A 115,343-nucleotide genomic window follows, 5' to 3' on the forward strand; every position below is an offset into this window, starting at 1 on the left:
ATGAAGCCTGCCGAGCCAAATTACGCGACACGCTGCGGACCTATTTCAAGGACAACACGAACACTTGGGTCATGACATCAACCGGCGGCTACGAGCGAAAGACGACCACAGGCGAGCCGTTTCGAGCCCAGAAGGCGATCTTCGATCGGATCGTCAAGACGAATCAATCGATTCGCCAAAACCAACAGACAAGATTTGAAACTCACCAGCCCAAACGCGATTGAAGCGAGCCGGACTTATAGGATAGCGCCAGGTCGATAAGCCGCGGCGGCGGGGTTCGATTTGGTGATTGCTTCGATGCGAGCGACGACGCTTTGAATTTGACCTGCGGAGTTGCCAACGAATTCAATCGGGTTCCCAATCACGCTATTCATCTGATTCATGTCCATGGGAATGCGATCGTCTTTCGCCAATCGCTCCAGCAGATCATTGTCGTCACGCCCTTGTTCACGCATCGCAAGCGCCGCGGCAACGGCGTGTTCTTTGATCGCTTCGTGTGCAGTTTCGCGACCAACACCTTGCTTCACCGCCGCGACGAGGATCTTGGTCGTGGCCAAGAACGGCAAATAGCGAGACAATTCGCGGTCGATCACCGCCGGGTACGCCCCGAAATCCAACAGCACCGTCAAGAACGTTTCGGTCTGGCCATCGATCGCCAAGAAAGCATCCGGCAGCGCGACACGGCGGACAACGCTGCAACTGACATCTCCCTCGTTCCATTGATCGCCCAACAAACCGCCGATCATCGAAAGATAACCGCGCAAGATGACGGTAAAGCCATCGATTCGCTCGGCCGATCGCGCGTTCATTTTGTGAGGCATCGCCGATGATCCGACTTGGCCCGGCTTGAACCCTTCGGTAGCCAGTTCGGCACCGGCCATCAAACGCAATGTTCGAGCAAAGTTAGCAGGAGCCGACGACAATTGAGTCAAGCACGAGACGACGTCGAAATCAAGCGAGCGTGGATAGACCTGACCGACCGAATCGAAGGTCGATCCGAATTCAAGTTTCTCAGCCACCCGTCGGTCAAGCTGGTCAAGTTTTGACGTGTCCGCTTCGAACAAATCCAACATATCTTGCTGGGTGCCAACGGGACCTTTGATTCCCCGAAGCGGGTAACGCTTCAGCAGCTCTTCAAGGCGAACGTAGGCCGACAAGAGTTCTTCAGCGATATTGGCAAAGCGTTTTCCCACCGTTGTGATTTGCGCCGGAACATTGTGAGAACGGCCGGCAATGGGAAGCTGCGAGAATTCGGTTGCGCGTTGGGCCAACATCGCGAGAGAGGCCACCGTGCGATCACGAACCAGACACAACCCACTGCGGATCTGGAGCTGCTCGACATTCTCGGTCAGGTCACGCGACGTCATTCCTTTGTGAATATGCTCATGCCCCGCCAGAGCATTAAATTCTTCGATACGCGCTTTCACGTCGTGCCGCGTGACTCGTTCGCGAGCGTCGATCGCTTCTAGGTCAACCTGTTCAATAACCGAGCGATACGCCTCGATTACACCAGTTGGGATTGAAACACCAAGGTCTTGCTGAGCTTCCAAAACGGTCAACCAGAACTCCCTTTCGAGCACAATTTTTTTCTCGGGCGACCAGATTTCAGTCATCGCGGCACTGGCGTAGCGACTGGCGAGAACATTAGGGAGGGAAGCCGGCACTCGAAATACTCCAATAAAAGAGGCCGATTTATCAATCGGCGATATGCTTCGTCGGGAATGAAAGGAATCAATCCAATGCTCGAGCACTGGATTTACTAACGGACTGGTTCTTTGGTCCGGGCAATGGACTGTGCTGGGAATTCAGCAATGGACCGTGCAGGGAACTCTGCAATGGACTCAGCACCATGCCAAACCGTGCTCGAACAACGAAAAACCGTACGCTAAGCCAGAATGTAGCCGCTACCGTCAGGGGTTCTAGGTGTCGCCAGACGCCAAAACTGGCAACACCATCCAGAATCGCTCGCAAGCAATGATTTTCAGGCTGCGAACGTGCTTTATGAGCACTTTTAGTGGCGATACGCAAAAAACGAGGCTGACATCCAACGGGATGGCGTTTCGGCCACAAAACGAGTTCGATACTATGGTGGCTTGCCTCGGGAATGATTTTCGCACCATGCCGACGCTGAACGATTCCAAACCAATTCGGAAGTTGAATGTTTAATTTTTCTGGCCCGTCCAGTTGCCCACTCCACCGTTGCCGCGCTCTTCTAAACGCACCAATTTGCTGCGTGATTGTCGCTGTGATGCTTCTGCTACCTGCCGACTCGACACTTATTGCACAGGAAGCACCTACGCCTAATGCCTCCGCAGAACCCGCTGAGGTCGAGTCGTCCAATTCTGGTGAAGATGCGACTGCAAGTTCCACAACCAATGCGGCGTCTCCGGCGGACGCAGCCGATAACGAGGCGCCCGCGCGCAACTATGTTCCTGCCATCAAACTATTGCCCAACAATGTGGCGGGACTCATTCGTGTCCCGGATGTCCCCGCGTTTTGCGAAGCATTCAAGACCACGAACGCAGGTCGCATGCTGGACGATCCTGCCATGCAACCTTTTATCGAATCACAACGAGAGCGAGCCAAGAATTATCTCGAATCGCTGGACAACCGAATTGGAGTACGCCTGGAAGACATCTATGCAATCGGTTCAGGCGAAACGGTGCTTGCTTGGCTACCTTTCCCCAACGATGGTCGTCGTCCTTTCGCGCTCGTCGCGATCGCCGACGTACGTGATCGAAAGAAGGAGGCGGCGGATGCCTACGACAAGATCGACAAAGACCTGACGGCGGGTGGATGGACTAGAAACGAAATCCAGCATCAAGGACAAACGGTCCGCTTGTACAAAACGAAACCCAAGCCAGGGCAATTGAAAGTCGAACAAATTGCGATTGCCTTAAGTGACGTTCGAATCATTGCATCGGATCGCGATACAGTCGTCACTGATTTGCTTGACGCGGTTGCTGGTAAACCAAAGGGCCCGTCGATATCCGAGTATGCAGACTTCCGAACCGTGCTGTCTCGATCGGCCAAAGAAATTCGTGGGCCTGCAAAGAGTGACGGCGGTGTGATTGCAATGGAATGGTTTGCCAAACCTTTTGAAATGGGCCGTATCGTTCGTGAATCACTAGACGTCGACCGAGGAAACCAAGTTGACGTTCTGAAACTTCTCGAAGGCCAAGGATTTGATGCCATCAAGGCCGCTGGTGGTATCGTCGTGATGGCGGGCAAGAAGTACGACGTCTTGCATAAAGGCTATGTGCTCGCACCACCAACGACCCAAGAGCCAAGCAAGTACGAGAAAGCTGCTCGAATGCTGCAGTTTGTCAACGAGCCCCTCCGAGAGATTCCGACCTGGGTAGGCGAAAACATCGCATCGCTTAACCGTTTGAATGTGCGAATCGAGGAAGCGTTCTGGGCGTCGGAATCGCTAATCAACGAAGCGTTGAATGAAGACATGTTCCGCGACATCATCAATGGGATCCGTGACGACGAAGACGGCCCTCAGATTGATATTGAAAACGAACTGCTACCGAATTTGGACGACCGTGTCCTGCTGCTGACGGACAACACGACGCCTGCGGATATCACGTCCGAGCGGATGTTGGTAGCCATTCGGGTAAAGGATGGACCGGCCATTGCTAAGATCATTCGCCGGGTGATGGAAGCGGAACCCGATGCGAGCAGAATGAAGGGTCCCGATGGTGTCGACATATGGAGAGTCCAGCGCGGCGAATCCGAAGACGATTTCGGAGCCGACCTGTTCGACGATTTTGCAGACGAAGAAGCTGACGAAAATAATCCGCCACCGCTGCTTGATCACTGGGCCATCGCCTTGGTCAACCAGGGCAAAGGTTCGGACTCGGCCTATCTTATCTTTTCGAGTCATCCTGAATTGCTGGTCGAAACAACGGAACGCATTATCAACGGCACACCGGGCGGGCTAGGCAGTGTTGCCGAAGTTCAGCAAGTGTTAGCAGCGATGAAAGAAGTTGGTGGCGACGAATTCAACTACGACCATGTCGCACGAATGAAGCTAACGTTGAGAGCGAAGTATGAACTGTTGCGACAGAACAAGCTCAAGGACAGCGATTCGATCATTGCTTCGTTGACTCGCCGCTTATTCGAAGACGAAGAGGGTGGTCCTCCGGATCCACTCGATGCGAAAAAGCTTCCACCGCTTAGTCAGGTTGAAAAGTACTTCCCTGTGGGCGGAAGCTCATTCACCACCGAGAGCGACGGTTGGTCCATGACCGCATTCTTCTTGAAGTAGTGGACCGTTCGCTGCGGGACAATCGTCTAAGAAGACCTCATTAGGATTGTGTTTCCGGAATGTTGATCCCGGATCGGCAACTCTAAAGTGCCGCGCAAAAAGCCAAAGTGCGACTACACAAAGGCATCACCCAAATGGCAATCGGTAAGCTGGTTGCCCTAGGATGCTTCAGCCACAGCCTTCTGCATCGCTTCGCGGACGACGGGAAGCACGCGTTCTTTGACTTCTGTTAGAGTGCCTTCGAGGAAGGCACCGGCGGCTGCCTTATGCCCACCACCGCCAAATTGGCGAGCGATCTCGTTGCTATCCATGCTGCATCGACTTCGGAAACTCAGCTTGAATCCCCCGCGAATCTGGCCGACGAAGATCACCGCCGCGAGGGCTCCTTCGACGCCAAGGGTCAAGTTGATTGCGTCCTCGGTATCGTTGGGAAGTGCGCCCATCTTTTCGAAGTCTTCTTTTTCGACATAGGTGTGCATTAGCGTGCCACCTAGTTCGGCTTCGGTGCGAGAGAGAATCAAGCCTCGCAATTTCAGGCGGCCGATGGTGTCGCGTTCATACAGATCGCCATAAATTTCAGCCGGCATCACCCCCGCCTCGATCAGGCGGGCGATCACTCGATAGGTTTCCGGAGTGACGCTGGGAAAGCGAAACCAACCTGTATCAGTCGCGATCGCCGCGAAAAGAGGCATCGCCATGGTTCGGGTAAGCGGCACACCCAAAGCATCTGCGGCTTGCACAACCAGATGCCCTGTCGCTTCTGATTGATAATCTTTGTACATGATCGCACCGAGATCGTCTTCGCCGATGTGATGATCAAGCACCATCTTGTCGCAAGTGGCGGCTCTGATGACGTCTCCCATATCACCAAGTTGTGCCCAAGCGCTGGTATCTAAGACCATGATGCAATCCGCCTTGATGTCCTCTGGTTCAACATCGTCGCCGAGGACCTCGATATTGGCAGCGGGATCAAGAAACTGCAGCGCCGGTGGCGTTCGGTGCGCGTTGATAATGCGGACCTTCTTGCCAATCGTGCGAAGAACTTCAGCCATTCCCAGTTCGCTACCCAAGGCATCGCAGTCGGGTCGAATATGGCTGACCAGAACAAAGGACTCGTAGTGGCTCACTTGGTTGGTAAAAGCTTTCCAGTTGACGCCCATGTAGTCGAGTCCTTAGTGGTGCCCCGTACAGCCGCTTAGCGGTCTGGGAAGGGCAGGGGAGTGGTGGTCGGAAAAGCGTCACGACGCGAGGATCGCGCGGACGGATTCCATATCTTGTTGCAGTTGGTCGATCAATTGCTCGGCGGAATCAAATTTTTTGACATCTCGAACCCGGTCGATAAAGTCCACCATGAGTGTTTTTTTGTAGAGGTCGCCATGATAGTCCAGCAAATGGACCTCTACTTTAACCTTTTGGTTGTCTCCGAAGGTTGGATTAGGCCCTAAGTGGACCGCCGCTGGGAACTTTGTCCCGTCCACCCATGCGTATCCCGCGTAAACGCCAGTGGCGGGAATCGCGACATCAATTTGGGTCAGGTTAGCCGTCGGAAATCCAATCTCCCGCCCCCGTCCGGCTCCTGTTGCGACCAAACCACGGATCCGATGGGGCACCTCGCAAAGCTGGATCACAGCCTTTACTTCGCCACGAGAAAGATGGTTGCGAATGGAACTACTGCTGACCATTTTGCCGCTTTGCGACTCGGCGCTGACAATCGACAACTCGATTGAATGCTGATCGGTCAGTTGTTTGAGGGCTTCAATGTCGCCGCCCCGGTCTCGCCCAAAGAAGAAATTGGGTCCCTCGACCATCGCCCGTGCAGCCAAGCGATCTACCACCAGACGTTGAAAAAAATCTTCGGCCGAAAGCTGTAACAGTTCAGGGGTCGTTCGGCAAACCAGCAAAAAATCAATGCCAAGGGGCGTCATTCGCTCGGCTCGCAATTCCATCCACGTCAATCGCAGCGGAGCAAGCTCTGGTCGCAAAATACGGGCCGGATGCGGATCGAACGTCACGGCAACCGACGGCCCACCCAGATTACATGCCATCTGGTGCAGTCGCTTCAATAGGACCGCGTGCCCTCGATGGACACCGTCGAAGTTCCCAATGGCAATCGCGCCGCCCTGAAGCTTCGCTAAAGCATCGCCTGGATCACAGGCAGTCGCTAGCTCGGCGGATCCGATGTCATCGAGAAAAACCAGTTGGGTCACGCGAAACGAAGCTCGTAAGATCGGAGTAGGGCAGGGCGGGCTAGGAATTAATCGCCCATTATGCCTGACATACCCCGTTCTTCGTAGCGGGCCGCTTCGCGTCAGCCGGAAAAGATCAGATCATGCACCGAGTACCAGGGTTTCCGCTTAAAACCCGCCTCGCGTAATCCGTTGGGATCCTCTTCGTTCTAGACCATCCACTGAGGTTCTTCATGAGACTCTGGCCACCAACGCCACTGGCGTAACTTTCGAACCAAGACTGGTGGCGGCTTAACGGCTAGCCACGTTGTCATCAGCACCACCAAGATGCCTAGACCGGCGAGCCAACGACGCTGACTTGACATTGAATAGACCGTACTCTGACCCACCATCTGACGCTCCAGTGGTGCTACCGCCATTCCGTAACGCTTGGCCAAAACGACTGCGTTGATGAAATTGATGAACGGAACATCGTTCTTAAGGAAACGAGCCGCCACGCAGTCATCAGGAATATCCATCGCCTCGTATTGTTTGCGAGTGATCAAACCACTCCCAAACAGATCATTGCCATCAGTTCCGCCCACGGACGCGGCCCCACCACCGACATTGATGTACGCCTTGATGGGCTCGCTTTCTGCCGACGCATGAAAGGCCTCCATTCGCATGTCGATAGATTCTTCAAGCGATTCGCATCGCAGCAATCGGCAATCGTTCCGAGTGATCGCATCGGACAACAACTTGCGTGTGTCATCGGACATCCCAGCGGCCGAGTCACGAAAGCCCCCGTAAGACATCAACAGGCTACGTTGAGACAACAACCCTTCGTCATACAGGATCTTCTCCATGTCGGGCCACATCATGCCCGGATCATTGGCACCGTACTGGCTCGATGCCGCACTGCTCACCACCAAAGGCCGAACATCCAAGCTCTCGCACGCTTGCAATACTGCGACGTCGAGTGCGGGAAAACTACCCGTCATGCCGATGGCAACACAATCGCCTGGTTTCACCCCCGCATCAAGCAGAAGTCGAACGGTGACCGCCGCGAAGTTTGGGTTTACCGAAGTTTGCTTGGCATCTAAATGCCCTGGCAATGTTGTCACTAGCGACATCGTTGGGCCAAGCATGCCGGTGCTCGCGGGGTCGTTCATCTTGAGCATTTTCTGTCCGAGCTCAACACGCCGACATTGAATCGCGTCAAATGCAGCTTGAGTTCGGTAGGCCGCTTCAAGCATCCGCTCTCGTTCCCAATCACTCGTTAAATGTGGGAAAAACCGAAGCATTGCTAACGACACAAACGTCATCGCGGCGATCCAAATCAACGAACGATTGGATATTTTCTGTGTTCGGAAATACAAAGACTTCATACGAGTGTCTCCATCCCCATTACTACCAATACCAAGTGAACCAAACCCGAGGCAGCAAACAATGGCGAAAGAGTTTGCAACATGCTGGTACGGTCAATCCACAACGCGATCAAACCGGGAATCACAAATCCAATCACACCAATACTGATCGTTGCCGGGTCCGCCACGACATCAGGGCCAGCCGACCATCCGGCTTGCATCAAAAACAATTGCCGAAGAGATTCACCGATTGCGAATCCAATCAGCATCGTTAACACGACACGTCGACGTCCGAAGACAATCGCGTGCTTGCTAATCAACCGGACCACTGCGAATGTTAGAACCGCCGCGACAAGTGTCATCACCACTGTCATGGGTCGATCGAAATGCAGTGCCAAGTAACCTGGAACGATCATGCCACCAACACTTAAGCCGAACGCTTCAGTGAACAACAGGCTGACAATCAAACCCAAGCCAATAGAAACCGTGACCCACTCCATTTTCAAGAAGCTCCTACAAGTTGACGAGCGTTGAGATTGGAATTCGAAGCCGTCGGAACCACTGCTGGATCCCAGCAATCGTGCGCCTCGAAGAAATCAGCGAGTTCAAAACCGGGACCGTACACGTTGCCGATCCCCATAATCATCACCGCCGGGGACTGCAGTGCGGAAGCTGTGCAAATGGCTTCGAGCACATCTTCGCTGGTCGAGTCATCTAACGATATGATTTTCGATTTCTCGATACCGCTTCGAATGGCTGCGCGAGTGAACATCTCCTTGCCGGTTCCCATGACGATCACTTGGTCGGCGCGAGTCCAGGCACCGATGGCGGATCCCATTGTTTCCGAACGGTCGGGTCGGTCAGCGCGGCAATTCATCACCATCACGCGGTGTTCAACACCGGGAAATCTATCGAACGCAGTTTCCCAAAGTTGCTCAGTCGACTCTGGATCATTCGCGGCAAATCCGTTGACGAACTTCCAATGGGAACGCCCAGCAACCATCGTTTGGTGCACTCGCATCGCACCAGGGTCCGGTGTCGCAGCCCACATGCCCCGAAGAGCGTCTTGACGATCCACACCAATCGAAGCGCACACGCGAAGAGCCAACGCAACGTTATCGCGGTGTTCTAGATAGCTGAATCTTGCTAGCTCTTCATCAGAGATCGCGGCGGCATCGGACTGGTTCACGACCACAAGCTCTGAGCCACGATCCATGGTCGCTCGCTTCATGACGGCCAACGAGTCTTCGCGTGTTTCCGCGGTGAACAACTCGCCACAAACCGGCGTGGTTCCGGCGAGAGCCGTAGCAACATCCAAACGAGTTGGTCCCATTACATCTAAGTGGTCGGCGCGAGCATTGGTGATCACACCATGAGTGGATCGCACAAGCTGCAGTTCACACGTTGACTGCAACAAAGGCTGCAGCGCCATGCACTCGATCACCAACGCTTCGGCGTTCGATTCGACTGCGGCGCGAACCACTCGTTTCTGCTCGATCACGTTGGCGCGACCGGGACGGAAGATAGGGATTTCTTTTCCGCTCGGGAAAATCATCCTAGCCAAGGTGCCCGTTGTCTTAGCGCAGGTCCGAATGCCGCCGCCACGAAGGCCTGCAGCAATCAAACGAGCCACCGACGACTTACCGCGGGTTCCGTTTACGTGGATGCGAATAGGGATGCGATTCAGACGGCGACGATACAGCCACGCTTCCCCCAGAAATCCAACACAGGTCATGCTCGCCAACAATACGAGCGTGCTCAAACTACTCACCGGGCCTGTCCTTAAAGAAGGCTTTGAACAAGGTACAAGTGCAGACAGACACGCACAGGATTGGCGATCGGCGAACATTGCGCACTAACGCGCGCAACGCAACACTTCGCGTTCCCTGGGTATCTCGCACCAAAAAAGAGCTGCTACTTCGGCCTACCGATGACTGGTGGGAGAGAGCAGAGGGAATTGGATCATTGACATAGAATAGGTCTCCTATTTCGGCGATGGGGACATCGAACCACGGAGAAGAGAAGAAGAAAAGGTCAACGGCACAAACCGTTGATAGAGTGACCGTACGCAAAGGCGGGTCGAGTCGTAAAGTGGAGATTTCAAAAAAACGGATCCCGGCTTACCACCCAACACAGGTGGACTGATTGCTATCCGGGAATGCTTATTTTGAAGTCCTGAAATTTGCAGGTGGAACGAATGATTTGCTCACTTGCAGATTCCGTCAATAGGCGAAATTTCTAGAATTGGATAACAACTCTTTTTGCACGCCAAATCACGTCAATAACGGCGTCTAGATTCATTAGATCTTTAACAACTCACCCGCTCACTGCCTCGGATTTTCGCTGTTTCGCACTTTGAGACGTAGCGGGATCTTTGCCGTTTCGCAATTAGCGACGCGCAGGGCGGTTTCAGGCAGATCTAGGTTCGGCAAACGTTCTCGCAGTTGTGCATGAAGATTGCCAATTGCCACTTAAGTTAGCCCGGACCATGCCGCTGGTAACGACTGGAGAATCTCCAACGCCGTCATGGACACAATTCCGTGTTCCTGGCGAGCCAAGTCGCCCGCATGCCCGTGTACCCAAACACCCAAACGCGCCGCGTCCCAGCACGAGTATCCCTGACCAAGCAGGCTCGTGATCACTCCCGTAAGGACATCGCCGCTGCCACCGGTCGCCATCCCCGGATTGCCCGTCGTATTGACGTACTTGTCGTCTGCGCTGACCACCACCGTCGGCCCGCCTTTGACAACCACCACGACGCCAGTTTGGCGACATAGTTCTTGCGAGGCTTCAATCTGCTGTTGTCGCTCACCGGCGGGAACGCCAACCAGCCTTTGCAGCTCTCCGGGATGGGGAGTCAAAACCAGAGGGCCGAAACACCCGGCCGCTTCCGGTCCACCTGACTCCTGTTGGTCGGACTCCGATTCATCGCGTCGCTTTCCCGTTCGGCAAGACACCGGCTGTTCTCGCCAACCAATGATGCTGAGGGCGTTCAACGCGTCGGCGTCGAATACCCGCGGCACGTGCACTTGGTGCAGAAGCCGCTCTGTCATTCGCAAGCTTCCCGGAGCCGTCGTCATCCCGGGGCCGATGCCCACGGCATCAACTCCCGCAAGCTCGTCGACAATACAAGCGGCTGCCTCGAACGCAAAACGGCCGCGTGAGTCATCTGCCATCGGTCTCGTCATGATCGCCGGATGAAACGAGGCGACCGTTTCCAAACAACCATCTGGCACCGCTGCCGACACCAAACCGCTGCCCGACTTTAGCGCCGCGATCGACGACAGGGAAATCGAACCAGCCATGCCACGCGAACCTCCGATCAACATCACTCGACCGAAACTTCCCTTGTGCGAATCGCTCGCGCGAGAGCGAAGCTTGACGGGTGCAGACGAGGGCAGGGCAGGGGACATAGAAATTGTCTTAGGTTCGAACCAAGTCAAGGAGAAGTTTGGGCTGCGGAGGCGTTGATCAATTGACGCACCACCATGCCCGCCATGTAGCCGCCTTTAAACCCAGCATCGATGTTTACCACAGCCACGCCAGCGGCGCAGGATGTCAACATGCCCAATAGCGCGGTGACGCCACCTAGATTGGCGCCATAACCAACGCTAGTGGGAACTGCGAAGATCGGTGCCGACACATAGCCGCCAACCACCGACGGCAATGCGCCTTCCATTCCAGCGACCACCACCAGTGCCGACGCTTTGCAAAGTTGAGGAGCGGCGGCGGCCAATCGCTGCGGCCCGGCGACACCGATGTCTTCAAACAATCGCACTGGCACATTCATCCACCGCAGGGTCTCAACAGCCTCTAACGCTACGTTCATGTCCGTGCTGCCGGCCGTCACGACGGCGACATGAAGGTCGCTCTCAGAAAAATCCGTGGTATCGTCGATCGGTGATGCTGCCACCCGAAGCGTTCGTGCGAGTGAGTGATACTTGGTATTTGCAAAGGCAGCGTCAATCTCTTCAGCCACGCTCGGGTCCACTCGAGTGACCAGCACGGATTGCCCGTTCTTGAGCTGAGCCTGGGCAATCCGAGAAATGAGCTGCGCCGATTTGCCTTCCCCATAAACCACCTCGCCAAATCCGCAGCGAGCTTGGCGACCCAAATCTACCGTCGCCCCTTCGACCCGTGCGACTTGATAGGGGCTTACACCGTCTGAATGCTGCTCGGGGCCAATCGAATCAGGGGCGGGGTTGGACAATGGACACCTTGCAAGGCAGAGGAAACGGATTCAAATGGGGTCAGCAGAATGACATAGGGTGATCAGAAGATTCCCCCGATTTTACGCGTCGATCTTTATCGTCGACATTTTCTTGAATTTTAACAGCGGACTCTATCGTAATGAAAAGTTGCGTATTGGCTTACTCAGGCGGACTCGATACCTCGGTCATTTTGGGCTGGCTTCAGGACCAGGGCTACGAGTGTCACTGTGTTTATGTCGACCTGGGTCAACCTTGCGAAGACCGTCAAGCGATCATGAAGAAGGCGAAGGACTGCGGTGCAGCTTCTTCTCACCTGATCGATGTCCGCGAGGAACTCTGTCGCGACTTTGCCTTTCCAGTCTTGGCTTGGCAGGCAAAGTACGAGCAAATCTATTTGCTGGGAACTTCGATTGCACGACCGCTAATCAGCAAGAAGTGCCTTCAAATTGCACGCGAAGTGGGAGCAACCGCCTACGCGCACGGAGCAACGGGGAAGGGCAATGACCAATGCCGCTTCCAACTTGCCGCCGAGGCGCTGGATCCCAAGGTTGAAATGATTGCGCCTTGGCGTATCAAAGCCTTCCGCGATGCCTTCCCCGGCCGCACTGAACTGATTGCCTACTGCAACGAGCGCAACATTCCCGTTAAAGCATCCACGTCCAAGCCGTATAGCAGTGACGAGAATGTTTTGCACATTAGTTACGAAGCAGGGCAGCTCGAAGAGCTGGACGTCAATGGCGTTGAATTGGTCGACTTTGGTATGGGAGTCAGCCCGCAGGAGGCTCCTGACAAAGCAGAAAAAGTAACGATTGGATTTGAATCGGGCGTTCCCGTGAGTCTTAACGGCAAAACCGTCAGCGCGCTCGAAATGGTCGAGTCACTCAACCAGATTGGCGGCCGCAACGGCGTCGGCCGTATCGACATGGTCGAAAACCGCTTCGTGGGAATGAAGAGCCGGGGCGTTTACGAAGCTCCAGGCATGACCATTCTGTACGATGCGTTGATGTACATCGAACAATTAACGATGGACCGCGATTTGATGCACCTTCGCGACCGCATGGCACCCGAAGTAGCTGAAATGGTGTACTACGGATTCTGGTATACGCCGAAGATGGACGCGTTGATGGCCTTCATCAAAGAAGCTCAGAAGCCATGCACTGGTGAAGTAACCTTGCAACTTTACAAGGGCAATATCATAGTCGATTCACGAACAAGTCCTAACAGCTTGTATGACGCTGAAATCGCAACCATGGAGGGCGGTGGCTCTTACAACCAAGACGATGCCGAAGGCTTCCTGCGAATTCAAGGATTGCCATCGAGAGTGCAGGGGAGCGTTGCACCGCGACCCTACTGAGATATTCAGCTCAGTGAGTGTAAGCCCAGTGATGTGAGATAAGCTCAGTGATGTGAGATAAACTCGGTGATGTAAGATAAACTCGGTGATGTGAGATATCATCAGCGAGTTACTGAGCAGCACGGGAGCATGACGACTTGCGGCTTGCCGGGCCGAGTCACAGCTTGCCGAGTCACAGCTTGCCGAGTCACAGCTTGCCGAGTCACAGCTTGCCGAGTCACAGCTTGCCGAGTCACAGCTTGCCGAGTCACAGCTTCAAGCCTCCTGAATCCTACGACGGCGAAAGCCAGCCCGCACAGCGTTGGTTGCGCCAGCCTGCGCAGTAATGAATGCGAAGTATTGAATGCGAAGTGCTACGCACAACCGTCACCTTATTGCTAGCCATGCAACGCAGAGCATCATCGAGTGAGCAATGGGTGAGGTCGGGCGTTTAGGAAGGAGCGCTAATACCATCCACGCCCCCACCAAAGCAGATCCGCACCGCACCCCCTGGGGTGCGGTGCACCGGCTGGTTGGTCGAAAAAAGGGATTTAGACCCGCTAAGGAATAATTCGTTCCAGTAAAGCGACCATTACTTCGCAATAATTGCCACTCTTCGTTGACTCGTTTTGCCGATACGCCTACGATAGGGCCCCTATGGAGGTTAAGAACGGTGCGATCCGCAACTTAGCTTTCATGGTTATTGCCTGGGTACGTGACATTTTCGTTTACGTTCTTAGGACACCTACTCGGCTTTTCTTTCCGGTTGAATCTTGGCACCTCCTTCGTGCAAACAACAAGGTAATGGCGATGCGCAGCACCCGATCTCGGCTCACCAGAGCATTCTCAGTTCTACTGCTTGGAACAGTTGTCGTTTCCTCTGCGACGGCAGGAACGTTTGAAACGGATTCATCAGCAGAAGCTAGTTTGCTCAAACGGAAGGTTCGTGCCGCCATCTTCTTGCACCGGGCTACATTCGGTCCGACGATTGAGGAGATTGATGCGCTCGCAGCCGAGATGGTGGCAAAGGGAACTCGAAAAGCCTGTTCGGATTGGATCGACGATCAACTTGCATTGCCTGCCTCGCTGCATGAACCACTCGCGATTGACATGTACCAGGGAGACGGACTTGTAGGTGACGAAAGCGACGGAGATAGCGTCTGGATTCAGCGGTATAAGTTCCACGCTTGGTGGCACAACGCTCTTAACGCCGAAGACCAGTTGCGACAACGAATGGCTTGGGCACTGATCCAAATTTTGGTTACGAGCGAAGATGGTGCGGGTTTCAATGACCGAAACTTGGGCAACGGCCGACCAACCGGACAAAATCTTCCACGGTGGCTCGGCGTGGTCGATTACTACGACACGCTTGTCTCAGGTGCATTTGGCAATTATCGCGACTTGCTAGAAAACGTAACCTATCACCCCATCATGGGTGTTTATCTATCGTCGATGCGAAACCGGAAAACGGATGGCGTTCGCGTACCCGACGAAAACTACGCTCGCGAAATCATGCAGCTCTTTACGATTGGGCTGTACGAGCTCAACCTTGACGGATCCCCTAAGCGAACCACGCAGGGTGAATTGATTCCAACTTACGACAACGACACCATCCAAGAACTGGCAAAGGTGTTCACGGGCCTGACCTTCCAACCCAACGCATCGAACAATTGGAACACTTTCTGGTCAGGCAACGACTTTGATTTGCCGATGGCGATGTACCAACCCGAACACGACACGACCCCTAAGGTACTGTTCGGCGGCGCGTACACGATCGACGATCCGCAAAGCGACGGTGAGAATGAAATTGACGAAGCGCTTGACATCTTGTTTGAGCACGACAATACAGCTCCCTTCATCGCGTATCGTTTGATTCAACGGTTTGTAAAAAGCAATCCGTCACGTGGATATGTTCGGCGAGTTGCTCGAAAATTCGAGAACAATGGTCAGGGCGTTCGAGGTGACTTGGGTGCCGTGGTAAAGGCAGTGCTATTAGATCCTGAAGCTTGGCGTAGTGTTCGTATCGTTCAACGGCGATCGCCTGACCGAGTGATAGTGACATCTCGCGGTACAGAGTATTCCCGGTTGCGTGAACCACTACTCCGCTACGCTCACTTTATGCGTTCGGCTCATCCTACTACCAACTATGGCGGTGACGGCCTATTCCGGATTCGCCCGATTGACTGGGTCATCGTTCAGGAATCATACCGATCCCCGAGCGTCTTCAATTTCTGGCTCACGGACTATCAACCTGCTGGAGACATCGTCAGCTTTCAACCCTCGCGGCGCATAACGAACGGAGCACTTGTCGCCCCCGAGTTTCAGATGAAAACGTCGGTGACGTCAAACTACTTTATCCAGTTGTTTATTTGGCAACTCGATAGCGCAGAATTTAACGTTGGAAACAACCAACCGGACAAGAAGTTCTTCTTCAACTGGGATGCCGAAAAAGCCATGGTGGAAGCCTCAGAAGGGGACGAAGGCTTGGTAAACCTTGTTGACTATCTTGATCTGCTGCATTGCTGCGGAACGATGCCTCAAGAGTACAAGGACAAGATCGTTGAAATAGTGAACTACGAGACACGCAACCAAACGGCCGACGCTGATTACTCGAAACGTCGGTTTGTTGGTGCTGCACTAGCTGTACTTGCTTCACCTTTCTGCGCCATCGCTGAATAGTGGTTATTAATCGCTGAGCTGAAACATTTGGCCTCCAGCTCAGCGACTCTTTTTCAAAACAAGTCTTATCGCTTCCTCCAAGAGTTCAACGCTATGAATAGCCAACCCATCATCAAACGCGGTCTCGAGTCACGCCGCAGCATGCTTAAGATGGCAGGTGGATGTGCTGCCCTCACTAACACATCGCTACTGTCAACAATCTTAAATCTTTCGGCAACGAATGCTGCGGTAGCCCAGTCCGGCAATTTGACCGACTACAAAGCGATCGTTTGCTTGTTTCTTTTTGGCGGAAACGATTCGTTCAATATGATCACCCCGACCTCGGGATCTGATACATCGGGTGAACGCAAGAACTACCTTGATTCTCGAGGTGGTGTGTATGCCGCGGGCAATGGCGCTTTGGGACTAGCCGCCTCTCAGCTTCATACGATTAACGATCCATCGGGAAGAACGTTCGGACTTCACCCAGAATTAGGCGATCTAAAAACGCTCTATGACGCAGGTAAACTTACGTTCGTCTGCAACGTGGGATCGCTTGTCGAGCCAACGACTCGCGCTCAGTACAACACTGCCGCCAGTCTTCCACTGGGATTGTTTTCTCACTCGGACCTTCAACGTCACTGGATGACATCCGTACCTCAGACACGCTCTCAGGTTACCGGATGGGCAGGCCGCATGGCAGATCTGCTGACAAACCAGACGAACAATAACGATTCGGTTTCGATGAACATTGCTCTCGACAGCGTGAACATGATGCAAACGGGGTCGGGCGTTGTCCCCTACGTCATCAGGTCTAACGGAGCACAAGAAGTTAGTTGGTATAGCAAGAATCCCACATGGTATTATCCAAGGATGTTCTCGCAACTAACCGATGACGTTCTTTCTCGTTCCTATGGCAACTTGCTTGAACGAACCTTTGCTGAGCAGAACCGCACAGCACTCGATGCCGCGATTGGATTTAATCAAGCTACCAGCTCAATCACCACTTTCGACAACCTGTTTGCAAACGTTAGTGGCGATAACGATGGAAATCGGCTGAGAGGCAACTTCAAGATGATCGCGAAGTCGATCGCAGCCCGCGACACGATTGATCAAAAGCGTCAAGTGTTCTTCGTTGGCCTTGGTGGCTTCGACAACCACGACGAGCTGATTCTTAACCAGACAAGCACCATGGCGAGAGTGAACTCAGCACTTTCTGACTTCCAAGCTGCGATGGACTTGATCGGCATGACTGATAACGTTTTGACGTTCACTGCCAGTGACTTTGCCCGCACGCTCAACAGCAACGGACGCGGTAGCGACCACGCCTGGGGTGGGAATCAAATCGTGATGGGCGGACCAGTCAATGGCAACCGAATTCATGGCCAGTATCCAATGAACCTCGCTAACGTCGAGGACGGCTTGGACCTTGGGCGAGGTCGCTTGATTCCAACTACATCGGTCGATGAGATGGCTGCCGAGATTGCAATGTGGTACGGCATCGACAATGACACGAACCTAGAACAAGTGTTGCCCAACATCCGAAACTTCCACGCGGCAAATGCGGGGGCGCACCCGATCGGGATGCTCTCCTAAAGCCAATTGCTCATCTTCAATATTCAGCAAAACACTCGAGCCATGCTCGAGTGTTTTTTTGTTGTTGTTCAATCGAGAGTGTCGTCTGGCAACCGCTCCTCGCCGTTCGGTGTGACCAGAGCAAGAAACACAGATGGTTCTATCGTGTCTTGAATAAAATGGCCACGACCATCCACGGTCGCTACCGCCACGCCGCCTTCGATTAATCCACCGGGCTCGATGCCGGGATTCAATAAAAGCGAGCCTCGCATGAGTGTGAAATCGAGATCCATTGGTTCGGTCCAAGACATGGGAGGAACCGACGGAGCGCCCTCCACGACCAACAGCGTTTGTGTCGGATCATCTGTGATCTCTGCAGGGCTAAACGCAGCGGCCTTCGGAAACAAAGTCCCGGGACCAGTGATCAGAAAGTAGTCGGGTCCCGAGCCCATCGCGTAGGGGCCAGCGTTGGGATGAACGTAGACCTGTGGAATGCGGTAGTCGGTAACCTGCCGATTCTTTGGATCATCCCAAGGCAAGTCGAAGTCAATCTGGTCATACAAAGACTGCTCGCCCAAATAAGGCAAGATTAAAGTTCGCCAAGAATGCATGGGAACGTTGTTAGAATCCAACGTCATGCTCGGCGGATACGTTCCATGATCAGCGGCATAGGCGTTGAGTGCCTTCGCGATCCGTTCGAGATTGCGCATGGAAGCTTTCTGGTCGCGATTGTTCGACAGAGTCTCCATCGTCCTTCCACCAAACCGGACGACGGTAAAGAAGAAAGCAGTTAGCAGCAACAGGCTCACAATCGTTGTCGCGATTAAACGTGGCACACGCAAGTCGCTTCGATGCTTGAGTGGCCTGGATGTTGGCGGTTCCTTGGGGTGTTCTCCGGCGAACAGAGGCACTTCAATGGGCTGACCACACAGAACGCAACTACCCGAATGCCCACTGTATTGGTCATCCACTTGGGTCTTGGTTTGACAATGAGGACAGGTAAACAGGAAAGGCATGTGAGTTCCATGCGAGCTGGAATAGATTGAACTTACGTTTCAAGCCATATTGTCACGATGGACGAACGGCAAATGCGGGCAGGGCAGGGGAGTGACCCCAAATTGGTGCACGCTCAAGTCTAACAAACCAGCAACTCTTCTCACCACCAACCATCTCTTCTCACCACCAACCGTTAAGGATCGTTATGCGAGTCGTCTTACAGCGAGTCAGCCATGCCGCCGTGGAAGTCGATCATCAAATCGTGGGCCAAATTGAACATGGCATTCTGGCATTGATCGGCGTTAGTCACGATGACACCCTCCAAGACGCCAAGTGGCTCGCCGAGAAAACAACACAGTTGCGAATATTCGCAGACGATCAAGGAAAAATGAATCGTAGTGTTCTCGATGTGGGTGGAGGAGTCTTAGTGGTAAGCCAATTCACGCTGCTGGGTGATTGTCGAAAAGGTCGCCGACCAGCATTCACGGCAGCAGCCGATCCAGCAATCGCCAATGAATTGTATCTTCACTATGCCGACCAGATCGCGGCCACGGGGATTAAAGTAGCCAAAGGAATCTTCGCGGCTGACATGAAGGTCTCGCTAGTTAACGACGGACCGGTCACCATGGTCATAGATCGCTGCGAAAAGACATCGTGATGACCTTCGAATCGAGCGGCTATCGCCATGGAAGATCAAAGGTATTCGACGGCGTATCTGGTCGAGCAATGTAGTCCCGCTCGAGCAGTGTGCGAGAACGGATTCGATCCACGACCGCGTGATCGCCCATCGCAAAGTAAATCAGTATGCCGAGCAACGTATACAGTGCCGTGTTTGCGATTGCACTTGGCCCAAAAAACTTAAGCGCTGTGCCGAAGGACTGCTTGAGCCGAAATCCTCTCGCAATATCGACGGCCCAGATTTCATCCATAATCAAGTGGACCATGAAACCTAAGATAACCGCGCTGCTCTTGTAGACTCGGATCGACTCGGTCGGACAAGGCATGATGAGGTAGGCAATCAAGCCGGCCGACGCGGCCGCAGGAATGCTGTGCCACATTCCTCGGTGGACAGTGAACCGCTTGAAGAACTCAACCGCGACGAAGCGAATCGAAATGTAAACCAGCATCGCCGCCAGCGCCATTGCCTCATGCGAGAACCCTAGATCTCGAAATCGGTCGATCATTAGCATCGGTGCTATCGCCGCGACAAACATGCTGGTCTCACGCAATGGGATACCCGAATCGCTGTCGAGGTCGGGCAACATGCCACTGACCGCGCACAAGCCACCCGCTAACATGCTGCTCTCAAGCGACATGGATTGTTCGACCACACCCCAGTAGCCGTAGGCAACGCCGACCAGGGTGCTTCCCGTAATGTGTGATTTGAAATCCGCCACGAATGTTCTAAGTAGGCGAGGTCTAGGTTGGGGACAAGAACGACGCAGGTGAGGGCAGGGGAGTCGCCTGCAAAACTCATACGCCTTGTTGCGACGAACACACGTTTGCTAGCAAACCCAGGAAGCGTCATTTCTACGAGCACCCTTCTCTTCATTATGCATACGAAGAAATCGACTTTGCTCGCTACGCCGAATCGACCTTCGAATCCGACGGCCGAGTTGCTAAAAGACAGTTTGAATAATCCAGATTCAAACTCTCACAGGGGTGCGTCATCGCAACTCCGAGAAGTTCACTGCGACATGCAACACAACTTCAGCGAGTTTGCTATTCACCCCCATCGAAGTAGCCATGGAAATTTACGACATCCTGATGATTGTGGTCTTAGTCGCCGCGATGGTCTTCGGAGCCATCAAAGGATTCGCGTGGCAGCTCGCATCGATCGCTTCGATCGTCGTTAGCTATTTCGTTGCCATGAGATTCAGTGAGCCATTCAGTCATTCGATTGCCCTAGAGTCACCGTGGAATCGCTTTCTCGCGATGTTGATCCTTTATGTCGTCACATCGCTGTTGGTTTGGGTTGCGTTTCGAATGATCAGCCATTCAATCGACCGTATGAAGCTAAGCGAGTTCGACCACCACATCGGTGCTGTTTTCGGCCTTATCAAAGGCGGCCTGTACTGCATTCTGATCACGCTCTTTGCAGTGACACTGGGCGGTACCTGGGCCCGTGAAACTGTGGTTCGAAGCAAGGGAGGTCACTACATCGCCGACTTACTTGATCGCAGCGAATCTGTGATTCCGCCCGAGATCCACCAAATCGTCGATCCGTACCTACAACGATTCGACCAGCAATTTAACCAACCAACCGGATCGGGAACACTCAGCCCGAACGCCGCGCAAGTCGCTTCCGAGCTGATCGCTCCGGGCGGCAGTTGGTCTCCGGAATCAGCCTGGCAAAATCCTCCTACGGCCAACCCCACGACTCAACCCAACAACCAATGGGACAGCGTTCCTCGCCAAGCTCGACAGTTCGACGGGAACATCCAACGATAGGCAAAACGACTCGCCATCCAACCGATCTAGCTTCGCCAAAACGAGACACCAATCGCAGAACCAATCAGCACTTCAATCAGCACTCTGGCTACCGCACTAGCTCATCACTAGCTCATCTCAGATCGACATCGCAATGGACCGGGGCAGAAGTAGACCTTCAGGCCTCAATGGCGAACACAGCTACACAGCCCATATCCGGGAAACGCGTCAAATACAGGGAAAAACGCACCTCTAATACAACATAAGAGGCATTATCGGACGTTGCGGGGCGGTTGTTTCTTACCCTGCTGGGCTGATCCGTCTTCACGTCTATGGTCCGATCTTGACCGACCGTCGCCCGCCTAACAGAGCGTCCTGCTCACCGACGATGGGCTTCAAACTGCTCGAGCAAACGTCCGCGAGCGTCGCCCAACAACGCTGCAACTTTAGCTCTCCGCGACTCAATCATCCTGCTCGGGTTGGCTGCTCGCTTTGGATTGAAAACAAGCTTCCGGCCAGGACTCGTAGAACGAGCCCGACGAGGCTTGGTTGCTAAACCGCTTCTTCCAAGAACACACCGATACGGCGAAACTTCTCGTACCGTTCTTCCACGAGTTCTTGGCTCGACTTAGCTTCGAGTTCTGTCAAAGTCTTAGACAGATACCCCTTCAGGCGCGAAGCCATTTGGTGATGATCCCGATGGGCTCCACCAAGCGGCTCCTCAAGCACGTCGTCCACCACACCTAGCCGTTTAAGGTCGCTGCTCGTGAAACGAAGAGCCGCGGCGGCCTTGGGAGCGTGCTCGTGGCTCTTCCACAAAATACCGGCACAACCCTCAGGACTGATGACGCTGTAGTACGAGTGCTGCAGCATCGCAACGCGGTCGCCGACGCCGATTCCGAGAGCTCCGCCACTGCCACCTTCGCCGATCACTACGCATATCACGGGTGTCTTCAATCGGCTCATCATGAACATGCTTTCGGCGATCACTTGAGCTTGCCCTCGTTCTTCAGCACCAATACCCGGATAGGCTCCTGGAGTGTCGATGAAGCAAATCAACGGCAGCCCATACTTTTCAGCCAGCCGCATTTTTGTCATCGCCTTGCGATAGCCTTCGGGATGCGCACAACCAAAATGACAGGCCGCACGCTCTTTGTAGGTCCGACCTTTCTGGTGACCAAGAACCATCACCTTGAAACGATCTAGCTTGGCAAAGCCAGACAGCATCGCGCGATCATCGCCGAAGTGCTTGTCGCCATACAGTTCCACAAACTCATCAAAAGCTAAGTTCAGGTAGTCTCGCGTGTAAGGACGATTCTTATGCCGAGCCACTTGAACCGTTTGCCATGCATCAAGCGACGCGTACGTCTCTTTCAGCTGCTTCACCAAATCTAAACGCAACGTTCGGATCTGAGTTTCTACCTCATCGGTTCGGTCAGTATGACGAGCGAGTTGCGCGATCTGACTTTCGAGTTCAGCAATGTCGTTTTCGAATTCGAGGCCTGGTCCAGCGCTCATGTTGTTTACCCTTGTATCTTCTAGTCTGTAAGTGATGAAATGAACGCGAGATCATTCTTGATCGTCGATGGGGCCGCCTTTGCGAATCATGTCATCCGGGGCACGAATAGAGCTATTGTTGTCAAACACGCTAACCTCCGGTGCACGAGGTCGCTTCTTGAAAATTTCCACGCCCCGAAACACCTTCAGGAATTCCCACATCGATGGTGGGCGATCGTCCGGTCGTTTTGCCATCATGCTCTTCACAAGATCAGCAAATTCGCGAGTCACGTTGTCGTTGTGGACGATTGGACTTGGCACGGACGCAGACAAGTGTTTGTTAAGCAGATCGTTGGGAGTGTCGCCAGTGTATGGGACCTTACCGGTCGCCAATTCGTAGAGCACGCAACCAAACGAATAAATGTCGGTTCGCTCATCGCACACTTTGCGGCGGATCTGTTCCGGTGCCATATAGCTTCGCGTGCCTTTGGCCAACTTGACGCGATGGAACATTCTGCCGAGACCGGTCTTCTTCTTTTCTGAGATCGTAAAGTCAATCAACTTAACGACACCTTCGCGACTGACCAGAAAGTTGTCTGGCTTCACGTCGAGGTGAATCCAATTCTTCGTGTGCATGTAGTACAGACCTTCAGCAGACTGCTCGACAATCTTATCCAGCATGAAGGCCAGGGACTCGGGCCCGGTACGAAGAGCTTGCTTCATGTTCAGTTCACTGAACAATTCAAGCACCAGCATGGGTCGAGAGTCTTCACGGTACTCCACTACCTTGATGATGCGGGGACTCGCTAGATCCTTGGCAACGGTGTACTCGTGCTTGAGCAGATTGATTTCTTCGCGATTGGCCTTCAACGACTCTTTAAGGACCTTCAGCGCAAACCGCTCTTGGCTGTTCTCTTCGATCGCTTCCCAAACCTCTGCAGTGCTACCGACGCGGATGAGGCGGGCAAGACGATAGGGACCGAGAAAATCGCGGGACTTGGACATATTGAATCTGGATGATTGCGGAAACTTACCGAAGTGTCGCAACTATGATAAATGGCACACTCCCCCATGCGTAAGGTCACTGCCTAGCCGAAGTGCCCCGCCAGCGACGATTGGAAGGAAATTTGCCTCCTAATTTCCTCCTAGCGGCATCGCATTATCGCTGAATTTCTTCGTAAAGCGCCCGAATTCGCTTGGTCATGGTTTGGTGCCGAAACTGGCCCGTGAATCTCCTCTGCCCTTCACCGCCCATTCGCTGCCTGAGATCTGAATCGCTGGCTATTTTCACGAGAGCCTTGGCAAGCTCGTCGATGTCCTGCGGTGGAACGAGATAGCCTGTCTCGTCGTTGATCGTCACCTCACGAGCTCCGTCGACGTCGTAGCTAACGATGGGGCGACCAGCGATCAAACTTTGCGGTAAGGCTCGAGCAAGACCTTCGCGATAGGAAGTATGAACCAGAGCATCCATTGCCCCGACCAAAGCAGGAACATCCGCGGGTGGTACCAAACCAGTGAAGATGAAATGATCTGAGAGGCCTGCGGATGCAATCTTGGCATCGAGCGATTCTCTTAGAATGCCGTCGCCGACCAACAAGAATCGCACTTTCGGATTCTCAGCAATAACCTGCTTGGCCGCCTCTACCAAATCGTCATGTCCCTTCAGATGAAACAATCGGGCAATCTTGCCGATGATGATCTCGTCTTCGGCAATCCCCAATCGCCGTCGTGTTTCATCACGATGATCAATGGCATGCACAAATGGGTCCACATCCATGCCACTATAGATCGTCACAAACTTATCTCGCGGTGCAACGCCCGCTTCTACCATTAGATCCGTCATCGCATCCGCGACACAGATCATTCGATGACAGCGACTAGCAGCCCATCGTTCGCAGAGCTTGAAAAATTCACGAGCAACAAACGATTGATAGGGATGAAATGGAGCTCCGTGGACCGAATGAACGATTGCAGGAACCCGCTCGCCCCAAGCAACGTATCGCCCCAGCAACCCTCCCTTGGCACTGTGTGTATGAACGACGTGCGGATTGAAGCGACGTAGCTCTTGTCTTATTTCTCGTGAAGCAATTCCATCGCGTGGGTGGATGTTGCGTCGCAACGAATCCACCATTCGAACTTCAAGCCCCCCTGCCCTACCCTGGCTTAACAGATCGCCTTCGGGTCCCAGCGACGGGCCAGTGATCAGCACCACGTCGTCGCCATAGTCGCGAACCAAATCGAGACAATTCAGCAACGTGTTTTCTTGCGCACCGCCAATGATCATTCGAGTGATGATGTGGGCGACTCGCAACGGACCTACTCGCAATTAATAGAAGAGGATGGTGAAGTGGGGGAATGACTTTCGCGCATGGCCTGCCCTGCCCCAAGAATTCTCGAACGAACCCTGAAAGCACCTCCGAGCATACACGAAAAAACGGCACCTCGAATGGCTCGAGGTGCCGTCTGTGAATATTCCTTAATAAGAGTTCGGATTAAGTTCCGAACTCGACTCGGCGGTAGCCAAGTTGTTGCTGAAGTCGATTGACAATCGACGTATGCATTTGACTGACTCGCGATTCCGAAAGATCGAGCGTCGCCCCGATTTCCTTCATCGTCAATTCTTCGTAGTAATAGAGAATGATGATCAGACGCTCATTGCGATTGAGTCCTTTGGTGACCAAACGCATCAAGTCGTTTTTCTGCACACGACGAGTCGGGTCTTCACCCTTCTTGTCTTCAAGCACGTCGATTTCTCGGACGTCCTTGTAGCTATCGGTTTCGTACCACTTCTTGTTCAGTGATACGACGCCAACGGCGTTGGCATCCGACTGCATCTTTTCAACTTCCTTGACGGGAAGTTCCATGTGCTCAGAAAGCTCGGCGACCGTTGGTGCACGGCCGAATCGAGTTTCAAGGGTCTTTTTAGCTGCTGCTAGCTTGCTGGCTTTGCTGCGTACCAAACGGGGAACCCAGTCCATCGTTCGCAACTCATCGAGCATTGCTCCACGAATTCGCGGGACGCAGTAAGTTTCGAACTTGACGCCTCGGTCCAGATCAAACGCATCAATCGCGTCCATCAGTCCGAAGATTCCAGCGCTGATCAGGTCGTCGAGTTCGACGCCGTCTGGTAGACGCTGCCAAATCCGTTCGCCGTTGTAGCGAACCAATGGCATGTAGCGTTCCACCAAGCGATTGCGGAGGGGTTCGTAGTCAGGCGAATCCTTCTCAAGCTTCGTAAACTCAGTCCAAACTTGCAGGATTTCGTCGTCGGTTGTGGCTGTCGCTGCCATCCAATCCTCCGTGATAGGTTTCTGTACCGAAGCATCGTGCTTCGGTTGCTGACGACGTCCACCCATAGTGAAACGCCCAGCAACAATGATCAGTTTCTAGTAGGTTCTAGTTGGTCTTCGTCGCGTCATTTTGGTCGCCACGATCGCCAACAATTGCTGTCGGATCCAAGCCCGCTTTCACAAGTCCTTCTCGGTACCAGTGAACGCGTGCTCGAAAACTTTGCTCTAGCGAATCACGAACTAGATAGTCCGCGATCTGCCCAGCGACGTAGCCAACCATAGCAAAGACAAACATGGCAACCATGGCTTCCATGGCAACCTCCGAAGCAAGTTCGCGATGCAAAGCTCCTCGGATGGCAACCATGGCCATGGCGAGAGATCCTAGCGTTGCGGCAAAGCTACGTGACAATGTCTTTTTCTGGTTAGAGTGGTCGAGCGAGTGTGTCTTCTAAGTGGACTTGGTATGCTTGCAAAATTATATTTAAGTCGACTTTGCGAAACACAAACCAAGTCAGTTTCATCTATCGGACTTCTAAAGCGTTAGCATGAGCCCAATGTTTGTTTTTTCGTTATGCCGCTTCCATCGGGGACATATCCATTCGTGGTTGCAGCAATCTTGTTAGCAAGTAATCGTGTTTAGCAACGTCAATGTCGTCTGGCACCTGTTGCCCGGTCGTCACGTAGCTCAAAGGTAGCCCGGTGTGATCGGTTGAAGACGTCAACGCCGATAGTATCCCTGCTGTCTGCGGAGCCTCATCGAGCTTACTTAGAATCGCCGCGGTCGGTCGGACGGGAGCGAACCCTTTAAGGGTCGCCCGTATCGACGATACGGAAGACGTACTGCTAAGCACCAAGTGAGTTTCATCAGGTTGAGCATTGCGTAGAAAATCGACAAGTTGTTCGATTCGAGCGTCGCTTCTCGGACTACGACCTGCTGTATCAATCAACACCAAGTCAACGTCTCCGAGTCGCCCCAGCGCTGGTCGCATTTGTTCTGGCGATTCCACCACTTCCATCGGCAGATCCATGATGTCGGCATAGGCACGTAACTGCTGTACCGCCGCAATCCGAAACGTGTCGATCGTCAACAAGCCAACGCGACGTTTCGCTTGTAAACGAAAACCGGCGGCCAATTTTGCAACGGTTGTTGTCTTGCCAACTCCCGTTGGTCCAACCAACGCAACAATCCGGCGATCTCCTGGCGGTGTGCTGATGGGGCTACCTAAACGCACCTCTCGGGCAATCGTCCGCTGCAGATGCTCAAGCCAAGGGATGGCGTGATTGGTTACCGAAGAAGTCGTTTCACCGAGCCCACCAGCGAAGCTAATGGTTGCACCGATCCAACGATCGGCAGTTTCGGGATCAACTCCTAGCGACAACATTTCGTCGCGATATCCCTGCATGACAAGTGGGATAGTGGGCGATGCGGATCGGGAAACTAATCCGTTGTTTTGGGTAGGCAATCCGCGGTCTGAAACAACCTTTAGCTGCGTGCCAACATGTTCCGTGGCACCGTCAAAGTCTCGTCGTGACCCCACTGAAGCTTGCCGTGCCGAATCACCGGAGCTTGAACTCTCTTTAAGATTGACGGTGTCCTTAAGTCCCGCGGTGACTTCGACATAGGTACGGCCGAGCCAACCCATCCAACCATCACGGACTTGCCGCGTGTGCAACACCGATGCATCGGGACCCATCTGATGACGAATCTCTTCTAACGCGTCTTGCAGACTTGCGGCTCGAAAGGTGCGAATGTGCATTGAACGAAGGGGATTGTGTGAGGCGAAGAAAGAGAAAGTGAGGAAGACGCTTGGACGTCAAAACAGTGGAAACGAACGCGGTGGAAACAGTTCATGACCGCCCTGCCCTGCCCCGCCAATCCATCGACATGATTGGCTTTGACAGTGCAACTGATCATGCATCACTCACGACTCCGTGGGATTCGATTTTTGTGTCTTGAGTGATTTCGTTGTAAGACAGGATTCTCAAACGAGGCATCGTGGATGCAGTAATTTGACGTAAGCCTGGACGAATCCGAGGACTAACTAAAATCACAGGCGGACGACCGGACGTGACTAGTTTCTTAACGGCTTCTTGAATTCTTTCGCAAGTCGTGTCGATCGCCGAAGGACTCATTCGCACAAAAAGTCCACGATCGTTGTGTTCCAAACCTGCAGCAATCCGGTCTTCCATCGCTGGATCTAGGGCAACAACATGCAATCGTCCCTGTTCGTCACGATAGCGCGAACTAATAGTTCTGGCCAACCGATGACGCACGTACTCGCAAAGCCAAATCGGGTCCTTAGTTTTTGACGCAAAGTCACCGAGTGTTTCCATGATGATGCCGAGTTGCCGCACGGGCACATCTTCACGCAGCAACAAGTGCAATACTTGTTGAACATCACTGATTTTCATCAGGCCCGGGATCAGCTCGTCAACCACGGTCGGTGCAGACTCTTTGAGTTCATCGATCAGGTGCTTGGTCGCATCACGAGACAATAATTCGTCAGCGTGTCGGCGGGATATTTCTTGCAGGTGAGTCACCAACACAGCCCCTGGCTCAACCGTCGTGTACCCATAGATAGCCGCTTGCTCGCGACGCATTGGGTCAATCCAAACCGCCGGTTCACCAAAAGTGGGATCGCGGGTGGGTTCACCTTCGATAACTCCCGTCGTGTTGCCACCGTCAATGGCTAAAAGCTTGCCTGGGAAAACCATCGCACGACCAATCGGATTTCCACCGATGCGAATCTCGTACTCAAACTCTCCCAAACTCATCTCATCGCGAACGCGGACCTTTGGAAGAATGATTCCAATATCCGTGGCAATCGCATTGCGAACTCCGGTAATACGTTGCATCAGATCGCCGCCGCGCGCTGGATCAGCGAGGCTAAGCAATCCCAAGCCAATGGACATCTCCATCGGATCAACACTTAAGTAGTCTTCCACTCGTTTTTCAGGTGGCGCCGAAGCCGCCTTGGCATCAGCTTCCGCCTTGTTAGCATCCGTTACCACTTGTTGCGAAGACGCTCGGTTCATGACCACAGCTAGTCCAATGCAACCGCAACCTAGCGTTGCCATTGGAATGGCCGGAAGGCTTGTGGTGATTAGCAATAACAAGAATCCACCAGCAACAAACAATGCCTTGGGGTTACCCAGCAATTGCTGGAGAAACTGAACCGGTAGGTTGGCTTTCTGAGCACTCCGTGTGACCAGCAAACCCGCAGCGAGCGAGATCAGCAAGGCGGGAACTTGACTGACTAAACCATCACCAATGGTGAGCTTGGTGAACAACGCTCCCGCTTCGCCAAGACTCATTCCTGCTTGCATGACGCCAATGTAAAGTCCGCCGATTACGTTGACGATCGTAATGATGATCCCCGCTATGGCATCACCTCGGACGAACTTGCTGGCACCATCCATTGCCCCGTAAAAGTCAGCCTGGGCCGCAATCTCTTCTCGGCGAGACTGGGCTTGTTTTTCGTCGATCAGCCCAGCATTCAAGTCAGCATCGATTGCCATCTGACGCCCTGGCATACCGTCTAACGCGAACCGTGCGGCCACTTCGCTAATCCGCGTTGCACCCTTCGTGATCACAATGAATTGGATCAACACGATGATCACGAAGATAATCAGCCCTACTTCCAAACGATCCCCGGCAACGAACTCACCGAATCCTTGGATGACGCCTCCAGCGGCCTGCATGCCGCGATCGTCAGCACCCGTCAGAATCAACCGTGTGGTTGCCACGTTTAGTACCAACCTGGCTAGCGTCGTTGCCAGCAGCAGCGACGGAAAAACGCTGAACTCAAGAGGCGTTGAAATATAGATGGTTGTAACAAGGACAATGACACCCACGGTGACATTGGCTGCTAGCAACATGTCCATCAAGATCGGTGGCAATGGCATCAAGATGACGACCAAACATCCGATGATGCCCAATGGCAGCACAAGATCTCGGTAACGCATCAGCCATTGCATCATCTGTTCTCTAATTTCCTAGTGAGACGGACTTCAGGAAATCGCGAACAAGGTTTCGACCCAGCCAGCGAATCCACCCGCGGACTCTACTGAAATTCCGCTGCTGCGGTCTAGAGAAGAACCCACTGATGGCTCTAGCGTGTTTCACGCTGTCCAATCAGGCTCGGCAGCAATTAAGAGTACTTGTTTTTTGAGACAGAACTCTTGTCAAAATGCGGTTGGCCAAATGCCTCAGCGACCTCGGCGTATGTAGCTCCACTATTCTTGCCGTGAAACTCGCCGTTGCTGCCTTCGTTAAGAACACGGCTAAGCAACTGCGAGAACTTTTGTTCATTCCAAGCCTGGTCGGTGAGCAATTGGATTACAGGAATTTTTGCTCGCTTGAGCAAGTCGACTGCATAATCTCGAGGCAACCGAGAAGACAAACCTTTGGAATCAATAAGGATCACAACTAAACAAGGTTGAAGGCTTCCGTCACAGATCAGGAAGTCAACGCTTTTTCGATCCATACGAACCAAATCATCGAGATGATTAGCCGGGTTTGCGATCTTTACGATGCTTGTTAAACGCACATTTGGGATAACGCAGCCACCATGATTCGCCACAGACTTTGTCAGCAGCGAGAAGTACTTACGGTCGGTCTCACTAAGCCATCCAGTCCGTGGACTTAGCACCAATGATTCAGCAAGACACTCCTCGGTTTGTGACGTAGCCCCTTGCGACATCAACGCCAGTGCATACCTTGCTTTCGCTAGTAGCTGCATCAAGACGTTCTGGTGGGGAACCTGCATGTACAAATCGTGAGAGAGAGACGAGAGCAAGGGAAACCAAACTCTAACCGTTCTCTCTACCTCAGCGTAAGTATTCCCCGCCGCGGGGTGCGGAACAGAGGTCGACCACACTGCCGGTGCATTAGCGAATACTCCAAAGCACTCGCATACTACCGGCGAGAGCTATCCGCTGCGCCCTCTACAGAAGCCTTCGGCTAATTCGCAACGGCCCAATCAATTGCCGCGTGCAGCCATTTGGGTAAAGATTCACCGCGAAAGTCGTCGACGTGTCCAAGCGACGTGTAGAACGACCGACCTCCGTCCTTCCTTTGAAACGTCCAAGCAACCGGCTCGCTTGGGTGCCCTTCAATCTTTCCGCTAAGCAACACTGTTGATCCTGAAAGAAGAGGTACAACTTGATACAAACTTCCTCCTGAAACGAAAGGCTCTTGATGGCGGTTCAGCGACGAAAGTTGTTCGCCGATCATCGACGAATCAGATTGGTTATCACCTGCCTTCAATGTCGAAGCAGAGATGACCGCCTTGATGTCATTGCTGTAATGATTGGAGTAATTTCCACCGAACACATCTTGGTCAAATGAAGGCCACGCGTCGTAGCCGTCTGGCGGATCTTGGTTTCGCAAACTAAAGGCATGGCTGGCTGTTCGGATACCGACGACGGGCTTACCGTCGGCAACGTAGGAACGTATCAGGTCCAACTGCTCCGTTGGTAGCGTTCGACGCCTTACGCTCACCAATAGCACGTCAGCGTCTACGACTGCCTCAATACCGATTAGCCGGTTGGGGTCATCGTCATCGGCGTAGACGAACTTGACCCGGTAGTCATCATCCAAATGTTCAGCGGCGAATTGCGGCAGAGTTTTCTCGGTTTGATATTCCCGTTCAGCAATCAACATCACCACCAAGGGCAATTGCTTTTGATTAGCCGAAGGCTTGATCGGTTCCTGGGCGAAAGAGCACTGCCAACCGGCAATCCAAACCGTCATCAGCAACAAAATAGCGTGCCGTCGAAAACGATTCATTGGTGTTCTTCCGCCGTAAGGATGATGAATTTAGCAAGTCATGAAAGTGCGATCGCTACGATGTCTGCGGCAAATGCCGGAGCGACAAGACGCCTTCGATCTTCCGAATCGAATCGAGTGTTGCCACATCGACGTCGCCATCGAGGTCGATAATCGTGTAAGCGATCTCGCCTCGCGATTTGTTAAGCAAATCAGCGATGTTAGCCCCCGAAGACGCAAGGATAGTCGAAATCTGGCCAACCATATTGGGAACATTGGCATTGGCGATTGTTATTCGCGTGCCCTGACCGCGAGGCATTACCGCTTCGGGAAAATTAACCGAATTACGAATCGTTCCATCTTCAAGGTAGTCACGCAAACTATCGGCGACCATCACCGCACAATTCTCTTCGGCTTCGTCCGTCGATGCACCCAAGTGAGGAAACGAAAGAACCTTGGGATGCTTCAACAGGGCTGCGGTTGGGAAGTCAATCACATAGGCATGCAACTTCTTCGCGTCGAGCGATGCGAGAACGGCAGCGTCGTCACAGATTCCTCCTCGAGCCAAGTTCACTACAATCCCGCCGGACGGCATCATCGCAAGACGCTCCGCGCTGACCAAGCCCTTGGTCGCATCAAGCAATGGCACGTGGACCGTGATTGCATCACACTGCGAGAACAAATGGTCAAGGCTTACGGCTTCCTTCACCTTCCGTGACAATTGCCAAGCACTTTGCACCGAGATCAAAGGATCGTAACCAACAACCTTCATCCCGAGTGACGAAGCCGCATTGGCTACCTTAACACCGATGGCACCAAGACCGATAACACCCAGCGTTTTCGATGGCAACTCTGAACCCACGAAGTTCTTCTTGCCGGCTTCGGTAGCCGCAGAGATCTCGGCGTCAGTGCCTTCAAGTTCGCCGGCAAATTTCATCGCGGCATGGATGTTCCGTGAAGCCATCAACAGCCCGGCCAGAACCAACTCTTTAACCGCATTGGCGTTTGCACCCGGTGCATTGAACACGGGAACTCCGCGGGCGGTCATCTTGCTAACGGGGATGTTGTTAACGCCTGCACCAGCACGACCGATGGCAGCAACCGTTGCAGGAATCTCCATATCGTGCATCTTGAATGAACGGACCATGACAGCGTCAGGATTCGTGATTTCCGATGCGACTTCGTAATTGTCCCGAGGTAGCTGCTGCAGACCTTTAACGGAGATATTGTTGAGAGTAAGGATCTTGAACATATTGATCAGTTGAGAGATGAGCTGGAGTGTGAAACGAGGCGAAACGCTCCACCGGACAGATTAAGAATCGGTAAGCGAAACGATCAACCAAACGACTTAGCCGTTCTTTGCGGCGAAATCGGACATGAATTGGGCAAGAGCCTGGGCCCCTTCGCGAGGCATTGCGTTGTACAGGCTGGCACGAATCCCACCAACGCTGCGATGGCCTGCCAGGCTTGCCAACTTATGTTCACCCGCTTCTTTGATGAACTTGCTAAGCAGTTCATCGCTTGGAAGATTGAATGTCACGTTCATCTTGGAACGACAATCAACCTGCGCATGCCCTTTGTAGAAGTTAGGGTTTGCATCGATGACGTCGTAAACCATCGACGACTTTTCTTCGTTGAGAGCTTTCATCGCTTCCAAGCCACCAATGTCATCGAGCAACCAACGCGTGATCTTGCCAAGCACATAGATTGCAAATGTCGGAGGCGTGTTCCACATCGAATCCGCTTCGTAGTGATTTTGGTAGTTCAAGTAACCAGGCAATCCGGCGTCACCTTTGTCAATCAGATCCTTGCGCATGATGACTGCGGTCACACCCGCTGGCCCGGCATTCTTCTGAGCACAGGCATAGATCAATCCGTATTTGCTAATGTCGAGCGGACGAGAAAGGAAATCGCTTGACGCGTCACAAATCAACGGCACACCGGCGGGAGCTTCAGGCTCGGACTGAAACTGAACGCCTTGGATCGTTTCGTTGCTGCAGTAGTATAGGTACGCCGCGTCGCTACTGGTTTGATAGTCACCCGCCTTCGGCACGCGGTCGTAGTTGGTAGTCGAACCATCAAAGGTGGCTGTTACGTCGCCTTCTTTGCGACCTTCCGCGATCGCCTTCTTGCCCCATGAACCCGTCACCAAGTACTCGGCGGTTTTGTTTGAACCACGAAGCAGGTTGCATGGAATCATCGAAAACTGCAGCGCTGAACCACCTTGCAGGAACAACACTTCGTGAGTGTCGGGAACATTCAGCAAAGAGCGAAGCGAGCTTTGAGCTTGCTCCATGATCTCGACGAACACTTTTCCGCGGTGACTTAGTTCCATGATGGATGCCCCAGCACCGGGGTAGCACATCATTTCGTCGCGGAGCTGTTCGAGAACCGAGACCGGCAAAACGGCTGGACCAGCCGAAAAGTTAAAGACTCGTTCGCTCGTTACGTTGGATTGCGCAGTCGCCGTAGCACTCATCGTTAGGTGGATTCCAGAAGATCGCTGTTGGATGTGAAAAAAGTGGCTCTCGGTCCGGCCCAAATCCGCGAGAATACGGAGGTGGCAGTGCCGTGCCCAAGTCCCTCGATTCTATGCTTCCCGGACATCCTACGGAAGGAGCGCGATCATGAGACTACGGGCTCTCTCACAAAGACTGTTTTCCCGCTGTTCTCGAAGCCAATCGCCAAGGATGTTCCCTTGTCCGCCATCTCAAATCCCATGATTCTCGCAGACGACATTGAAAACGCGATCCAGTTGGCCGGGCAATTGCTACGCCGCGCCGTGGAGTTGCAAACGCCCCAGGAGTGCCGTCAGCAGGCCGAACTCGATCGAATGATCCAACATCCTGCCGACAAGGCCACGATGATCGAGATCACCGACCAAGCCTTTCGCACCCATTGCGAAGCCAGAGTCGCTGACCAGCTCACGCACTTGCTCGACATCCAAGGCATCCCTCGTTTCTTCAGTCCCCTCGAAAAGGCGATGCTGCAAGGCTTTCGCTCATTCGGTGAATACCTTCCAGGCGTCGCGGTGCCTTTGGTGAAGGAAAAGATGCGGCGAGAAACGTCCAACGTGATCCTGCCGGCCGAACCTGAACATTTGCGACCATACCTAAAGGCTCGAATGGACCAAGGCGTCGGCATGAATATCAACCTGCTCGGCGAAGCGATTCTAGGTGAACGCGAAGCTCGGCGACGGATGAAACGCTACGTCGAAGCATTAAGGCTTCCCGAAGTTCGATGTGTGTCGATCAAGATATCCACGATAAATTCCCAGATCTCAAGCATTGCTCGCGAGCACACCGTTCGAACGGTGGCCGATAAGCTCGAGCAACTCTACCGCATTGCCAACCATGAAAAGATTCCAGATAGCGATCAAAGCAAGTTCGTCTACCTCGACATGGAAGAGTACCGCGACCTGTACCTGACCGCCCAGGTCATGATGGAAACGCTTGATCGCGAAGGACTTGAAACCACACGAGCGGGAATCGCTCTGCAAGCGTACATTCCAGATTCGCTACTGGTTCTTGAAACGCTCATTGCTTGGTCGAGCGACCGTGTGAAACGAGGCGCCCTGCCCATCACGATTCGATTGGTGAAAGGTGCCAACTTGGAAATGGAACGTGCTGAGGCTTCCATTGCAGGCCACTGCCATGCCCCGTTTGCAACGAAGCTCGAAACCGATGCAAACTACAAGAAGATGCTGCAACGGCTTTTCGAAGCTGCTCAGCAAGGCACGGTGCGAGTCGGTTTAGCGTCCCACAACTTGTTCGATGTGGCCCTTGGCTTGGTCTGGACTGCCCAACGCGGCATCAAAGACGCCATTCAAATCGAAATGCTTGAGGGCATGGCTAATCATCAACGCCGAGCGATCTCGGAACGTTTTGAGCACTTGCTGTTGTACGCGCCGGCATGTCGTCGCGAGGAGTTCCTAAACGCCATCGGTTACCTGATCCGAAGGTTGGACGAGAACACGGGAGAGCAAAACTTCTTGCGTCATGCCTTCCGGCTGCGTACCGACAGCGAAGAGTTCACTCGATTGGCTGATGACTTTCGTACCAGCGCGAAGATGGTTGGTGCCATTGAAAACTGCCCACGTCGGGACGTGCGTCGCCGCGAGACACCGATTCAGCCGCCAGCGGCTGACACTTGGCAAACCCTAGTGAATGAACCTGATACTGATTGGGCAGTCCCCGACAATTCGGCTTGGATCGCTGAAACGCTGAACCACTGGCAACGTCGCTGCAACGACGAGGCCACTGAAGTATCACTAACAATCAACGACGAACTCATCGTTCCCACAGCACAGAATCTTGGCCAATCGCTTGATCCGTCTCGCCCTGACGTCGTGGTATGCCGTTACCCACGGTTAACCATTGATCAAGTCAACGCGTCGGCGGACATAGCAAATCGTGATCCATCGGGATGGCATACGAAGTCGCCCGACGAAATTCACTTAACGTTGCGACGTGCTGCTCAATGGCTCCGACTGCGGCGAGGCGAACTGATTGGTGCGATGGTTGCCGAGGGTGGCAAGACCGTTGCCGAAGCGGATCCCGAAGTGAGTGAAGCAATCGACTTTTGCGAGTTTTATCCTTTGACCGCGCGACACTGGTCCAAGCGAGCCGCAGTTTCGCCGCGCGGGGTGGTCGCTGTAATCACGCCTTGGAACTTCCCATTGGCTATTCCCTGCGGTGGAGTCGCTGCTGCGTTATCAATGGGCAATCGTGTGCTGCTGAAACCTGCTTCGCAAAGTGTGCTCGTCGCTTCCATGTTATGTGAAGCATTTTGGGACTCTGGTGTACCGCGAGAAGCTTTGCACCTTGTGCCGTGCGATGAAACTGTTGCCGAAGCAGGCTTGGTTGCCAACCGGAACGTTGACTCCGTTATCCTGACGGGAGCTACGTCGACGGCCAAACGAATGTTAGCAGTCCGCCCCGACTTGAACTTATTGGCCGAGACGGGTGGGAAGAATGCAACGATCGTGACCGCGATGGCCGACCGTGAACTGGCAATCAAACATGTTATTCACTCGGCATTTGGGCATGCCGGTCAAAAGTGCAGTGCGACGTCGATTCTGTTGTTGGAAAAGGAAGTCTTTGAAGACGAGTCATTTCGCGAAACGCTGGCCGACGCAGTGGAAAGTCTTATCGTTGGATCCGCTTGGGATTTGTCCACAAAGGTGGGGCCATTGATCAGCCCTCCCGGCAAGACGCTCACGCGAGGGCTTAAGACACTCGAAGACGACGAATCATGGTTGGTCGTGCCCGAGCACATCGTCGGAAATCCAAATCTGTACCGCCCCGGAGTCAAGTGGAACGTTAAGCCAGGAAGCTTTTCGCACATGAACGAGATGTTCGGTCCGGTGCTAAGCGTGATGTCGTATTCGAGATTGGAAGAAGCGATAGCGATTGTGAAACGTACCGGTTACGGATTGACGAGCGGTCTTGAGAGCCTCGATGAACGTGAGATTCAAATATGGAAGGAATCAACTACCGCGGGAAACCTCTACATCAATCGCCCGACCACCGGAGCCATCGTGCTTCGGCAACCCTTCGGTGGTGTAGGACTAAGCGCCTATGGGCCGGGCATCAAAGCCGGCGGCCCACACTACGTGCTCACGCTAGCCAAAATCGAGAACAAGTCTCACATTCCCGGTGGTGACCGGTCTCCCTCCCATCCAGTGCTCGATGAGATTGATAATTGGGTCGACCAATCCGGAATGCCCGAAGCCAGTTGCCAACGGATGATGTTGGTAAGTCAATCTGCACGGATCGCATGGGAGGATGAATTCTCGACTTCACATGATCACCAGCGTCTGCTTGGCCAAGACAATATTCGTCGATACAAGCCACTGACCTCCCTGACCATACGCATCGAATCGAATGATCAATGGGAGGACGCACTGACCGCACTTAGCTGCGCGATCGCAGTGCTATCACCGGTGACGATCTCAATCGATCCGACGATTAGCGAAACCATTCAACAACACTTTGAAGAACTCGCTGATGCTCTACCGCGTTGGTTGCATCCGGTGGTGGAAAGCGACGCGGACTTGTCGTCTCGCATACAACACGGTGAAGTAGAGCGATTGAGATTCATCGGCACACCGGAAATCAATCTTCGGTCCTGCACAACCGCGGCCGAGCAATTTGTTACGGTCGTTGACTCACCGGTCGTCGATGACGGAAGAATCGAGTGCCTACGTTACCTGAACGAACAATCGATATCGCATGACTACCACCGCTACGGAAACCTGGGACGTCGCAGCCAAGAGACTCGAGGGACTAGAAACCAAACTCATCCATCCAGTCGTTAACGTCCTCGGCCTTAAGTTTTAGGTCGTCATCGCCATGGTCTCCCCTGCCCTCCCCCGCGTCGCGATCAATAACATTGGCTCGTGGACTCAGACGTAAGTTTCCATCGAGCAAACTGTCCAACCACGACTGCGAGTCAAACGCCTCGGCGCTTCGGCGTGAAGCCGCGGTTTGAACCCGATGATCAGATGATACAACCGCCAATTGTTTGGGCGAAGAATGACCTCGAATGATCTCTTCAAGCAAGTCATCCGCTTCGGGATAATTGACGGCGAATTGGACATCGATGTCTTGGTAGACGAAACGGTCCGGACGATCTCGCGGCGGGTTCGCCGCATCAAACACTACCTGCGTCCTTTGGCGAACTGAACCAGGTAGATGCGTTGCCAGCCGTTCAAGCAGTTGCGCACGTTCGCGATGCAACCACATCGGATCAGGCGAACGAGGAGGTGCCGAAGGGGCTAGCACGTTGTAGCCGTCAATCAGAAGCAAAAGGGACATACGCCCAGCATAAGGCCTGCTGGCGACAAACCAAAGTGTCCAATTCCGAACGCCGGAAACCAAAGCGGAGTTGGTTTCTGGCAGCATTTGATGATACTGGACGCTTGTTTGATTTCCCCAGCGTACTTATTCAGCCAACGTTCGACATTGACTTCTGATCCCAAACACCGCGACGTCGCACCTCTGCACTTGGTTTACCTAGTCAACTTTTTTGCGCCTGATCAGGTGGCGATTTGGGAAGAGCTCGCTCGACTGGTAAAGCAGATCACCATCTTGGTTTCCGTTGACATGGAAGGCAATCGGGATTGGAAGCCCGAACAATCTGATTTGGATGTGCGCAGGCAACGTACGTGGACAATAACGCGAACGATCAAGCACTCCACCGGCTACACCGACGTGAACTATGTCCACCTTCCATTGGATACCCGGTCGCAACTTCGCAAGCTTAAACCGGACGTTGTCGTTTCGGCCGAACTTGGCATGCGATCCTTGCTAGCTTCGCGATATTGCCGGCGCAGTAAGGCGAAGCACATCTTGGCTATCAGCACGTCCGAACATTTGGACGAAGTAGATGGCGGCTTGCGAACCCGGTTTCGTCGCTCGCTGCTTCGTCGCAGTGATCTTGTCACGTATCACGGGCCAAGCTGCAAACGCTTCTTAGAAAAGCTAGACGTGCCAGCGAAAAAACTACATCCTTTCGATTATGCCTGCGATCCTAACAAGCCATATCGTGGCGACATCGACGATTCTCTATCAGCCATCGATACTTTACGTCTTTTGTCCGTCGGTCAGCTCGTCGAACGAAAGGGAATGGTCTCGGCGCTGGAACGACTAAAGGTTTGGGCGAAACGAAACCCGACCCGCCACCTCATCTGGACGATCGCGGGATCGGGTCCGCTCGAACAAATTTTCAGGCAATCGGAGCTACCGCCCAACCTGTCGATCAAAATGACCGGGCACCTGGACCAAGGCGGCCTGCGCGACCAATATCAATCCAACGAGGTCCTATTCTTTCCAACGCTCGCGGACGAATGGGGCCTTGTTGTCGACGAAGCTCTGTTCTCGGGCATGGGAGTCATGGGCAGCATCTACGCCCAGGCTATCGAAACCCTCATCGTCGACGGCACGAATGGTTGGTCCTTTGATCCTCTGAACCCACAATCTCTTGACCATATGCTCGACGGTTGGTTCAACCTGAATCTTCAGCAGCGATATTCGCTCCGACAACGTGCTCGCGATACCGTCGTCAACCGCACTCCCAAAACCGCAGCCGATCAACTGATGTCGGCAATCGAAGTTGTCGCAGATTGAAATCGTGCAGAATCACATAAGGCGTTGAGATAGGAACCTGCTTCGTCCCTAGCAACGAAATGCGAATCTTCGCCGTCAACCGTTGAAGCTAAATCACGGCGCTTCGCCCTGTCAGACGCTCGTAGATCCGCCCGTCAATGCAGAGATTCGCAAGATTCCGCTCAAGCGATTCGTCAAGCATCCATCCCGTACGCTGGATGGCATAGCGTTGCTGTTGGCAGTGTTGCATTCCGGGAATTGCGTTGGCGACGGTCGCGAAACCGATGTTGCGACAGTATTCGCGCAACGATTCATTGAAGTGACGTCGCATCCCAAAGGGATACGAAAAATGTTGGACGGGACCATCCACTAGCAATTCCAATTCCTCTTTACAGCGCCGGATTTCCAATTCGGCTTCAGCTTGTGGTAACGCTGAAAGCTGAAGATGCGAGTGAGAATGAGCCCCAATCGAGTGCCCTCTTTTGGCGATTTCGCGAACTTCCGACTGCCCTAATAATTCACAGTCAACATCGTTGCGCAAATTCGACCTGTATTGAGATCGAACTTGATGATCATCTCGGTCTCGAAAGTAAAGAGTGTTTAGATAGACGGCGAACTTCACGTCCAGCTCATCCGCCAATTCCAGCAAATCGAAAGTGCTCTGGAAGTTGTCGTCGAGACTCAAAAATACGATCAACTCCCCTTCAGACTCTACAAATTCCAACGGGTCTCCGGTGAACCGGTAGCCTTCTTTGCGGAAATACTCGATGAACTGCCGAATGGAATCGAATTGATTTTCGTGAAGCTCATGGAAATAGATCCCTAGTTTGGAAGGAAGTTTTCCGGAAACAAACCTTTCGTGAAACCAACGGATCTTTTCCTGTAATATAGTCTTCCCAATTCTCATCGTTCGAGCCTTCTCTGATTCGCCGGACCAACCTAAATTACCAATCGACTTTTCAAACAAAAGTCTCGGAACCAGCGATGATCTACAAAATATACTCACCACCCCCTGAGAATTGAGCAATGCGAATCTTGATCGCACACAATTCCCACAAGATTGCGGGTGGGGAGCAACGAGTCTTTGAATCGGAAACGGCACAGCTTGAAAAGGCTGGTCATGAAGTTATCCGTTTCAATCCGCACAATGACGAAGTGGACGGGCTCAATGGACTAACGCTTGCTTCCAAAACGATCTGGAACCGTTCGAGTGCTCGCGATCTAACAAAACTTGTTCAAACGCACCGTCCTGACGTCGCTCACTTCCACAATATCGTTCCGCTGATTTCACCATCGGTCTTTTCGGTGGCGGCAAAGCATTCTGTTCCTATCGTCTGGACGCTGCACAACTATCGCTTGATTTGCCCAGGAATGCTTTTGCTTCGTGATTCGAAGCCGTGCGAACTCTGTGTGTCGCGATCAGTAAAGACGCCAGCCGTGATCCATAAGTGCTATCGCAATAGCCGAACCGCGACTAGCGCGGTGACGACGATGCTGACTGTTCACCAGATGATTGGCACTTGGGATCATATTGCTTGCTTTGTCGCGCCGAGCAATTTTGCCAAAGAAAAGTTTGTTCAAGGAGGACTGCCGCGCGACAGGATCGTTACCAAAAGCAACTTCGTGCCGGGCAATCCTCAAACAGGATCAGGTGACGGCAATTTCTTCCTTTACGTTGGACGACTGTCTGAAGAAAAAGGAGTGAACAGCCTGCTTGAAACTTGGCAAAAGCATCGCATCCAAGAAAGACTCATCATTGCAGGTGAAGGACCACTCGAAACCGACGTCCGCCATGCATGTGATAACAACGCGAACATCGAATTCGTAGGCCGGCAGAGTTCAGCGGAAGTTCAGCGACTCATGAGCGCCGCCACCGCTACGATCGTTCCATCGGTGTGTTATGAAACGTTCGGTCTAGTCGCAGCCGAATCGTTTGCAGTCGGGACACCGGTTCTGGCATCCAACCTAGGAGCGTTGGCTGAACTCATTCGTCCCGGTGAGAATGGCTTCACCTTCCAGCCTGGCAATCCTGATTCGCTAGCAGCGGCGATTGATCAAATCAAAACCAGCAATCCCGATGAACTACGAATGAACGCTCGACAAAGCTACGAAGACAAGTACACCGAAGAACGTAGTCTCGCGGGCTTGTTAGAAATCTATCAACGAGTCCGAGGTATCGAATCGAGTTCGTCCACTTTTGGCCCGACCGTCGCTAGCGTCTGAACTTAGACGCCTTCAACCTGACTGTTCTGCGATTGCTGATACACATCGGCATAGACGATGGCAGATAGCCAAATCAAGCAAACCACTTGTCCGGACAAGGCCGCCGCAGCGATCGAGAGCGTTCCCATGCTGGGAAACAACAACCACGTTGTCGCCATCATCACCAACATCGCAAACCCTCGAGCCTTGATGGGCGCAAGTGGACGACCACGGCCTTTCAAATAGCTATCGAGTCCTTGCAGTACGCCTTTGATCGCAGAGACCGGTGCCAACCATAACGCAAAAATGATCGCGGGTTGAAAGTCTTGGCCGTACAGGATTAGCACAAGCGGGCCAATCACCAGCATGAACATGATCGTGGTCACCGCTTGGATCGCGATCGAAGTCCCTAGAATTCGATGGACGTCGCTTGTCTTGAGCTGCCGGTCCGTGTTTGCTCCCGCATTGAATAAAAACAAGCCCAAAGTATTGGGAATGACCGTTAAGGGGTAAACCGCGGGAACCATGGAAGCGTAAAAACCCTGCTCAATGAATGGCGCCAACCACATCACAAGCAGCAAATCCAGTCGTTCAAACAGGTCCGTTACCAACATCGACAACCCGTAGGGCCTGCTTTCCAACAATAACTTCTTGGTCCGCAATTCACGTTGACCACGAATCGGATGGGGAACTCCGATGATGCACGTGCCCATTGAAATGAGCGATGCGACCACCATCAAGATGCCCGCCGTCATCACGCCCACATCGGTGACTAAAGCAGCGATCAACAATAACAACGGAAAAGCAGCGGCGGCAATGAATCGTCTAGTGTTATATTTCGAGAACTCACCACTGCCACGATCTACGGCTGTCATGATCAGCATCACGTGCTGACCAATCAGGCTGAGCGAACAGATCATTGCGATGGGCCAGAGTCCTTGTTTCGATTCAGGCAACGCGACCAAGTTCAGGACGATGACGATGGTTGTGGTGACGATCCCCGTGGTTATTCCCAACCAAAGGGCGCTGCGTCGAAGTCGATTCTGCGACTCTGAATGGCTCTTCGTTTCCTCCGCTGCAGCGTAGCGACAGATCACTTCTAAGCCACCCATCAAGCCAACGTACAAGAGCATCTGTACGTACAATACGGCCGTCGCATACTCGCCTCGCCCTTCTGGTCCCAGCAAACGCACCAGCAGGATGCCCTGGCCGAGTTGCACTGCGACCATGGCAAATGCGAATCCAACCGTCCAAAGAAACTGCCCCTTGGTCGACTTTGGCTTCTCCGGGATAACAGAATCATCCAACGGCACGGCCTCAGCCGCTTCCAAAACGGCGGCTGAAACGGAATCGGTCGTGGATGAGGTAGGCGTCATACCCCGGCGAGTATAATCCGCCGCCCCGGCATCCTTAAACCTTGCTAGATCGGAAGTTGGTCGAAAAGACAATTTCAACCCGTCCAATCGCGGCAGCCACGACCATCAGTCGATCTCTTTGAGTACACGGACCTCGGGACCGGACGTGAATCGGTAGACCTGCCAGCTACCGACACCTAACAACGCAAGCGTCAGAATGACGGCAACCAGCAATCTGCCACGGTCCCCGTCGGTGCCCGCGGCGAACCATTGGCTTGGCCCCGACCAAAGCCGTAGATTTGGCAAGCCGACCGACCAAGTTCTCTGACGGCTACGCTTCCCCACGTCACGTGGCGAAGACGTTTCCCGCTTCGGTGCATTCTTCGGTTTGGCAGCCGCAGCCTGGTTCACCCGGTTTGGATCGGGTTCGCCAATCTCAACTTGCCGCGATGCCTGGGGCAAATCCTCGACGCCGTTCGAGACCACCGTCTCCGCAAGACTGTCCTCTGAATCCGAACCAGAGTTCTTGCTACGGATCTCTCGATATCGCTGTTCCTGATCTTCTTCGTCGGCGGATGCCAAGAAATTCGCGACGTCGAAAGTCTTCCAGGCATCGCCGCTCAACATTGTTTCACTGGTCGATGGTTCATCTTCGACAGCATCCAGTTCACTCACCTGGAGCTTGAAACAAATCTTACCGAACTTCAGCAAGTCGCCATCATCGATGTCGACCCACGTCTTCGGCAGGATTCGTTCGCCATTGACTTGCGTTCCGCTTGTGCTTTCCAGGTCGAGTAATCGCACGGATTGGCCTGAGTGGTGCACGATGCAATGGCGACGACTAACGGACCGACTCTTGGGCCGAATCTGGCACTCGCGGTCCCGACCGATCATGTAGTAGCCGACCATCAAGGGCGCTTCCGTCCCAGCGCGGCTTCCCGTAGCCAAGATCAACTTAGCTGCGATCATGCAGGGAGTCGTTAAACGGAGCAAGCGAAGCATTCCTTGATCTTCGTAGATCAATCATGAGGATTGGTTGATCACAACAACGCTTTTGCCATCTTCGGTCGCCTTGATCTTGGGCTGCCGTAGTGGCAATGGTTGAGTGAAAGAATGAATTCCTATGCCGATGACAGCCACCAACGCTAACACAGCAAAAGCGAGTCCTACTCCAAGCAGGACCAACTGATTTGAATCGCTCGCCCGTCCAGAGGTTGTCATCACTGACCCTTTGGCACCTGAACTTGCTTGGACCGGCGCGGACTTGAATGTGGCGATGGCATCGGTTGAACGATTACCTCCGGATCCCGAGATCCCCAGCACACCGGAGCCGCTAGTGGATGCGACCGGCAACGCTGGCAGATCACCAAAATCGAACTCTTCGATCCCCTGCCCCAAATTAATTTCGCCATCCGCCGAAAGCGATGAATCTTCGAGGGTTGCCTGATAGATCCGCTCGTCGATTGAAGTATCGCTCGCCGGTTGAACGTGCCAAATCGACATCGCCGGCTTTTCATTTGTGCCAGCACCCATTCGACGCAACTGCACCAACAACTCCGTAGCCGATTTGGGTCGATCGCTTGGACGCTTCGCCATCATTCGATTGAACAGGTCCGCCAAACCAGCGGGACAATCGTCGCGATAGACTCGCAGATCCGGCACTTCAGCCGTCTGATGCTTTGCTAATCTTTGCCGCACCGAATCCGCAACAAATGGTGGTCGGCCCGTTAACAAGTAGAACAAGGTGCAGCCGAGCGAGTAGATGTCCGCTCGAGCATCGATGTTTTGGCTATTGATCGCTTGTTCGGGAGCCACAAAGTCCGCCGTGCCCATCAATCGATGGTTATCTTGGTGGCCCAACTCCGACAGTCCGATTCGAGCCAACCCCAAGTCGCTGACCTTTAAAACCCCGTCCGTTCGAAGCAACAAATTAGCTGGCTTGATGTCGCGGTGAATGATGCCTCGTTCGTGTGCATGAGCGAGTCCTTCACAAGCTTGATTGAGTACGTCCAACGCTTCTGCTGTCGACATCACTCCATCGCGTTGGACAAGATGTTGCAAGTCAATCCCGTCGATATACTCCATGACGATGTAGTGACGACCGCCGGCTTGCGCAAAGTCGTAGGCTCGCACAATGTTGGGATGGTCCAACTGGGCACAGGCTCGAGCTTCTTCTTTGAACCGATCGAGACGCCGAGCGTTGTCCGTGGCTTCGGGTGGCAAAATCTTTAGTGCCATTTGACGCTTCATCACTTGATGTTCGCCGAGGTACACCATCCCCATTCCACCTTTGCCAATCGGACGAAGCAACCGGTAACTGCCCAGGTAGAATCCTTTGCTTCGTCCCACCAGCAACTTGCCCGCTTGCCACTTCGTTAAGATTCCCGCATTCATCAACCCATTCGCCAAACGCTCGGGTGTAAAATGCGGACTATCAGCCATCAACGAAACCACGACCTTCTTAAGGTCATCTAGTTCCACCAATCCAGCAGCGAGCGAACGTTTCACGAAACCGCGAGTCGCATCGTCGAGTACCGGCTTGATCGCTTCCGAGCTAATCATCTTGGCCTTAGGAATATCACGCTTGTGAGAGTTAGAAAACAAACGGCTCGCGAACGGCGCCGTATTCTAAACATCGGCATCCCACCAAGTCATTGGCGTTCATTTCAATCTGCGCATAGCATAAGCGTGCAAAACCGAATCTAAAGATGAAGATTCGATTAGGATTTCGGCAAGCTCGCTTCATAATCGACTCGTAGCAAAAACAAGCCTTGTGGCGGAGCGGTTTCACCCGCCTTGGTGCGATCTTGATTCGTGATCAATTGCGTCACCCAATCCGGTGATCGACGACCGCGTCCGACCTGCACCAGCGTTCCAACGATGCTGCGCACCATATTGTAAAGAAAGCCATCGGCTTCGACTTCGATGTCGATGCGAAGTTGCGATCGACCACGCCCATCGACGAAACCACCGCTCGCGAAACCACCGCTGGCAAGCTCGGGGTTCGAAACCTCGGTGTCAGTTCGAATGATCACGTCGCAAGCACGAACGTCGCGAACCGTGCTCTTTCGATCGGCACCCGTAGTTTGGAAACATGCAAAGTCTTGCTTACCGACGACAAGTTCAGCAGCCGCTCGCATGGCTTCGATGCTGAGTTCATATTGCATGTGCCACACGTAGCGATGTTGGAAAGGATTTCGCAATCCACCGACTTGCAATTGATATCGATAGCGTTTCCCCACTGCATCGCGTATCGCATGAAAAGGACCTAGCATCTCAACCACGTTGTGAACCAGGATGCTATCGGGGAGATGCCGGTTCATTCCTCGCATCAAGTCGTTCGCCGAGTGCTTCCAATCAGCGAACTCTACGCTTGCCACTTGCGCGATCGCGTGAACACCTGCATCCGTTCGTCCACTTCCAATCACGCGAATGCTCTCGCCGGTCACCTTGCGAACCGCCTTTTCAAGTAACGCTTGAATACTTCGCCCAGAAGGTTGCACCTGCCAACCAACGAAATCTGTTCCGTCGTAAGCGATGGTCAACTGAAAAAAACGCGGCATGGCTGAGCAATATTGGGTGGTTCGAAATCACAGCCTGACATCTTAGCCACCAATTGCAACGTGCCGCAGCCGACTAGCATCGCAAGAAATGTGATGCCGGTCGAAAAAAGCTTGACACGCCCGACCTACCTGGTGTATCACATAACTAACACACCAAACAAAGTCCTCTCTTTCGAGCGCGACCATGTTCTTGTCCATCAATGTTCACAGCGATGTGCCGATCTATGCTCAGATCGCTCGTCAGATGAAGTTTGCCATCGCCGCTGGAACCCTAACCCCGGGCCAACTTGTGCCCAGCGCACGGGCGATGAGCGGGCAGTTGACCATCAACCCCAATACTGTTGTTAAAGCATTCTCGATGCTGCAAAGCGATGGCGTGATCGAACCGCTGCGAGGACGCGGCATGGTGGTCAGCCGCGGTGCCGTTGCGATTTGCCGCCGGGATCGCGATTCCGAGCTAGGCCAACGTATCGGTGAAGTGATCACTGAAGCATGGAATGCGGGCTTGGACCAATCCAAGATCCAACAACTCATCGACAAACACTTGGCAAAGCTTGCCAAGATTCAACCCGCCGTTGAACGAACATCTGCTACCGGCGATTGAAGCACTCTTCTTCTCTTGCCCCTAACCCAATGAGAGCCCCCATGCCGCCTTCTGAGCCCAACAAATCGGCGATCAATGATTCGGTGATCAAGGTCAACGACGTACACATGCACTTCCGCAGAACTAGCGCATTGCAAGGCGTCAACCTGACCATTGAGCAAGGGACCGTCTTTGCGCTTCTGGGAGAAAATGGAGCGGGGAAAACAACTTTGATTCGGATCCTAACCGGTTTTCAGATGCCAACCTCGGGAAGCGTGACCGTTTGCGGACTCCATCCGGCCGAGAAGCCCGATGCCGTGAGGCGACAAATCGGCTACGTCTCGGATGCGCCCTCGCTCTACCCTTGGATGACAGTCGACCAAATCGGCGGTTTCGCAGCATCCCTTTATGACCAAGACTTCTTGCCTCGCTTTCGAAGCTCCATCGCCGACTATGCGATTGACGCTCATCAAAAGATCAAACACCTCAGCAAGGGCCAACGTGCAAAAGTAGCGCTGTCACTGGCGCTTGCGCATGATCCTTCATTGCTGATTCTCGATGAACCGACATCGGGACTGGACCCCAAGGTGCGCAAAAGCTTTCTCGAAAGCATGATCGACCGTGCTGCCACTGGCCAAACGGTTTTCTTATCGAGTCACCAAATCTCAGAAGTCGAGCGTGTAGCGGATCGCGTTGCGATTCTGCATCACGGCAAGATCGTGCTTGACGGAACATTGGAAGACATCCGGCAAAGCGTGTTTCATATTATCGTCGAAGTCGATGACCCGCTCCGTGCGTTACCCGCCCTGCCCTCCCCCGCGGTCACGTTGTCTGAAGAAACTCGTGGTCGAAGTCGGCAATGGCTCGTTCGAAACGTCGACTCCGCAATGATCAGCCACCTTCGATCGCGGGATGGAGTCACCCAAGTCCATCAGCGCACCGCAACGCTGGAAGAAACCTTTGTGGCGTACACATCGTCCGCGGGTGACCTGGGGAAACCGCCGGCACCTCCCAATGACGACGACGGCCACGATCCAAACCAACCTGACGATCCGAATGCTCCTTTGACCAGCAAACGTACGCACGAGGTGGTCTCATGAACTCGCAAGCCACCCTACGATGGCTGATTTGGAAAGAAAACCGGCTCGTACTACCGCTGTTTTATTCGCTGATTGCGATCGTGATTTTGATCGCAGTGGCTACCGCCTTGATGCCGGTTCAAAAACTAGGTTGGGGCCCGTCGAACCATCAGGGTGCATACTTGCTGCTGTTGTTCCCAACGTTTTTGGCCACGGGACTAGGTCTCGTGCTAGTCGGGCAAGAACGCGAACAAGGCACCATCACCTGGCTTCAAACCCTCCCATTACCTCCCCAACAACTGATCGGCCTGAAGCTACTCGTTGCGTTTGGCTGGCTCATCGGTGCTTGGGGAATTGCCTTGTTGATAGGGAATGTTACCGCGATCAGTTTCACTTCGATTTCACCCTCAGTGTCCGTCAACGACGCTCACCTAATTCCTTTGAGCTTTCCTTTTTGGATTGTGCAAAGTGTGGTGGTGTTACTCGCTGGATTCTATGCGTCTTGGAAATTACGGGCCGCGGTTAGCACCATCGCATTGATGGCAGCAATCGTGTTAGTCCCGCTTGCGGCAAACTTCGGCTTTCACATGCTAAACAACGCACGTGATTCGCGATGGCTTTCAAACTCTCAGGTTTTCTACAGCATCTTTGCGACCTACCTGCTGATGATACCTATCCTGGCGTGGTTGACGCGAAGGGCTGCGCTGCGATCCCTGCTACCAAGGCGTGCTCCGACCATCGCCGAACTGACCGGGCCCAATCCATTTGATCCGGCGATGGCCTTGGTCGACTTAGCAATCGATTCGCCTCGAACTCGCGTTTTTGATTCAGCATGGATTGCGTTGATTTGGCAGACACTCGTTTCAAGCAAATGGCAACTTGCGTTGTCATCGTTGCTGATGACAGTGGGCGTCATCATGCCAATCCTAGAGAACTACGTTGGGCACTATTCGGTGCTGCAACCAGTGCTGTTATTCGCTTCTCCAATGTTCATCGTGGTCGGAGCCACATGGGGTGGCGTTCTTGTTTTCCAAGGTGATGGGTCCCACAACTTCATACGATTCTTGGCCGAACGTGGCTACAACCCAAGACACATCTGGCTCGCACGCCATGTTGCAATTCTGTCCATCTTGGCATCGTTCGTTCTGATTTACCTTGCCATCAGCTCCTTGTGGTTGAGCCAACGCATAGACCTGCTCAAGACAGACCTGCTTTTGATATCGCCGCTCACGTTGATCCTGATCGGCGGAATCTCGTTCGCGGCGGGAGCATGGACAAGTCAATTGCTTCGAGAACCGGTGATGGCGTACCTGATCAGCCCGATTGTGGCGTCGATGTTGCTTGGCTGGCTGTTGTACTGCGTCACCCAGGCAATGGCGCCCTTGTTATTGGCTTCATTAGTTGGCCTATCCTTTCCCTCGTTGGCAACTCTGTTCATGGCGCGACGCTTTGCCAACGGCACCGATCGTCCGCTTAGTTTCTTGTTGGGGCTAGCGACAACGGTTCTGATCTTCTTGCTACCGCTTGTTCCTGCGATCCGTTACGTCCAGAGCATTCCAAAACTCGATCACACGACTCGGACTGCCATGATCAGGGAACTCCGAGACATTGATGTGCGGCAAGATCATGTCGAACTCCGACTCGTACCGACGACAAGCGAACCCACGATTTCGTCTCAAGGAATTGATCAAGAATGGGTGGCACAGCAGCTCAACGAAATCAGCACTCGATCTCATTCGCCCACTGCATGGATCGAAGGACTTAGTCAGGTTCGCGAGGAGCCTAACCGTCCTGCCAAACCGCAGTCAAACCAATCACTGCATCGGTTCTACGACGCTTTGGAACTAGCGAGACTGCGATTCTTAGCTTCAACAGAAGACGACGATGCTGCCAACATGCAATTCGAACAGTGGATAGATGCGGCGGCGACCATGGCGGCTGCAATGCGTCAATCGACGCTTTGGCGTGTGCAAGACTCGGCCGACGTGCTCGAAATTTGGCTGGCCGATGTGCTCGGCGATTCCGACATCACCGAGCGAATTGACGAAGAAGCAGTTCAATCCACTCTCAAGAAACTGCCTACGATCACGCAGCGAAACGCGATGAGAAGAAACGCTGTTTTGGCTTCTTGGTGGCGATCGGAATCTAGGGATACACGTTACTATTCGTTCCCCTACGACAGCGGCCTGGAGTTCACTCCCCCTGCCCTGACACCTTGGACGCAAAGACGTCGTGCGGATTCAATTGTCGCCGCAAGCTTGTTGCTATTGCAGACCCCCAAAACCGACAAGACCACCCCAAACGATGCTCGGCGAAAACTTCATCAGCTTCTTTCTCATCCGGCCGTGACGTTTGAAGATGGGGTGTACGGCAAGCATGGACGCACGAGTGCCACGGTCGAGATAATCGGATCCTTTAACCATCACATAGCAAGGTACTGGGGAATGGCCTGGGAACAAAGAATCGAGAGCTTGAAGGAGGACCATCATGCCAACTAAAGAAATCCGATTGGGAAAAACCTTTCAAGTCGTCGTCTTTACCCCGTTCGTGTTGTTGCTGGTCTGCACAGCGTACGCCGACTTCGTGTGGAACCGCACGCAAACTCAGATGACTCGGATGATGGAGACCGAACTGGAAATGTCAATGGAAGATCTTCCATTCATTCCACTAAGGCACCGTACCGAATCGAATAGCCAGTCAGAGTTCCAACGTTTGATAGATGCCGCAAGCGGACTTAACCGAGAATACAACGAACTATTTCTTGCCGTTGCGGGAGAACAATACAGCGTCGTGCCACCCGGCGAAGAATCAGCGCTGGCTCCATTGATCACGCAATACACCAAGGACGCGGCGCCGATCATCGAACGAGTAATCCAATTGCGAACCACAATCGATGACCGCAGTTCCATCAACGCTCTTGGCTACGTACCTCAAGACAGTGAATTCTACCACCTTAGCAGGGTATTCTCGTTTGCATTCAGGGACGCCTTCCACAAAGGCAACACCGAACTCGCCTTCCACATGCTTGAGCAATGGAAGTGGATCACGCGTCTGCCTGGCGACGATGCTACCGAGCTCGAATACTACATCCGCCTTTCTGCTGTTAGTAAATTTCATCATCTGGTACTGAACTCGCTCCAGTTTGACCAGTGGAACGATGAACAACTGGCCGAGATGGCGAATTGGATGAAACCTCGCTCGGAATGGCAGAAAGCAAGGCAACGGGCAACGGAGTTCGAAATCGCGAATGCTCAGCGTGCCTATTCGGATACGCTTCCAAGCCTAAGTTGGGGTGAGCCATACCCATTTCCCGTCGCGCCGTCTGAACGGCATCAGTGGACGCCGGTTTTCTTCAACGACGATACCTATCGTGATCCGCGCGACGCAGCGGGCCATACGCAAATACGCCAAGCAACGCGGTTCTTCACCGCAGATCGATGGTTGAGCATTCCACTGATGGACGAAAACCCCTGGAGCAACATTGCGTGGCGATACCCTGACGCCTGGGAAAACGAACGGATGTTCACACCCGATCGACAGCAAGAGACCATCGCCAAAGCGATTAGCCTGCGGCAACACTATCGTCAAACCGAAACTTGGCTCAACAAATTACCAACGGTCGAGGACCTGTAATCGGACCGCGAAAGTCGTCATAAAATCGTGCCGTGTTCAACCGCGCCTTGCGATTGAAATGAAAACGGCCACGCCAGTAGTGCCGACTTAAATGTCGACCGTAGCTCGAAGCTTGCCTATGAAGCGGCAGCAGCTTGCTTGATGAGCAATTCGGCGATTTGGACGGCATTGGTCGCAGCACCCTTGCGAAGGTTGTCGCTGACACACCAAAACGAGATGCCGTTCGGGCTACTGATATCCTTGCGAATACGACCGACGAAGACATCGTCTTTCCCATCGCAATCCAACGGCATCGGATATTTTTTACCGCTCAGGTCATCGATAACGGTGACCCCTTCGGCAGCCTCAAACAACTCACGAGCGTCTGAAGCCGAAAGTGGGCGTTCGGTTTCGACCAAAATCGACTCGCTGTGACCGATCGCAACGGGCACGCGCACGCAAGTCGGACATACCTGAATTTCTTCATCGCCCATGATCTTGCGAGTCTCGTACACCATCTTCATCTCTTCGCTGGTGTAACCCTCATGCTTTTCGGACCCGATTTGTGGGATCAAGTTGAACCCGATCGGATGAGAAAATGTCTTGGGTGAATGTTTCTGGCCAGCCAAGGATTGTCGGATACTGTCCTTGAGCTCTTCGTTCCCAGCCAAGCCAGCACCGCTAGTTGCTTGATAAGTGCTTACGACCACTCGACGAACACGAGCCGCTTTATGCAGAGGTGCCAACGCGACGACCATCTGAGTAGTGCTGCAATTGGGGCTAGCGATGATGCCCCTGTGATTCGCCGTCGCTTCGGGGTTTACTTCCGGAACGATCAGGGGAACCGATGGATCCATGCGCCAATAACCGCTTTCGTCCACGACAATGGCACCGGCTTCCACCGCCCAAGGTGCGAACTCAGCCGACACCTCATCGGGAGTGCTAGCGATAACAAGATCGATATTCTTGAACGCATTGGGCTCAAGCAGTTCGACTTTTATCGTTTCGCCGTTGAATCGAACTTCCTTGCCCACCGAGCGCTGGGAGGCGAGCAGTTTGAGTCGCTTCATCGGAAACTGACGCGAGGCCAATTGCTCGAGAACGATTCGTCCAACGGCGCCGGTAGCGCCAACGAGTGCAACAGTTTCGTACACGGTGATTTCTAAAGTCTAAAGGTAGTGGGGGGAAAGTGGTGACAGACGGCTGGATTAGTTGTCTAGCTCTTTAATAGCGTCGGGAAGGCTCGGATCAACGATCCCAAGCCCACCGCGACCGCCTTGAATACGCGACTCGACGTCACCGATGACATCTTCGGCACTGGCTTCCCAGAACTTCGTAATCAGCTCGTCATCAAGTGGTTTGTACGATCGGAACAAACGAAAGCCAACCCCGCGTGCAGGATCGCTGGTGAACCACCAAGGACTGCGTGGGAAATTCGGGTCTTCTTCTTTCCAAGCCTCGTCGTCGGAAGCAAGACGAGCGGCGCAGCGGAGGTCTTCGACATCACTTTCCCAACTGCCGCCACGGACAACACATTCGCTGCCGATTTCGGGCCACTTTACCACATCAATGGCATTGATCGGTTCGCGTTGCTTGTACTCGCTGTAGTCTTCGGTGTGTTGGTTAACCGTCCATTCAAACACGTTGCCTAACATGTCTTGAAGCCCAAAGGGATTTTCAGCGAGTGTACCGACGGGCGATTGGCCTTCGTCCGGCGTGTTGTCAAAGTACCAAGCGTGATCCTCGGCAGCCGCTTCGTCGTCGCCCCAATAGAAAGGAGTCTGCGTGCCCCCTCGAGCAGCGTATTCCCATTCGGCCTCGGTCGGCAAGCGATACTGCTGGCCCGTTACGCGGCTGAGCCACTTGCTGAATTGTTGAGCCGAGTACTGAGTCATAGTGACAGCGGCTTGCTCTGGTTCGTGACCAAATTCCCAAGTAAAGGTCGAATCGTACAATTCAGTCGGAGCCGTGATGGCGTCCGCTTTATTGTCGTCCGTCACACTGCGGATTCCTTGCGATTCAAATTCTTTGAAAATCTTGTATAGGTTCATGTATTCGTCGTACTGAGCCCAATTGATCTCTGTCTTGGCGACCCACATTGGATCGACGTTAACCTTGACCTGAGGTCCCTCGTCTTCGCGGCGTCCTTCTTCGTCCTCGGGACTACCCATCAAAAAGCTGCCGCCGGGAACGGGGATCATCTCGAACGTCAAATCGGTTCCTGGAATCTTCTCGGTGTACGGAACCATGAAACCGCCATCGACTTCAACGGAAGGACCGTCCGCGGGTTTCGTTTCAGAGATCCCAACGGTTGCGGTGGGCGCGTCGGCCCAGGTCGGACTCAGTCCGGCCATCGCAACGAAGAAGCAGGCAAAATTTCGATTCAAACGCATGACTTTTATCTCAAGCGGAGGGTAAAAAACGAGGTTCAGGGACAGCCGGTTGCGGCCGTCGGGACATTCGAGCCGAAAGCACCCGAATGCTGGGGTAGATCATGACGATCAACCACAATAGTGTCGATGGTGAGGCGAAGGTGTCGAGGACGGTGTCTTCAAAAATCCCGGAAACAAGTACATAAACCGAGATGGCTCGCACCAGAGGTTCGTCGCTGATGAGTCCAAAAAAGAAATTCCAGGCCACCAAACACATCGTCAATAAGCCAGCCAGGATGCCGCCGGAGATCATCGCGTGCAGCAGTAGATTATGCGGATGCAGCGAAAACTCTTTCATCATGAAGGGTGCACTGTTGAGGCCGTAACCGGTCAACGGACGCTCCGAAATGAGTCGAACGGCTTCCGCCCAAATGGCGGTTCGCCCGGTCGCCGACGTTAATTCAGATACCTCACCTGTCTTAGTCGTCATCGAAATCAGCGAATCCCCCAGCACTCCACCGCCGGTAACAAGCTCAGTCGCCACGATGGTGATGGTCGCCAATGCGATCAGGCTACCCGCGAGCACTAACCCGTTTCGGGTAAAAATCTTATCTAGCAACAGGAACCCCGCGGCCGCTAATCCGGCCACACACGCCGTCCGACTGAACGTCGCGAGCATCGTCATCAACGCAACAACGATAATTCCAATTAGCACGCTGCGACCCAACGGGAATCGCGGCGTCAGGTCGGCGCTCCGAAGCATCGACAGGGACAAGACGCCAGCCAACACGCCGGTGCGAGCAATCGAATTCGGGTGCCCTAGTCCGCCCATTCGGCGAGCAATGTGGTTGCCCAAAAGCTCTTCTTCGAAGATACCGGACTGAGGAAATCCTAAGTACAGCACCCAGTTGATCATCAAGTTCGCGACCAGGGCCAAAAGACAGATCAATACAATTCGTCGGAGTCCCAGAACCGTCAAGACAGTGGGGACAAACATCACGTAACCAAAGTTCACTAGCGACGCGACACGCGATACGGTCTTGGCTTCTTCAAGAGCCACTGCCGACGACAAAATCAGAACGCCAGCGAGCGCGACGATGATGCATCCCGGAACGCTAGCGAGCGATTGACGCACTTGAGCACTCATCAGGACGCCTATCGCCCCTAATCCGGAACACGCCGCTGCGACGATCAGCTTTACAACGACTTGCCAATCGAGCCCGACATGATCTTCGCCATTGGTGTAGCCATAGTTGAAGTCAATGGTGTTAACGAAACACGCCAAGCCCAATGCAAGAGTGCAAAGCAAGGGAAAGGCTTGCACGCCACTGACCGCCCCGCCACGCATGCCCGCCGGTCCCTCGAGATCGACTCGCGGCGCTACGGAATCTTCCGCAGAAAGCGGTGGCGGCAGGGGAGCAACAGAATCCACGAAACATTGGGGATGAGAGGAATTACGAAAAAAGCTCGCGATCATTCGACACGAAACAGGCATCGGATTGTCGCATCGTAATTCCCAGAAGGAAATATGCGAAAGGTGATACGAAACCCCGGCGGGGATATCACCGCAGGTTCAACGAATCGGGCCGAGCATCAAGAACAATCGGAACATTCATCATTTTACCGTCCCGCCAGATCCGCAGCTCGATTTTTTCGCCGGGGCCAGACTGACCGATCATTTGCATTAAATGGGAGGTCTCGCGAACCGGTGTCTGATCTACCTCGATGATAATATCGCCTACCTGAATTCCAGCCCGTGCAGCCGGGGCCTTGTCGTCTGGCAAATACTGCACTGCGGCACCTCGCATGCGAGGATCATTGCCCACCAATAGGTCATCTGAAACCTTTCCCAGTGAAACTCCGAGCCATCCTCGGTCAACGCGTCCATTCGTTTTGATTCTCTCGTAGACCTTTCTGGCTACGTTGCTGGGCACGGAAAAGCTAACCCCTTGGTACGTATCACCCACGATCGCCGTATTGATGCCGATCAGGGTCCCTCGAGCATCAACCAGTGGGCCTCCGCTGTTGCCAGGGTTCACAGCCACGTCGCTTTGCATGAAGTCCTGCCATTCCGTGCTTGCGCGGACCTTGCGGTGTTTTCCGCTAAGGATTCCGAACGTCACCGTACGATCAAGACCAAACGGACTGCCCACCGCCCACACCGGCGAACCGACGCGGCAACGATCGCTATCACCCCAAAGAATCGGAATGAGTCCCGACGCATCGACCTTCAATACGGCTAGGTCCGTTAGCGAATCGGTTCCCACCACCACGGCCGGTAATCGACGACCATCGCTAAGCGTCACCGTGATGTCTTCTCCTTCGGAAATGACGTGACGATTCGTCACCATGTATCCATCAGAATCCACCACCACTCCACTGCCCTGGTCCGACGACGGCAACAAGCGGTTGGCGATTGAGGCGTCCATGTCCAATTGCGTCATGGGCAACCGACGTTGGACATCAATGTGCACGACACTCGGACCGACTGCGGCGGTAACCATCTCATAGGCATCGCTGAGCGATTCTAGTGAGACATTTCGTAGGCCGTCCGTTCCAGCCTCGTACTCAGCACGCAATTCCCCGCGATGCCAACCGTATCGGATCTCTTCGACGATATGAGGAACGACAAATCTAGCAGCCAACAACATGACCGCCATCGTCGCCAACATTCCCACGCTTTGCAGGATGGGATCCGTTCGCCGCGTATGCACCGATGATGTCGACGGAGCTTGAGGACGCACCGGTTTCGACACCACGGGAATCGGGATCGACCTCGGCTGAAGCACTTCCGGAGGCGAGGTCAACGATCCGCTAGGCAGGGTCGTCGCAGTTTGCTCTACATGAGGCGTCTGAATTGGTTGCCCGGTCGCAGGATCAATTCGGTGCAGGCTGATTTGATAAACACCTGGGACCTGCCGATCGTTTCCTGCTTGCGGCGGCACGTCGCCTGACCCGGACTTTGAATCCCATGTCGGACGATTCCCCAGCCTTAGCTCTTCTCCAGAGGTGGGATCTTCTCGCATGGTGAATGGTCCTAAGAATGAATTGGCAACTCTTTCGGCAACCGCTCCATTGTAGCGCCTGAGCACCCTTTTCGCTCCGATTTTCTTAGGAAAGTCAAGCAAGAAGGCCCGAGTTAACCCGTAAAACCGGTGACACTAAAAACCTTTGCTACGAAATTAGCGGTCATTTCTTACGATCGAGACCATAGGACAAACGGACATGGCCCGCGAAGTCAAAGACTTACGAAAGACTTACTGACGTCCACTTCTGCAAGTATTACGATCAGCAAGTATCTTGTAGGCTGCCGTTTTCAAGCTCGATGGGTGATTCTAAGTGTTTCTCCCCAATCGCCCCTTTCTCCCCATTCCCACGTTGCGAAAATCTCGCTCATGACCCATTCCACGCGAGACTCCATTTACGATGCCATCGCTTCGATTCGTTTGATCGATCCGCACACCCATATCAATCCCCACAATCCAGCCTCTAGCACGCTGGCGGATCTGCTGGGGTACCACTACTACACCGAACTGGCACATTCGGCGGGGATGCCGAAGAACCAGATTGAAGAGCCTGGGATCTCTCCGCGAGAACTCGTTCACCGGCTTGTTAAGAACCTTGGCCCGCTCGAGAACACGGCTCAGTACCGTTGGCTGGTTGAAATCTGCCGAATGTTTTTTGGCTTCGAGGGACACCGCATCGACGAATCGAACTGGGAAGACCTTTTTGATCGTTCCGAGTCCATCATGGCGAGCGCGGACTGGCCTCAATCCGTGCTCGATCAAAGCAATGTCGAAGCCGTATTCTTAACCAATGAGTTTGACGACCCATTAAGCGGTTTTGACACCGACACCTACATTCCTTGCCTGCGCACCGACGACCTTGTCTTTCACCTCGCCAAGACTTCCGTCCGTGACCGACTAGCCGTGGCCAGCGGAATTGAATTGTCGGACGACCTGGGGACGCTGCGTCAGTCGTTACACCAACGTTTCGAGCACTTCGTCGCCAATGGTGCTCGCGCCTGCGCGATCTCGCTGCCTCCTAATTTCTGCCCACTGCCTGTGTCAGATGGACGAGCAAGCTCTGCACTTTCGCATGTCCTTCAAAATGGTGAACTCGCAGACGCATCTCACAAGGCCGCACTTGCGCGTCGTGTCTTCTGGACTTTGGCCGAACTATGCGATGAATTTGAACTGCCATTTGACTTGATGATCGGGGTGAACCGCGGTGTTTATCCAGGCGGTGTTTACCAAGGCCAAGACCTTTACGATTCACGTGTTTCGTTGACTCAATACCGCGAACTATTCAATGCCTTTCCCAACGTGAAATTCCCGATTTCGGTGTTGGCCAGCGTGACCAACCAAGAGCTTGTTAGTCACGCGTGGATTTTCCCCAACGTGATTACCAACGGGCACTGGTGGTATAGCAACACTCCATCGTTCATCACGCGAGACGCTCAAGCGAGGCTCGAAGCAGTTCCGCAAACCAAACAGATCGGCTACTACAGCGACGCCTACAAGCTCGAATTTGTATGGCCAAAATTTGATATGTACCGACGATGCTTGTCGGGAATCTTGCATGACCACTTCGTGGTTCAGTGCGGTTGGTCGGAAGAAGCCGCGATCGAATTAGGTCGCCGAATTCTTCGTGACAATGTCGACGAGATTTTCCCAAAACCAAACCGCACCCTGCTTGAAGACACGATCCACCTTGATGCCCCCGATGCTGAGGAGATTGCCGACGCACCTGCAACCCTGGCTGACATCGCCGGCATCGGCGCCACTGCTTCGTTGGCCGCCGGAGCGATTGGAATGGTGGAAGTCGACGCAGAACCAGCAGACGATGACGTTGACTCCTTCGCCACCATCGAGGAAACGAGTGTTGATTCGGGCAATGAAGAAACGATTGCGATGAGCACCGCAGAACTAGACAGTGCCGATCTGGATTTTGATCGTGCCGTCAGCGGGACACCTGAACCTGCTGCTACCGATAGTGAAGCCACTGCGTCCGAACTGACGTCGCCAATTGACGATGAGACTGACGACACCATCGACATAGAAGAAGTAAATAACGACTTAGAAATTGACCCGGTTCCTACACTCGACGAGGTCGAGTCGCTTGGCGTTGCCGATGTGGAATTGGCCGACGATGCAACGGAGGCCAAGAATTTGGATGCTGAATCCATCGAGTCGATGGTGAACGACGAGTCGTTAGATTTAGGTGACATGACTTCCGAGAGTGAGCCTGAAACAGAACCAGACAACACGTCAGGCGAAAGCAACATGGACTACCCAGGGAACATTGAAACCGTTGATCTTTCTGATCTCAACGAACCAACGGACGAGCCGAGCATTCAATTCCTGCGAAATGAAAAATCCTTCGCGCCCGATGAAGAATCGCTTCGTTTAAAACCGGACCCTTTGACAGGTGAGCTTACGTTCCCGACGTCGGACGAAGACAACTCACTCGACGACGATGACATGCTGCTGCACGACGATGATCTCGAAGTTCAATCCGACTTGGTCACTGAAGCATCTTCGCTTGACCTTGAAATCGATGACGACCCCATCATCGAGCTCACTGGCGACGAAGACGACGACGACCTAGTCATCGACTTCTTAGACCCAGAAAACGAAAAAGACGCCTAGCGATCAAACACAAAGCGTGATCGCTAATCGGCGAGTAAAGTTCGAACCAACGGACCACGAGGCTACGCTCAGCGAGCAAAGGACGTTAGGAGGCGGGAACGGCCTGCACGAACCAAGGCGTCAGCCCAGCGACGTACAGCTAGTTGTGCAATCGTGTCACTTAGAAGCTGACACCATTCTCACCATCGCAATCATCTCGATCTTGCATCTAGCGGGGTTGAGTAACGGAGTTCAAAAGTCTGTGCGACCTGCGATCCCCGAACACGCACTGAAATTGGTTTTCGCTGACCATCAGAATCTGCATCCGCAATTGCTTCTCTATCGTGCAATACAAAATTAAGTTTCTTAATCCCTGCACCAAGAGGTTCGGTCGCAAGAACGAGAGACGCCGGCCCATCGACGACCACAACGATCGGGTTTTCACTGGAGTCAGCACACCTCAAAAAACCTTTCGCTACCCAAGTGCCATCATCGCTGCTGCGAAGAAAACGTAAAGAAATTGGGTGAACCTGAAATGCATCTTTCCTACTCAGGCTGATGGGAACTGTCAGAAATCCTGACCTATACTCCGTCACGATGGAAAGATTTCCGATGTATGGGAAATCGGTCGCAGATTCAGGCCAGCCAAGTTGGCAATGAAGCGAACTAGCTTTCCAGTCCATTCTCGACTTCAAGACAAAGCCGGACGGAAACCCTTCGAGTTCGACATACGGATCAGAAAGCGATTCGACCGTGGCACTTGCCTGCTTGGCACCCAATACGATGGGGACCACAAAGGACACAGAATTGCTTCCAACCTCTTTAACAAGGTCGATGAACCGCGTTCCAAAGCCTAGATAGTCCTGCAACTCGATGTCGTACGAAATCACCCCTTCGAGAATATCGCCCGAAAGGATATTGAAACTTCCGCCTGGATGCTTAGTTTGCGGCTCGTTGGACAACTCTTGTTCGATAGTGAACTCTACCTTTTCACCCGGCTCTACCACTGCCCTTGTGGGTGAGACTTGCGTACAAGAACACGACTTGTCGATACGATCGAATCGAATGGTCTCTGATGTCCCATTCCTCAGCGATGCAACAAACCGAATCTTGCGATCTTCGCTATCGGACGAGACGCTAAGCTTTGCCATCACAGGCATGAGTGGGCTATTTCTAACCAAGGCACCACTGATAACGGGTGGCACGTTTTCTTCAGCCCAAAGCAGCCCGGGCAAGAACAACACCGGAAGGAAGAAAAGCAATGGACGCCTTAAAAGATAGAATCGCATTATGCTCTCGCCAGATTCTTTGCGTTGACTTCGGCGCTAAACTAACAGGAAAAAGCGAGGGGCAAGCAACCTCGCTGTAGATTTCGTAAAACAGCACTTCCACACGTCATACAGCGGCATTAAAGAGGCTGACGCAGGTAGCTCAATAAGTGGTAGAACGCTTGCGGTGTAAGATCACGTTCGATACCGGCTGGCATCAATGAAACGGTCATGGTTTTCATGGATTCGATATCTTCACGATTGATGGTTGTTACTTTCCCTTCGGCTGCAATTAGCCGGACGGATGCTTCGTCTTGAGACAACACGATGCCAACCGCAACGCGGCCATCGAGCGTTAGTATTTGGACCTGTCGGTAACGAGACTCGATCGCAGAGTTGGGATCAAAGATGGCAGTAAGTAAAAACTCGTTGTCTCGGTGAGCAACTGTGGCGAGGTCCGGTCCGACCTCGAAACCTTCACCGTTGAGTCGATGGCACGCGGCGCAAACACGACGGTAGACCGCCCTGCCCTGCTCGATGTCATTATTTTTGTCTGAACCATCACCCAATGAGCTTCGGTTTGCATTCGCGTCGGATATCGCTTTGCGATAGCTTGAAATCACCGCCGCGACGTCACTGTTATGCGAACCCAATAACCTCTCGGCACGAACGCGGATGCTTTTGTCCGGGTATCCGAGCAAGCGATCACGCTGATGTGACACGAGCACGTTAGCATCGAGTGATCCCGATTCCATTTCGGCCAGCAAGTGCCGAATGGACTCGTTGCGTTGCAATACCCAATCCACACAACGAGATTGCAAACCTGGGGTTTGCTCAGGCAATCGCCGGATCAACTCTCGTCCTCCAGCTTCGCCAATCGATGCAACTGCGTCGACTGCCGCACGCTGAACCTCTGGTGCATACGCTGGTTCAATAAAACTCGCTAGACGCTCGACATCGGTGTTTCCATCAGGATATCCGCTTGCCAACAATTCTAACGCAGTCAATTGCCCTGCCACTGGCGACTTGACATCCTGAGCCGCTGCAACACAGTCATCCAAGACATTCATTAGGTCCGCTGAAACGCCCAACTCGTCCCCTTGCTCTCGCTTGGCTAATTGCGACCAATCTGACTGTGCAATCGCCCAAGCCGCGATGATCGCCGCTCGTATATCACTACGGTCTTTTGATGAAGCCCATTTTTCTACCAACTGCTTTGTCTCATCCGACTGTTCGGCGACGGCGGTCACCATTAGCGGCCTAAGCAGCTGGCGATCTCTCATTAACAACGACACACCGGCATCACTACCTACAAATTCCTGCAGTAGTTGCAGTGCAATCCCCGACGAGCTTGTCAAAACGACATCTCGTAGCTGGGGCCACTCGCTAGCCGAAACAAGTTGATTGGCGAGAGTTTGGGTTACCAGCTTCTTTCCGCGAAATTCAACGGGGAACTGCCCGATCGCCACACTGGCTTCCTTTCGCACCGTCGGATCACTCGACAAAAGACCATCGACGACGGCATTTAAGACTTGCTCGCTAGACAGCCAATCCTGGTGTGCATCCACTGATCCGATCAATCGCAATCCCACCACTTGCACCGACGAATCTCGATCACGAAGAACACCAATCAATCCGTCAACGTCCAAGTGTTGAAAACGAGCCAAACAGGCGGTTGCGGTCAAACGCGTGGTTGGCGATTCGGCTTCGGAAGCCATTTGACGAAGCGAGTCGACTTCTTCTTGCGAAAGCGTGTCGTGTCGCTGAATCATCTGGCTAAACGCCATATCACGAAGAACACCATTGGAGCTCGACAACGCGGGGATGCCATGACTCGCTTTCGCTTTCAGGACAACACTGGGTGAAGGAAGCGAAACGTCGGTTGCGTTTTGAGCGTCTTGTTGCGACGGAGGAATGATTCTCCAAATGCGTCCGCGTTCCTCGCCAGCACGCAGGTTCATTTGCGCTTGCCATTGGTCAGGAATCCATTCGGGATGCTCAATTACGTTGCGATACATGTCGACCACCCACACCGCGCCATCGGGTCCGGTAATCGCCTGCACCGGGCGGAACCACGGGTCCGTTGCCGCCAACCATTCGCTTGCGCGATCTCGTTCATGCCTATTCGCTACCAGAGTGTTTTCTTCCCACTCGATCACTGCTCGATGAACGAGGTTGTGCACCGGTTCGCAAATCAGCACGACGTCGGTATCCCATGATCGCGAACCCGAATGACCATCAAGCATCGCTTGACGTAGATTGGAATCGCGAACGGGCGAATGCGAACAAGCACTTGTAAATCGCCCCGCGGCAAATAGGTCGTTGTACCGTTGTGATGATGCCGTTGCAGGAAAGATGGGTGGCGCCGAAGCGGGTCTGGTCAGATCATTCACACCTAGAAACGCGTCGACATGTGAATTGCGATGCTGAACATGAGACGGCAGTGAAAAATGACGAAGGGGATGGCTGTTGTCACCTCCAAACCAATCTCCCCAATCATTTCGGTAGCGACCAAACTGTGTGAAGCCACTAAGACCACGTACGCGGCCGGACTTGATATCGATAGCAATGTCTTGGTGCGACACCTTCGTCTCTTGGCCGTTGATCACCGAACGAACCAACTTGGTGTCGTCGCCTCCGGCCAAATACAACCAACCATCCAATCCAAGGCAAAATCCGTTGGCCCGGTGCTGAGGATTAGCTTCTGCGAAGCCTTCGAAGAGCACATCATGTTGGTCCGATACGCCATCGGTATCCGTGTCGCGGTAGTACGTCAAATGCGGTGCAGCGGTGACCAGGATTCCATCACCCCACGGCATAGCACTGGTAGGATACGACAATCCGTCACAAAAAGTAACGGCTCGGTCGTAGGTGCCATCGCCATCATCATCAAACAAGTGTTTGATACGTCCGCCATTTTCACCCAGTGGATAGTCACCCATTTCTACGACCCACAAAGAGCCATCCTTGTCGAACGAAAGATGTATCGGGTCAGCGATCAACGGTTCGGATGCGGCCAATTGCACCTTCCAGCCTTCGGGGACTCGGATCGTCGACTCGGCTTTGTCTGCGGGAACAGGCTCATCGTTACCGGGCTCGCTGAGCATCTGATGGACGCGTTCGATGATGGCGTCTTCCGTTCCGGTGGCCCACCGTCCGGGCAATAGGTAATAGATCATCGAATAGTCAACTTCGTAGCCTCCTTCGCTTCGCATCCGCTCGCTGGCGACGTACCCAAAAACATCATTGGAGTACGCGGAAGACCAGGTGCGGACAGGAGCGAGTTCCTGTTGCAAACGCAACGCGTACTCAGCCACGACTTCGCCACCGAAGAAAATCATCTTGAGTGAAGATGCCGATTCGCCATCACCAAACTGCCATGTTCCGATCGGCATTGGGTGATTGGCGGGCAAACGATTTCGCTCTTCAAATATCTTCAACATCGCATGGGCGTGTCGTCGGGTTGGCACATCGTCGGACTCAGTTTGCGCTTTGAGTTCGTCCTTCGTTGGCAGGTCAAACCGAAGTGCCAATCGAGTGAACGAAGAGTTCTGGAAAGCGCCTAGTTCCTGCATCGGCCCTTGGATCACGTTACTAACTACACTCGCGAGTTCACGACCGTGTTCCAACGCATGAGCGCGTTCACCACGAGGCGACGGATTCGCGTCGGCTCCGCAACCAATCGTGCATAGCGCAACAACCTCTCCGCCGGATTCAATCTGCCGAGCGGCATCGCCCGCCCATTCACTACACACTTGATTGAAGTCGGGACCAAGCGTGGTGCAATGGCACGCATAGTTGAACACGACTCCTAAGAGCTTACCGTTGGTGTCCTCAGCACGAATCACGCTGACTCGGTGGTCCACTGGCCCATCTTGAGTTTCCCCAAACGCTGCCCATTTGCCGTCTCGGATCACTCGCCGGTTGATGGCAAAGGTTGCCTTGCCTTCGCCAAAGAACAGTCGTCCAGGCTTCATTGATGCGATCGACGCATCAATACAGTCGGCAACTTGTGCCTTGACCCACTGCGTGTACTTCAACGTCTTCTCAGATTCTTCATCCGTCATCGGTTTAAGCAGTAAGTTGCTTAGTCCGCCGGCGATCTTCGGAGCGGTGTGATTGTGCGTACTGCAAAGCACGAAGTCGGCACGTTTGATCGCATGCTTCTGGGCAACCTGACCAAAGATTTCATCGACGACGGTTGCAGGCAAACCGATCGTGTCGACGCTAACCAAAACTCGAATCGGGCCATCGGCGTCGCGAAACGCCAAGGATCGAGCCGCAAGTGGACTGTCCACCGATTCGAAAGGAAGATCGCGCCGTGAGTATCCACTTAGTCGCAAAGGATCCGAAGGTGTAACGTCCACCTTGGCCACGCCAACCAGGCGTGTCACGGATTCATCAGCGTGAACCAGCGAGCACGCATGAAACAATAAACAAGCCAGCAAAGCGAACAATCGCATCTATACAACCCTTGGAGGAAGAAATCCCGAGGGCCGTATTATCACTTATCAGCCGGTCCGTTGCACGCGCAAAGGCTAGCCGCGTTTTTCGGAAATAATGCGATTAACCGCATTGAGCATCGCCAAAATCGTACTTTCAACGCTGTCCGTACTGACGCCGACGCCTCGGTAGCTCTTGCCTTTGTATTCGACTTCGAGATTCACTTCGCCGATCGCGTCGCGACCCAGGGTCGCACTACGGATTCGGAAGTCCTTACACACGACTTCGATACCCGTGATTTTTTCAACGGCGTAGAATGCTGCGTCGATCGGTCCATCACCCTGCTCTACCTGTTCGGTGATTTCTTCATCGCCATGCTTGAGCGTCAAATGTACTTCTGGGCCTCGGGTCTTGCCGCTCTTGACGATATAATCGACAAGCGTCCATTCTTCCTCGACGCTACCGCTGATCTTTTGTTGGACCAATGCGATAATGTCACCGTCGTAGATCTCTTTCTTTTTGTCCGCCAAAAGCTTGAACTGTTCAAACACCGCCACCAACTGTTCCGGTGTCAACGAAAAACCAAGCGTCTTGGCCCGATCCGCAAGTGCTGCTCGTCCGCTGTGTTTGCCAAGGACCAAGTCAGTTTTGGAAAATCCGACGTCCTCGGGTGACATGATTTCGTAGGTACTTCGTTCCTTGAGCATTCCGTCTTGATGGATCCCCGATTCATGTGCAAACGCGTTGCGTCCGACGATCGCCTTGTTGCGTTGAACCTGGATTCCCGTCGTCTTGCTCAGTAAGCGGCTTGCTGGAACCAAGCGTTTGGAATCGATCGCGGTGTTGCAGTGATAGAAATCGCTGCGTGTCTTAAGCGCCATGACGATCTCTTCGAGCGCAGCGTTTCCGGCGCGTTCCCCGATCCCATTGATCGTGCATTCCACTTGCCCCGCCCCCGCTTCCACAGCCGCCAAGCTGTTCGCCACTGCCATACCCAAGTCATCGTGACAATGAGCACTTAAGATAGCCTTATCAATGTTGGGGACGCGATTACGAACCATCATGAAACGATCATAGATTTCACGCGGTGTGGTGTAGCCGACCGTGTCGGGCATATTGATCGTTGTGGCTCCGGCATCAATCGCAGCTTCAACCACGCGGCAAAGAAAATCATACTCAGTGCGGCAAGCGTCTTCGGGCGAGAACTCGACGTCGTCACACCGATTGCGAGCTCGTTTCACACCGGCGACGGCACGTTCGACGATCTCGTCGGGAGTCATTCGCAGTTTGAATTCGCGGTGTATGGCGCTGGTGGCCAAGAAGACGTGAATACGGGACCTTTTGGCGGGTGCAACCGCGTCGGCTGCCGCGTCAATGTCTTTGTCACTGCAGCGGGCCAAGCCGCAAATGGTGGACTCAGTGATCGTCTCGGCGATCTTCTTGACGGATGCAAAGTCCCCTGGGGAAGCGATCGGAAACCCAGCTTCGATCACATCGACACCCATTTCCTGCAGCAACCCCGCGACCTCGAGCTTTTCAGCCAAGTTCATGCTCGCTCCGGGCGATTGCTCGCCATCACGAAGCGTCGTGTCGAAGATGCGAATCAATCGCGGCGAAGCCGACGAGGCCTGTTCAGATTGATCTTGAGGAGCGGAAGTCGCGGTCGGATTGGACATCGTGAAATCTCGTTGAAAATGGGCTGAGTGCACAGCATAAAAACCCCATTGCGGGGCAACAATCAAAACCCGTTACCGGGTAACAAAAAAACCCCCAGTCGCCGGGCGACTGGGGGTTCGTTGTCTCGTGTTATTTGGCGGCCATCTTGCCGTCATCACAAACCCTCATCACCCGCCGAATTGGCGTCCCAGTAGGAGCGATAGGGTTAATAGATAGGTTTGCATAGCGATATGGTAGGCAAGAGTCGGGGGCAACGTCAATGGTTCACTGAAATCTCACGAATTCCCAAAGGAATGTAAAAAGCCAGCCTTTCAAAAAAGATCCTAACAAAGACCTGTGCCGATTCGTTGTAAAAAGCAAGTGCGGATAACGCGAGAGCTCGTGTCAATTCGCCGCTTTTCACACTCCTTCTTCATAGGTGCTCGTCATGACTCGCTATTTCTTGGCCGGACTCATTTTTGTCGGATCCTCTTGGGCTTGGGAAAAAGCCAGTGCTCAAGAAATTCGCACCACCGACACCAGTCAGACCGAATCGCCCAAAACTAAAACGAACAAGCCACCGAAAGCGAAACGCCAGATCAAACGCGGCATCAAATGGCTGGTCGCCGCGCAACAAGCCAATGGCGGCTGGGGCGCCGGCAGTCACGCGCACCAAGAAATTCGCGATCCCAACGCCGTTCCTACCGATCCAGCCACAACCGCATTCGCTGCGACCGCGTTACTAAAAGCGGGGCATACTCCCACATCAGGCGACTATCAAGATGCGGTTCGCCAAGCGACCGAAAATCTCGTCGCGACGGTTGAAGCAGCCGAGCCGAAAAACGCGAAGATCACGTCGCTTTCCGGCACTCAGCCGCAACGCAAACTCGGCGAGATGATCGATACCGCGATGACGGCACAATTCCTCACTCGCGTTGCCGAGCATCTTCCCCAAAATGACCCCTTGGCCAAACGAGTGGAAGCGGCTCTATCGGAGTGCCTTGAACGACTTGAGCGAACCCAACAAAAAGATGGTAGCTGGCAAGGTGGCGGCGGATGGGCGCCCGTCTTGCAATCGGCGATGAACTGCAACTCCCTCGAAATGGCTCTGGCGACAGGACGCAAGGTCGACGCCAGCAAATTAAAAGCGGCCAAGCAGTATCAGAAATCCAGCATCAACATTGATTCCGGCGCCGCGATGTCAGGCGCCTCTGGAGGCGTCGAGCTCTACGCGTTCGCCGGCGGACTGCGAGGTAACGCTGGCGACGCTGCCGAAGCTCAACAAGCCGTTGAGTCGGCTAAAGCAGCAGGCAAACTAGAAGAAGACGCCCCCGTCAATGAACAGTCTCTTCGAATTGCCGGAGTTTCAGAAATCCGAGCGAAAGAACTGGGCGATGCCACAGCGCAAAACCAATCGCAATTACGTCGACTATCTGACGAGCAGCTATTAGCCGGCTTTGGCAACAACGGCGGCGAAGAGTTCCTTAGCTATCTGATGACTAGCGAATCGCTCGTCATTGCTGGCGGCGAAGCATGGGACAAATGGAACAAGAACATGACAAGTCGATTGGGAAAGGTGCAAAACCAAGACGGCAGTTGGAGCGGTCACCATTGCATCACCAGTCCCGTTTTCTGCACCGCTGCTGCTCTGCAAGTCTTGCTTACCGAAAAGGACGTGGACCTGCTGCGTAAGATTGCGAAGCTAAAGGATTCAACTTCCAACGATGACGACGAACCTGCGCAAGGTAAGTAGTCATGGACACGATCTTCCACCGCCGAGGTTTCTTGGCAAGCGTCGTCACGATTGCCGCTGGTTACCCGGCGTACGCTAGCACACCGTTGTGTACGCTTCGTGATTCCCTAGCGTCCTACCTGCGAGCGTCTCAGCAGTCGGACGGACGTTGGGTGAGCCCCAACTATGGCGTCCTACGTAGCGGACAAGCGATGACGCCATTTGTGCTTGAGGCATTGCTGACGCACGAATCTCAATCACAATCAGTCAGTGCATCAACTAGTACGTTAGCCATCGCACCAAGCAGTACATCGAATCGGGCCCTGGACTGGATTGCGGCCAATCTTCGCGGTGGTTGTCTCGGCATGTCGGATCCTGACGTGATGGAATATCCCGTCTACGCGACTTCGCTCGCACTGAAGTGCTTCATTCAGGCTGGAAGAATCGATTCGCAACCAGCCAAAGCGATGCGAGCGTACTTGATTGGCCAACAGTTCAACCAAAGCCGAGGTTTCGAGCGAAGTCACTTGGCATACGGCGGATGGGGATTCGGTGGAGTTCACATCGACGGTCAAACGGGGCACATGGATATCGTTCACACACGATTGGCCCTCGAGGCAATTGCGGTGTCCGGACCGCCGGATACCCGATGTTTTGAACACGCTAAGCATTTCTTAAGGCTCATGCAAAAACACCCCAACGAAGATAGGCATCAACCAACCTCCGACGCGGGTGACGAAAAACCGAATCAAGATTCACCTCCTTTTGACGGCGGCTTTTATTTCTCCCCCGTCGTGTTGGGTGCCAACAAGGGGCGTGTCGTGCAATCGAAGTCGGCAAACTACTTTCGCAGTTACGCTACCGCGACGTGCGACGGTGTGCTCGCTCTACTCGCTGCAGGTGTTTCCCGTCAAGATCCTAGGGTTGTAGCGGCCGAGAACTGGCTGACTTCGAAAAAGGATTGGTCCTATCCCGAAGGCATTCCTCGTGACTATCCCGAACCTTGGGGAGAAGCGGTTTACTTTTACCATCAAGCTGTGCGGGCGGCTGCCTATCGACATCTTAATATCGATGGTCCTTGGCGAGAGGATCTTTGCGAGCGAATCCAGGCACAAGTCCGTTTAGATGGCAGCATCGTCAATCAAAGAAGCAGTCTGATGAAGGAGGATGACCCAGTGATGTGCACCGCGCTCGCACTCCACGCTCTCAACCAATGAGACAGCGAGATCAGGTCTGTTTATCTCAGAGTTTCGTTAACACCAAAGAACAGCCAATCCGTTTGGTCATGGTCTACTAGCGCATTAAAGGTCTTGATCGGTTCAACATGAACGTTATCGAATGTCGCTCGCAAAGCATCCGAAAAATCGCTGCTTTCCGCGTAAGACCACACCGCCAACACTCCGCCGTCGGCCAGATGTCCCTTGGCGTTGGCTAAGCCCATAGACGTGTAGAACTGATGTTCATCGTCGGCCAACTGATCACTCGGTGAATGATCGACGTCAATCACGATCAAATCAAATAGCTCACTAGGTTCACTCAAAAGCTTCTGATAGACATCGCCGGACGTAAGTTGCAGATGATCTGCAGCATTCAATTCTCCGGACAAAGGAATCAGATCCTCGCGCAGCCAGCCTAGAACCTGCGGCAGATATTCGATGACCTCGACGGACGTCACTTTGGAATGCTTTAGCAATTCCCAGGCGGTGTAGCCTAAACCGAAGCCGCCGACGAGTGCCTTTAAACTGCCACCACCATGGATCTCGACGGACCGCTGTGCAATGGCACGTTCTGAATCCGTGTTGAAACTGCTCATCAAGAATTCGTGGTTCAACGTCACTTCCGTCACCACCGTGCCGGGCTGCGACAACAACTCTCGTCGACGTAGACAAAGCGGTCCCAGTGGTGTGTCTTCGTAAGCCAGGATTTCTAACTTAGGTGAACTCATGGATCGGTTTCCAAGGTTAGAATTTGGCACAGGTTCGAATGTTAACGTACCTCACACGCAGCCCAGGAAGAATCCCTGGGTCCAACCACTGACAAGGCTTTTGCTGCGTGTGGTCGATCATCGGTGCAACAAATGCCCGCCCCAGCGACCGCAGTCGCGTTTGCTACTTCAGTCCCAACATCCGATCAAGTGAGTCTGCGGTCTGATAAACCAATGCTTCAGGGAAGTGTTGGTACGGATGAAAGTACTCGAACGTGAGGTAGCCGCTATAGCCAGTCTTATCGAAGGCTTCTAAAACGGCTGGCCAATTCGTGGTTCCATCGAGCAATGGACGGAACGCTTCCAAAGAATGATCACTGCTTTTTTTCGTGTACTCTTTCAAGTGAACGTTCTTTATTCGATCGCCCAAGATAGGTATCCAGTGTTCTGGAAACTGATACTCCATGATGTTTCCGGTGTCGAAATGCACGTGAACGTTCTCGCTCCCGAAGCTATCTACAAAAGCAACCATCTCCATCGGAGACATCAGAAAACCGTTGAAAAAGATATTTTCGATATTCAAGTGAACGCCAAGCTTCTCTGCTGAGGGCAAGAGCTTTCCGATAGATTCCCTCGCGCGAGCGTCACAGACATCATTCGGTGTTGGATCGTGATCGGGTCGCCATGGCATGTGGACTGCTCCGGGAACCACCAACAAGTTTTCCGTCCCCAAATCATGCGCCGCCTGAGCCATCTTGCCAGCTAATTCCATCCCCCTGGCTCGCTCAGCCGGATCATTGCTAGTCAACGGATACGGCCAGAACAAGAACGAGCAGACACCGCTAATTTCAATTCCAATTTGTTCGGCCATGCGGCGAATTTCGGTGAACTCCTTCGTGCCCGACTTGGGTGACAGCTCGCTGTCCAAGTCGTAGTTCAGTTCAATCGCATCGAACCCTGCATCTTTGGCAAGTTGCAAACATTGTTTGAGTGTCATTTTGTCAGGATACGGAAACGCCCATAAGTTAATGGACTTTTTCATGTCGTACTTGCGTTTTGGCACTGCGGCGCCCGTGGCGGACGATTCCGAAGAAACCGCGTCGGCGGCAGCAAAAGCTGCACTTCCGAAGGCGGCATAGGTCAGTAATTCGCGGCGGCCAACGGTGGCCTTGGGGAGCTTCGTCACGTGGCAGGATCCTCTTTGCATACAAGTGATAATCGACTGGCGAGCAAGCCAGCCGAAGCAGCGGTTAGAGTGGACTCACTCAGCGTATCAAAAACGACACCCAGGCGTGCCATCCAAGCCGGCGACGTCCACATTCACGCGCCGGCCATGTTCCCAGCCTCAGTCATCTTCCACGCGTTAGGCATCTTCCACGCGTTAGGCGAGATTCACGAATCAGTTGACACCGATGCGTCAGCCGATATCCAAGCCTTCGACTACCGAAGCACCGCTGGCTAAGCTGCCGTCGCCTTTGGAATGTCTTTTCCTTGTAGCTGGTAGACGTAGCGAAGCACTTCGGCAACGGCTTGGTACTGCTCGGTCGGGATAATGTCCCCCACGTCCACAGTTTTATAGAGCACTTGAGCCAACGGCTTTCGCTCGACGACCGGGATGCCGTTCTCCAGTGCAATGCGACGAATTTTCTGTGCCAAAACACCGGCACCTTTAGCAAGCACGACCGGGGCTGGCATCGATGTGGGGTCGTACTTGATTGCGATGGCAAGTTCAGTCGGATTGCTCACAACGACATCAGCGTTGGGAACCTCGGACTGAGCACGTTGCATCATCATTTGACGTTGGATGTGCTTCCGTTTGGCGGCCATCTGCGGATCGCCTTCGGATTCTTTCATTTCATCGCGAATCTCTTGGTCGGACATCATCAAGTCCTGCTCATGTTTCCATTTCTGAAAGGCGTATTCGAGTAACGCCAACACAAAAAGAGCACCGCCAATCCAAACACAGGTTCCCATCAGTGAGCTGAACATCAGGCTGGCAATTTGAGGAATGCTCAGACCCGCCAATCCCATGATCTGCGGGCTATACCGACGAAGAGCGGCGTACGCTACCGCAGCAATGATAAGGACCTTGAAGATACCAAAGCCTAACTTGACAACGCCCTGGATCGACAAAATCCGCTTGGCTCCCGCCAATGGACTGATGTTGCTCAACTTGGGCATGATCTTTTTGGTCGACAGCAGAAATCCAGTCTGAGTAAGGTTGACCAGAATGCCTGCGATGAACATTGCGAACAACAATGGCACTGCAATCGCGGCTAGCTTCGCTGCGTCGCGTAACAACCAATTCGTCGCATCACTGGGTGATATGGATTCAATACTGGTGGTCGATAGTGCGTCCACCATCATCGACGCAATTTTTTCACACGCGGGCGGACCGAAGGTCCACAAGGTCGCCAAACCCGACAACAGCATGGCCGCGGACATCAAATCTTGGCTCTTGACGATGTTGCCGTCTTCACGCGCCTGACGCCGACGTTTGTCGGTAGGTAGGTGCTTCTTATCTCCACTGCTATCGGACATATGCGATTACCACAGCTTCCCTAAGCGGACGGCAACTTGCGCCAATTCGTCCTGAAAAATCAATCCAGCCGAGCCAATCGTCAGCGCCAAGACGATCAACATCGACAATGCGTTGATGCTTAGTCCGATAGCCAACACGTTGATCTGAGGCAACGTGCGACTGACAAGCCCCGTCACCAAATTCGCCAGTAATAGTGCCGCGACTACGGGAGCAGCGACACGAATGCCGGCGATCATTCCCGCCGTCAACTGATCGACGACCAAGGTCATCATCGAATCCGAAAATTCAATCTGCCCAGCCGGCAACGCCTTAAAACTATCCAACAATAGATTTAGTACTAATCGGTGTCCTCCCACGGCCAACATGATCGACGTCACAAGCAACCCGACCAAACGAGCGATCGAGGGCATGCTGCTTGCAGTTGTCGGGTCAATCGCATCACCAAGTTGCATGCCGCCGGTGCTCGTAATGGCTTCGCCGCCGAGTTGCATGCCGGTAATGATCAATTGCACCGTCGCACCAATCAACATCCCGATCATGCCTTCGCGAGCAATCGCAATCGTTAGATCAATCAAATTATCGATCCGCGGAAGCGCCTCTGAGGACGTTAGATTCGCAACCGCCGGCATGAGTAACGTGGTTACAAGAATCGCCAGGATCGCACGCACTCGTTTGGGGACGCCCACTCCCACCGCAGGCATCGCCATCAACAACAAACTCAGGCGAGTAAGGATGAGCACCCCTAAGATGAGATGGTCAACGAACCACTGAGTCAGTTCAGAAATATTGACCGGTTCCATCATGCATCCTCATGTTGCGAGTCGGCTGAAATCGCTGCAGAGAACATCACGGGACAGATGTATTTTCGAAGATGATACGAGTGAAGTCGAGAATCCTTGTCATCAGCCAAGGCAAGCACGCAACTAAGACCGCAGCCATCGCAAGCAACTTGGGCACAAATGAAACCGTTTGGTCTTGGATTTGCGTCAGAGCCTGAATCAAACCCACGGCCAAACCGGCTGCCATCCCCACCAACAACATCGGCGCAGCGATCACGACTGCGGTTAGCAGTGTCGCACGGCAAAGGTCGAGAGCAGAGGATGCATCCATAGTTAACGTATTGCGAAGTTGAATTCGGAAGATTGGTGTTTAGTGAAGACACTCGAAACGGGCAAAGACTTGTTCGAACGGATCTTTTGGTTTGCCTGAGATCCGTTTCAGGCTTTGAAACTTGGCCTATCCAATGGTTCCAAAACTGTTCATTAGCATCGTGACCACCATGTGCCAGCCATCAACAAGCACAAACAACAACAGCTTAAAAGGCAGTGAGATCACTTGAGGCGGTAGCATCAGCATCCCCATCGAGATCGTCACGCTAGCGACGACCAAGTCGACAATTAGAAACGGAAGAAAGATCCGAAACCCCATCAGAAAGGCGACCTTCAATTCGCTTAGGATGTAGGCTGGCAACAATACGCGCATGGGCACTTCTTCAAATGTGCTTGGTAACGCAGCATCGGGGTCCATGTACGAGTAAAACAGGATCACATCGTCGGTGTTCTTGGCTTGCCAAATCTGTTTCGACATGAACTCCCGAATCGGAAGCGATCCTGCCTCGTACGCCTCTTCGAGAGTCATTTCGACTTCGGGATCGGTGTAAGGCTTAATCGCTTCGTCATAGACTTTCGTCCACACCGGAGTCATCACAAACATGGTCATGAACAGGGCAATGCTGGTCATGACTTGGCTCGGTGGCAAGGATTGCAAACCAATGGCTTGTCGCAGCAATCCCAGCACCACAATGATTCGAACGTAGCACGTCGTCATCAAAAGCACGGCCGGCGCTAGGCTTAGCACCGTCAGAAGCAACACAACTTGCAAGCTACTGGCCATGCCCTCGGGACTGGTCCAATGCTCTGGTCCGCCAGCAAGGTTTTCGAGTCCGGGAATATCAACCGTCATCGGTCGCGGTTGGACCAACTGCGGCGACGGGGTCGATGATTCGCCTTTTGGCTCGGCGATTTCCGTCACGGCATCGCCTGAATCTGGCTGCCCCGACTGTGCTTGCGCAGGCCCAGCGTCTGCGACCAAAGTCACCCACGCCATCAGTGCTAGCAAAGCCAATCGAAACAAAATCCTGCCGCTCCATCGACCGAGATCCGAACGATGCGGAGGTTAGGAAATTCAGAGTCCTCAGCGGAAGGCTGATGTCGGACAAAGGATGTCCAAACTTGAGCGAAATGGGAACAAACCGCAAAGAAATTTGGCGAGAAGGATAGCCGACAAGAAAGGCGACCCAATCAATGGACTCGCACGAACTCGATCGCAGCCTAGGACCCTGGGTAGAGCTGGTACAGCATCACATAGACCATCACGCCAGTTATTGACACGTACATCCAGATGGGAAACGCGTAGCGGACGAGTTTCTTGTGAGCCACAATTCGTCCTGTCTTCGCCAGATACACGGCCCGCAAGGCCAGGAACGGTACCGTCATCGCCAGGATCAAATGACTGCCCAGGATGCTGAAGTAGGTGTAGCGGACCGAATCCGCTACATCGGTCGGAAAACGCTTGTTCGGTTCGCCCGTGGCCTGATACAGGGCAACCTTGTGAAACAGGTACAACGCCAAAAAGATACCGCTAACGACCAAGGCCGACAGCATCATCTTCTTGTGGACCCGAGCCTTGCCCTGCTTGATATTGATCAGGCCCAAAGCCAGCAGAACCGTAGCGATTGCGTTAAGCGATGCGGTCGCGTGGGGCAGATTGTCCGCCAAGAATTGCCAGCTCATTTCGATTCTTTCTGTTGGAGCATCTCACGGATCTTGACTCGCAACTTTTCCATCTGCGGTTCTTCAGGCCAGTTGTAAAAGCCCTCGATTTCACCATCAGCATCGACTAACGCAAATCGTTCAGTGTGGAATTGCTTGTTAACGGGTTGACGAAAAATCTCTCCGCCAATCCGTCGAATGTAGTTCAATTCGCCGGTTAAGAACAACCACTGCTGTTCGTCGGCACCGAAGCGAGCGGCGTATTCCTGCAATCGTTCGGGCGTGTCGTTTTCTGGATCAACCGAGATAGCAACAAACTTAATGCCCTGCCCTTGAAACTCGTCCTGCAGTTCCTTGATTTTCTGGTTCTGCTGAACGCAAATGCTAGGACACAAACTGAAGAAGAAACTGACAATGTACGGCTCCCCCTTTAGGTCTTCGCTCTTGATCAACTTGCCACTTCGTTCGGTCAATTCAAAGCGGCTTAACCATGCTTCGTCTTCAGGCGGATGAGTTGGTTCTGGATTTTCGACATCCACGACCTCTACCTTCTCACCGGGTGCTTCCGTATTGGTATAGACCACATCATCGGGTGCTAGTCCCGATGGCGTGGTAGACGAGTGACGCGTCGATCGAACTACCAATCCAATCCCAAGACCAACCAAGAGGATGCATACGATGTTGATGAATGTTTTCATGATATCTATTTCGCTAAACGATCACGTCGACTTTACGATTGCCCCGCATTAACCACCATGCGAGCGTCGTGGTAACAAACGCCATTGCAATTGTGACCACCCAACAAATCATAGGCGAAGGTGCAAATCCGTAGGCGGCAAAGTCAATCGCGGGATAAAGCAACCGTCGCATTTCAACCATTGAATAGCTCAGCGGATTCGCTCGCATGATGCTGCCCAGGACCCATTGCCCAACACTTGCTCGAGCATCCAAGCTCGGGATGGGAAAGAAGGTTCCTGCCAACAACCACATCGGCATCAAGCCAAGCATCATGATTGCGTGGAACCCCTGGGTGCTGTCCATTGGCCATGCAACGATCATTCCCAGCGAGCACATCGCGACGGCCATTAATGCCAGAAGCAGCAACAACGGCAAAACCGTCCATGAAAGGGCTGCCGTCCCGAACGCGTAGACCAAAGCCAAGAAAACGATCGCCTGCACCCACGCGATGGCCGAACCTCCGACCACTTTGCCAACTAGAACCGGCCAACGTCCCACCGGTGCAACCAGCACCGCTTGCATGAATCCCTCGCGACGATCTTCAATGACAGAGATCGTGGCAAAGATTGCCGTGAACAAAACAATCAACGCGATCGTTCCCGGCAGGAAGAACTGCATAAAGTCGAGTTCTCCGGCTCCCGAGAAAGACCCTTTCAATCCGGTCCCAAACAGCAACCAAAACAATAAAGGTTGAGCTATCGCAGCAGTCACGCGATTCCGCTGACGAAAAAATCGCGTCCATTCTCGCCTAGCGAGCATCCATGATGCTCCGATGCCATCGGAAACCTGGTACGTCTTAGCGGATACGTTGGGCGTTTCGGCGGCACTCATGAGCTCGTTCCCACCAATACTTTTGCCGATTGTGATTCATCAAACCGCAGCCCCGTTTTGGCTACAAAGACGTCTTCCAAGCTCGGCCGCCCCACGGTGATCGATTCCATGGCGTCGCCCAGGCGGTCCATCAACTCAGGCAAGAGCGGCGATGGGTTTTCACTTTGGAAGCGGATCTGATGGTTCACCAGTTTGGCATTCAATCCAAACTCTTCGTTGAGTACTCGTAGTGTCCCGGCGATGTCCGGACTGCTGATCGTGACAACCGACTCTCCCATCTCGCTTCGCAATTGGTGAGGAGAACCTTCCGCGATCTTTCGACCCTCGCACAAGATTGCGACACGGTCAGCCTTATCCGCCTCTTCAAGCAAGTGAGTCGTCAATAATACGGTTGTGCCTTGTTGGGCCATGGCCTTTATTGCATCCCACAGACTCAATCTCGCTGATGGATCGAGCCCCGTGCTAGGTTCGTCTAGTAGCATCAACGGTGGCCGGTGCAACATTCCTTTGGCAAGTTCCACCCGTCGCTTGAGTCCACCCGATAGCGTCTCACACAAAGCACTTCTTCGATCACCTAAATCGAGCAAACTTAAGACTTCATCGCGTCGGTCATTCAGTTCTTTGCCTGTGATTCCATACAACGCTGCTTGGCATGCGATGTTTTCGTCCACCGTTAGCTTTTTGTCCAAGCTAGGTGACTGAAACACTATTCCGATGTTGGCCCGAACGGCGAGTGGATTCTGCTTGGCGTCGAAACCGGCAACGGCGACGGTACCGCTTTGGACCGGAAGCAGAGTACAGATCAGTCGAAACAGCGTCGTCTTACCACTGCCATTGGGTCCGAGCAACGCTACGATTTCGCCAGCGGGGATATCAAGATCTATGCCACGCAGTGCTTCATTGGCGGGCGAACCCTTTTTGCCAACGTATTGATGATGCAGTTGACGCACGCAAACAACGGGGGCAACGCTAGAGGACATGAGTTGGTCCAAGACTGGCCTACCAGAACACGCGAAGCGTGACGATCAGCAATACCGCGGGCAGCACCAGCAGCGAAGAACGCAACAGCTTTCGCCCGGTGATGTCATCACGGGAACGGAAGAATAGAACCGACGCCTTCAACATCGGGTAAACCGAAGCAAACACCAACATCGACGCAAGGTACGCTAGAAAACCCGAATCTCGAATGAAGCAAAGTGCTATCCCGCAAGCAATCAGCACCAGCGAACCGACGATTGCTTGAATGGCTGCACTTAGACCGGTCGGCTCCACAGTCGTACTCATTTGAAAACCAGCTTCGTCATATTGCCGACGATACAACCATGCGATTGCCATGAAGTGCGGGTACTGCCAAGCGACCAAAATACCAACGAGCAACCAACCACTGGCGTCACTAAGTGCACCGCCGCATGCCGTATACCCGATCAACACAGGCAAAGCGCCCGCGATCGCGCCGACGGTCGTGTTCCAGGACGTGCGAGTTTTCATCGGTGTATAAACGACGACGTAAGTCAACCAAGTCACAACGCCGCACATCGCCGGGACCATTCCAAAGAACTGCCAAAGGATCGTCGTGCCGATGATTCCAATCGCGGCCGTGAATGTCATCGCCGCGGTAAGTGACATGCGTCCGGAAGGTAACGGACGAGATGCCGTTCGCGTCATTTCTTGGTCAATGACACGTTCCCAAACTTGATTTGCTGCGCCCGCACTGCCAGCCACCATTCCGGTTCCGATCAACAACCAAACAAGCGACATTGCAGGAACGAATCCGCCCGCTCCCATTAACGCCGTTGCGACCGTGGTCACTAAGATCATCGTGACAATGCGTGGCTTTGTCAGCTCGACAAAATCCTTCGCGATGGCTTTGGCCGACATCTTTACTCGCGATTGAGTGGATGCAAAATCGCTCGACGTCGTCTCTTCTTGCAAAGTGCCCTGCCCTACCAACACCATTTTCTCGGCCGACGAATGTCCCGTCGTTAGCTCGTCGGCCATCAAAAGATCGGTCGCCATAAGGTAGAGGTAAAGTTGGGGGAAAAGAGGTAGCGAGTTTAAGTAGTTGCCAATTCGGAAACGTCATCCGCGGTATCACGCGGACGCTGCGATGAATGGGAAAGCGAGGAATGATCTAGTGTCGATTGACGATAACGATGCCTGAGCAATCGAACCCACAACATGGTCGATACCGCCAAAATCAGCGACCCCGTCGCGACATGGGCCGTCACGATGATCGAGTCGACAAATCCCTTCGCACGAATCAAGAATGCCTCGGATTCAGGCACCCACATCATGAACGAGGGCCAGCCATAATTAACCACCCAGGTTCCGATGCCAAGGGCAATCTGCAGCCCCACTAAGCCTATCAAAATGCTGCTGGGCCGCGAGAGCGTCAAATCGCCGCACCGCCGCAGCTTTCCCCAAGTGAAAGCTGTAATCGCCCACAACAAGAACGCCATCATGATGTGAGTCGACACGATTCCAGCGAAATGGCCGGGCGATGCGGCGGGCTGAACGTGCCGCAACATCGCTCCGAGCATCAATTGTGTGTAGCTAAGCCCCACCAGCGATCCCGCCAAAATCGCTGGAAACTTGCCCAAGCGTCGTTTCTCGACCACATCACCGTCTCGCCAATAGCGACTGGTCACGACAGCGACCGCGACACAGACAGCAAAAAACGCCGGCCCAAAGCAACCGTGGACCATCGCCAACGTGCGATCGCCCAATACGACACGCATTCCCCCCAAAAGTCCCTGAGCGATCACCATTACCAGCAGTGCGACGCAAAGCCATTGCACCCAGCGGCGAGACTCTATCCAAAACGCGGCAACCACAATTCCAATCGCAACCAAGCCGACCACCGCACCAAGCAATCGGTGGCCATGTTCGATGAACAGATCAAACGGTCCCGCAAGCCACGTTTGATAGGGATACAAGAACAGATTATCGCCGTAGGTTTCCGGCCAATCGGGAACCGCCATCCCGGCATCGTAAGTCGTCACCAATCCTCCCACCCAAATCAATGGCCAAACCAAACACACAGCCAACACAACGAGCCGATGCAATGCTCGGGAAGCAGGACGTGAATCAGATGAGAGGGAATCCTTAGACATAGATTTCGCGTTCGCTTATTTCCTATCGCTTGTTTTTCGGTCGTGAACTTTCTCAGCCGTAATGCCACCCAGCACACAACCGGTAATTCCGAACACGGCTGCCGGAACCAGCCCAGCATATCCAAGCAAGTACATTGCCGCCCAACCGCTAAGCAAACCACTGATGGCACCGATTTGCCGATAGCGTTCTCGAGTCATAAAACCTAAATCACTCATTCAGCAGCACCCGAAAGGGATTGTACGTACCGAACGAGGTCCGCAATTTGACTTGCAGTGAGTCCAGTTCCATTTTCAGTCTCGGCAACGGCAACGCTAGGCATGGGAGTCCCAGCGATACCTTGCGTGATTCGGCGATACAGCGTTTCAGCATCACCGCCGCCCCGAAAGACACCCAACGTCAATCGACGCGGCTTCGCAAGTCGTGGCGTCGGCGCGCCCGCTTTCTTGAACGGACGCATCGCATCCCGATCCGCCGGCGATAGACCAAGACGCGTCGAATACTCTTTCGCCCAATCGTCGTAGTCCAACGTCACCAAGTCCGCTGCCCCGCCCTGGCCATGACAACCCACACAATTAGCGATTTGGCCGTGAAAGAATGCTTCGCCTCGTTGAATTGACGAAGCCAGTTCATCACCACCTAGCGTTGGGATCGAGGGAACTTGAACCACTTGATCGCTTGCTTGCGACCATGAACGAGATACTGACTCAACGACTGAAGCAATCGTTGTACCACCATCAGTCGGCTGATGAAGCACGAGCTTTGCGTCATCGTCAATATCGCCGGCCCCGTAACCCAAGTCGTCCACCGCGGCCGCCATCAGCGATCGTTCGATTTCGCCACGAATGGATAGGTAGACAACGTAGTCCACCAGAGCGTTCAAGTCGTTCGGATCAATGAGCGCAAACGAAGGCATGCCGCTTCCCGCAACGCCGTTGTGCAACACTGCCAATAAATCATCGCGAGTCGGCTTAGCCGTGCGAACGGTCGACTTCCACTTAAACACGCCAGGCCTAAAATCCCGCGGATAGGGGTTCTGGAAAACACTTGCTGGTCCCGCGCCGCTACCGTTAAGCGCGTGACAGGTAACGCAGTGCTCGCGAAAAAGACCTTTGTGAGTCCCATCCTTCTCACTCGATACCGGGCCGGCGGCACGAGCAAGATTCTCAACGTTCATGCCTAGATCATCCGGCATCCACTCGATCGGCCACTTTGGTTCATCGGGCGTGCCAAAGAGCGACTCAACGACCACAGCCACGTCTTCGGTGGCCTGATCCATCTCGGCGTCACGGCTCTTCGCCAGCGTCAACGACCACACGTGGTTGGTTGCAAACGACCCCACTGGCGCATCACAGCCGACCAGGATGGCGACGAACGATAAGAGAACGAGGGATCGCATGAAATCAGAAAGAACGGGGAACGTGAACCTACCGAAGATTGAACCGTCAGACGTCACCCTTCGCAAACGCGCCGATTGTCGCATCCGGGACATTCGCCGCGACTTTTTCAATTCTCAAACGCCGTGGGTGGAATCGCGATGGTGCAAGCCTGATCTTCCCGGCTGCCCAGACTGATCGAAAGCCTGCCTCTTTCCACAGGCGTCGATTTTCCGTCGACCAATACCGAATCGAACTTCGCCAATTCGTGCCAAAGCCGCAATCCAACCGTCTGCCCAGCGGGAAGGTGATCTAGGACTACTTTGCCCGTCGAGTCACTCAGGCCGGCAACGGGGCTATCGGGAACAGCAATGAAGGATTGCATCCAGGGAAATTGCTGGCAACCTACCGCCGCAGGCGTTCGCTCACTTTGCTTGACTGCAAAAGAGTGAGCACGATCCTTGGGAACCGCCACGGCAACGTAGGGATTGTCGAAAAAACGTATCTGGACGATATGACCGAACACATCACGATTGGCAAACTCAATTGAATCACCAGCTCGGGCGAGCACGACATGCGGATCAAAACGGCATCCCTCACAACGAATAACATGCGTCTGCGATAAGGATGTCGGCGGATTCTGGGTTTGCAAATCAGCCGTCACAAGGATGTTTGCGATTCCAAACGTCGAAGGATCAACGATCAACGATTCGTCCACCATGCCGGGGTCGCCACAAAACACAGTCGTCTCACCGATCGTCACTGGCCTTGGTCCCGGGATGGAGCCGTCATAGACGAACTGAATCGACAATTGGCAAACGGACTGCACCGCGTGCGGAGTGGGTGACTGAGTGGAAACTGGGATCGCAGATTGAGCATCCGACTGAGCGACACCTTGATCAGCGACTCGAGCGGGCGGAAGGTCCACGTGCTGATGCTCCGCCGACTCAAAACAACCCTGACTCAACAAAAACGGCACTGTCAAAGACAGCGCCGTCGTTAGATTCACAAGGGTTGATTTGTGACGAGTGTTAACCACCAAGGGTGATCGTCCCGAAATCGTTCTCGCCAGGCTTGATTTCGATTTCCAACGCACCACGTTTCAGCTTGACTTTCTCGCCGTTGACGTCGACTTCCTTAAAACTAACGCTTTCGTGAAAAATACGAAAATTGAACTTCTCACCCGCGGGTAATCCCTTGATCGTGACTTCGCCGTTGTCGTCGCTAACGCTGACGAATGGGTGATCAAGAACAACAACATAGGACTTCATCCAAGGGTGGATGTTGCAAGTCACATTGGTCGGCGCGGGTTCAGCATCGGTCAATTCAACCGAAACCGATTGCCCAGCCGGGATGTTGGGGTTCTGAGCCTTGTTGTTGAAGAACTGCATATTGGCGTTGTGGCCAACTTCGTCGGGATTGTCCACCTTCAACGTATCACCCTTCATGGCCACGGCGATGTGTGGCTCGAAGCGGCAATCTTGGTTAGCAAGAACCACGACCTTCGGATCAACAGGAGCAAACTTTGGTGCCGGATCTCGACGTCCGGTGTAGACGTAGAAGACAACGTTCTTGATGCCGTTGTTGTCTTTGTTGACCAACAAGCTCTCGTCGATCAAGTCGAACTTCCCACAATACTGGGCGTCGGCTGTCACATTTGTCTTAGCAGGCGTCGGTGCATCACCGGCGTATTTGAAAGTGACCTTCAGATCGCCAGTTTCTGCCGAGGCGGACGAAGTCCCCAGGAACCCGCCAAGCCCGATCGTGGCAGCAGCAATCAAACATGCAGTTAAGTTTTTCAAAATCGTATCTCCGAAAGAGTCGGTCGCTTGGGTGGATTCGGTTGGAAGCGGGCCTCGTCATAAAAACCGCGAGGCACTCCGTTTTGCGAGGTGGGGAAGCCGTCACGGCCAGGGGTGCAAAACGTCCTAAAAATGTGCTTGAGGGCACCTCCTTGAGTATAAGCAGGTAAGGCAAGAAGTCTACCACTGAGCCGCCTTTTGAAGCGGCGTCCAACCGCTTAGGATGCGTCCCGCAGACAAAGTCGCTTCGACTGGCGGCCCATAAGCACTCTCTTGGTGGAAAACATGAAAGTTTTGATCGTTGGTAATGGCGGACGTGAACACGCGTTAGCGTGGAAGCTGGGTATGTCACCGAAAGTCACGAAGGTTTTCGTCGCTCCTGGCAACGCCGGCACCGCGATTGACGCCACCAATGTCAACATTCCAGTCTCGGACAAGGCCGCGATCGTCAAATTTGCTCAAGACAACGAGATCGCTCTGGCGGTTGTGGGCCCGGAGGCCCCCTTGGTTGACGGGCTCGTCGATGACCTCGAGAACGCCGGCATCCTGACCTTTGGCCCGTCAGCCGCTGCCGCTGAACTGGAAGGCAGCAAAGTGTTCTGCAAAAACATGCTGCACACCGCCAACATTCCGACGGCGAACTACCGCGCGTTCCGAGGCGGCGATGACGCGATGCGGTACATCAAGGAACGCTACCCCGAACCAGGCGAATCGGCCTACGTCGTCGTCAAAGCCGATGGCCTTGCTGCGGGCAAAGGCGTGATCGTCTGCAGCACCAACACCGAGGCGTTCGATGCGATCCAACGAATATGCGGCGACCGCGAATTTGGTGACGCGGGCAACGAATTGGTCATCGAAGAACGACTGATTGGCCAAGAGGCTAGCGTGCTAGCGATCACCGATGGCGAAACCATCATCACGCTTCCAGCGGCCCAGGATCACAAGCCCGCCTACGACGGCGACAAAGGACCGAATACGGGCGGAATGGGGGCCTACTGCCCGACCCCGCTTATCGACGAAGACATGATGCAACGAGTCGAGGAAGACGTTCTGGTCCCGATCGTTCACGCCATGAAACGCGCGCGTCGACCGTTCAAAGGTGTTCTTTACGCCGGACTGATGATGACGGCGGCCGGCCCCAAAGTGCTTGAGTTCAACGTCCGATTCGGTGACCCCGAATGCCAACCGTTGCTGATGCGATTGAAAAGCGACCTGTTTGACATTCTTTGCGCAGCAGCACGTGGACGCCTTTCCGAAATTGATAGCCTTGAATGGGACGAACGCCCAAGTCTTTGCGTCGTAATGGCCAGCGAAGGGTATCCGGGATCCTACGAAAGTGGTCGAAAGATTACCGGTCTCGATGCAGCCGACGCGATTGATGATGTCAAGGTTTTTCACGCGGGCACCAAAATGGAAAATGGCAACGTGGTGAACGCTGGCGGTCGGGTGCTGGGTGTAACCGCCATGGGCGATTCCATCAGCTTGGCAAAACTGCAAGCGTACAAAGCCGTCAAAGAAATTCGTTGGCCGGGTGCATGGTGCCGTAAAGACATCAGCGACAAGGCACGTTGATCGCGCCGCTTTCACCCTTCAGCACGGCAAGCTGCAAGCCAATGACATGTGGCCAATTGCGTTTGGCAATCAGATGCTTCCCATCACGAAATAGCCAGCTTCCGATAATCGGGCTATTCCTTGGTTACCGACAAGATTCGCTTGTGGCCGGCAAGATCTTTAATGAACCGGATGTCACCGTAGCCAGCCTCTTCGGCGAGCTCCTGGCAGGCGTCAGCAATCATGGGGCTGAGCTCGATCAACAGCCTGCCGCCATCGACAAGCCGCGTATTGGCTTCGGCAAGAATCCGCTCGATGATCTCCGTCCCCTTGGGACCCGACACCAACGCCAACTTCGGCTCGAAGTCTTTGACCGAAGGTGACAATTCCTCATACTCAGCCGAGGTCACATAAGGTGGATTGCTGCAAATGATGTCGAACCGAGCGGGTGACTCAACGGCGGAAAGCAGATCGCTTTGCATAAACTCGATCCGATCAGCAACCTGATGCTTATCAGCATTCCATTTCGCGATGGCAAGTGCCGACTCGCTCTGGTCAACTGCGACGAGCTCCGCTGTGGGAAGCTGCTTGGCGATCGTGATCGCGATCACGCCGCTTCCGGTTCCAATATCTGCGATCTGCAGAGGACGCTCGGTAATTTTGGATGCTTTCGCCAAATCCAAGGCTTCGATGACGAGGTGCTCCGTTTCGGGGCGAGGAATCAGCACATTCTCGTCCACTCGAAACGACATTGAATAGAACTCTTTGGCACCTACCAATTGGGCAACCGGTGTTCCTTCGCCACGACGACGCACCATCTCACGAAACGCAATTTTCTGCTCCTCGCTTGGCTCTTCGTTGAACGCCGTATATAGCTGAATCCGTTCGCACTCGCGTGCGTGGGCGAGTAACACTTCGGCATCGAGTCGAGGAGAATCGCTGCCCTTCTTTTTAAAAAAGTCAGTGGTCCACTCCAGCAATCGCAATACCGTCCACGGGTCTTGGTTGGGCTGCGACACGCAATCTCCTAAAGCTGGTTGATAAGAAAGTTCTGAGGACGAAGTCGCATCGACATCATCGTGCAGGAATTCAATCGATTAGATCGCCACGGAGTTGATCGCGGTCATATTCAACCAAAGCATCGGTCACGGGAGTGACGACGCCGGTCATGATCTGATCAAGTTTGTAAAGCGTCAAATTAATCCGGTGATCGGTCAAACGGTTCTGGGGGAAATTGTAGGTGCGGATCCGTTGACTACGGTCCCCTGATCCCATCAAACCCTTGCGTTGCTCAGACATCCGAGCTTCTTCTTCTTCGCGTTTCTTTTCGTAGATCCGAGCCTTCAAAACACGCAGCGCCTTCGCCAAGTTCTTGTGTTGGCTTTTTTCGTCCTGGCACTGAACCACGATTCCGGTTTCATGGTGAGTCAATCGAACCGCAGACTCCGTTTTGTTGACGTGCTGACCACCAGGCCCCGAGGCGCAGAATTTGTCCAAACGGTAGTCGTCGGCTTTCAAGCTGACTTCCACATCTTCTGGTTCCGGCATCACCGCGACGGTTGCGGCCGAGGTGTGGACGCGACCTTGCGTTTCTGTTTCGGGAACTCGCTGCACGCGGTGTCCTCCCGATTCGTACTGCAGATCTCGGTAAACGCTTTCACCTTCAAACGTAAGCGTGATGTCTTTGAAGCCACCCATTTCCGTCGCGGTATGGTCCATGATTTCGACCTTCCAGCCTCGCAACTCTGCGTAGCGACGATACATCTCGTAGAGGTCACGGGCGAACAAGGCGGCCTCGTCTCCACCGGTGCCCGCGCGAATTTCCATCACGCATCGCGTTCGGTGCGAGTCCTCTCCACCGACCGTCAATGACAACAACTCTTCCCAAAGCTCTTCGCGCTGATGGCGTAAGGTTTCCATTTCAGCGAGCGCCATGTCACGTTCGTCGACATCTTCGGCCGCCTCAGCCATTTCCTTGCACTCGCCAATCTCGTCGGTCAAGCGTTTGAATTCGCGGTACTTGTTGGCGACTTTGGCAAGCCCACCGTGCTCACGTGCGGTTGCACTCATTCGCTCGCCATCGGCCGCAACCTCAGGCTTGGACATGTCATCTTCGAGTTGCTTGAATCGCGCGAGTTTTTCTTCGAGCGTGTCACGGATTGATCCGCTCATCGGAGGCCACTTTTAAAGGAGAAGAAGTTTCAGTCAGTCGTGAGGTATCTAGTCAAATCGGCACCACTCACGTCGGCACCACGAAAACAGCCGCAACGATCTCTCGATAGACCGTGCGGCTGCAGCGTTGTTGGATCGCTCGTGAAGCTACTTCTTCTTGCTCTTCTTCTTGGGCGCAAGTGAGCCGTATGTACCGGCTGCGAACTTCTTCTGGAACTTATCGATTCGGCCAGCCGTGTCAACGAACTTCAGCTTGCCGGTGTAGAACGGATGGCATTCGCTACAAATGTCGATGCGCAGTTCGTCTTTCACTACACTTCGAGTGGTGAAGGTATTTCCGCAACCACAAACGACGGATGTATCTTGATACTTAGGGTGGATGCCTTCTTTCATGGCGTCTCTCACAAATTGCTTAGGGGTGTGCGGCACCTGGCTTTGTACAGGCACCATTCTTAGGGACACTCGCGATGAAAACTCGGGCGACAGAGCGTCCAGAGTGATTAACCGGGGCCGAAGTGTACGGCCAAGTCCCCCTTTTCCACAAGGGATACGGCCAAAACAGGCGATTTTTGCGTCCTGAATGCCTCAAAGGAGGGCCTGACAGGGCTCTGAAAACGCTGAAATGGCGTGTCGGACTGCAAAAGGAGCCTCTATCATGATCTTTCCCCCGAACTCAAACTTGCTCGCAGAACACCGATTTGTCGATCTCTCCTATCCGTGACGAGGCCACCATCGCGATCCGCGAGCGGGTTTACGTGGACGCGGTACGGGCCGCTGGCTGGGGACTTGGCGTCAATTTTGCATTGATGATCGTCAAGTTAGTCGGCGGAATCTTCACCGGGTCGTCTGCCCTGATCGCCGACGCAGTGAATTCAATCGGCGACGTCGCCAGCGCTCTGGCTGTTCGCGGAGCACTCGGGGTGGCCCAGATCGAAGAGGACGAAGATCATCCGTACGGTCACACCAAGGCCGAGTCGATTGCGGGACTATGCGTATCACTACTAGTGACCTTTAGTGCCGGGTTGTTAGCCATCGAAACGGCGAAACGTCTCGGCGGCGAGCTTATCGTCCCTGGAAAAATCGCCGGCGTGATTGCTGCGGTTTGTGCCATTGCCAAAGAGGTGATCTACCAATACACCCACCGAGTTGCCAATCGCCTTCGCTCTTCGTCACTACAGGCTGTCGCTTGGGACCATCGCTGTGATGCCATTGGATCGGGCTTCATTGCCGTTTCACTGCTAGCCGCTCCTTACCTGGGATCGGCCGCCCCGTGGGTCGACCCCATCGCCGCAATCTGCATTTGCGTGATGTTAATGATTGCTGGAATACGAATCTTTTCGGCAACCGCTCGCGAGCTTATGGATCAACAAGCTGACGCAGAAATGGTCAACGAGGCCCGCCAGATCGCATCGCAAGTAGGCCAAGTGATCGATGTCGAAAAGCTTCGCATTCGCAAGAGCGGCTTAGAGTACTTCGTGGAAATCCACATCGAAGTCGATGGAAAAATTTCGGTCTCGGAAGGGCATCGCATTGGCCACGATGTTAAAGACGCACTCCTCATTGAAATGCCCCGAGTCCGAGACGTTCACGTTCACATTGAGCCCCATGAGTGACAAAATGAGTGACAAAAAAATCCTCGCCGATAGGACTATCGACGAGGATCACACTTAATTCAAAGCGAGGTCACTGACCTTCCGCTAGAACGTTGAAATTACTCTTGACAATTCGGGCATTCGCAGCCCTCGCATTCACAGTCATCGCCATCGCAATCGGCGGGACACTTATCGCACTCGCAACCGCTGTCCACGCTGATCAATTGAGTATCCGCAACAGCCTTCGAGGCAGAACATGACCCGGCGGCACAGCAACTAAGCTTGGCATCAGTGGAGACGAGCGAAGCAGCATCACTGCAACCGCAGGCATCGCAAACGCAACTCGAGCAGGTGCAGTCACCTTCGTCACAACATCCGCAACCGACTTCGCACTGCCCACAAGGACATGTCAGCGAACCCGCCGTTGAACTGGCTGGCGATGTGAAAGTCATTGCGGCTAAGACTGGAACCGCCACGTAGGCAAGCATAAACATTCTAAACATAGCTTCATTTCCTAATACAGATTTGGTATTCAAAATTCGTTTGGTGAAAATTTGTAAGTCGTTGTTACCAGCGACTTCCTATTTCAACCAACAGCAAATCTGGGCGCAGTGCTGCTGCGCGAATAAGAAACGAGGTGGCGGAGCTTCAGCAACTTTCGGCAGATCAAAAGTTGACTCAACGAGTTCCACGCTAGGTTGCGCGAGCACCCAATCCGCTAAGACAGATCGGTCGACCTGCATCGACGTTGACGCCACCAAGGTGTACTGACCACTGCACTTGAGACAGCTTTCGCAGTCATTCTCTCCACCACAATGAGAAACGGGTGCGTCGGCCGTCGTCGCACAATTCGTGTTCGTAGTCTGGCAATGAGAGCAAGCCGGAATCGTCGCCGAAGCGTGCTGCTGCATTGACTTGTCTTGCTTGCAACAACAGCTCGCGTCGACCAAGACAGGCCAAAACAAGATGACCATACCCGCGAAAAACGCAGGCAATCGCTTGGCGACGAGACGAAGTTGCTTCGGTGACATGCACTCATTATAGGCGGAATGCCAAACTTGAGCCTAGAGAATTTCCCTATTTGGCGTTCGCCATCGCTTCAAGCTGGACGGTCGACCTGCCCTGCTCTTTTTCCAAGTAAGCTCTGCCAAACTTCACGTTGACGTGATCCCAGGGCAATTTGTCCATCATTTCGTATTTCTGATGGACTTGCTGCTCGATATCAATTCCAGCATCCTCAATCGCCTGCCACCAACGTTTAGGATCCATGTATTCAGTCCAACCATCCATTCGAGCGCCGCGTTCCCAAGCCAGACGAATAACTTTGCCGGTACGACGGTCACCGCGACTGAGCACGCCTTCGAGCAAACTCGTTTCGATGTCATGACACTTTACCGTCACGCTGCGAATCTTCACCAGACTTCGCATGTACCGGTGCGCCCATCGGAAGTAGTCCCGCGTTTGCATGCCGTTCCACTGGTAAGGCGTATGAGATTTGGGAACGAAATTAGAAACGCTCGCAGTCACTCGGGCGAAACGCCCCGTTTCCTCTTTGCCGACGGTTGCGATCATTTCGGCAAGCTCCACGATCCCCTCCAAATCGACGGGACGTTCACCGGGTAAGCCGCACATGAAATACAGCTTCACGCTGTCAAAGCCATGGTTGAAGGCGACACGACAACCATCAATCAAGTCGCTGTTCTTGATTTTCTTGCGAATCTGTTCACGCATGTCATCGCGTGCGACCTCCGGTGCCAATGTCATGCTGCGACGTCGATCACTGCCGAGCAAAATAGGGATGGTCTTCAGCTGGTCATTCACCCGCAAACTTGGAACACTAATATTCACTCCGAGCGGACGAAACACCTCGTGAAGTCGCATGACAAGTGGTTCGAAGTGCGGGTAGTCACTGCTGGAAAGCGAAAGAATGCTGATCTCGTTGTAGCCGGTGTTTTTGTAGCTCTCCCATGCAGCATCAACGATCGTCTCCACTTCGCGAACTCGCAGAGGTCGCTTGATAACGGTGCTTTGACAGAAACGACACAAGTGAGGACAGCCGCGCATGATCTCGACGGCGATTCGGTCATGAACCGTTTCGATGTATGGCACAATGGGCGACGTCGGTAACGGCATGCCATCAAGATCACTGATCGTACTCGGTGCGATCGTTTCAGGGACGTCACCGCGAGTACGGTTGATGGCTGCGATGCGACCTTCTTTGTATTCAGGCTCATAAAACCGCGGCACGTAGGCGCAATCCATTTTCTGAGCGACCTCGGCCAAAGCATCTTCACGTTGCTTGCGACCTTCTTCACCTTCGGCGAATGAGCCATCCTCGCGAGCGTAGCGTTCCTTCAATTCAATCCACAAATCGCAAATCACTGGCAAGACGGGTTCACCGTCGCCGATGATCAGAACGTCGAAGTAATCGGCCATCGGTTCGGGATTCTGGGCGCAGGGGCCACCGGCGATCATCAGAGGATCCGCCATCGTTCGGTCAACGGCTTCGAGCGGAATGCCGCCCAAATCCATCATGGTCAGAACGTTGGGACCGCTGATCTCATATTGCAAAGACAATCCGATAACATCGAATTCCGATAAGGCGGTGAATGTTTCGAGGCTGTACAGCGGCACGCCGTGTTCGCGCATCTTGGCCTCCATATCTGGCCAAGGACAAAACACCCGCTCGGCCGCCCAGTCCTCTCGGCGGTTCATCATCGAATACAGAACCTGCAGACCATGATGGCTCATTCCGATGGTGTAGGCGTCCGGAAACCCCAAACACAACTTGCCACGAACCTCGCGGTGATCCTTAACCACAATATTTCGCTCGCCACCAACGTACTGCGCAGGCATTTGAACGTGAGGCCAAACGCGGGATTCGAGGATTCGTCGTCGCTGTTGATTTATCATGTCTTAGTGGTGGTTGCGTTACGAAACAGGATTGGGCCTGCTAAAGTGTGACCGAAAACAGGTGGCAGACACAAGGCAAACCAAAGGTGATCTTTCGTGAGTGATTTCGAAGTTGTCGGCAAAGTAAGTGAATTTGAAGATAATCAAGGTCGAGCCGTCGTCGTAGACGGTCGCATGGTTGCCGTGTTCAAAAAAGGCGACCAATGGTACGCAATCGACGACCTGTGCCCCCACATGGGTGCATCGTTGGCCGAGGGTTATGTCGAAGACAATACGGTCACCTGTCCTTGGCACGCTTGGCGATTCTGCATCAAAGACGGAACCTGGGAGGACAATCCTCGTGTGAAGGTCGACTCGTTTGAAGTCAAAGTCGAAGGCGACGATGTGATGGTCAAGCCCATCGACTAGGTTTGCAGTGACTAGCATCCGGTGCTTAAGTTTTTGTTAACCAAGTTTGCATTAATGAAGCATTCTTCGTTTCGACATCCATCGGACCGAAGCTAGCCCACAGCCTAACGCCGTTCGCGAAACTCGATCTAACACCCCCAACGCTATCACACGCTAAAACTTTCGCCCACGGCGAGCACCTTCGCCTGGCAGCCGGCTTGAGCAACTTGCTTAGCCCATGCGTCAGCGTCTTGATCGATCGGCGGCCACGTGCCGTAGTGCGTAGGGAGAACCATTTTGGGTTCGATCAACTTGATCGCCGCGATTGAATCGTCCAACCCCATTGTGAACAGGTCACCGATCGGTAGCACAGCGACGTCAACACCACTGGCATAGAACTTCATGTCGCTGAAGTAAGCCGTATCGCCAGCGAAGTAAATTCGCTTGCCCTGAATGGTTAGCACAAACCCCGCGGCACATCCCCCATAGGTTCCGTCCGGAAGCCCGCTAGAGTGAATTGCCGGCACCATTTGAACCCGACCAAACGGAAGAACAATGCTGCCGCCAATATTCATACCGGTGGTGCTGGTTACTTCCTTGCCGCTAAACCAAGTCGCGATTTCAAAGTTTGCCACCACGTTGGAATTGCAACGCTTGGCGATGACTTCGACGTCGGTGACATGATCAAAATGGCCATGCGTCACCAGTATGTGCGAAACGTTGTCCGCGAAATCGACCTCTGAAACTTTGGCTGCTGGATTATCCGTAAAAAACGGATCGAGCAATACGCGATGATCGCCCGTTTCGATCAACCAAGAAGCATGGGAAAGCCAAGTTAGTTTCGTCATGAGCAGTTCTAAACGTGGGGAATCGTTGCTGGTTTGAGCGGATTACAAAAGTGAGGTTTCAACTCACCATTCTTCGCCACGCAAACGGGCAATTTCCATGGCGTCCTTGTCACCGCGACCTGACAAGCAAACCACAACATGTTCATCGGGCGACATCGTGGCGGCGATGTCAACGGCCTTGGCAACTGCGTGGGCAGTTTCCAAGGCACACATGATGCCTTCTGTTTTGGCTAGGCGGTCGAACGATTTCATCGCCGCTTCGTCACCGCAATCGATGTAGTCGACTCGGCCGGAATCCTTCCAATAACTGTGCTCGGGTCCAACGCCTGGATAATCAAGCCCGGCGCTCATCGAATGAACGTCACATGTTTGTCCGTCCTCGTCCTGCATCACGTAGCTGTAACTGCCATGCAGAACCCCAGGACTTCCAAAGGAAAGCGGTGATGCGTGATCACCGGGGTTGTGGCTTCGGCCGCCCGCTTCGACGCCCACCATGCGAACACCTTCGTCTTCGACAAACGGATAGAACATGCCCGCCGCGTTGCTGCCTCCCCCGACACAAGCAACCACGCAATCTGGCAATCGGCCAAACTCAGCCACCGATTGCTCGCGAGTTTCGCGACCGATCACGGCCTGGAAATCGCGAACCATCATCGGAAACGGGTGAGGCCCGATAACGCTGCCAATGATGTAGTGAGTATCCTCGACCGAAGACATCCAATCTCGCATCGCTTCGTTAACTGCGTCACGCAGCGTTTTGGATCCACTTTCAACACTGCAAATCTCTGCCCCCAGCAATTTCATGCTGAACACGTTTGGTTTCTGACGACGAATGTCCTCAGCACCCATGTAGACCTTGCAAGGCAATCCGAAGTGAGCACAAGCGGTCGCTGAAGCGACTCCGTGTTGGCCTGCGCCAGTTTCCGCGATCACACGAGTTTTGCCCATTCGAAGCGTCAAGAGTGCTTGTCCGAGCGTGTTATTAATTTTGTGAGCGCCGGTGTGATTGAGGTCTTCTCGCTTGAGCCATATCTGTGCACCACCGACTTCCTTGCTAAGCCGCTTAGCATGGTAGAGCGGGTTGGCCCGCCCGACGAACGTCCGTAGCAATTCACTCAGTTCGGCCTGGAAAGAGGGATCATTCTTCGCCTTTTCATACTCTTGCGATAATTCGTCCAAGGCACGGGTCAGCGTTTCAGGCACAAACCGCCCTCCGAATTCGCCAAAACGCCCCCGGGCATCAGGGACGGACGCGGATGCAGATGCGGAAACCGGTGAAGTGGTCATGAAATTCCAAAGCTGGAAATAGTGGAACTGAAATTTGGACACCTGGTGACGTCCCAAGATAGTCAAACCGCGTTTGGGACTCGATCGTCACAGTGGCAATTGTCCCCAGGAATCGCCGAACGGTCAACGCGATCGGTCGGTCCAACCCAAGAACACTCAAATTTGCTCTGTGATTGTCGGTTTGCTTGAAGGCAGCCCACCCAACCGATAGCTCACCCAACCGATAGCCCGCTTGACCGATAGCTCAGACTACCTGCTAAACTTCGCCGCATGAACAAATCAATTCAACTTGCCGTTCACGGAGCGGCCGGACGTATGGGACAGCGAGTCCTAGCCTTGGCCGCCGAAGATTCCGCCATTGAAATCGTTGCCGCGATTGAACATGCCGCTAGTCCCAAACTCGGCGTCGACGCCGGACTCAACGCGGGTATCTCTGCTTTGGATCTGGAATTGTCCGCTGACTGGCCAGCCGCCGCTTCCTGCGTGATCGACTTTTCGCTGCCAGTTGCCGTCGATGACTGCATCGCCAAATGCGTCGAAACCAAAACCCCCTTGGTGATGGCCACCACGGGCCTGACCGAGATCCAGAAGGCACTCCTGCACGATGCCGCCAAAACGATCCCGATCGTGTTCGCGCCAAGCATGTCGATGGCGGTGAACTTAACCATGAAAGTCACTCAGCAAATCACCGAGACGCTGAAGAACGTTCCCGGCGGACTTGACATCGAGATTCTTGAACGCCACCACCGATTCAAGGCGGATGCCCCCAGTGGAACGGCACTTCGATTTGGCGAACTGATCGCTGAAAAGATGGACGGTGACGTCACACACTTGCACGGCCGTGAAGGCGAAACCGGACAGCGAACTCGAAATGAGATCGGCTATCACGCGATACGAGTTGGTGACAATCCCGGCGAACACACGATTGTGTTTGGCATGCTAGGTGAGCGGATCGAAGTCAATGTCGCCGCGAGCAATCGCGACTGCTACGCATCGGGTGCGATCGTGGCTGCTAAGTGGTTGCAGGACAAATCGGCTGGACTGTACAGCATGTTCGATGTGCTAGGACTCTAGCCGATATGGCCAAATGCGACGAAGGCTACCGCTGTGATGTTTGCGGCGAAGACGTCACCTCAATCGTCGTCAGTGACCTGTACCTTCGTTTCGTCATCGGCGAACTTGACCCCGAGGTGCTTCACACTTCTCCGGAACGACACCTGCGGTGCAACCCAGTGCTGGCTCAGTTCATCGAGCATGAAAATTTCGAGCCAATCGCTGCGGAGGGCGAATTTGCCAAGCCGCTGCTCGACGCCGACTATGTCCGAGATCGCACCCGGTTAGTCACCCGCGGCTACGAGCGTTTGCTGGAAATCGCTAATACCGAGGGTGATCGCGATGTGACCACTTACCCGCTTCCCGAAGTCATCGACCGGTATAAGTAGTCTACGGTTGAGCTAACCAAATCTGCTACGCTCTGACATCAAAGGTAGGCAACTCCAACGCAGAGCATTTCTTTTGTCAGGCAAACTATTTAATCGCGGATTCATGTCGCTCGTCGCGAGCCAGTTTTTTGGTGCGATGAATGACAATGTGCTCAAAGGCATCCTGACATTCATGGTCATCGACGGCGCTTGGGCTGGGCACTTGGGCTCCGGTGGACAAGGGATCGTGGGCATCTGCTTTACGATTCCCTTCATTTTGCTTTCCGGCTATGCGGGGCAATTGGCCGACCGCCATTCCAAGAAGACGGTGACGCTATGGGTCAAAGTCGCCGAGATCCCCATCGTCTTGGTTGCGGGCCTTGGATTTTGGATGGGGGACCTATGGATCACTTTATCAGCTCTCGTCGCGCTTACCTGCCAAAGTGCGTTCTTCGGGCCCGCCAAATACGGAATGATCCCCGAGCTTGTCGACGACGAACAACTATCCAAAGCCAATGGCACCATCAATATGATGACCAACGTTGCCGTCATTGTGGGAACGCTGGTCGCCGGCGTTGTAAGTGATTTGTATGCTCCGCAAGACAGCAAGATCGCTGGCATCGTATCGCTGCCGATCATCACGCTGTTCTTGATCGCAGTCGGTGGACTGATTGCTGCTTTGTTCCTTTCGCCATTGCAGCCAGGCGATCGGTCTCTCAAGTACAACTTCAATCCCTTTTCGACTTACATCGAAACCATTCGTGAAATGTCCAAGACACGGCTATTGATGGTGATGATGGCGTGGGGATATTTCTATCTGCTAGCTGGCATCGCACTGTTTATTGTGCCAGAGTACACGGTCGTGCTGGGAATCAACCGCGCCGAAGCAAGCGTTTTGATGGGTGTGCTAGGTGTTGCCATCGGCGTGGGCTGCGCAGTCGCGGGGCTCGTCTCGGGCAACCGAATCCAACCCAAGCTTATTCCGATCGGCGCGTTCGGATTAATCTTGTTCTTCACACTGCTGGCTGCCGTGCCACCTTGGATGCCCGATGCATCGCCAATGGCTCGTGTTGCGCTAAGCAATGTTTCGTTCTTTATTCTAGGTGCCGGCTTCTTCGCAGGTTTCTACATTGTTCCTTTGCAAGCCTTGCTGCAGAAACTTTCCCCCGACAATGAACGAGGACGATTCCTAGGCACTGCCAACGCTGTGTCGTTCGCGTTTCTAACCGTCGCAGCATTGTTCTACTGGGCGGTTCGTCCTGCGTTCGGCGATAAACCTCAGCACATCTTTTACCTCAGCAGCGTTCTGATGGCGGCCGGTGCTGCGTTCTTCCTGTATCGTTTACGTGGTACTGGACTAGTGATGGGCAAAGCAGCTTAGATACTTCCACAAAAAAAGATCGCTGAGCAGGTCCTGCTCAACGATCTTGATGTTGTCGATCATTGCTAAGCGGCGAAGTGCCGTTGATCACTTACTTCTGAATTTCAACCAACTGTTCTTCTTTGGCCATCTCGCGAATTTCTTGCGTGATCTTCATCGAGCAGTACTTCGGTCCGCACATGCTACAGAAGTGAGCGCTCTTGAAGGTATCCTGAGGCAATGTTTCATCGTGGTAACGACGGGCCGTTTCGGGATCGAGCGCCAATCGGAATTGTTCGTTCCAATCAAATTCGAACCGCGCCTTGGACAACGCATCATCGCGATCTTGCGCACCCTTTCGTCCGCGAGCCACATCAGCCGCGTGGGCGGCGATCTTGTAAGCAATCACACCTTGCTTGACATCTTCTTCGTTGGGTAGCCCGAGGTGCTCCTTAGGTGTCACGTAACACAGCATCGCTGCGCCGTGCCAACCCGCCATCGCAGCCCCGATACCCGACGTGATGTGGTCGTAACCGGGTGCGATATCGGTCACGAGAGGACCAAGCACATAAAACGGAGCACCGTCGCAAATCTCGATTTGCTTTTCGATGTTCATCTGGATTTGGTGCATCGGAATGTGGCCGGGGCCTTCAACCATCACCTGGGTGCCAAGCTTCTGGCCCCGCTTCGTCAATTCCCCGAGCACTTCAAGTTCAGCAAATTGAGCTTCATCGGAAGCGTCCGCAATCGACCCGGGACGAAGTCCATCGCCAAGTGACCAAGTCACGTCGTATTGGCGGAAGATTTCGCAGAGATCATCAAAGCAGTCGTAAAGCGGGTTTTGCTTTTTGTGGACCATCATCCACTTCGCGATCAACGAACCACCTCGCGAAACGATTCCGGTAACGCGGTTGGCACTCAGGTGCAAGTGTTCGAGCTTTACACCGCAGTGGACCGTCATGTAATCGACGCCTTGCTTGGCTTGATGCTCGCACATGTCCAAGAAATGCTGCGCGGTCATATCTTCGATGTTGCCACCGAGCTCTTCCAACATTTGATAAATCGGCACGGTTCCGATAGGCACTGGCGATGCATCGATAATCTTCTTGCGAATGTTATCGATGTCTTTGCCGGTCGACAAATCCATCACCGTATCCGCACCAAAGTGAACAGCAGTGTGCAACTTGTCGAGTTCTTCACCTACGTTGCTCGTCACCGCAGAGTTGCCAATGTTCGCATTGATCTTGCACTTGGCGGCGATGCCGATCGCCATCGGTTCAAGAGCTCCAGCAGCGTGAACCTTGTTCGCGGGAATTACCATGCGTCCTGCCGCGACTTCATCGCGGATTAGTTCGACAGCGAGGTCTTCACGCTTGGCAACGAACTCCATTTCAGGAGTGACTTCACCGGCGCGGGCGGCAGTTAATTGGGTATGGCTCATCTATCAAAAAGCTCCATCGGCGTTGAATTTGGACACCAAGTTATAGGCACGAAGCCCGTCAATGAGTAGGTGCAACCACGATTAAAGCGTTTTGAGATATTCTAAGACTGCGTTTTTTTCATCCTCAGAGAGCAAATCCGGATAATCGTGCCCCTGGTTACTCTTGCCAAAACGCCGAGTGTCGAAGTAAGTGCGCCGCACTGCGACATCGGGGTGCGTTAACGGCACCTTATCAACCACTTCGATCGAAAACCCCATCTTCGCATCGTCAATCGCCTCTGAAATCCGCCGCCACACCTGGGGCCGCTGAGTTGGGTGAAGCACATGCCAAAGTGTCGGAACACTTCCGTTGTGAAAATACGGCGGCGATGCCCAAATGCCATCCAATGGCGGTGCAACATACCCATCGGGGGCCACAATCGTGTCCTGCTGATCATCTTGGCCGACGTTCGCAAACCAACTACTGGCGTATTTTTTTCGTCCTTCAACTGATAAGGCCTTGAGCCGAACAGGGTCAGTCCCAATGTCGTTGATCGGAATTCGACGATTGGGGTAGGTCCAATCGTCACCTCCAAATTGACGGTCGTACGTTCCGTGACATTCAGCACAGGTTTGGTTGAACACTACCCTGCCCTGCTCCGCGAGATCCACGTTCACTTCGCCTTCGTACTTAGGCGGTCGCAAAGACGCGAGGTAGTCGTAGACATCGCGAAAGGCATTTTCATTTTCGCGATAGAACTCTGGTCCGTTCTCAGGAATCAACGTGAACTGCATCAATCCGCGATGCCCCTTTTCGGCGAATCCATCAATGTACAAATACGGTCGCTTATGAAACGTCCACCAGGGTGGAGCGTCCATGTCATGATGAGTGAATGAAGTCGGCGGAGTGTTAACGACATTCAAATCAGCGTCACGACTGCTCATCAATCCCATCCCAAAGACCACTGCGTTAGTGGTCCCATGGGTCGTGCCCAAAGGAATGAACAACGCTCCCATGTCCATGCGTGAGAACGGACGACCGAGTTTAAACTTCGTCGACCGAATTTCTTCAGTCATCGTTTGCAAAGCAAAACGATTGTTGGGCGCCCCGGGCGTTGACTTGCCATAAACACTGCCGCCGTGACATGAAAAACAATTCATGGTCCAAGTACCATCATCGTCGACGACGTACTGCAGCGGTTTGCCGGAATCATCATCGGGACGAGTGGTCAGTCCGTAACGCTCAAACGCCATCGCCCGGCGTTCTTGCAACGTCGCGGTTTCGGCTTGACGGCGAAGAGGCTCAGGCCACGACTGCCAAACCTGATCAAACGTGTCCTGAGAAAAATCACTGGTCAGCACCGGGTGCTCGGTCAGAAACCGATATCCGCGTTCAGCCGAACTGGAAGTCCGAACGGTTTCGTCGGCGGCGAGCGGAACCCAGCCAATCCCTATCACGCTAAAACCAACCAAGCAAACGGTGGCAAGCAGCGGGTGAGAAAATGGACGCAACGGATTTTGAAACTTCATCATGCCTCATGGTAGACCGACATCAATAGTCGCGGCGCAACGTATTTTACAAAGTCTGTCCGTCACGGCTGCAGAACCACGCTTACATTCCCAAACCGTTTGATAGTGCCACCTTCCGACTTCCCTGTCTCGCGGACCTGATTGCGGGTAACGAAACTTCGCTCACCAACATCAGGCTCGACTGCAGGCACCACGTCCTCGCTCATAAGCCGATAGGGCCCCTCAATGACGCACAGAAGGTATTCTCGCATGAGGGGATCCAAAGTTTCGACTGCCAACTTGCCATCGTTCCCCACATAGCTTTTCGCTTCAATCAACCCTGCCTCAATCGCGATTGCTGATTTACCGGACTGATTAACCCACTCGATTGCTTCCCGCCATCCTTCGCCACGGTAGGCCAAGTAAGCAGGATTGGCAGCCCATTGGCGAATTGTTCCCTGGGAAACCATTAGTCCGACCAAGATCACGCTAGCCCAAACCCAGTCAAGATTTCGTCGTCTCGACATGGATGCCACACTTCCGCCTACTAACACGGCGAACACTGGCAATAGCCCGATGAAGTAACGACGGTGCCAAAGATGCACCCATTGTGTCCGCGACAAAAACCAAAACGCGAACACGACGACCACGCTTAACAGACCCAGCGCTATAAACTTCCGATGGTCTTTCGATCGGAACAATGCGATGGGTAAAAGCGGCAATAGCCACAGCCATAGCCACGACCAAACTTCAGTAGCCTTGGCAAACGCGGGCGCAACGGCGAAGGCCCCCCAACGCTCGCGGACCAACCAAGTCGGCAACAGCAGAAAATAGAAAACCGCTAACATCCCCATCAACATTGCAACGACTGCAAGCTTTTCTCGCCTTTGCAATGTCCCACTATCGACCATCGCCAAAAGCAACACCCCTAACATCACCACCACACTCGTCGGTTGAATCACGGCCGCGATCAACGTAGTGACAGCGATCGGCAAAACGCTCCTTGATTCACCCAGGTAGCTGCAAACAGCCAGGGTGGCCAACAGAATGATCGACGCATAGGGACGAAGCTCGGTCCCAAAGAAAATCGAATTCGTCTCTACCGCCATCACCAATCCGGTTGCGAGACCAGCCGTTGCGTTGAACTTTCGGGTCATCGCCACGCACAACAACGATGCTGACGCAGCCGTACAAAGAACACTGCTCATACGCAGCGCCACCTCGCTGTCACCTGCAATTGCCCGCCACAGCCACAACGCCCAAAACCACACTGGTGATTGGTTTCCAACAACCGCTCGCGGTGCCACATCCCCTAACGCCCCCCACACGCACCAAGTCGAATGCAGTTCGTCGACCCAGAAACTTTCGTAGCAGGAAGGAACTCGAACCGCCACCGCGATCGCAAATACGAGGACAGCCGGGAAAATATCGCGAAGAAATTTCAACCGCCCGCTGCCTTAATGACTTGGCATGCGGTTGCAATTTGCTCGGCACTAACATCCAAGTGCGTTACCAATCGAATCGCTTGCGGACCAATTGCAAAGCATTGAATGTCATGTTCAGCCAATTGATCCACCAATTGTTGAGCCGTTCCCCAAGACGGAGCAATGTCGATCGCAACGATATTGGTATGCACGTCGCCGCCACGGATCGAGAATGCTTCACAACTCGTCGCTGCCTCACCTAGCATCCGAGCATGTTGATGATCGATGGCAAGTCGTTCGCGATGATGGTCGATGGCATAGAGCGCGCCGGCGGCGATGATCCCCGCTTGCCGCATGGCACCGCCGAAAAGTTTTCTAGCCCGGCGTGCTTCCTCGACAAAGGCTTTCTCCCCGACCAAAGCTGAACCAACCGGGGCTCCCAAGCCTTTGCTAAAACAAACGCTGACCGAATCAAAGGGTTCGCACAGTTCGGCTTCCGACTTGCCAGTAGCAGAAGCGGCATTCCACAACCGAGCTCCGTCGAGATGCGTCTTGAGTCCCTGGCCTTCGGCCCACCAACAGGTCTGCACCACGTCGTCCTGGGGCTGGATTCGTCCTCCCCAACGATTGTGGGTATTTTCTAGACACAGCAGTTTGGTACGGGTGAAATGCTGATTTTCGGGATGGACCTTGCCTTCGAGATGTTCCACCCGCAGGGTTCCCTGGTCGCCCGGGACGGTCTTGGCCACCAAACCGCTCAGCCCGGCAAAAGCACCCTGTTCGTAGTGATAGATATGACAATCGGCCTCACAAATGAACTCACTGCCGCGTTCACAGTGAACCCGAACGGCCACTTGATTGGTCATACTGCCGCTGGGCATGAACACAGCAGCCTCTTTTCCCAGGATTTCGGCAGTTCGTTGTTCCAGTTTTTCGACCGTGGGGTCCACGTCAATCACCGCGTCCCCCAGCGGCGCGTCAATGATCGCCCGCTTCATTTCGGGCGTCGGCTTCGTGACGGTGTCACTGCGAAGATCAATCATTCGATGGTCTGTTGTAAGTGGGCCTACGAAATCGGTGTCCACCGATCTATCATTTCATTTTAACAGCGTACCCACTGATCCGGCGATCCATGTCCACGGCCTCCCCCCCTCCTCTAAAAATTCAACAAGTTGACGCACGTAGCGGATCGGCCGAGATTCTCGACCAACTTCGCGTCAAGCTCTCGCCCGATGGCAACGTGGTTTCTCCGCGAGGCCGAGCGTTGACCGAGGAAGTGTTTGGCAAACCGCTGACCCCCATCGAAGTTGTCGAAACCATTTGCACCGATGTTCAACGGGATGGCACCTCGGCACTCTTGCGATACAACCAAGCTCTCGACAAAGCGAACCTTAGTGCTGAACAACTAAGAGTACCCGCTGCTGACTTAGCCGCGGCTCACGCTGCCGCCGATCCAGCGTTGCTCGCTTCGATTCGCCGAATTCGAGATAACGTTGCCGAGTTTCAAAAAGCGATCTTGCATCAAGACGTCACGATTTCGCCCAAGCCCGGTGTAACACTGACGCAGCGATACGTTCCTTTGCGACGAATCGGTGTGTGTGTTCCCGGCGGTGCCGCTGCCTATCCGTCGACTGTTCTGATGACCGTCGTTCCCGCTCAAGTGGCCGGCGTCAATGAAATCGTCGTCATCGCACCGCCTACTCCCTTCGGCGCCTACAACACAGATATGTTGGCAACCTGTCACGAACTTGGTGTGACGGAAGTTTACCGAATGGGTGGCGCGCAAGGTGTTGCGGCACTTGCCTACGGATGCGACGCGGTGCCCGCGGTCGACAAAATCGTTGGCCCTGGAAACCTGTTCGTCGCACTCGCTAAGAAACACGTCTTCGGTACAGTCGACATCGACTCCTTTGCCGGACCGAGCGAAGTGATCGTGCTTGCTGACGAAACTGCGAACCCTGCTTTTGTCGCTGCAGACTTGTTAGCTCAAGCCGAACACTCGCCTGGCTCTGCGATCTTGATCACGTGGGACGAAACCCTCATCGACAAAGTGCAGGCGGAACTTGCAATCCAAGTTGCAAAGCTCAGCCGTAGCGAACTCACCGTCGACTCGTTGGAAGCATTTGGGGCGTTGATTTTGGTCCGCGATGAAACGCAAGGTTGCGAGTTGACCGACTCCTTCGCTCCCGAACACCTTCACATCGAAACGGCGAACCCGCGTGATCAAATCGCAAAGATTCGCAACAGCGGAGCCGCATTCCTTGGACACCACACACCGGTGGCACTTGGCGATTATGCCGCCGGCCCCAGTCACGTTCTTCCCACCGGCGGAACATGCACTTGGGCAGCCGGCTTATCAAGCAACAGTTTCTTGCGCAGTGGTAGCATCACGGAATTTGACGAAATGGCCATAAAGCAAATCGCCCCCGATGTGATTGCATTAGCCGAGAAAGAAGGGCTCACCGCACACGGTGAAAGCGTTTCGATCCGAGTAAGATCGTGAGATGAGTGATGTCAAAAAATTCACTGACTTGATGTTTTGGCAACGTGCCAGAGGTTGGTCGAAGGAGATTTTCCGGCTCATCAAAAATGAACCGCTTGCATCCGATCGGCGACTTGTGATTCAAATCAATGACTCATCCGAATCAACCACGGCAATCATCGCAGAAGGAGTCGGCAGAGGCACACAGGGTGAGTTCATTCAGTTCTTGGGATATTCAATGGGCAGCCTACTGGAAACTCAGTCTCATTTGGTCGCCGCCTACGGTCGCGAGTACATCGACGCCGAAACGTATCAGCAATTGTTCAACGAAGGAGTCTCCATTCGCCGAATGATAAACGCGTTCATGAAGTCGATGACAAAGCATGGATCGGGAGTCCAACACATCCGACCGTACAAGAGTTGGTCCAGTGAAGTGTGGGAAATGTACGAAAAGTTCACCGGAGAAAAACGCGCTGAGATGTTCCGAGACAAACCGGACGGCACCACCGAAGACGAAACCGACAAAGAACCGTGACTCATTACCCAGTACTCAGTACTCAGTACTCAGTACTCATCAACCGCGTTATGCTGACGACTCACCCCAACCACCGCCCCCCATCGCCAACCATGACTTCGCTCTTCCGCCCCGCCCTTTCCAAGATGCTTCCCTACACACCGGGGGAACAATCCGCGCCGGGAAAAGTCATCAAACTAAACACCAACGAAAATCCCTACCCGCCCTGCCCTGCGGTCGTTAAAGCGATTCAAGAAGCAGCCACGGGAAACATTAATCGTTACCCCGATCCGATGGCGACGGCTTTCAGGCACGCTGCAGCCGATGCACTTGGTTTACCCGGCCCCGAATGGGTGCTTGCTGGAAATGGCAGCGACGAAATATTGACCATGCTGGTGCGAGGCTTCGTCGGCGAAGGGGAAAAACTGCGTTTGCCCTACCCCAGCTACATTCTGTATCGCACGCTCGCAGACATCCAAGGTGCGTCTTGGGAACAAGTTCCTTTTAACGACGATTGGAAACTTGCTGCTGAGTTTGGGGAAACCAGCGATAAGCTCAAACTTGTGTTGCTGCCCAACCCTAATAGCCCCAGCGGCACGATTGTCGACCAAGAAGAAGTCGCGGCGATTGCCAATTCGCTCGACTGTCCACTGGTTGTCGACGAAGCCTACGTTGATTTCGCGAACCAAAACTGTTTGGAATTGGTTCAGCAAAACGAGCGAGTCATGGTCACTCGTACGCTTAGCAAATCCTACGGGCTCGCTGGCGTACGTTTCGGGTTTCTCATCGCCCAGCCTCAGATCATTGCCAACTTGGCCAAGATCAAAGACAGCTACAACTGCGACGCCATTTCGATTGCCGCCGCGACCGCGGCGATGTCGAGTCAAGATTGGCTCAAAGACGTTGTCGCCAAACTAAACGCCACACGAGCCCGAATGGAAACAAAGCTCACCGAACTTGGTTTCCACGTCACGCCTTCGCATGCGAACTTTGTTTGGTGCCAGCACCCCGATGGCAATCATCAAAGTCGTTACGAATACCTCAAAGCAAACCAGATTTTGGTCCGATACATGCAATTTCCTGACTGGGGCGACGGACTACGGATTAGCGTGGGCACGGACGACCAAATTGACGCCTGTTTGATGATGCTAGAAAGATTCTCATGAGCCGAACGAAAACGATCCACCGCAAGACCGGTGAAACCGACATCAAGCTGACCATTGATCTCGATGGCGACGGAAGCGGTACGCGATCTAGCGGAATCGGATTTCTTGACCACATGCTCGACTTACTCGCTAAACATGCGTTGATCAATCTTGACGTCGATGCCAAGGGCGACCTGCACGTCGACGACCATCACACCGCTGAAGACATCGGCATCGCACTGGGTCAAGCCATTCACGAAGCCCTGGGTAATCGAGCAGGCATCCGTCGATACGGTCACTTCACGCTTCCAATGGACGAGTGCTTGGTAACGGCCGCGGTGGACCTGGGCGGACGTTACGCATTCGAGTATCACGCTCCGATTGGTGCGTCGAAGATCGGCACCTTCGACAGCGAACTCGTCGAACACTTTTGGCAATCGTTTGCTGCCAACTCCAACTGCAACCTGCACGTTTTGTTGCACCATGGTCGCAACGGACACCACATTGCCGAATGTGTGTTCAAGTCAGTTGCCCGTGCCATCCGCATGGCAGCCGAAAGCGACCCAAGAAGCGACGCCGTGCCCAGCACCAAGGGCGTGCTGTAAGTCGACGCCTCATGCGACGATCTGGCAAGATCACTCGCTGGCTCTTGAGTCTATTTCTTACTGACGAACAGGCCGATAGACGCCAGTCCAACCAAACTCAGTAGCACTGAAAACAACATGAAGTTTGAAAGCAGTGCGATCGAGGTCAGCATCACCATGGCTGCGACCGCCGCGATGCGGGGTGGTAGCAGCCAAAGCGTGAATCCGGCCATTGTCTCCGACGCGATCACGAAACGGCTGTACCAAGTCGCCAATACTCGTTGAACGTCAGCATCGAAGTTTTGGCGAATCAGGTTGAATACCCAATAATCTCGGTCGACGAAGTAGATGTCATAGAACACTTCGCCCGACCAATACTCCGACGTCCATTTACCGATTGCACCGCCGAGCAAGATCACGCTGATGATTGCTCGACTTAAGAACGCGCCTTTGCTAAGCAAGCGTTCGGGTTCATCGCAATCCAGTCGCGTCACGTACCACAGCGACCATAACGCGGTCCACCATGCGGTTACGAACGTCATGTCGTTGTAACTTCCCTGGTGAACACAAGTGATCGTCAAACCTGCGAACGAAATCAAAGCGAGGGCGATAAGCGTCCGCCGATTGCCAACAACAACGCCTAGACCTGACGCAACCACGGCAGCCAAGAATGCGACAACAAGGACCGTGTTGGAACGAAAAAAATCGGGGAAGAACGAATCGAAGATTGGAGTTTCGCCGTACAACCGAACCGAAGCGACGTAGTACGTCCACTTCCATATCAGCGCCAGCGAAAGCAACGCCTGCACGATTCGATAGGCAACGATAACTTTGCTCGGCAACGTGATCTCTTTGTCCACCGGAGTATTTGACAAGCTGGTATCGCTCATGGTTCGTCCAATCGCAACATCAAGTAACCTTGTTCAGAATCCGGCTTCAGATGAAACCGAGATGTCAGCCGCTCGCCTCGATAGGTCGATTCAATCGTGAACCAACGGTCCTTGCCATCTTGCAAGTGAAAGAACCTTGCGTCTGCGAACGTCATCGTCCGCGCGGGGAAGTGGTTGCAATAACGCCCCGACAATTTGGGGTCCAAGTTAATCATCAAGGGATCCACCAAGTCCGGCGGATAATCTTGAACGTCGCTTCGATTGGCGAAGTTGTACATCGCCGGAATCGGAAACTGGATCGCGAAGATCGCAAACGAAGCACTACGCAAATGGAAGCGGTTCATTGTGGCGTGAATGATCGGCTTCACCCACGGCATCAACAGCAGCCAAACCGCAATCACAACCACCAACGCGACGATGGCCAAAAAACCATGATCTCGCTGCGTCTTCACTCCTTCGCCGATTGCGTCGTCCTTGACCGCCTGCATCGCACGATCAACCTTGTTCGAGGATTTGAAGCAGTGTTTCGCGAACCACCTGCGGGTTCGCATTCGGGTTCTTTCGCTTGGCTTGTCCGATCAAAGAGCCCACTGCTTGCTTTTTGCCAGCTTGGTAATCTTCGGCCACTTGGGGGTTGGCAGCCAACAATTCACGGCAAAGGTTCTCGATCTCGCTATTATCGACTGACTCGATCCCCAAATCCGCGATCGCCTGATCGACATCGCACGACTTTTCGATCATATGTGCGAGCACGTCACGTGCCCTGCCCTGTTCGAGATCGCCTTTGGATACGCGACTGAGCAGATCGCCGAGTTGCTCAGCTGTAATGGGATAATCAGTGATTTCGATTTGCTGGTCGTTCATGGCGCGCATCACGTCCTGCTGGATCCAAGAACTCGCCCGCTTTCCGTCTCCTGAAATGGTGGCAACCGATTCGAAGTACGTGATCAATCCGGGACCTTGGTTCACGATCACGTCAGCGTCGTATGGCTTAATCCCGTACTGCCCTTGCAGTCGCTCGCGAAGCGCTGCGGGAAGCTCGCCAAGGGAAGCTCGTATCGCTTCAACTCGTTCGCGAGGCAATCGGATTGGTAGCAGATCGGGGTCGGGGAAATAGCGGTAATCGGCAGACTCTTCTTTCTCGCGTTGCAGGAACGTCTTTCCGTCCACATCATTCCAACCACGAGTCGTCTTGGATTCATCCTTGATTGTCTTTCCGGTCTCTTCCCACAAGTCGTATTGGCGACCAACTTCGTACTCGATCGCACGCTCGACTGCGCGAAACGAGTTCATGTTCTTCACTTCGACGATCGGTGTGGCAACCTTCTTGCCATCAACGTCGATGTGCAGGTTCACGTTCGCGTCGACTCGCAGACTGCCTTCCTGCATTTCACAGTCGGATATGCCGAGATGAGTCATTCGCAACTTCAATTCCTGCAGGTAAGCCTTGGCTTCGGCCGATGACCGCATGTCAGGCTGACTGACGATTTCAAGCAGTGGCGTTCCGCAACGGTTGAGGTCAATCTTGGTATCCGATCGCCCTGCTGCTTCGTCGTGCATGCTCTTGCCAGCGTCTTCTTCCAAGTGAGCACGAATGACACCGATCTTGCATGTCTGGTCTGGGTTCGAAGGGTCCGCGATTTCGATGAACCCATCGGCGCAAATCGGCAGGTCAAATTGGCTAATCTGATAGCCCTTGGGCAAATCCGGATAGAAGTACTGCTTTCGGTCCCATTTCGTCATGGGTGGAATCGAACAATCGATGGCCAAACCAGCTTTGACTGATAAATCAATCGCCGCTTCGTTCATCACCGGCAATGCTCCCGGCAGTCCTAAACAAACTGGACAAACCTGAGTATTTGGCGGCGCACCAAACTCGGTGCTGCAGCCACAGAATAACTTTGTGTTCGTCTTGAGTTGGACGTGTACTTCCAGTCCGATGACTGTTGTCGCGGGATAACCATCAATTTGACTCATTACACTGCCTCCCCGAACGAGGCGGGACGTTTCTTATGGTGATCTGTAACGGATTGGTATGCTGCACCAGCGAATATTAAACGAGCTTCTTCTAACGCCGGAGCTTGCAATTGGATCGCCAATGGCAATCCGCTGGCGTCAAATCCCGATGGCATCGATAAGGCCGGGATACCGGCCAAGTTCGCACCCGTGGTAAATAGGTCGCAAAGGTACATCTGCAGCGGATCGTCAACCTTGTCCCCCAGTTTGAAAGCAGGGGTAGGCGCAACGGGCCCGAGCAACAAGTCCACTTGTGAAAAGGCTGCGTCATAGTCGCTCTTAATCAAGCGACGAACTTTCAAGGCCTTGTTGTAATAGTCGTCGGCATAGCCTTCGCTAAGTGCATACGTTCCGATCATGATTCGCCGTTTGACTTCCGCACCAAACCCTTCGGCACGACTGCGGCAGTACGTCGTCACCAACGGCCCCAGATCAGCATCGGTGGCAATGTCTGCGGCGCGGTGTCCATAGTGAGCACCGTCATACCTAGACAAGTTGCTGCTGGCTTCACTTGGTGCAATCACGTAGTAGGTTGGCACCCAGTATTCGCTGTGAGGCAAATCAACTTCGATGATTTCGGCTCCCGCTTCAACAAATACCTTGGCGGCCTCCTCGACGGACTTGCGTACGGAATCTTCGATTCCTTCCACCGACATCGTTTGCCGCAAGATACCAATCTTAAGACCGCGAAGATCCTTCGAAGCCAAAGCGTGAGTGTACGATCCCACATCGTGCTTCAGCGAAGTTGAATCACGATGATCATGTCCTGCGATCGCATGCATCACAGGCGCGATATCGGCAACGGACCAACCCAGCGGACCGACCTGATCAAGACTACTGGCGAATGCGATCAGACCATAACGACTAACGCGACCGTAGGTGGGTTTCATCCCCGTCACCCCACACATCGCAGCGGGTTGGCGGATCGAACCACCGGTGTCCGTTCCCAGGCTGGCGGGCACCATGCCGGCCGCAACGCAGGCCGCGGCACCACCGCTACTACCACCGGGAATCCGAGTCGTATCCCATGGGTTTCGTGTGATTCCGAAGGCGCTGTTTTCAGTTGACGCTCCCATCGCGAATTCATCCATGTTGGACTTTCCGATGATCACCGCATCGGCAGCTCGCAATTTTTCCACCACGCCTGCGTCGTAGGGTGGTCGAAAGTCCTTGAGCATCTTTGATGAACACGTGGTAGGCATGTCACGAGTGCAAAGCACATCTTTGACTGCAACCGGCACTCCAGCGAGCGGTCCGAGCGGTTCGCCAGCAGAACGCTTGCGGTCAATTTCCGCTGCCGCGGCGAGCGAAAGTTCTCGGTTCGTATGGGTAAATGCGTTGATCGTTGCATCAACGGCAGCGATGCGGTCAAGTGCGGCGGTGACGATCGCGACGGCAGACAATTCGCCTTCAGCCTGCAATCGGAGTATTTCGGGGACAGAATCAAGCATGCAGCAACGCCAGGGGAACACGGTTTCTTGAGATTTGCTGTGATTATCAACAAGTCACGTCAATGAGGCTAGACGTGTCGAAACACTAAGTCGACGTGGCATCACAGCATCCAAACGCCCGATTGTCGGCCCAATCGCAGCAAATACTTGCGGCTATTGGAAACCAGTCCTAGGCGTGTCGTTTCAAAGAAAGTGTCGCGACGCATCCGGCGGGACCGCCTGCCAGCGTGATATCGGCCTGGTGTAGCCGAGCGATACGATAGGCTCGGCACAGCCCCAACCCCAGACCGCGACCAGCTTCGCGACCTGAATAATACGGATCAAACGCGTGCTGGCGAGCTTCGCTCGATAGCCCGGGCCCGCTATCGGCAACATGAATCCGAACCATGTCACTGTCTTGCACGACGGATACTACAATGGTTCCTTGGCAACCGATTGCATCAACCGCATTGCGAATCAGAACTCGCAAAGCCTCGCCAATCATCAACCGATCCACCGTCAGCTCGATGGGATCCTCGGGAAGACTCACTTCCAAGCGAATGGTCTGGCGTTTGGTCTCTTCACGAAACGAATCGACCACACGACGGATTTCCGCGACGACATCAACGGGCTTCGCCTGAGCCTGAGGCGGATTGGCGTAAAACATCAGGTCCGCGATCATTTCATGCGCGCGGTAGACTTGATCAATGATCCGCTGCAAGGTCGCGACTCGCGCGGGATCCTTTTCGTCTTTCTGAAGCTGCTGGGCACGGGTAGAAATATTGGCCAACGGATTGTTGATCTCGTGAGACAATCCGTAAGCGAGTTGTTTCACCGCACCGAGTTTGTTCTTGTGGAGTCGTTCGTCAAACGATCGTTCAAGTGATCGATGCTGTTCAACTTGACGAGCAAGTTGCTGAAGCGAATCGCCTTCAACGTCTGCGGACAAAGATTGGACCGCGCCGTTTGTCGGTGCAACCACCGTGGGCCATTGTTGTTGCCACGCCACGGGAACCGGCGGTCCGAAAGTTTCCAACCACAACGATGCGTCGTTCATCCACAAATCAACGGGCAAGGTTCGGAAGTGATCGCTAAGCTTTTGAGTCTGCTTAGCAACGTCGATCTGAGGAGGTTCAAACCCTAAGTACGCGTCCCCATTGGCAAAGCAACCCGTCGCATGATCGATCAACCAACGAGCAAGGTCAGTGACCTCAACCTGCGACGCGTCGATGTGGACAGCGCAAAAGATCAACAAAGGTGCATCGCGCTGGATCACCCCCGACAAGTGATCGACCAATGACCTCGGAATCGCCTGTGATCGCTCTTTAGAAAGCAAAAGGCGAATGATTGCATCAGTCGCATCCAACGATCGTGGTAACCACCATCGCTGAGATCCACGCCGGATGCAGGGCAACCACGCCATCGAGTCCGTCCTTTGCGTCATGGCAACGGGGAAGTCGTTTGAAATGGATGACCCAGGAAAACTCGAAACAGGAATCGCCACAGCGTCATTGCTCGACGCCAATGCAGGAATGAGTTCGCTTCGAACCGAATCGAACGCCATTCCACCATCGCCGTCGACCACGCTAGGCCCGGTCGGCGGCTTAGGTTTATCCACGACTAGTTCGTTACGCCGCGTTCAATTTCCAACAGGTCGCAAGCGCGATTGACTAGATCGTCAATCGAGAAAGGCTTCTGCATGAAATCGTTGGCGCCGGCAGCCCTAAGTGCGTCGACTTTATTGTGTTCGACCATCCCCGAGATGCACAGGATCTTAACCGTGTCCATCGTGGGGTCCGTGCGAACACGTTGGCAAACTTCTTTGCCATTGATATCGGGGAGCATAACGTCGAGCACAACCAAGTCCGGTCGGAACTCTTTCACACCCATGCCGGCATCAAAACCGTTATTCGCGGTTCGAATATCGAACCGACCGTCACGATCGAATCCGTCTTTCATCAAATCAACGAGATCTTGGTCGTCATCGACGATCAAGAGTTTCTTCTTTCCGCTTTCAAGAGCATCGGTGGGAATCCCGTTGTCTTTCATGAACAGGTAAAGCTGTTCGCGGGGAATCCGCCGAAACTTGCTGCCTGGAACGCGAAAGCCCTTCAACGACCCGTTGTCGAAACAACGAATGATTGTTTGCTGGCTGACCTTACAGATCTTCGCCGCTTCGCCTGTCGTAAATACCGTTTTAGTGGTCATGGCAGAAACCATCCTCCCTGCATGACTAGCCTTGTCAGAATGAACCGATGCCTTGAATTCACGGGCAACAGCGACGAGACATTCCCGAAACCGTGCATTGAAACCAAAGCGAACCGTTAGTGAGTGCCGCAAAATTGCTTAGTGCGTTGACTCAAGCGAGTCCGTTAGCGCTAAGAAAATCGACGAAACATACGGCCGAGAAATCCCACGCATCCGCTGCGCGACGTCCACTCGACCATTCACCAATGGCCCTCCTTTAACAAACTCGCCGCTCCACCGCACTAGCACATTTCAATGCCAGATTACGTGAAGAACGCAAGCAGCAAGAAGCTCCAAGCCTCTCTGCCTTTCCAAGCTTGCCTCGTCGACGAATTCTATCGTTTTAACCAACTCGGTCAAGATCGATTCATTCGCCGTAAGTTGTTGCTAATCATTGATTTAAATGAATGCGTCGAGGAAGCGAAGAAAAAAGCGATGCACCCACTTGGGGTAATCACGCCAAGATAAGCCCGGTGAATTGCGTGACTTCCGCGAATTGCGTTGCGTTCGCGGTTGGGGCAAACCGGAGCAAGAGTAGAAGAACGACTTCGTCGATGACCAACAAAAATAGAAAGCCGAAATTTGATTTCCCCGATTCGACTTGCCAACTTGCTTTCCCTACTTTGCTTCGAGGTAGGCCAAAACCAACGCGATGTCGGCGGGTGTGATTCCACTGATCCGTTTGGCTTGGTCCAGACTTAACGGTCGCACCTTACAGAACTTCTCACGCGCTTCGTTCCGAAGCGCCCTGATTTTGGCGTAGTCGAACGTGGCCGGGATCCGCTTTCCAGCCAACCGCTGAGCCTTCTCGACTTCCATTTTCTGTCGAGAGATATAGCCCTCGTACTTGATATCAAACAAGCACTGCTGCGCCGCTGAGGATTCGATTGCTTGAAGTTCCGAGTTTACTTGACACATCGTGGACCAATCCACCTCGGGCCGACGCAGGTACACATCACCCGGAGTATCCGCGACACGCGTCGCTTTGAGCAATTCAAAGCCACGATCAATATCCGCCAATTTCTTAGCGAATCGTTCCCGACGTTCACTGGAAATTAGCCCCAACGAATCTGCTTGCGCGGTGAGTCGGCGATCCGCGTTGTCCTGACGCAGCAGCAAACGATACTCGGCGCGGCTGGTGAACATTCGATAGGGTTCGTCGGTGCCGGCAGTCACCAAATCGTCAACCAACACGCCGATGTATGCTTGGTCTCGCGATGGCACCCACGTAGGTTTTCCAGCAACGGTCAGCGCTGCGTTCAGACCGGCAATCAATCCCTGGCCGGCAGCTTCCTCGTAACCGGTCGTGCCGTTGATCTGGCCGGCGAAAAACAATCCTTTGACCGACTTGGATTCCAGGTGCGACCACAACTGAGTCGGTGGACAAAAATCGTACTCCACGGCGTATCCATAGCGCATGATCGAGGCATTTTGGAGTCCTTCGATTCGCTTGAACATCTCATCCTGAACGTCCCGCGGCAAACTCGTCGAGATCCCGTTAACGTAGACCTCTTGGGTGTCATGGCCCTCAGGTTCCAGGAACAATTGATGTTGAGACTTATCCGCGAAGCGAACCACCTTGTCCTCGATTGACGGACAGTATCTTGGACCTTGTGAATTGATTTGGCCCGAGTACATCGGCGCGCGATCGAGGTTGGCTCGAATCAACTCGTGAACAGATTCGTTTGTGTAAGTGATGTGACAGGGAACTTGCTCGGTGACCACTTTGTCAGTCAAGAACGAAAACCCTTGGGGATCATCATCGCCGGGTTGCTCTTCGAGTTTCGAGTAATCGATCGTGCGAGCATTCAAACGGGGCGGCGTCCCGGTTTTGAAACGTTCCACTTCAAAGCCAAGCCGAGCGAGTGCTCCGCTAATACCCGATGTG

Annotated in this window: 96 protein-coding genes (2 of these 96 cut by a window edge); 29 read left to right on the plus strand and 67 right to left on the minus strand. The window is 53.6% G+C overall.

What is annotated here, in order from left to right:
• Positions 1 to 224 carry the 3' end of a polyphosphate kinase 1 gene (ppk1, locus tag Pla22_RS03535; RefSeq protein WP_146513382.1) on the plus strand. The gene continues 2,017 nt to the left of window position 1, outside the view, so 224 of the gene's 2,241 nt are visible here — the last part of the coding sequence; its start codon lies beyond the left edge, outside the window; the stop codon is at positions 222 to 224.
• Positions 225 to 236: 12 nt separating this feature from the next.
• Here the strand turns inward: ppk1 and purB are convergent, their stop codons facing one another.
• On the minus strand, positions 237 to 1,664 hold the full coding sequence (gene purB, locus Pla22_RS03540; RefSeq protein ID WP_146513383.1) for an adenylosuccinate lyase: 1,428 nt from the start codon (positions 1,662 to 1,664) through the stop codon (positions 237 to 239).
• Positions 1,665 to 2,248: 584 nt separating this feature from the next.
• Here purB and Pla22_RS03545 point away from each other — a divergent pair.
• On the plus strand, positions 2,249 to 4,273 hold the full coding sequence (locus Pla22_RS03545; RefSeq protein WP_146513384.1) for a membrane or secreted protein: 2,025 nt from the start codon (positions 2,249 to 2,251) through the stop codon (positions 4,271 to 4,273).
• 158 nt (positions 4,274 to 4,431) lie between these two features.
• Here Pla22_RS03545 and Pla22_RS03550 read toward each other — a convergent pair whose 3' ends face one another.
• From Pla22_RS03550 to larB, 7 genes are all read right to left on the minus strand, one after another.
• Complete coding sequence (locus Pla22_RS03550) at positions 4,432 to 5,433, minus strand: DHH family phosphoesterase (RefSeq protein WP_146513385.1); 1,002 nt, start codon at positions 5,431 to 5,433, stop codon at positions 4,432 to 4,434.
• Between the two features lie 78 nt (positions 5,434 to 5,511).
• Positions 5,512 to 6,480: a bifunctional riboflavin kinase/FAD synthetase gene (locus Pla22_RS03555; RefSeq protein WP_242631772.1), complete on the minus strand. Its 969-nt coding sequence runs from the start codon at positions 6,478 to 6,480 to the stop codon at positions 5,512 to 5,514.
• A gap of 188 nt (positions 6,481 to 6,668) precedes the next feature.
• Complete coding sequence (gene pgsW / locus Pla22_RS03560; RefSeq protein ID WP_146513386.1) at positions 6,669 to 7,826, minus strand: poly-gamma-glutamate system protein; 1,158 nt, start codon at positions 7,824 to 7,826, stop codon at positions 6,669 to 6,671.
• Positions 7,823 to 8,305 carry a poly-gamma-glutamate biosynthesis protein PgsC gene (pgsC, locus tag Pla22_RS03565; RefSeq protein WP_146515204.1) on the minus strand — a complete coding sequence of 161 codons (483 nt, stop codon included), beginning with the start codon at positions 8,303 to 8,305 and terminating at the stop codon, positions 7,823 to 7,825. Before pgsC ends, pgsW begins: the two co-directional genes overlap by 4 nt.
• Positions 8,306 to 8,307: 2 nt before the next feature.
• The gene (gene pgsB / locus Pla22_RS03570) at positions 8,308 to 9,576 is read right to left on the minus strand and encodes a poly-gamma-glutamate synthase PgsB (protein WP_146513387.1); all 1,269 of its coding nucleotides are present in this window, start codon (positions 9,574 to 9,576) and stop codon (positions 8,308 to 8,310) included.
• Between the two features lie 700 nt (positions 9,577 to 10,276).
• Positions 10,277 to 11,218, minus strand: a complete 942-nt coding sequence (locus Pla22_RS03575; protein WP_146513388.1) for an NAD(P)H-hydrate dehydratase — start codon at positions 11,216 to 11,218, stop codon at positions 10,277 to 10,279.
• A gap of 26 nt (positions 11,219 to 11,244) precedes the next feature.
• Positions 11,245 to 12,015 carry a nickel pincer cofactor biosynthesis protein LarB gene (gene larB, locus Pla22_RS03580; RefSeq protein WP_242631773.1) on the minus strand — a complete coding sequence of 257 codons (771 nt, stop codon included), beginning with the start codon at positions 12,013 to 12,015 and terminating at the stop codon, positions 11,245 to 11,247.
• 140 nt (positions 12,016 to 12,155) lie between these two features.
• On the opposite strand from larB, the gene Pla22_RS03585 reads away from it, so the two are divergent.
• The 3 genes from Pla22_RS03585 (at position 12,156) to Pla22_RS03595 (ending at position 17,603) form a co-directional block, all read left to right on the plus strand.
• Positions 12,156 to 13,370 (plus strand): argininosuccinate synthase, encoded by a 1,215-nt coding sequence (locus Pla22_RS03585; RefSeq protein WP_146513390.1) that lies wholly within the window; start codon positions 12,156 to 12,158, stop codon positions 13,368 to 13,370.
• Positions 13,371 to 14,159: 789 nt separating this feature from the next.
• Positions 14,160 to 16,028 (plus strand): DUF1800 domain-containing protein, encoded by a 1,869-nt coding sequence (locus tag Pla22_RS03590; RefSeq protein WP_165440500.1) that lies wholly within the window; start codon positions 14,160 to 14,162, stop codon positions 16,026 to 16,028.
• A 93-nt stretch (positions 16,029 to 16,121) separates the two neighbouring features.
• Complete coding sequence (locus Pla22_RS03595) at positions 16,122 to 17,603, plus strand: DUF1501 domain-containing protein (RefSeq protein ID WP_146513392.1); 1,482 nt, start codon at positions 16,122 to 16,124, stop codon at positions 17,601 to 17,603.
• Positions 17,604 to 17,671: 68 nt separating this feature from the next.
• Here the strand turns inward: Pla22_RS03595 and Pla22_RS03600 are convergent, their stop codons facing one another.
• Positions 17,672 to 18,418 carry a DUF1559 family PulG-like putative transporter gene (locus Pla22_RS03600; protein WP_165440501.1) on the minus strand — a complete coding sequence of 249 codons (747 nt, stop codon included), beginning with the start codon at positions 18,416 to 18,418 and terminating at the stop codon, positions 17,672 to 17,674.
• A 365-nt stretch (positions 18,419 to 18,783) separates the two neighbouring features.
• Between Pla22_RS03600 and dtd the strand changes: the two genes are divergently transcribed.
• Positions 18,784 to 19,236: a D-aminoacyl-tRNA deacylase gene (dtd, locus tag Pla22_RS03605; protein ID WP_146513394.1), complete on the plus strand. Its 453-nt coding sequence runs from the start codon at positions 18,784 to 18,786 to the stop codon at positions 19,234 to 19,236.
• Between the two features lie 19 nt (positions 19,237 to 19,255).
• On the opposite strand, the gene Pla22_RS03610 is transcribed toward dtd, so the two are convergent.
• Positions 19,256 to 19,975, minus strand: a complete 720-nt coding sequence (locus tag Pla22_RS03610) for a metal-dependent hydrolase (RefSeq protein ID WP_146513395.1) — start codon at positions 19,973 to 19,975, stop codon at positions 19,256 to 19,258.
• Between the two features lie 349 nt (positions 19,976 to 20,324).
• On the opposite strand from Pla22_RS03610, the gene Pla22_RS03615 reads away from it, so the two are divergent.
• On the plus strand, positions 20,325 to 21,029 hold the full coding sequence (locus Pla22_RS03615) for a CvpA family protein (protein ID WP_146513396.1): 705 nt from the start codon (positions 20,325 to 20,327) through the stop codon (positions 21,027 to 21,029).
• A 531-nt stretch (positions 21,030 to 21,560) separates the two neighbouring features.
• Here the strand turns inward: Pla22_RS03615 and Pla22_RS03620 are convergent.
• From Pla22_RS03620 to serC, 11 genes are all read right to left on the minus strand, one after another.
• Complete coding sequence (locus tag Pla22_RS03620; protein WP_146513397.1) at positions 21,561 to 22,526, minus strand: acetyl-CoA carboxylase carboxyltransferase subunit alpha; 966 nt, start codon at positions 22,524 to 22,526, stop codon at positions 21,561 to 21,563.
• 51 nt (positions 22,527 to 22,577) lie between these two features.
• On the minus strand, positions 22,578 to 23,510 hold the full coding sequence (locus Pla22_RS03625) for a serine/threonine protein kinase (RefSeq protein WP_146513398.1): 933 nt from the start codon (positions 23,508 to 23,510) through the stop codon (positions 22,578 to 22,580).
• A 154-nt stretch (positions 23,511 to 23,664) separates the two neighbouring features.
• Positions 23,665 to 24,816 carry a glycosyltransferase family 4 protein gene (locus Pla22_RS03630; protein ID WP_146513399.1) on the minus strand — a complete coding sequence of 384 codons (1,152 nt, stop codon included), beginning with the start codon at positions 24,814 to 24,816 and terminating at the stop codon, positions 23,665 to 23,667.
• A 181-nt stretch (positions 24,817 to 24,997) separates the two neighbouring features.
• Complete coding sequence (locus tag Pla22_RS03635; protein WP_146513400.1) at positions 24,998 to 25,795, minus strand: FliA/WhiG family RNA polymerase sigma factor; 798 nt, start codon at positions 25,793 to 25,795, stop codon at positions 24,998 to 25,000.
• A 106-nt stretch (positions 25,796 to 25,901) separates the two neighbouring features.
• Positions 25,902 to 26,165, minus strand: a complete 264-nt coding sequence (locus Pla22_RS03640) for a hypothetical protein (protein WP_146513401.1) — start codon at positions 26,163 to 26,165, stop codon at positions 25,902 to 25,904.
• A gap of 199 nt (positions 26,166 to 26,364) precedes the next feature.
• Positions 26,365 to 27,552 carry a flagellar biosynthesis protein FlhF gene (gene flhF / locus Pla22_RS03645; RefSeq protein WP_146513402.1) on the minus strand — a complete coding sequence of 396 codons (1,188 nt, stop codon included), beginning with the start codon at positions 27,550 to 27,552 and terminating at the stop codon, positions 26,365 to 26,367.
• A gap of 154 nt (positions 27,553 to 27,706) precedes the next feature.
• Complete coding sequence (gene flhA, locus Pla22_RS03650; RefSeq protein WP_146515205.1) at positions 27,707 to 29,761, minus strand: flagellar biosynthesis protein FlhA; 2,055 nt, start codon at positions 29,759 to 29,761, stop codon at positions 27,707 to 27,709.
• A gap of 185 nt (positions 29,762 to 29,946) precedes the next feature.
• Complete coding sequence (locus tag Pla22_RS03655; RefSeq protein WP_146513403.1) at positions 29,947 to 30,594, minus strand: DUF2726 domain-containing protein; 648 nt, start codon at positions 30,592 to 30,594, stop codon at positions 29,947 to 29,949.
• Positions 30,595 to 30,758: 164 nt separating this feature from the next.
• Complete coding sequence (locus Pla22_RS03660) at positions 30,759 to 31,586, minus strand: ThuA domain-containing protein (RefSeq protein ID WP_146513404.1); 828 nt, start codon at positions 31,584 to 31,586, stop codon at positions 30,759 to 30,761.
• Between the two features lie 55 nt (positions 31,587 to 31,641).
• Entirely contained in the window at positions 31,642 to 32,817 is a 1,176-nt protein-coding gene (locus Pla22_RS03665) for a phosphoglycerate dehydrogenase (protein WP_146513405.1), read from the minus strand.
• A 96-nt stretch (positions 32,818 to 32,913) separates the two neighbouring features.
• The gene (serC, locus tag Pla22_RS03670; protein WP_146513406.1) at positions 32,914 to 34,044 is read right to left on the minus strand and encodes a 3-phosphoserine/phosphohydroxythreonine transaminase; all 1,131 of its coding nucleotides are present in this window, start codon (positions 34,042 to 34,044) and stop codon (positions 32,914 to 32,916) included.
• Between the two features lie 219 nt (positions 34,045 to 34,263).
• On the opposite strand from serC, the gene Pla22_RS03675 reads away from it, so the two are divergent.
• Positions 34,264 to 37,884, plus strand: coding sequence for a bifunctional proline dehydrogenase/L-glutamate gamma-semialdehyde dehydrogenase (locus tag Pla22_RS03675; protein ID WP_315854134.1), 3,621 nt, complete (start codon positions 34,264 to 34,266; stop codon positions 37,882 to 37,884).
• Here Pla22_RS03675 and Pla22_RS03680 read toward each other — a convergent pair.
• The gene (locus tag Pla22_RS03680; protein WP_146513407.1) at positions 37,853 to 38,383 is read right to left on the minus strand and encodes an NYN domain-containing protein; all 531 of its coding nucleotides are present in this window, start codon (positions 38,381 to 38,383) and stop codon (positions 37,853 to 37,855) included. The two genes, Pla22_RS03675 and Pla22_RS03680, sit on opposite strands and share 32 nt — an antisense overlap.
• Before the next feature lie 90 nt (positions 38,384 to 38,473).
• Between Pla22_RS03680 and Pla22_RS03685 the strand changes: the two genes are divergently transcribed.
• A complete protein-coding gene (locus Pla22_RS03685) occupies positions 38,474 to 39,694 on the plus strand; it encodes a glycosyltransferase family 4 protein (protein ID WP_146513408.1) in 1,221 nt (406 codons plus the stop codon).
• A gap of 88 nt (positions 39,695 to 39,782) precedes the next feature.
• On the opposite strand, the gene Pla22_RS03690 is transcribed toward Pla22_RS03685, so the two are convergent.
• Positions 39,783 to 40,580, minus strand: coding sequence for a polysaccharide deacetylase family protein (locus tag Pla22_RS03690; protein ID WP_146513409.1), 798 nt, complete (start codon positions 40,578 to 40,580; stop codon positions 39,783 to 39,785).
• A 119-nt stretch (positions 40,581 to 40,699) separates the two neighbouring features.
• Here Pla22_RS03690 and Pla22_RS03695 point away from each other — a divergent pair, with 119 nt between their 5' ends.
• Positions 40,700 to 41,896, plus strand: coding sequence for a glycosyltransferase (locus Pla22_RS03695; protein ID WP_146513410.1), 1,197 nt, complete (start codon positions 40,700 to 40,702; stop codon positions 41,894 to 41,896).
• A 2-nt stretch (positions 41,897 to 41,898) separates the two neighbouring features.
• On the opposite strand, the gene Pla22_RS03700 is transcribed toward Pla22_RS03695, so the two are convergent.
• From Pla22_RS03700 to truA, 4 genes are all read right to left on the minus strand, one after another.
• The gene (locus tag Pla22_RS03700) at positions 41,899 to 43,251 is read right to left on the minus strand and encodes a lipopolysaccharide biosynthesis protein (RefSeq protein ID WP_146513411.1); all 1,353 of its coding nucleotides are present in this window, start codon (positions 43,249 to 43,251) and stop codon (positions 41,899 to 41,901) included.
• A 105-nt stretch (positions 43,252 to 43,356) separates the two neighbouring features.
• Positions 43,357 to 44,232: an FHA domain-containing protein gene (locus Pla22_RS03705; RefSeq protein WP_146513412.1), complete on the minus strand. Its 876-nt coding sequence runs from the start codon at positions 44,230 to 44,232 to the stop codon at positions 43,357 to 43,359.
• A 21-nt stretch (positions 44,233 to 44,253) separates the two neighbouring features.
• Positions 44,254 to 45,834 (minus strand): serine/threonine protein kinase, encoded by a 1,581-nt coding sequence (locus Pla22_RS03710; RefSeq protein WP_242631774.1) that lies wholly within the window; start codon positions 45,832 to 45,834, stop codon positions 44,254 to 44,256.
• Between the two features lie 116 nt (positions 45,835 to 45,950).
• On the minus strand, positions 45,951 to 46,793 hold the full coding sequence (gene truA / locus Pla22_RS03715) for a tRNA pseudouridine(38-40) synthase TruA (protein ID WP_146513413.1): 843 nt from the start codon (positions 46,791 to 46,793) through the stop codon (positions 45,951 to 45,953).
• Between the two features lie 184 nt (positions 46,794 to 46,977).
• Between truA and Pla22_RS03720 the strand changes: the two genes are divergently transcribed.
• The 4 genes from Pla22_RS03720 to Pla22_RS03735 are packed head-to-tail and all read left to right on the plus strand — an operon-like array spanning position 46,978 to position 52,088.
• Positions 46,978 to 47,397 carry a GntR family transcriptional regulator gene (locus tag Pla22_RS03720; protein ID WP_165440502.1) on the plus strand — a complete coding sequence of 140 codons (420 nt, stop codon included), beginning with the start codon at positions 46,978 to 46,980 and terminating at the stop codon, positions 47,395 to 47,397.
• Positions 47,398 to 47,438: 41 nt separating this feature from the next.
• A complete protein-coding gene (locus tag Pla22_RS03725) occupies positions 47,439 to 48,476 on the plus strand; it encodes an ABC transporter ATP-binding protein (RefSeq protein ID WP_242631775.1) in 1,038 nt (345 codons plus the stop codon).
• On the plus strand, positions 48,473 to 50,953 hold the full coding sequence (locus Pla22_RS03730; RefSeq protein ID WP_146513415.1) for an ABC transporter permease: 2,481 nt from the start codon (positions 48,473 to 48,475) through the stop codon (positions 50,951 to 50,953). The genes Pla22_RS03725 and Pla22_RS03730 overlap by 4 nt, the downstream gene beginning before the upstream one ends.
• Positions 50,943 to 52,088 carry a hypothetical protein gene (locus Pla22_RS03735; protein ID WP_146513416.1) on the plus strand — a complete coding sequence of 382 codons (1,146 nt, stop codon included), beginning with the start codon at positions 50,943 to 50,945 and terminating at the stop codon, positions 52,086 to 52,088. Before Pla22_RS03730 ends, Pla22_RS03735 begins: the two co-directional genes overlap by 11 nt.
• Positions 52,089 to 52,204: 116 nt before the next feature.
• On the opposite strand, the gene Pla22_RS03740 is transcribed toward Pla22_RS03735, so the two are convergent.
• The 4 genes from Pla22_RS03740 to Pla22_RS03755 all read right to left on the minus strand — a co-directional run bounded on the left by Pla22_RS03740 (position 52,205) and on the right by Pla22_RS03755 (position 57,465).
• A complete protein-coding gene (locus tag Pla22_RS03740) occupies positions 52,205 to 53,221 on the minus strand; it encodes an aspartate-semialdehyde dehydrogenase (protein ID WP_146513417.1) in 1,017 nt (338 codons plus the stop codon).
• Positions 53,222 to 53,275: 54 nt separating this feature from the next.
• The gene (locus Pla22_RS03745) at positions 53,276 to 54,460 is read right to left on the minus strand and encodes a formylglycine-generating enzyme family protein (RefSeq protein WP_146513418.1); all 1,185 of its coding nucleotides are present in this window, start codon (positions 54,458 to 54,460) and stop codon (positions 53,276 to 53,278) included.
• A gap of 10 nt (positions 54,461 to 54,470) precedes the next feature.
• Positions 54,471 to 55,871 (minus strand): O-antigen ligase family protein, encoded by a 1,401-nt coding sequence (locus Pla22_RS03750; protein WP_165440503.1) that lies wholly within the window; start codon positions 55,869 to 55,871, stop codon positions 54,471 to 54,473.
• A 130-nt stretch (positions 55,872 to 56,001) separates the two neighbouring features.
• A complete protein-coding gene (locus tag Pla22_RS03755; RefSeq protein ID WP_146513420.1) occupies positions 56,002 to 57,465 on the minus strand; it encodes a S1C family serine protease in 1,464 nt (487 codons plus the stop codon).
• 369 nt (positions 57,466 to 57,834) lie between these two features.
• Here Pla22_RS03755 and Pla22_RS03760 point away from each other — a divergent pair, with 369 nt between their 5' ends.
• Entirely contained in the window at positions 57,835 to 60,090 is a 2,256-nt protein-coding gene (locus Pla22_RS03760; protein WP_146513421.1) for a glucuronate isomerase, read from the plus strand.
• A gap of 191 nt (positions 60,091 to 60,281) precedes the next feature.
• Here the strand turns inward: Pla22_RS03760 and Pla22_RS03765 are convergent, their stop codons facing one another.
• From Pla22_RS03765 to Pla22_RS03775, 3 genes are all read right to left on the minus strand, one after another.
• Positions 60,282 to 61,358, minus strand: coding sequence for a DUF1573 domain-containing protein (locus tag Pla22_RS03765; protein ID WP_146513422.1), 1,077 nt, complete (start codon positions 61,356 to 61,358; stop codon positions 60,282 to 60,284).
• Positions 61,359 to 61,477: 119 nt separating this feature from the next.
• Positions 61,478 to 65,800, minus strand: coding sequence for a neutral/alkaline non-lysosomal ceramidase N-terminal domain-containing protein (locus tag Pla22_RS03770; protein ID WP_146513423.1), 4,323 nt, complete (start codon positions 65,798 to 65,800; stop codon positions 61,478 to 61,480).
• Between the two features lie 75 nt (positions 65,801 to 65,875).
• Positions 65,876 to 67,456 carry a 2-isopropylmalate synthase gene (locus tag Pla22_RS03775; RefSeq protein WP_146513424.1) on the minus strand — a complete coding sequence of 527 codons (1,581 nt, stop codon included), beginning with the start codon at positions 67,454 to 67,456 and terminating at the stop codon, positions 65,876 to 65,878.
• 428 nt (positions 67,457 to 67,884) lie between these two features.
• Here Pla22_RS03775 and Pla22_RS03780 point away from each other — a divergent pair, with 428 nt between their 5' ends.
• On the plus strand, positions 67,885 to 69,189 hold the full coding sequence (locus Pla22_RS03780; protein ID WP_146513425.1) for a hypothetical protein: 1,305 nt from the start codon (positions 67,885 to 67,887) through the stop codon (positions 69,187 to 69,189).
• 2 nt (positions 69,190 to 69,191) lie between these two features.
• Positions 69,192 to 70,385: a prenyltransferase/squalene oxidase repeat-containing protein gene (locus Pla22_RS03785; RefSeq protein ID WP_146513426.1), complete on the plus strand. Its 1,194-nt coding sequence runs from the start codon at positions 69,192 to 69,194 to the stop codon at positions 70,383 to 70,385.
• Positions 70,386 to 70,405: 20 nt separating this feature from the next.
• On the opposite strand, the gene Pla22_RS03790 is transcribed toward Pla22_RS03785, so the two are convergent.
• Together Pla22_RS03790 and Pla22_RS03795 are read right to left on the minus strand one after the other, a co-directional pair.
• A complete protein-coding gene (locus tag Pla22_RS03790) occupies positions 70,406 to 71,113 on the minus strand; it encodes a spermidine synthase family protein (protein WP_146513427.1) in 708 nt (235 codons plus the stop codon).
• A 163-nt stretch (positions 71,114 to 71,276) separates the two neighbouring features.
• Complete coding sequence (locus Pla22_RS03795; protein WP_242631776.1) at positions 71,277 to 72,278, minus strand: sugar phosphate isomerase/epimerase family protein; 1,002 nt, start codon at positions 72,276 to 72,278, stop codon at positions 71,277 to 71,279.
• Between Pla22_RS03795 and Pla22_RS03800 the strand changes: the two genes are divergently transcribed.
• The gene (locus tag Pla22_RS03800) at positions 72,279 to 72,554 is read left to right on the plus strand and encodes a hypothetical protein (protein ID WP_146513428.1); all 276 of its coding nucleotides are present in this window, start codon (positions 72,279 to 72,281) and stop codon (positions 72,552 to 72,554) included. It abuts the gene before it with no gap.
• On the opposite strand, the gene flhB is transcribed toward Pla22_RS03800, so the two are convergent.
• From flhB to Pla22_RS03870, 14 genes are all read right to left on the minus strand, one after another.
• Entirely contained in the window at positions 72,551 to 73,633 is a 1,083-nt protein-coding gene (gene flhB / locus Pla22_RS03805) for a flagellar biosynthesis protein FlhB (RefSeq protein ID WP_146513429.1), read from the minus strand. The genes Pla22_RS03800 and flhB overlap by 4 nt on opposite strands.
• Positions 73,634 to 73,639: 6 nt before the next feature.
• Positions 73,640 to 74,434 (minus strand): flagellar biosynthetic protein FliR, encoded by a 795-nt coding sequence (locus Pla22_RS03810; RefSeq protein ID WP_146513430.1) that lies wholly within the window; start codon positions 74,432 to 74,434, stop codon positions 73,640 to 73,642.
• Positions 74,435 to 74,480: 46 nt separating this feature from the next.
• On the minus strand, positions 74,481 to 74,744 hold the full coding sequence (locus Pla22_RS03815; protein ID WP_146513431.1) for a flagellar biosynthetic protein FliQ: 264 nt from the start codon (positions 74,742 to 74,744) through the stop codon (positions 74,481 to 74,483).
• 126 nt (positions 74,745 to 74,870) lie between these two features.
• A complete protein-coding gene (gene fliP / locus Pla22_RS03820; protein WP_390620242.1) occupies positions 74,871 to 75,767 on the minus strand; it encodes a flagellar type III secretion system pore protein FliP in 897 nt (298 codons plus the stop codon).
• Between the two features lie 197 nt (positions 75,768 to 75,964).
• The gene (locus tag Pla22_RS03825; RefSeq protein ID WP_146513432.1) at positions 75,965 to 76,426 is read right to left on the minus strand and encodes a DUF420 domain-containing protein; all 462 of its coding nucleotides are present in this window, start codon (positions 76,424 to 76,426) and stop codon (positions 75,965 to 75,967) included.
• A complete protein-coding gene (locus Pla22_RS03830) occupies positions 76,423 to 77,103 on the minus strand; it encodes an SCO family protein (protein WP_146513433.1) in 681 nt (226 codons plus the stop codon). The genes Pla22_RS03825 and Pla22_RS03830 overlap by 4 nt, the downstream gene beginning before the upstream one ends.
• Before the next feature lie 13 nt (positions 77,104 to 77,116).
• Complete coding sequence (locus Pla22_RS03835) at positions 77,117 to 77,974, minus strand: ABC transporter permease (protein WP_146513434.1); 858 nt, start codon at positions 77,972 to 77,974, stop codon at positions 77,117 to 77,119.
• On the minus strand, positions 77,971 to 78,954 hold the full coding sequence (locus tag Pla22_RS03840) for an ABC transporter ATP-binding protein (protein ID WP_146513435.1): 984 nt from the start codon (positions 78,952 to 78,954) through the stop codon (positions 77,971 to 77,973). The genes Pla22_RS03835 and Pla22_RS03840 overlap by 4 nt, the downstream gene beginning before the upstream one ends.
• A gap of 19 nt (positions 78,955 to 78,973) precedes the next feature.
• Positions 78,974 to 79,990 (minus strand): heme o synthase, encoded by a 1,017-nt coding sequence (cyoE, locus tag Pla22_RS03845; RefSeq protein WP_146513436.1) that lies wholly within the window; start codon positions 79,988 to 79,990, stop codon positions 78,974 to 78,976.
• A 38-nt stretch (positions 79,991 to 80,028) separates the two neighbouring features.
• Positions 80,029 to 81,087: a COX15/CtaA family protein gene (locus tag Pla22_RS03850; RefSeq protein WP_146513437.1), complete on the minus strand. Its 1,059-nt coding sequence runs from the start codon at positions 81,085 to 81,087 to the stop codon at positions 80,029 to 80,031.
• 15 nt (positions 81,088 to 81,102) lie between these two features.
• Positions 81,103 to 81,303, minus strand: coding sequence for a hypothetical protein (locus tag Pla22_RS03855; RefSeq protein ID WP_242631778.1), 201 nt, complete (start codon positions 81,301 to 81,303; stop codon positions 81,103 to 81,105).
• Positions 81,300 to 82,484 (minus strand): cytochrome c, encoded by a 1,185-nt coding sequence (locus tag Pla22_RS03860; protein WP_146513438.1) that lies wholly within the window; start codon positions 82,482 to 82,484, stop codon positions 81,300 to 81,302. Before Pla22_RS03860 ends, Pla22_RS03855 begins: the two co-directional genes overlap by 4 nt.
• A gap of 107 nt (positions 82,485 to 82,591) precedes the next feature.
• Positions 82,592 to 83,389, minus strand: coding sequence for a cupredoxin domain-containing protein (locus Pla22_RS03865; RefSeq protein ID WP_146513439.1), 798 nt, complete (start codon positions 83,387 to 83,389; stop codon positions 82,592 to 82,594).
• 103 nt (positions 83,390 to 83,492) lie between these two features.
• Positions 83,493 to 84,263, minus strand: a complete 771-nt coding sequence (locus Pla22_RS03870; protein ID WP_242631779.1) for a cupredoxin domain-containing protein — start codon at positions 84,261 to 84,263, stop codon at positions 83,493 to 83,495.
• Between the two features lie 276 nt (positions 84,264 to 84,539).
• Between Pla22_RS03870 and purD the strand changes: the two genes are divergently transcribed.
• Positions 84,540 to 85,835, plus strand: a complete 1,296-nt coding sequence (gene purD / locus Pla22_RS03875; RefSeq protein ID WP_390620243.1) for a phosphoribosylamine--glycine ligase — start codon at positions 84,540 to 84,542, stop codon at positions 85,833 to 85,835.
• Between the two features lie 113 nt (positions 85,836 to 85,948).
• On the opposite strand, the gene prmC is transcribed toward purD, so the two are convergent.
• The 3 genes from prmC to rpmE form a co-directional block, all read right to left on the minus strand.
• The gene (prmC, locus tag Pla22_RS03880) at positions 85,949 to 86,833 is read right to left on the minus strand and encodes a peptide chain release factor N(5)-glutamine methyltransferase (protein ID WP_146513441.1); all 885 of its coding nucleotides are present in this window, start codon (positions 86,831 to 86,833) and stop codon (positions 85,949 to 85,951) included.
• Between the two features lie 70 nt (positions 86,834 to 86,903).
• Entirely contained in the window at positions 86,904 to 87,986 is a 1,083-nt protein-coding gene (gene prfA / locus Pla22_RS03885) for a peptide chain release factor 1 (protein ID WP_146513442.1), read from the minus strand.
• 147 nt (positions 87,987 to 88,133) lie between these two features.
• Positions 88,134 to 88,379 carry a 50S ribosomal protein L31 gene (gene rpmE / locus Pla22_RS03890; RefSeq protein WP_146513443.1) on the minus strand — a complete coding sequence of 82 codons (246 nt, stop codon included), beginning with the start codon at positions 88,377 to 88,379 and terminating at the stop codon, positions 88,134 to 88,136.
• Between the two features lie 305 nt (positions 88,380 to 88,684).
• Here rpmE and Pla22_RS03895 point away from each other — a divergent pair, with 305 nt between their 5' ends.
• Positions 88,685 to 89,599: a cation diffusion facilitator family transporter gene (locus tag Pla22_RS03895; protein ID WP_146513444.1), complete on the plus strand. Its 915-nt coding sequence runs from the start codon at positions 88,685 to 88,687 to the stop codon at positions 89,597 to 89,599.
• A 1,056-nt stretch (positions 89,600 to 90,655) separates the two neighbouring features.
• On the opposite strand, the gene Pla22_RS03900 is transcribed toward Pla22_RS03895, so the two are convergent.
• Complete coding sequence (locus Pla22_RS03900) at positions 90,656 to 92,491, minus strand: TIGR03960 family B12-binding radical SAM protein (protein ID WP_146513445.1); 1,836 nt, start codon at positions 92,489 to 92,491, stop codon at positions 90,656 to 90,658.
• A gap of 96 nt (positions 92,492 to 92,587) precedes the next feature.
• Between Pla22_RS03900 and nirD the strand changes: the two genes are divergently transcribed.
• Positions 92,588 to 92,899 carry a nitrite reductase small subunit NirD gene (gene nirD, locus Pla22_RS03905; protein ID WP_146513446.1) on the plus strand — a complete coding sequence of 104 codons (312 nt, stop codon included), beginning with the start codon at positions 92,588 to 92,590 and terminating at the stop codon, positions 92,897 to 92,899.
• A gap of 146 nt (positions 92,900 to 93,045) precedes the next feature.
• Here nirD and Pla22_RS03910 read toward each other — a convergent pair whose 3' ends face one another.
• Both Pla22_RS03910 and trpB read right to left on the minus strand, forming a co-directional pair.
• Positions 93,046 to 93,726 carry a metal-dependent hydrolase gene (locus Pla22_RS03910; RefSeq protein WP_146513447.1) on the minus strand — a complete coding sequence of 227 codons (681 nt, stop codon included), beginning with the start codon at positions 93,724 to 93,726 and terminating at the stop codon, positions 93,046 to 93,048.
• Positions 93,727 to 93,789: 63 nt separating this feature from the next.
• A complete protein-coding gene (trpB, locus tag Pla22_RS03915; RefSeq protein WP_146513448.1) occupies positions 93,790 to 95,013 on the minus strand; it encodes a tryptophan synthase subunit beta in 1,224 nt (407 codons plus the stop codon).
• A 270-nt stretch (positions 95,014 to 95,283) separates the two neighbouring features.
• Here trpB and dapB point away from each other — a divergent pair, with 270 nt between their 5' ends.
• The 3 genes from dapB (at position 95,284) to Pla22_RS03930 (ending at position 97,815) form a co-directional block, all read left to right on the plus strand.
• Positions 95,284 to 96,087, plus strand: coding sequence for a 4-hydroxy-tetrahydrodipicolinate reductase (gene dapB, locus Pla22_RS03920; RefSeq protein WP_146513449.1), 804 nt, complete (start codon positions 95,284 to 95,286; stop codon positions 96,085 to 96,087).
• Between the two features lie 5 nt (positions 96,088 to 96,092).
• On the plus strand, positions 96,093 to 96,455 hold the full coding sequence (locus Pla22_RS03925; protein ID WP_146513450.1) for a hypothetical protein: 363 nt from the start codon (positions 96,093 to 96,095) through the stop codon (positions 96,453 to 96,455).
• Between the two features lie 73 nt (positions 96,456 to 96,528).
• A complete protein-coding gene (locus Pla22_RS03930) occupies positions 96,529 to 97,815 on the plus strand; it encodes an MFS transporter (RefSeq protein WP_146513451.1) in 1,287 nt (428 codons plus the stop codon).
• 91 nt (positions 97,816 to 97,906) lie between these two features.
• Here Pla22_RS03930 and thiC read toward each other — a convergent pair whose 3' ends face one another.
• The 4 genes from thiC to Pla22_RS03950 all read right to left on the minus strand — a co-directional run bounded on the left by thiC (position 97,907) and on the right by Pla22_RS03950 (position 103,190).
• Entirely contained in the window at positions 97,907 to 99,235 is a 1,329-nt protein-coding gene (thiC, locus tag Pla22_RS03935; protein WP_146513452.1) for a phosphomethylpyrimidine synthase ThiC, read from the minus strand.
• Positions 99,236 to 99,316: 81 nt separating this feature from the next.
• Positions 99,317 to 100,747 (minus strand): c-type cytochrome, encoded by a 1,431-nt coding sequence (locus tag Pla22_RS03940; RefSeq protein ID WP_242631780.1) that lies wholly within the window; start codon positions 100,745 to 100,747, stop codon positions 99,317 to 99,319.
• A gap of 59 nt (positions 100,748 to 100,806) precedes the next feature.
• Complete coding sequence (locus tag Pla22_RS03945; RefSeq protein ID WP_146513453.1) at positions 100,807 to 102,168, minus strand: ArnT family glycosyltransferase; 1,362 nt, start codon at positions 102,166 to 102,168, stop codon at positions 100,807 to 100,809.
• Positions 102,165 to 103,190, minus strand: coding sequence for a threonine aldolase family protein (locus Pla22_RS03950; protein WP_146513454.1), 1,026 nt, complete (start codon positions 103,188 to 103,190; stop codon positions 102,165 to 102,167). Before Pla22_RS03950 ends, Pla22_RS03945 begins: the two co-directional genes overlap by 4 nt.
• An 89-nt stretch (positions 103,191 to 103,279) precedes the next feature.
• On the opposite strand from Pla22_RS03950, the gene hisD reads away from it, so the two are divergent.
• The 4 genes from hisD (at position 103,280) to hisB (ending at position 106,893) form a co-directional block, all read left to right on the plus strand.
• On the plus strand, positions 103,280 to 104,650 hold the full coding sequence (gene hisD, locus Pla22_RS03955; RefSeq protein WP_146513455.1) for a histidinol dehydrogenase: 1,371 nt from the start codon (positions 103,280 to 103,282) through the stop codon (positions 104,648 to 104,650).
• A gap of 1 nt (position 104,651) precedes the next feature.
• A complete protein-coding gene (locus Pla22_RS03960) occupies positions 104,652 to 105,164 on the plus strand; it encodes a four helix bundle protein (RefSeq protein WP_146513456.1) in 513 nt (170 codons plus the stop codon).
• A gap of 92 nt (positions 105,165 to 105,256) precedes the next feature.
• On the plus strand, positions 105,257 to 106,309 hold the full coding sequence (hisC, locus tag Pla22_RS03965; RefSeq protein ID WP_146515214.1) for a histidinol-phosphate transaminase: 1,053 nt from the start codon (positions 105,257 to 105,259) through the stop codon (positions 106,307 to 106,309).
• Positions 106,306 to 106,893 carry an imidazoleglycerol-phosphate dehydratase HisB gene (gene hisB, locus Pla22_RS03970; protein WP_146513457.1) on the plus strand — a complete coding sequence of 196 codons (588 nt, stop codon included), beginning with the start codon at positions 106,306 to 106,308 and terminating at the stop codon, positions 106,891 to 106,893. Before hisC ends, hisB begins: the two co-directional genes overlap by 4 nt.
• A 50-nt stretch (positions 106,894 to 106,943) precedes the next feature.
• Here the strand turns inward: hisB and Pla22_RS03975 are convergent, their stop codons facing one another.
• From Pla22_RS03975 to Pla22_RS04000, 6 genes are all read right to left on the minus strand, one after another.
• Positions 106,944 to 107,762, minus strand: coding sequence for a hypothetical protein (locus Pla22_RS03975; RefSeq protein ID WP_146513458.1), 819 nt, complete (start codon positions 107,760 to 107,762; stop codon positions 106,944 to 106,946).
• Complete coding sequence (locus tag Pla22_RS03980) at positions 107,759 to 108,250, minus strand: hypothetical protein (RefSeq protein WP_242631781.1); 492 nt, start codon at positions 108,248 to 108,250, stop codon at positions 107,759 to 107,761. Before Pla22_RS03980 ends, Pla22_RS03975 begins: the two co-directional genes overlap by 4 nt.
• 7 nt (positions 108,251 to 108,257) lie before the next feature.
• Positions 108,258 to 109,739 (minus strand): Asp-tRNA(Asn)/Glu-tRNA(Gln) amidotransferase subunit GatB, encoded by a 1,482-nt coding sequence (gene gatB / locus Pla22_RS03985; protein WP_146513459.1) that lies wholly within the window; start codon positions 109,737 to 109,739, stop codon positions 108,258 to 108,260.
• Positions 109,739 to 111,229: an Asp-tRNA(Asn)/Glu-tRNA(Gln) amidotransferase subunit GatA gene (gene gatA / locus Pla22_RS03990; protein WP_146513460.1), complete on the minus strand. Its 1,491-nt coding sequence runs from the start codon at positions 111,227 to 111,229 to the stop codon at positions 109,739 to 109,741. Before gatA ends, gatB begins: the two co-directional genes overlap by 1 nt.
• 169 nt (positions 111,230 to 111,398) lie before the next feature.
• Positions 111,399 to 112,826, minus strand: a complete 1,428-nt coding sequence (locus tag Pla22_RS03995; protein ID WP_146513461.1) for a sensor histidine kinase — start codon at positions 112,824 to 112,826, stop codon at positions 111,399 to 111,401.
• A 2-nt stretch (positions 112,827 to 112,828) separates the two neighbouring features.
• A complete protein-coding gene (locus Pla22_RS04000) occupies positions 112,829 to 113,416 on the minus strand; it encodes a response regulator (protein ID WP_207310290.1) in 588 nt (195 codons plus the stop codon).
• A 294-nt stretch (positions 113,417 to 113,710) separates the two neighbouring features.
• On the opposite strand from Pla22_RS04000, the gene Pla22_RS04005 reads away from it, so the two are divergent.
• On the plus strand, positions 113,711 to 113,923 hold the full coding sequence (locus tag Pla22_RS04005; protein WP_146513463.1) for a hypothetical protein: 213 nt from the start codon (positions 113,711 to 113,713) through the stop codon (positions 113,921 to 113,923).
• A gap of 150 nt (positions 113,924 to 114,073) precedes the next feature.
• Here the strand turns inward: Pla22_RS04005 and mnmG are convergent, their stop codons facing one another.
• On the minus strand, positions 114,074 to 115,343 hold the 3' portion of the coding sequence (gene mnmG, locus Pla22_RS04010; RefSeq protein ID WP_146513464.1) for a tRNA uridine-5-carboxymethylaminomethyl(34) synthesis enzyme MnmG. Its footprint extends 551 nt past the window's final position; the window shows 1,270 of its 1,821 coding nt (coding positions 552-1,821); its start codon lies beyond the right edge, outside the window; it ends in the stop codon at positions 114,074 to 114,076.

The organism is Rubripirellula amarantea (assembly GCF_007859865.1).
Lineage (GTDB): Bacteria > Planctomycetota > Planctomycetia > Pirellulales > Pirellulaceae > Rubripirellula > Rubripirellula amarantea.

Excerpts from the sequence above, each read along its gene's own strand:
- dapB (WP_146513449.1), top strand. The coding sequence starts at position 95,284 with ATGAACAAATCAATTCAACTTGCCGTTCACGGAGCGGCCGGACGTATG.
- dtd (WP_146513394.1), top strand. The coding sequence starts at position 18,784 with ATGCGAGTCGTCTTACAGCGAGTCAGCCATGCCGCCGTGGAAGTCGAT.
- Pla22_RS03635 (WP_146513400.1), bottom strand. The coding sequence starts at position 25,795 with ATGGCAGCGACAGCCACAACCGACGACGAAATCCTGCAAGTTTGGACT.
- Pla22_RS03940 (WP_242631780.1), bottom strand. The coding sequence starts at position 100,747 with ATGATGAAGTTTCAAAATCCGTTGCGTCCATTTTCTCACCCGCTGCTT.
- Pla22_RS03835 (WP_146513434.1), bottom strand. The coding sequence starts at position 77,974 with ATGAGTGCCGCCGAAACGCCCAACGTATCCGCTAAGACGTACCAGGTT.
- Pla22_RS03960 (WP_146513456.1), top strand. The coding sequence starts at position 104,652 with ATGAGTGATGTCAAAAAATTCACTGACTTGATGTTTTGGCAACGTGCC.
- Pla22_RS03925 (WP_146513450.1), top strand. The coding sequence starts at position 96,093 with ATGGCCAAATGCGACGAAGGCTACCGCTGTGATGTTTGCGGCGAAGAC.
- Pla22_RS03620 (WP_146513397.1), bottom strand. The coding sequence starts at position 22,526 with ATGAGCGCTGGACCAGGCCTCGAATTCGAAAACGACATTGCTGAACTC.
- Pla22_RS04005 (WP_146513463.1), top strand. The coding sequence starts at position 113,711 with ATGCCAGATTACGTGAAGAACGCAAGCAGCAAGAAGCTCCAAGCCTCT.
- Pla22_RS03775 (WP_146513424.1), bottom strand. The coding sequence starts at position 67,456 with ATGTCCAATCCGACCGCGACTTCCGCTCCTCAAGATCAATCTGAACAG.
- Pla22_RS03625 (WP_146513398.1), bottom strand. The coding sequence starts at position 23,510 with ATGTCCAAGTCCCGCGATTTTCTCGGTCCCTATCGTCTTGCCCGCCTC.
- gatA (WP_146513460.1), bottom strand. The coding sequence starts at position 111,229 with ATGCTTGATTCTGTCCCCGAAATACTCCGATTGCAGGCTGAAGGCGAA.
- Pla22_RS03980 (WP_242631781.1), bottom strand. The coding sequence starts at position 108,250 with ATGCAGGCGGTCAAGGACGACGCAATCGGCGAAGGAGTGAAGACGCAG.
- Pla22_RS03850 (WP_146513437.1), bottom strand. The coding sequence starts at position 81,087 with ATGTCTAAGGATTCCCTCTCATCTGATTCACGTCCTGCTTCCCGAGCA.
- hisB (WP_146513457.1), top strand. The coding sequence starts at position 106,306 with ATGAGCCGAACGAAAACGATCCACCGCAAGACCGGTGAAACCGACATC.
- Pla22_RS03550 (WP_146513385.1), bottom strand. The coding sequence starts at position 5,433 with ATGGGCGTCAACTGGAAAGCTTTTACCAACCAAGTGAGCCACTACGAG.
- Pla22_RS03780 (WP_146513425.1), top strand. The coding sequence starts at position 67,885 with ATGACTCGCTATTTCTTGGCCGGACTCATTTTTGTCGGATCCTCTTGG.
- Pla22_RS03770 (WP_146513423.1), bottom strand. The coding sequence starts at position 65,800 with ATGCGATTGTTCGCTTTGCTGGCTTGTTTATTGTTTCATGCGTGCTCG.
- Pla22_RS03735 (WP_146513416.1), top strand. The coding sequence starts at position 50,943 with ATGCCAACTAAAGAAATCCGATTGGGAAAAACCTTTCAAGTCGTCGTC.
- hisD (WP_146513455.1), top strand. The coding sequence starts at position 103,280 with ATGTCCACGGCCTCCCCCCCTCCTCTAAAAATTCAACAAGTTGACGCA.
- Pla22_RS03785 (WP_146513426.1), top strand. The coding sequence starts at position 69,192 with ATGGACACGATCTTCCACCGCCGAGGTTTCTTGGCAAGCGTCGTCACG.
- Pla22_RS03545 (WP_146513384.1), top strand. The coding sequence starts at position 2,249 with ATGCTTCTGCTACCTGCCGACTCGACACTTATTGCACAGGAAGCACCT.
- Pla22_RS03810 (WP_146513430.1), bottom strand. The coding sequence starts at position 74,434 with ATGGAACCGGTCAATATTTCTGAACTGACTCAGTGGTTCGTTGACCAT.
- serC (WP_146513406.1), bottom strand. The coding sequence starts at position 34,044 with ATGAGTGCTACGGCGACTGCGCAATCCAACGTAACGAGCGAACGAGTC.
- cyoE (WP_146513436.1), bottom strand. The coding sequence starts at position 79,990 with ATGGCGACCGATCTTTTGATGGCCGACGAGCTAACGACGGGACATTCG.
- Pla22_RS03855 (WP_242631778.1), bottom strand. The coding sequence starts at position 81,303 with ATGAGTGATTTAGGTTTTATGACTCGAGAACGCTATCGGCAAATCGGT.
- Pla22_RS03830 (WP_146513433.1), bottom strand. The coding sequence starts at position 77,103 with ATGAAAACATTCATCAACATCGTATGCATCCTCTTGGTTGGTCTTGGG.
- truA (WP_146513413.1), bottom strand. The coding sequence starts at position 46,793 with ATGCCGCGTTTTTTTCAGTTGACCATCGCTTACGACGGAACAGATTTC.
- Pla22_RS03730 (WP_146513415.1), top strand. The coding sequence starts at position 48,473 with ATGAACTCGCAAGCCACCCTACGATGGCTGATTTGGAAAGAAAACCGG.
- Pla22_RS03755 (WP_146513420.1), bottom strand. The coding sequence starts at position 57,465 with ATGCGAGAAGATCCCACCTCTGGAGAAGAGCTAAGGCTGGGGAATCGT.
- Pla22_RS03815 (WP_146513431.1), bottom strand. The coding sequence starts at position 74,744 with ATGGATGCATCCTCTGCTCTCGACCTTTGCCGTGCGACACTGCTAACC.
- Pla22_RS03680 (WP_146513407.1), bottom strand. The coding sequence starts at position 38,383 with ATGTCCCTTTTGCTTCTGATTGACGGCTACAACGTGCTAGCCCCTTCG.
- rpmE (WP_146513443.1), bottom strand. The coding sequence starts at position 88,379 with ATGAAAGAAGGCATCCACCCTAAGTATCAAGATACATCCGTCGTTTGT.
- flhA (WP_146515205.1), bottom strand. The coding sequence starts at position 29,761 with ATGCGTTACCGAGATCTTGTGCTGCCATTGGGCATCATCGGATGTTTG.
- Pla22_RS03725 (WP_242631775.1), top strand. The coding sequence starts at position 47,439 with ATGCCGCCTTCTGAGCCCAACAAATCGGCGATCAATGATTCGGTGATC.
- flhB (WP_146513429.1), bottom strand. The coding sequence starts at position 73,633 with ATGTCCGATAGCAGTGGAGATAAGAAGCACCTACCTACCGACAAACGT.
- Pla22_RS03910 (WP_146513447.1), bottom strand. The coding sequence starts at position 93,726 with ATGACGAAACTAACTTGGCTTTCCCATGCTTCTTGGTTGATCGAAACG.
- thiC (WP_146513452.1), bottom strand. The coding sequence starts at position 99,235 with ATGAGCCATACCCAATTAACTGCCGCCCGCGCCGGTGAAGTCACTCCT.
- Pla22_RS03765 (WP_146513422.1), bottom strand. The coding sequence starts at position 61,358 with ATGCGATTCTATCTTTTAAGGCGTCCATTGCTTTTCTTCCTTCCGGTG.
- Pla22_RS03840 (WP_146513435.1), bottom strand. The coding sequence starts at position 78,954 with ATGTCCTCTAGCGTTGCCCCCGTTGTTTGCGTGCGTCAACTGCATCAT.
- Pla22_RS03575 (WP_146513388.1), bottom strand. The coding sequence starts at position 11,218 with ATGTCCCCTGCCCTGCCCTCGTCTGCACCCGTCAAGCTTCGCTCTCGC.
- Pla22_RS03760 (WP_146513421.1), top strand. The coding sequence starts at position 57,835 with ATGACCCATTCCACGCGAGACTCCATTTACGATGCCATCGCTTCGATT.
- Pla22_RS03705 (WP_146513412.1), bottom strand. The coding sequence starts at position 44,232 with ATGCTTCGCTTGCTCCGTTTAACGACTCCCTGCATGATCGCAGCTAAG.
- Pla22_RS03640 (WP_146513401.1), bottom strand. The coding sequence starts at position 26,165 with ATGGCCATGGTTGCCATCCGAGGAGCTTTGCATCGCGAACTTGCTTCG.
- Pla22_RS03615 (WP_146513396.1), top strand. The coding sequence starts at position 20,325 with ATGGAAATTTACGACATCCTGATGATTGTGGTCTTAGTCGCCGCGATG.
- Pla22_RS03595 (WP_146513392.1), top strand. The coding sequence starts at position 16,122 with ATGAATAGCCAACCCATCATCAAACGCGGTCTCGAGTCACGCCGCAGC.
- Pla22_RS03975 (WP_146513458.1), bottom strand. The coding sequence starts at position 107,762 with ATGAGCGATACCAGCTTGTCAAATACTCCGGTGGACAAAGAGATCACG.
- Pla22_RS03950 (WP_146513454.1), bottom strand. The coding sequence starts at position 103,190 with ATGATTGATCTTCGCAGTGACACCGTCACGAAGCCGACGCCCGAAATG.
- Pla22_RS03700 (WP_146513411.1), bottom strand. The coding sequence starts at position 43,251 with ATGACGCCTACCTCATCCACGACCGATTCCGTTTCAGCCGCCGTTTTG.
- gatB (WP_146513459.1), bottom strand. The coding sequence starts at position 109,739 with ATGAGTCAAATTGATGGTTATCCCGCGACAACAGTCATCGGACTGGAA.
- Pla22_RS03685 (WP_146513408.1), top strand. The coding sequence starts at position 38,474 with ATGATACTGGACGCTTGTTTGATTTCCCCAGCGTACTTATTCAGCCAA.
- Pla22_RS03720 (WP_165440502.1), top strand. The coding sequence starts at position 46,978 with ATGTTCTTGTCCATCAATGTTCACAGCGATGTGCCGATCTATGCTCAG.
- Pla22_RS03695 (WP_146513410.1), top strand. The coding sequence starts at position 40,700 with ATGCGAATCTTGATCGCACACAATTCCCACAAGATTGCGGGTGGGGAG.
- hisC (WP_146515214.1), top strand. The coding sequence starts at position 105,257 with ATGACTTCGCTCTTCCGCCCCGCCCTTTCCAAGATGCTTCCCTACACA.
- flhF (WP_146513402.1), bottom strand. The coding sequence starts at position 27,552 with ATGCACATTCGCACCTTTCGAGCCGCAAGTCTGCAAGACGCGTTAGAA.
- trpB (WP_146513448.1), bottom strand. The coding sequence starts at position 95,013 with ATGACCACTTCACCGGTTTCCGCATCTGCATCCGCGTCCGTCCCTGAT.
- Pla22_RS03745 (WP_146513418.1), bottom strand. The coding sequence starts at position 54,460 with ATGCGTTTGAATCGAAATTTTGCCTGCTTCTTCGTTGCGATGGCCGGA.
- Pla22_RS03790 (WP_146513427.1), bottom strand. The coding sequence starts at position 71,113 with ATGAGTTCACCTAAGTTAGAAATCCTGGCTTACGAAGACACACCACTG.
- pgsC (WP_146515204.1), bottom strand. The coding sequence starts at position 8,305 with ATGGAGTGGGTCACGGTTTCTATTGGCTTGGGTTTGATTGTCAGCCTG.
- Pla22_RS04000 (WP_207310290.1), bottom strand. The coding sequence starts at position 113,416 with ATGACCACTAAAACGGTATTTACGACAGGCGAAGCGGCGAAGATCTGT.
- Pla22_RS03825 (WP_146513432.1), bottom strand. The coding sequence starts at position 76,426 with ATGAGCTGGCAATTCTTGGCGGACAATCTGCCCCACGCGACCGCATCG.
- prfA (WP_146513442.1), bottom strand. The coding sequence starts at position 87,986 with ATGAGCGGATCAATCCGTGACACGCTCGAAGAAAAACTCGCGCGATTC.
- Pla22_RS03585 (WP_146513390.1), top strand. The coding sequence starts at position 12,156 with ATGAAAAGTTGCGTATTGGCTTACTCAGGCGGACTCGATACCTCGGTC.
- Pla22_RS03690 (WP_146513409.1), bottom strand. The coding sequence starts at position 40,580 with ATGAGAATTGGGAAGACTATATTACAGGAAAAGATCCGTTGGTTTCAC.
- Pla22_RS03665 (WP_146513405.1), bottom strand. The coding sequence starts at position 32,817 with ATGTTCAAGATCCTTACTCTCAACAATATCTCCGTTAAAGGTCTGCAG.
- Pla22_RS03900 (WP_146513445.1), bottom strand. The coding sequence starts at position 92,491 with ATGATAAATCAACAGCGACGACGAATCCTCGAATCCCGCGTTTGGCCT.
- Pla22_RS03860 (WP_146513438.1), bottom strand. The coding sequence starts at position 82,484 with ATGCGATCCCTCGTTCTCTTATCGTTCGTCGCCATCCTGGTCGGCTGT.
- Pla22_RS03590 (WP_165440500.1), top strand. The coding sequence starts at position 14,160 with ATGCGCAGCACCCGATCTCGGCTCACCAGAGCATTCTCAGTTCTACTG.
- pgsW (WP_146513386.1), bottom strand. The coding sequence starts at position 7,826 with ATGAAGTCTTTGTATTTCCGAACACAGAAAATATCCAATCGTTCGTTG.
- Pla22_RS03660 (WP_146513404.1), bottom strand. The coding sequence starts at position 31,586 with ATGAATCGTTTTCGACGGCACGCTATTTTGTTGCTGATGACGGTTTGG.